The sequence below is a fragment of the Niveispirillum lacus genome (assembly GCF_002251795.1).
Classification (GTDB): Bacteria; Pseudomonadota; Alphaproteobacteria; order Azospirillales; family Azospirillaceae; genus Niveispirillum; species Niveispirillum lacus.
This window is the reverse complement of the sequence record NZ_NOXU01000026.1, coordinates 56,612-171,954: the sequence shown is the minus strand read 5'-3', so window position 1 is coordinate 171,954 and position 115,343 is coordinate 56,612. Positions and strand designations below refer to the sequence as shown.

Sequence of the window (115,343 nt, the reverse complement as noted above, 5' to 3'; positions counted from 1 at the left end):
GGGCCATGAGGCCGAAGCCTATTTCCACATGCCCGGTAGCCAGAGCGGCCATCCGCTGTCGCCTTATTATCTGCAGGGTCACCAGGACTGGGCGGATGGCAAGCCAACCCCCTTCCTGCCCGGCCCCACCCGCTGGACCTTGACCCTGGAACCAGAATAAGGATGGAAAGTACACTTTCCATGTAAAGTACACTTGACACACCCGTCATCCTCCTTCATATGGAAAGCACGCTTTACATATGAAGGAGGACATGATCATGCGTCGTTATGCGATGGAACTGGGGGCCGGCCTGCTTTTCTATGGCGCTATCCTGCCACTGATCTTTTTCGCTCTGCGTAACGGCTGGGTCGGGGAGGAGATGAAGGTCCCGCTCTTGCTGTTGCCCATGGTGCCGATTTTCATGATCGCCTGGGTCATCCTGCGCCAGATCCGCCGCCTGGACGAATTTCAGCGCAAGACCCAGTTGGAAGTGCTGGCTTTTTCATTTGCAGGCACAGCTCTGCTTTCGCTGAGTTACGGCTTCCTGGAAATCGCCGGCCTGCCGAAACTCTCAATGTTTTACGTGTGGCCGGTGATGTCGGCCCTGTGGGTGATCGGCGGTCTGGTCTCGCGGTTCCACTACCGCTGACGGAGGCGATCCTATGAAAAACCGATTGAAGGAACTGCGCGCCGAACGGGGCTGGTCGCAGGGCGATCTGGCCGACAAGCTGTCGGTCTCCCGTCAGACGGTGAACGCGCTGGAGAATGGTCGGTATGACCCCAGCCTGCCGCTGGCCTTTACCATCGCCCGCCTGTTCGTACAGCCGATCGAGGCAATCTTCCAGGATGAGTGAAACCAGCAGCCGGCGGATCGGTCTCCGCCGGCTGCTGGCTTTGCATGAACATCCGGTTTCCAACCGGTCAAGCCGGAAAAACCCATACGGAAGAAAGATGTCTGTCGCGCCGCGCCGGGTTATAGTGGCGTTCATGGGCCTCTGACCGGATGTCGGGGCGGTTACAGGGTCAATAGCGGCGGATGACCAGCATGAATCTTGAGCTTCGCACCTTCTCCATCCGGGACGCCGCCGCCGAGGAAGATGAGCAGCGCGTCGCCAATTTTCTGCGCACCGTCGAAGTGGAACGGATCGACACCGCCTTTGCCGAGGGTGGCTGGCGGGTCCTGGTCCATTATCGGGACCTGCGGCGCCGCGAAGAACAGGCGCAGATCGAGTCCGCCATCCAAGGCGCTCTGAACACATGGCGCGGTGATGTCGCCCGGTTGCAAGGGATCAGTCGCGACGAAGTGCTGAGCAACACATTGTTGGCAGAGGTGGCACGGTTTGCCCCGACAACGGAAATCGAACTCTCGGTCATTGCCTCCAGTCTGGGCGAAAGCACGCACAAGCATGGCGCTGCCATCGTCTCGGTTGTCCGCCAAACCATGGAGGAACTGACCGGCTGATCTTGGTACGGGTTCGGGGGCGGTCAATCCGCCGCGCGTGACAGCAGGCGCCGCGTTTCCGCGGGGTCGTGCGATAAGGGGACCGTGAAGCTGGCGATGGTGCCGCGCCCTGGCGTGCTTTCCAGCTTCAACTCGCCGCCATGACGTAGAACCAGGTCACGCACCAGAGTCAGCCCAAGGCCGGTTCCCGTTTCCCCCTGTGTGCCGGGCCGGCTGGCCTTTGGTCCACCGCGCAGCGCCAAGTCAAGTTGCGCGGGTTCCATGCCCACCCCCTTGTCGGTGACCGCCACCTCTAACCGGTCACCCAAGGCGCGGCTGGTGACGTGAACCACCCCCCCCTGATGGCTGAACTTCACTGCATTCATCAGCAGATTACGAAGCACAGCCAGGATCATGGTGCGATCCGCCAGAACCCAGCGGTCGCCGGCTGCGTCCAAAATGGTGATCTCCTTGCCCTGCGCGGCCGAAGCCACATCGCGGATGGCATCCCCCACCACCTCACGCATGGGGAAGATGGTGGGGGCAAACGGTGTTCCGGACATTTGCACCCGCGACCATTGCAGCAGATTTTCCAGCAATTCAAACACTTTGCGCGCCATTTCATGAACGGACCGGGCAAAGTCAGCCACATCCTCGGGCTTCATCTTTGGCGCATGATCGGCCAGTTCCTGGGTCATACCCATCATGGAATTGAAGGGACCGCGCAGGTCATGGGAGATCAGGGAGAAGAAACGCGTCTTCTCCCGGTTCAGAAAATCCAGTTCATCATGGGCGGCACGCAGGTCACTCAACGCCCGTTCAGCCGCATCACGCGCCTCACGTTCTGCTGCCGCTGCCATATCGCGGACCGCCAGGGCGCGCAGCATCAACCGTCGCGCCACGAACACCACCACCAGCAATGCGGCCAGAAAACCCCCGACGGAAATCAGCATGTCGGTCAGGATCGGCAACAAGGACGCCCCTGCGGGGGCGATGTACACTACACGCCAGGGTGCATGCTTCAGCGGCACTACGACGACATGATTGTCAAAAATGCCATGGCTGACGGTACCGTCCACAAACTTGCCGTCCTTGAACAGCGCCGACACATCATCTGGCACAGGTTGGTCGGGATTGCGGCTGCTTCCGGTGATGACCGCTCCTTTCTCATCCACCAGCAGCAAGACGGAGTCGACACGCGTGACAGCGCCCAGCACTTCCCGGAGGCCGGCTATGGGCATATCAACTGCCAGTGCCCCGGCATAACGGCCCTGTAATGTGAGAGGCAGCGCCAGCACCGCGCTGTCCGGCAGACTGCCTGACGGCCCGCTCAAGGTCCAGATGGGCTTGGCCTCAGGGTTTGCGGCGGGGGCTGCGTTCACAAAGGCTGGTAGTGATCCAACCTGGGGCAGAAGGTGGGCCTGGCTGCTTTCGACCCAAGGATGGACAACCAGCATGCCCGACAAAGAGGCATAGACCAAACCCCGCGCCTCCGGCAGTACCTTTTGGGTTACGGCCATCAGCGGCAACAACTGCACCGCCATGGCCGCTTCCTGTCGCCAACCCGCCGGATCAGGTCGGGAAAGTGCGGGGTCTTGAACGATCGTATTTAGCGGCAGGGCCACGACATTGCCGATCTGGTCCACCAGATAAGGCGGTGGCAGGCGGTCCAGCGAGTAGGCTTGTTGAGGGTCGGCCTGCAGGTTGCTGGCCAGAAACGCTGTGAGCAGGCTGCTGTTCGGCACATCCTCTGGGGACGGAAACTCCGCATAGAAAAACTCCGCACGCTGGCGCAGTGCTTCCAGGTGACCGATGGCCACCCGCATCTGCATGTCCAGCGCGCCGGATCGTGCCCGCACCGATCCTGCCATCGCCGTTTCAAACGCGCGGATCCGTTCACTGGCATGCGACCAGAGCAGCACACACCCCAGGGCAACGCCGGCCAGAAGCGCAAGGACCAGCACGCGGTCCGCATGCGCCGCCTCTGCCAAGACCATCCGCCACCGCTTCAATGCCACGTGCCCCGCCTTTGTCCAGAATGACGCTGGGGCCGCCAAAAACGCTTGCCCCACAAGGGACTTGCGCCCTTAAGCCCCATCGTGGCGACAGTGTTATCATCAAGTGTCGAACCGGGCAACGCGACACCCCGGATGCCCCGGCGCTTTCAGCCTGACGCCTTGTGCTCCAGCGAACCCCGCCGCAGAGCGTAGATTTTTTCAAACGAAAGCGCTTGACACTCGGCCCGCACCTCTCTATCACCGCGCTCCACGAGAGGGGCGCGTAGCTCAGGGGTTAGAGCACTCGCCTGATAAGCGAGAGGTCGGTGGTTCGATTCCACCCGCGCCCACCATCCCTTCTCGTTGTTGTGAAAAGGCCGGCGGTAACGCTGGCCTTTCGCATTTTCCGGATAGGCCGGCCCCGCTATCAGGACCGGGCTTCCTATTGCACCCGCCCATGCCTATCTGCTGCACCGGTTCACCACGTCACCACGGATCGGCTGCCGCCATGGCCCCCTTGCCTGCCCTTTTCATCTCCCACGGCTCGCCGCTTCTGGCGCTGGAGCCGGAGGCCCCGGCACATCGCTTCCTCAAGGACCTTGCCACTCTTGTGGAACGGCCCAAGGCCATCCTGGCCATCTCCGCCCATTGGGAGACGCCGGACCCCGCCCTGTCATTGGCGGAGCGTCCGCAGACCATCCACGATTTCAGGGGCTTCCCCCCGGCCCTGTTCGCCATGCAGTACCCGGCTCCCGGCGCACCTACCCTGGCGCGCCAGGCTGGGGCCCTGCTGGCCCAGGCGGGGCTGGAAGTGACCTTTAGCAGGACACGCGGCCTGGACCATGGCGCCTGGACACCGCTGACGCTGGCCTGGCCGGCAGCCGACATCCCCATCACCCAATTGTCGGTACAGCCACACCGCGACGCCGCCCATCATGCGGCCGTGGGCGCGGCCCTGCGCCCGTTGCGCGACGAAGGGGTGCTGGTGATGGGGTCAGGCAGTTTCAGCCACAATCTGATGGAATTCCGGGGCCAGGACCCGGCAGCGGTGCCCCCTGTTTGGGTGACACGCTTTGCCGACTGGATGCGCCAGGCACTCACTGAAGGCCGCCACGCAGACCTTCTGGCCTGGGAGCGACTGGCACCGGAGGCCAAACGCAATCACCCGACGCCAGAACATCTCTGGCCGCTTTACACTGCGCTCGGTGCCGGTACACCAAACACGCCCGCTCGATTGCTGCACAGCAGCACCGACCGCGCCATCCTGGCCATGGATGCATTTGCGTTTGACTGATCGGCAAACTGGATCGGACGGGCACGAGCAGACTGGGCCGTGCCATAGGGTGTGAAACTCAGCCCCTGGCCAGCACGACCGGCGTAGCGTAGGCGCCGATGGGCAGCACGCTGCTGGCATTGTCACCCAGGCGTTGCAGGGCAGAGCTTAGCCGTGAGTCGTCCGGAGGGACAAAACCTTCCACCTCCACCAGATGCACGGCACCGCCACCACCCGGCAGGTGATGGGTACGCAACTGCAAAGTAGCGAAACCGGCTGCTTCCAGTACATCCTTCAGCCGACCACGGCTGACATCCTGGGTGACTTCCACCGCCAGCAGAGTACGGTCATCGCCCGTGGCTTCCATCGGTACGGCGGCCAGGACCAAAGCGTCTCCACCTTCACGGCCGACCGACTGTCCTTCCACGCGCAGGAAGGGCAGTCGTGCAATGATTCTGGGCGTCTTGGGATCGGGTGACAGGATGAAACGCCACCAAGGGTCGTTGTCATCCTCTTCCGGCCAGGGCACGACCGCGACCGTGGCCGTGCCATCAGACACGGCGCGAAGCGCCGCCATCGGTGTATTCACAGCAAAGGTCGGCGTGGTGGAACCGAAATGGTCGCGGGCATTGTCCCAGAGCGGGCTCTGCGCCTCATTTGGACAGACAACGGCAACGCCCAGCGGCCCCTGGATACGGGTCAAAGCGGCGATCATTTCGCGCCAGATGCGGACAACGGCGTTCACCGGGAAGCTGCCGGTATGGCGCGCCACCAGATTACGCACAATCTCCGCCTCGCGGCCGGGGCGGATGTAGGGGCGGCCTGGCGGCTTGACCTTGGCCACTTCCTCCACCACCTGCGCGCGGCGCATCAGCAGCGTGTGGATTTCCGCATCGATCGTGTCGATCTGACGGCGCAGATCATCCAAGGTGGGTTTGGTGGGCATGCAGGGCCAGGCTCGGGTCCTTTGGGGCGGATAGTATTAGGCGGGATGCACACTCGAAATCAAAGAAAACATTGACACCCGACGCCCCCGTTCATAGCTGTTGTCCCCCAGCCCGGCACGGCCCTTGAAGGGCCCGCCACACCGGGTCGCATGACCGGACGGGACAGCCAACCACCATGACCGTGGCCTACGACACGCCAAGCCAGGACCCCAGCGACCGCGCCATTTCCGGCCCCGCCGGCACCATCCGCCTGGGGACGGCCGAGCCATTGGTGCTGGATAGCGGGGGCAGCCTTTCCGGCTTCCGGCTGGCGTACCGCACCTATGGAACCCTGAATACCGACCGGTCGAATGCAGTGCTGGTCTGCCATGCGCTGACGGGTGATCAGTATGTGGCCGAACAGCATCCGGTGACCGGAAAGCCTGGTTGGTGGGACCTGATGGTGGGGCCAGGCCGGCCGGTTGATACTGACCGCTTTTTCGTTATCTGCTCCAACGTCATCGGCGGCTGCATGGGCAGCGAGGGGCCCAAGGAAACCGACGCCGCGACGGGAACACCCTGGGCGCTGAATTTCCCCGTGATCACCATCGCCGACATGGTGCGGGCCCAGAAAATGCTGATTGATCATCTGGGTATTGACCAGCTTTTCTGCGTGATTGGCGGGTCCATGGGCGGGATGCAGGTCCTGCAATGGGCGGTTAGCTACCCGGAAAAGGTCTATTGTTGTCTGCCCATCGCCACCGCCGCCCGTCACAGCGCCCAGAACATCGCCTTTCATGAGGTCGGACGCCAGGCGATCATGGCCGATCCCGAATGGCGCCTGGGCGACTATCTGAACCAGGGCACGCGCCCGACCAAGGGCCTGTCGGTGGCCCGGATGGCCGCCCATATCACCTACCTGTCTGAACCGGCATTGCACCGGAAGTTCGGCCGTAACCTTCAGGACCGCAAATCCATCACCTTTGGTTTTGATGCGGATTTCCAGGTGGAGAGTTATCTGCGCTATCAGGGGATCAGCTTCGTCGAGCGGTTCGATGCCAATTCCTATCTCTACATCACCCGCGCGATGGATTATTTCGATTTAGCGGCTGACCATGGCGGGGTTCTCGCCAATGCGTTCCGTGTTCCGGGGCCAGACGGGCGCCTGATCGGTACGCCGGTCAAGTTCTGCGTTATCAGTTTTTCCAGCGACTGGCTGTTCCCCACCAGCGAAAGTCGGGCCCTGATCCACGCCCTGAACGCCGTCGCGGCCAATGTCAGCTTTGTCGAAGTCGAGACAGACAAGGGCCATGACGCCTTCCTGCTGGACGTGCCTGAATTCTATCAGGTGGCGCGGGGGTTCATCGAAGGCCACGCCGCGCGGCGTGGCCTTGCCGCCAAAGTGGGGTGACAAAAATGGCTGTGACATCCCTGCTCCCCCCCGTGGGCGCCATCCGCAGTGACCTTGAAAGCATCGTGGACTGGGTCGAACCTGGTGCGCGTGTACTCGATGTCGGCTGTGGTGACGGGGAATTGCTGCACGCGCTGATCCACCGCAAACAAGTGGACGGACGGGGGATTGAACTGTCCATGGACGGGGTGCGTGCGTCGGTTGCGCGGGGACTGGCCGTGATCCAGGGCGATGCCGACACCGACCTGAAGGATTATCCCAGCGGCGGGTTCGATTACGTGGTCCTGTCACAAACCCTGCAGGCCACACGCAACCCACGCACCGTACTGGACCATCTGGTCCGGATTGGACGGCATGCCATCGTGTCAGTGCCGAATTTCGGCTACTGGCGGGTGCGGACTGACCTGCTCTTGCGCGGCCGCATGCCGGTGACCGACCGGTTGGGCCATGAATGGTACGAAACGCCCAACATCCACTTTTGCACCATCGCCGACATGGTGGCCTTGTGTCAGGATATGGGGATCGCCATTGAACGCAGCCTGATACTGGGCGCCGATGACCGTCCCGTGACCGCCCCTGCCGACAGTTTCCGCGCCAATTGGCTTGGCGTGCAATCCGTCTTTTTGCTGCAACGCAGCTAAGGAAATTTCGCGTAGACCATACAGAAGGTTATAAACGTACTTTTACCCTTGTCCCCTACCGCCTTTGGGTGCAGTCTTTTATGACGGTTCGGCGGCAAGTGGGTGATATACAGCCCCCCAGCGCATTCCCCGCCCCCTTGTTGCCGGGCCGGCCCCTTCGACCTGGGCACTGTTTGCTGAAACAGCGGTGCCACAAAGCATAGGAGGCCGATATCATGCTCCAACCCCGACGCGCTCATGCTGAATCCTTTGGTGATTTGGCCCTTAATCTGCGCCGCGCGCGTCAACGCCTGGAGCGGCTGGAATATATTTCCACGGCCCTGATGGGATTGTCGCTGGCCCTACTGGTTGGGGCGGCGATGATGTAACGGGTAGGGCGGTATCTCCGTGCCGCCACGCCCGGGTTGCCCTGTTCCGGAAGTTTTCTGCTAACCTATACGGCCCCCGGCATTGCCTGGGGCCGTTTTTCTGTTTGACGCTGCCAAAGGGGTCGGCCCGTGCGTTACCTGTCCTGGATCATCACCCTGCCGCTGACGGCGCTGGCCATCAGTTTTGCTGTATCAAACCTGACGCCGGTGCAACTGGCCCTGTGGCCCTTGGTCGGTACCGTGGAGGCACCGGCATTTGCGCTGGTATTGGTTACACTGGTCGTCGGGTTCTTTGCCGGCGGTCTGACGGTGTGGATGGGCCAGCATACCCATCGCCGCAATGCCCGTCAGCATCAGGCCCGCGCCGACCGGTTGCAAAAAGAGTTGGATGCGGCCCGTACAGCAATTACGCCACCTTCCTCAACCTAATCCCTGTTGCCATCGGCACAGCAGCCACCCACAATGCGCTGAAACAAGCGTTTGAATGTGGGAAGGAATTCATCATGGCTGGCCCAAGACAACCGGCAATGACGCTGCCGGAATATCAGGCGCGGATCGGGGCTGAATTAGGACGGTCGGACTGGCTGATCGTGGATCAGGGCATGATCGACCGGTTTGCCGATCTGACAGGCGACCATCAGTTTATCCATGTCGATCCTGTCCGCGCTGCTGCCACCCCATTGGGGGGCACCGTGGCCCACGGGTTCCTGACCCTGTCGCTGCTGGGCGCCATGGGCATGGAGATGGTACCGCCCCTCGACAACGTCGCCATGATCTTCAACTACGGATTCGACAAACTGCGTTTCATCACACCGGTCCGCAGCGGCAACCGCATCCGGGGCATCCTAACCCTGTTGGCGGTGGAGACCAGGGGCAAAGGTCAGTACTTGATGCGTTATGGCGTAACGGTGGAGGCCGAGGGGGAGGTTAAACCTGCCCTCGCCGCAGAATGGCTGGTTATGATGATCACCGCCTGAACCCTGCCCCCTCACACATGGAAGTAGGGTTTGACATCTCGGCCGGCTTAGCTCTTGACCAACTCGCCGGCCGGGCGAAACAGCAGATCGCGCGGGCTGATATTGGCCACAAAGGCGGCAAAGTCGCGGGCCTCGCCATGCACCACATCATGATAGGCGTCAAACAGATCCTCATAGAGCTGCAATTCCTTCAGCAGCGCCGTTTTCTGCTGTAACGACGCCTGCGCCATCAGATCGGTATGCAGCAGGGCCAGCCCGGCAACCCGCCAATCAGCGCCGGAGAAGAAGGGGATCAGCACCAGGTTCTCCGCCGCCTGATGGCCCGAGGAGAAGATGATCCGGCCCAAACGCAGGGCCCGGCGCTTGCTGCCCGATGCCGCGCGACCACCATCATACCCGGACACCCGGCCCTCTGACACGCCGACGCGGGCACCGGCGGTCAGCACGGGAGTACCGTCCTTGCCTTCCCCTTTCAGGGTGTAAAGGATCGCCCCGGTCACATTCGTCAACACCGAGGAGAAGGCGGTCAGGGTCTGACGATCCGCCTCCGCCAGCGACTCGTGCGAGACGCCCAGCGCCGCCAGTGTGGACAGGATGGACGGTGCCACTTCGCGCGCTGGCCGGGAGATGCCCACCGTTACCGTCTTGGCCTGATGGCGGATGGTATCAACGGGCCGGCTGGTCTCTTCAAACAGTTGACGCATCAGTTCCACCCCACCGGACAGTAGGGAGGCCCGGCTGCCGGCGTCGGCGGTGGCCAGCGCAGAGGACAGGGCCGCCAGTTGCGCTACGGCACGCGGTGGCAGCGCCGCATCCTGCTCACCCTCCGCCACCCGGCGCAACTCGACAGCGATGGCATCAATAAGAGGGGCCAACGGGCGGTCCTTCTCCACCAGCGCCTGTTCGATCGCCACGCCCAGGGCACGGAACCCATGGGATCGCCGGTCGATCGCGCGGGCGGCGTGGAAGCCCCAGAGATGGCCAACAACAGTTGCCAGCACAAAATCCAGCCCCGCCCCCGCCGACGGCACGCGGATCACCGCCTCGGCATAGGTATCAAAGCAGGTCTCACCCTTGGCGGCGATAACCAGCGGCTTACCGGCATGGGCCTTGAAGATCGCCACTTCCTTGGCCGTGTCCTGGGCCAGCAGCGGCGGCAGATCGTTCGCGATGACCAGCGTCAGCGGCTCTGTCGACAGGTCGATATGTTTCTTGTCCTCCGTGAAATCCACGGGGATCGATTTGTAGCAAAGCTCCGACAGCTTGATACGGATCTCTTCCGCCGCGATCTTGTTAGGGCCGTTGCCGACGACCGCCCAGTAACGGTTCTGCGGCGCGTAGCGTTCGGCACAGGCAGCGATCAGGTCTTCCTCGTCCAGCACTTCCTGAATGCGGGCGGGCAGCCCTTCCAGCGCCACCAGCTCATCATGGATCTGCGTTGCCGACAGGGTGCCCAGCGCATCGGCAATACACAAGGCTGTCAGCTTGCCCGCCGCGACCTGACTGTAGAAAGCCTTGGTGCTGGCCACCGCCATTTCAATGTCGCGCCCGTCGCTGGTGAACAGATGGCTGTCGGATTTACGAACCAGCGGGCTGTTGCGGCGGTTGACGATGGCATGAATCCAGGCGCCCGACGCACGGGCCAGATCCACGGTACGGTTGGTGTCGGTCGTCGTGCCGGACTGGCTGATGGCGATGACAATGGCGTCATCCAGGCGCACGCCATCCAGATCGGATGACAGTTCCGACGCCTTCGCCGCCTCCACATGGATGGATGTGCCGGGTAATGCCTGACGCAGCAGGTGCGCTACCCCCATCCCAGCGATGGCGGCCGTGCCCTGACCCGTCACAAAGATGCGGCGAATGGCAGGTTTGGCCGGATCAGCCAGACGGCGGCGCAATCCAGCCCAGATACCATCGGGGCCAAGCTCAAAACTGGCGGCGCGGCCTTGCCGGGAATAGCGACCGACCAGCGTCTTGCGCACCGAGGTGGCACTTTCGTGCACTTCTTTTTCAAAGAAATGCGCGAACTCGCCCCGGAAAATGTCCCGGCTGAAAATCTCGATCGTCTCAGGCTTCAGTTCTGTCTCGGCCCCATCATCGATGGTACGGGCTTTGATCGCAGGCTCGCCCTCCAGTGTGGACAGCGTCACCTGCAAGCCGCCCTGTTCCACCTTGGCCATGGCGATGGAAGCCCGGGCGCGCGGGGCCAGACCGTAATTTTCCGATGCGATGATCAGACCGTCGCGCACCTGCGCCAGGAACAACGACTGTCCGCTGCCCTTCTGCCCGAAATAAAGCCGCTGCGGCTCCGTCGGATGCAGAAGGCCGATGGCGACGGAGCCTTCAAACTGCCTGAGCGCCGACAGGAACCGGTCCTGCGTACGGGCACCCGGCGTCAGGCGGAAGGCAACGGGAATGATCTTGGCGTCGGTGGTCACCTGAGCCGGCACCTCATGCCCGGCACTGCGCACCAGACCATCCTTCAGACCCCGGTAATTATCGATATCGCCGTTCAGGACACACATCGTATCGGCATCAGGCGCCAGAGTCGGGGCATTGTCACCGGCCAGCCATCCCGATTGCGGGTGGCAGTTGGGCAGGTTGATCGCTCCGTGTGATGCCCAACGGGTATGGGCCAGGATAGTCACCTGATCGGCCTGGCGGGCGATGGACCAGAGCAGGGCATCAGCCCGCACCTTGGCCCGCAGGGTAGCCCCATTGTCGCCCAGCTTTCCGATCAGTTGCGCCACCTTGTAGGTGAAACGCGCTGTAGCTCCGCCGTCGGGCAACGGGTGAAATGTCACTGCGCCATCGGCATCAAACCGGTCACGCCCGACCGACGAGGCCTGACGTCGCCACTCTTTGACCTGCCCCTCGGAGATCGGACCAGACAAACGCAACTGTACCGCCACGCCGGCGCTGTCGCGCCCGCGTACCTCCAGCCGGTCCAGGTTTTCTAGAACCTGTTCGATGGACCAGGCGGTGAAATGCTGCGACCGGGCCGGGGTCGGCACGCCGCCGATCAGCGACAAGGTCCGGTCGATATTGGCCAACACTTCGTTACGTAGCTGCCAGCCATAATCGCGCAGGCGCTCGGCGGTGCGTTCGGCAGCGGGATCGCGGGCGATGGGGCTGGCTTTCAACTCCGCTTCCAACCCTTCGATCCGGGTCGCGGCCTGGGTCAGCCTGTCGCGTAGGTCAGCGCGTTCCACCAGGGCCAGATGCGTGGCAAAGGCCATCAGATCGTCAAATCGAGCATGCAGATGATCCAGCATGGCATCGAGGCCCGCAAGATGGCCGATCCCAGCATCGCGCAGCCCATCGGCCAGCAAGGCAATCCAGGAAACATCGTTATCCTGGTGCCAGGTCAGGTTCGACAGAAAACCCGCAATGCCGCACATGTCAAAATCCTCTGTAAAGATACGCCGCCTTGATACCCCGAGGCCCCCGCCCGGTGCAAACAATGTGCATGAACTTTGAAAGGGGCGGAATTGCGGTGGTGGAGATACCGGGGGAGGAAAGGATCATGAGTGGTGACCTGCGGATGAAGACTCCGCCTAATCCACGCGATGCAACCGCAGCAGGTCCCACTTGTTTCCATAAAGGTCCTGGAACACAGCGACGCTGCCATAGGCTTCGTGGCGCGGCGCTTCCAGGAACTGCACTCCCGCCGCAACCATCGCTTCATGGTCGCGAGCGAAATCATCGGTATGCAGGAACAGAAAGACGCGCCCGCCCGCCTGGTGGCCGATCTGTGCCTCCTGCTCCGGCCCCACCGCCTGGGCCAGCAGCAAGCGGGTTTCCGTGGCACCTTTGGGTGCCATCAGCACCCAGCGCTTGCCACCTCCCAGGTCGGTGTCGCTGATCAACTGAAACCCCACCCGGTCACGATACCAGGCGATGGCTTCATCATAATCCCGCACCAGCAGGGTCAGGGCGCCGATGGCGGGCATCCGATCAGTCGCGCAGCAGGTCGTTGATGGAAGTCTTGGACCGGGTCTGCGCATCCACGCGCTTGACGATCACGGCACAGGAGAGCGACGGGCCGGGGCTGCCATCGGGCAGGGCCTTGCCGGGCAGGCTGCCGGGGACGACGACGGAATAGGCAGGCACGCGGCCCACAAACACCTCGCCCGTCGTCCGGTCGATGATCTTGGTGGTGGCGCTGATGAACACGCCCATGGACAGGACGGCACCCTGTTCCACGATCACGCCTTCAACCACTTCCGACCGCGCGCCGATGAAGCAGTCATCCTCGATGATGACGGGGCCGGCCTGCAAAGGCTCCAGCACACCGCCAATACCGACACCGCCCGACAGATGCACATTCTTGCCGATCTGAGCGCAGGACCCGACCGTGGCCCAGGTATCGACCATGGTGCCCTTGTCCACAAAGGCGCCGACATTGACGAAGCTGGGCATCAGCACGACGCCGGGGGCGATATAGGCGCTGCGGCGCACCACGCTGCCCGGCACGGCACGGAAGCCGGCCTTGCGCCAGCCGGCCTCGTCCCAGCCATCAAACTTTGACGGCACCTTGTCCCACCAGGACGCCCCACCCGGCGCGCCGGAGATCATAGCGTTGTCATTGAGGCGGAAGGATAACAGCACAGCCTTTTTCAGCCACTGATTCACGGCCCAGGCACCGTCCACCTTCTCTGCCACCCGTGCCTCACCGGCATCCAGCAGGGACAGCGCCTTATTGACCGCATCGCGCACGTCACCAGTTGTGGAAAAGCCCAGGTTGGCGCGGTCTTCCCAGGCCTGGTCGATCGTGCGGGCGAGGTCGGCAAAACTGCTCATCGCGGGGGTCCTGCTGTTCGATTTTGGAAGGATCGGCCGCGACTTTGCGGGTGGGCACCTTGGGTGTCAACGAAGCCTCAAGCAAGGCGCCCATGCCCGCACGGTCGTGCGGAAAACAGCTTACCGCAGATGCGCCGTGATCTCCGCCAACCAAGCCTCCACATCGGCGATGACATGATGCACATGGTCGCCGGGATGGGCCTGGGCGGCGGGGTCGGGGTGAGAGAACTCGCTGTCGGTGCGGACCCAGACCGTGGTCATGCCGGCGGCGGCGGCCGGCAGCAGATTGCGGTGCAAATCCTCTACCATGGCGGCGCGGCCCGGATTGATCCCAAAACGCTGGATCAGGGTAACATAAGGGGTAGGATCGGGCTTGGGCACGTAATCGGCGGCCACAATATCAAAAATGCCGTCGAAATGGTCTGCCACACCCAGTCGGGCCAACACATTCTCGGCATGGCGGACCGACCCGTTGGTAAAGATCACCTTGCGGCCAGGCAGAGCCTTCAACGCCTCAGCCAGCAGTGGCGAAGGTGTCACAGGGGTCACATCAATATCATGCACATAGTCCAGGAATGGCGCCGGCGCCATTCCATGTTCAATCATCATGCCGCGCAAGGAGGTACCGTGCAGCCGATAATACTCCTTTTGTTTTGCCCGCGCCGCCTGACGCTCCATCCCTAAAGCATTGGCGATATAGTCAGTGATGCGCACATCGACCTGGGCAAACAGGTTGCATTGTGCAGGGTAAAGCGTGTTGTCCAGATCAAACACCCAGTGATCGACGTGGTTAAACCGGTCGAAAAGAGGTGCAGTGGGTTCACGGTCCGGCGAAGCGGCGACATTTTTAGAGATGTTTGTCATGTCGAATAAAATGGTCAACCGTCGATGTGACCGCAAGGGCAATAGACCGCAACGCTCGGGTGCGTTACCACTGGATCAGAAACGGTTACCACGGGAGCACCCCGGCCTTGTCACCCCCTTCCGGTCCTCTTCCAGCCAGCGATGCGGTCGACATCGTGGCGCTGCCGGCTCTGCTGGACGGCTGGCCCGGTCCCGGCCTGACATTGGATGGGCAGGGACGGCCTCTGTTCCTGAATACCGGCGCTAAGCTGCTGGTTGAACGTCATGATGGCTGGCTGGCTGAACTAGGCCGATGGGCAGCCTCCGGCGGACCGCTGACCGAACCACATCGGTCCGTGCCGGTCGAAACCGGCAGCGGTCCTGGCGTTGTTGAATTTACCAGCGTCCTGCTGTCAGACGGGGGAGTCCTGTGCCTGGGCCGGGAGGTCACGCTGGAACGCCGGCTGCGCCATGCCTTGACGGAAAGCCGTCAGCGCTACAAGGATCTGGTTGATATCTCTTCCGACTTTGCCTGGGAGGTCGGACCGGATGGACGATTTGTGTTCGTATCGGCAGCGGGGGCAATCGGGTATCACCCCGATGACCTGATTGGTCGCCACCCGTCCGAATTTGTGCTGGCCGATTTCGCCGATCAGCCATTGCCCTTCGATACCGGTGTCGCCATCGAGCGGACGGAGGTGTGGCTGCGCGCCAAGGACGGGGCCGCCGCCTGCCTGATTTCCTCGGCTGTGCCACTGATCGGCCCCCAAGGCGACTGGATCGGGGCACGCGGCGCCTGCCGCGACATTACCGAGGCGCGGGTCAAGGGCATGGAATTGGCCCAGGTCCGCCTGCGCGAGAAGTATCTGGGTTATATCGTCTCCTCCACTCGCGACGATGTGGACCCTGCCAAAACCCTGGAAATTGCGGTGGGTGTTGCGGTGAACGCAACCGGGTCAGCCGGTGCCCGGCTTTATGCCCGCACGGGCGACGTGTTCAGCGAGGCTGCGGCCCAGTTGCCGATGGCCGAGGATATACGCCCTGACATCGCCCCATTCCTGGAACAGGTGGCCGAAAAGGTGGAACCGATGACAGGGCGATCGGGAAGTTACAACATGCTGGCCACCCGAACCTTGTTCCGGCATGAAGTGAACGGCGCAATCCTGGTCTGGCGTAACGATGGCCAGGACTGGACCGACGAAGACCTGTCCATGATCCAGGCCATCGCCGATCAGGTGGGCGTGGCCGTGGCACAGGCACGTTATCAGGAACGGTTGAAGACCCTGTCGGAACGCGACGGCCTGACCGGTCTTTACAACCGTCGCACCTTTATGGAAATGCTGGAATCTCGACTGGACAAACAAACAGGCGGCGGTTCCGCTCTGCTTTATTTCGACCTGGATAACTTCAAAGCCGTCAATGACAAGCTGGGCCACGGCGCTGGCGATGACGTGTTGCGCGCGGTGGGGGAACTGCTGGGTCGCCTGGCGCGACCAAGCGACCTGTGCGGTCGCCTGGGGGGCGATGAATTCGTGCTGTGGATCGACCGCGTGGACGAGGAGCAGGCCGTGGCCGTGGCAGACCGCCTGCTCCGTGAGGCGGCGGAATTCCTGCGGCCACTGTCGGCATCGCCTGAGAAACCGCTCGGCGTATCGGTGGGAATCGCTTGCTATCGCGGTGGTTCGGGTGAACTGGCGCAAGGGCTTGTCGACCGTGGTGACCAGGGTATGTATGCTGCCAAGCGCATGGGCAAGGGCCACCGCGCCCTGGCTCCGGCCTTGGTCGCTGGTTGAGAACAGGTATGGGTCTTAAATGAAAGGTTCCAACTCCACGCCCATGGATTACGACACCGCCAAAAAACTGGCCGCCAGTGGTGATGCGGGCCAGCGACGGATCGTTGCGGCTCGGGCGGATACACAGCCCGAAATCCTGTTCTATCTGGCCAATGACGAAAGTGCCGAGGTAAGGCGCGAAATCGCACGCAATAATGCCACCCCGCGCCAGGCCGATCTGCTGCTTTGCGGCGACCCGGACGAAGAGGTGCGATCCGGCCTGGCGCGCAAGATTGCCCTGCTGATCCCATCCTTGCCGGCAGACCGGGTCGGGCAGTTGGAACGGATGACAATGGATATTGTGGAAGCGCTGGCCCGCGACCACGCCTCTGTGGTTCGTCAGGTCGTTGCCGAAACATTAAAGGACCAGCCAGGGGCCCCGCCGCACCTGATCCAGCAATTGGCGCGCGACCTGGAACTGTCGGTTTCCGGTCCTGTCCTGCGTCATTCACCCCTGCTGACTGACGATGATCTTCTGTCGATCATTGGCAGTCAGCCGATGGACGGAAAACTGGTGGCCATCGCCCAGCGCGCCGGCCTTTCAGGAACCGTGTCAGAGGCGGTCGCGCGTACACAGAGCGAAGCGGCTGTGGCTGCGCTGCTGGGCAACGCCTCTGCCCAGATCCGGGAGGAGACTCTGGACCGCATCATCGACATGGCGCCGAAATTTGAGCCCTGGCACGGTCCGCTGGTGCGCCGCCCCTCACTTCCACCAAAGGCGGCTGCCCGTATCGTCGGGTTCGTCAGCGAACAATTGATGCGAGTGCTGGAAAACCGCACTGACCTTCCGCCCGAGGTGCGGGCCGCCGTGCGCAATGCCGTGCTTGACCGTGCCCGGGCCAACCGGGGTGGCGGGGCCGAACCATTGGGGATTGATGATGAAGGGGCAGAAGAAACCCCCAAAGAACGGCCAATGGAACGGGCCAAGAAAGCCCATGCCGCTGGCAAACTGGACGAGGATATGGTGGGTGGTGCCCTGACCCAGGGTGATCGCGGCTTCGTTCTGGCTGCATTGGCCGTCAAAGCCAATGTGCCCCTCGATGCCGTGGACAAAATCATTGGTGGGCAAAGCGCGCGCGGCGTGACCGCGCTGTGCTGGCGGGCCAAGCTATCCATGCGGCTTTGCCGGCAGATCCAGTTGCGGATCGCCAACATTCCCCCCACATCGGTGTTAAATGCACGCGATGGGACTCATTATCCGATGTCGGACAGCGAAATGATCTGGCAGTTGGAATTTTTTGGACTGAAGGCGTGAGGGGATGAACGACACTGCCGATCCGGAGCGCCCTGTGCTGCACCCGGGCCCGATCGGCCTGATGGCGGGCACTGCGGCGCGCCGGGTCATGCAGTCGTTGATGCGCACCGGGCAGGAGGCGCGTTTTATTGGCGGCTGTGTCCGCGATGCGATCCTGGGCATCCAGGCCACTGATATTGACATTGCCACACCGCTGCCACCGGACGAGGTGATGCGTCGGCTGCGCCAGGATGGCATCCGCGTCATCCCGACCGGGATCGAGCACGGGACTGTGACGGCCCTTACCGAGGGTTCATCGTTCGAGATCACCACCCTGCGGCGGGATGTGGAGACAGATGGCCGCCATGCCGTGATCGCTTTCACGGATAATTGGCTGGAAGATGCCGGGCGCCGCGATTTCACCTTCAACGCGATGTCACTGACCCCGGAAGGCGAGCTTTACGACCCGTTCGACGGTGTGCGCGACTTGAAGTCAGGACGGGTGCGCTTCATCGGCCAATCACGCGAACGCATCGCCGAGGATGTGCTCCGCATCCTGCGCTTTTTCCGTTTCCATGCGCGTTTTGGTCAAGGGCGCCCTGACCCGGATGCTGTGGCAGCTTGCACCACCATGGCGCCCCTGCTGCCGTCCCTGTCCGGGGAAAGGGTGCAGCAGGAAGTGATGAAGATTCTGGCTCAGGACCGGATGGTCGAGGTCTGGCGCCTGATGATTGATTGCGGCGTGGTGGCCCAAATCCTTCCACAGGCGACGAATATCACCCGATTGGCAGCTCTGGACCGGCTGGAGTGGCTGGTCGGGGAGGCCCATCCGATGGCCCATCTGGCAGCGTTACTGCCAACCGGACTGTCGGCCGCGGCGGATACGGTGGAACGGCTACGCCTGTCGAACGCAAACCGTGACCATTTGCTGGGCCTGTGCGCCGCGCCCGTCGATGTGCATCCCGACCTGACGGTGACCAGCCGCCGTCACGCCTTGCAGAAACTGGGGCCTGAAACCTATCGCGATTTATTGCTGCTGTCGGCTGCAACACGCGGCACGCCGGCGGTGGAACTGCTGGAAGCGCTGGCAGAAGCGGCGACCTGGATAGTGGTGCCCTTCCCACTGAAGGGACGTGACCTGCTGGAACTGGGCATGACCCCCGGGCCGGATGTGGGGGTGATGCTGGCGGCAATGGAGGGCTGGTGGGCCGCGCGTGACTATCGCCCCACGCGGGAGGAATGCCTGGCCGAACTGACCCGCCGCATCAGCGAACGCAAGGCACGCGAATGAAGCGGGGGATATTCTCCGTCGAACCTCTGGACATGCGCTGCGGTCGGCGGCATCACTTTGACGTCAACGGCAACAGGTGCTGGCGGGCCGCCCGGCCCAGGGAGATGGGAAATGCGGGCCAGTGACATTGATGGGGTGCTGGCCTTCTGGTTTCAGGAAGCGGGGCCGGGACAGTGGTTCGGCGGCGGGCCGGAGTTTGACGTACTGGTCACCCACCGATTGCTGCCGGCGCATCTGGCAGCGGGCAATGGCGATCTGGCCGACTGGGCCGAAACACCGGAAGGTGTGCTAGCCCTCTGCATCCTGCTGGATCAGGCACCGCGAAACATGTTTCGGGGAACCCCGCGTGCCTTTGCAACCGATGCTGTGGCCCTGGCCATTGCCACCGATGCCATTGCCCGTGAACAGGATCTGATGCTGCGCGAAGACCAGCGACCCTTCATCTATCTGCCGTTCGAACATTCCGAACAGATTGAGGACCAGCGCCTGGCGGTTCGTCTGTTCGCCAACCGGACCCGCGACCCACAACTTCTTGACTATGCCTGCCGACATCTGGCCGTCATTGCCCAGTATGGCCGCTTTCCCCATCGCAACAAGGTTTTGGGCCGCGACAGCACCGACGCCGAACTAGCCTATCTGGCGATGCCGGGATCTGGATTCTGAAACCATCCGCCTTTGATACAGGGACGTTGGACGGAATAAACACGACTGTCAGATCAGGCGGCTGCGCCGCGACCTGCAACTGCCGCTTCCGCCTGCATCAACAGGTCGGCCAGGATATCAGCCACCGGCTGTTCCCTGGTCACCATACCCACTGACTGCCCGGCCATCAGGGAACCGTTCTCCACATCACCCTCGATCACCGCGCGGCGCAGCGCGCCGGCCCAGTAATGCTCGATCTCAAGCTGCGCTTCCTTCTGATCCAGGTCACCGGCGTCGAACTTCGCAATCACCTCTCGCTGCTTTTCCATAAAGCGCTTGGTGCCTTCATTCTGCAGGGCACGGACAGGGATCACCGGAAAACGGCTATCAAGGGCCACCGACGCGATGGCATCGCGCGCACCAGCGCGGATGAAGGCCTGCTTGAAGTTTGGATGTGCCCGACATTCGGTGGCACAAACGAACCTTGTTCCCAATTGTACACCTGCTGCTCCCATCTCCAGGTAGGAGACAATGGCTTCCCCACGTCCAATGCCACCGGCGACAAAGACAGGAACATCGCGGATTTCCGGCAATATCTCCTGGGCCAGGACGGAGGTGGATACCGGCCCGATATGGCCCCCCGCTTCGCTGCCTTCGATTACAATGGCATCGGCACCCGCCCGGATCAGGCGTTTGGCAATAACCAGGGCTGGGGCAAAACACATGACCCTGGCGCCGCCATCTTTTGCCATCCTGATCGCCGTACCCGGCGGCAAGCCACCTGCCAGCACGATATGGCCGACCCCCTCGTCCAGACAGACCTGGATCAGGTCATCCAATTGCGGATGCAGGGTGATCAAGTTGACACCAAACGGCTTGGCCGTCAGTGCGGCGGTCGCCTGGATTTCCTGTCGCAACAGGTCAGGCGACATGGAGCCTGACGCGATGACACCGAAGCCACCAGCATTGGAGATCGCTGCCACCAGATGACGATCTGACACCCAGGTCATCGCGCCACCCATGATGGCAAGCTCGGTGCCCAGGAAAGCGCGGCCCCGTGACCAGAGCTGATCCAGATGTTGGCGAGCGGACATTGACGGGGCCCCTTATGAGCGGCGAACAGGGATAGGACACACAGGTCGGCCCTGCCTACCGTTTGCGTGCTGAAGGGTCAAGGGGATGTGGCGCCCGGCTCCCTACGCCTTCTGGCAGTTGGCCTTGTCCTGGCTCAAGCCCCGGCAGATCAGGCCACCATTGGTCTTGTAGGTCCCGTCTGGGTTCCGGCGAATGGCAATCTTGTTTGAAAACTGCACCCAACCGGCACTACCCCAGTGTGACCGGATACCGTTGGAGAAGGCCAGGCTCCCATCCGGAAACTTCACAACAGCGATATCATTCTTGAAGGTGATGCGGTCACCATCCAGGGTCGCCACCTGACCGTTGGTGCACAAGATCATCTCCTCCGTTCCCTGCTGCCGTGTGCAGGCCAATGGGTCGCCCCCCGACAAGACCATGGCGAAGATCGTCACTTCCAACACATTTAACGGCATGGCCGACACCCGTCTCTGTTGAAGAGCCCCCAGTGCCACTATCCTAAATCCGGGCCAGAATGAAAATACGCCGGAAGGGGAAGAGGGTGCTGCCCTCCTTTTCCTTCGGATAGGCTTTACGCAAGGCCAGACGATAGGATTGCGTGAAATCTGCTGCCTGCGTCGGGGGCAGATGGGCAATCACCGGCAGCAAGGCGGTGGCAGAGACCCAGTCCAGAACGGGATCATCCCCTTCGAGAACCTGAAGGTAATCGCCATACCAGATATCCACCGTCTGACAGTAGGGTCGCAAGATCCGCCAATAGTCCGCCGCAGCCAGGACAGCACTATGATCCAGAGCGCCTGACAGACTGTCTCGCCATGGTTCACGTTGCGTCAGTTCCTTTAAGAGAAGGTGCGAGGGGGCTGCAAAATTGTCCGGCATCTGCACGGCCAGCAGGCCGCCCGGCGCCCCGAAGCCAACAAGGCGCCTGAACAGCGTTGTATGATCGGGAAGCCAATGCAGGGCTGCGTTGGAAAAAATCAGATCGACCGGTTCCGACGGACACCAATCGCCGATATCCGCTTGCTGCCAGTCAATACGGGAAGGTACCGCGGCTGCCTTAGCCAGCATGGCGTCGTCGCTGTCCAGACCGATAATGTGCGCACCGGCAAACCGATTAACCAGTTGCCGTGTCAGATATCCAGTGCCGCAGCCCAGATCAATGGCAGATCGCACGGTAACTTCGGGTATGGCATTCAGCAGGTCGCGACCTGGTCGTTCGCGCAACAGGCGGTAACGTTCGTAAAGATCTGGATCCCACTGCACGACACCGTCCTCCTGCCCAGGGGGATGACGCATGGTCGCGCGAAACAAGCGCCGCGACAATGGCATTGCCGTCAGGCCAGCATGGTACCAAGCGCTTGCGGTGTGGTCAGGAAGATCACACCCGACACCGGATCGGCCCCACAACTCATGGCGAGGCATCTCTGCATAGGGATGTGCACAGTCCTAACAGCCAGTGACGTGATATGCGACGGCAAGGGTAAACAACCCAGCGCGCCATCCCTTGGCGTTGCCCCTTGTTCTTCACCCTGCTCCACCAAAACCGGCACAGCCGCTTGATTGGTGCATGGGCCTAGGGCGATGGCGACGCCCAGGGATCATAGGTCCCGAAATGCCACAAATGCCCTTCCGGATCGCGGACCGTGAAGGCGCGGGAACCATAGGGCGTGTCCAAAACGCACCCTTCCAATGCCCTCTCGCCTGCCCCAACGACACGGGCAAACAGGTCGTCCAGATCATCTATAACAAAACAGTTCAGCGCGGCACCCGCCCCGTCGGGACGGGGCGCCCGGAAACCGTACATGTCCTGTCGATCACTGCCCAGCATCACCATGCCGATGCCCAGCACCAACTGCGCATGGGCGATGTCGTCGCCCTCACCGGGAACAACCAGTTGTTCGGTGAAGCCCAGGACCCGGACCAGCCAGGCAATGGCAGAGCGTGCGTCCCTGTAACGCAGGCAGGGTGTCACCAGCCCATGGTGCCCCGTAGCCGCCATTCCCGTTCCTCCCGACCAGATTAATCCCGCCCTTCCGTAAGGTCACCATAAAGTGCGCCGAACAACCACCCCCCTCTTTCGCTCCGATATCTTTTCCTATATGCACCGCATATGTATCCGCGCCGAAAGTGGCGGCGGGGTTGGTACCGGTTGGTCTTTCGGAGGAAGTACGGTGAAGGCGTTGAAGCCCCTGTTCATGTCCGGCAAGGAAGTGCTGCCTCTGGTCGAAGGTGGAAAAGGCATCGCCGTGTCGAACGGACAAAGTGCGGGAGCGTGGGCCGCCGCAGGCGGTATTGGCACCTTCTCTGGCGTGAATGCCGACAGCTATGACGAGCATGGTAACCCAATCGAACAGGTGTACCACACCCGCACCCGCCGCGAACGCCACCATGAACTCATTGCCTATGGCATCAAGGGCGGGATCACTCAGGCCCGCATTGCCCATGAAATGTCGAACGGCAATGGCCGCCTGCATGTCAATGTGCTGTGGGAAATGGGCGGGGCCGAGGAGATTCTGGAAGGTATTCTGGAAGGGGCCAAGGGCTTGGTCCATGGCGTGACCTGCGGGGCGGGCATGCCCTATCGCGTGGCAGAAATCGCCGTGCGCCATGGCGTGCATTATTACCCCATTGTAAGTTCGGCCCGTGCCTTCCGCGCCCTCTGGCTGCGCGCCTACAACAAGTTCCCCAGCAATCTGGGCGGTGTCGTCTATGAAGACCCCTGGCTGGCGGGCGGCCATAATGGTCTGTCAAACAGCGAAGACCCGCAGAAGCCAGAAGACCCCTATCCCCGTGTCGCAGCGCTGCGTCAAATGATGAATAGTTTCGGTCTGACCGAAACCCCCATCGTCATGGCTGGCGGCGTCTGGTGGCTGGAAGAATGGGATCATTGGCTGGACAATCCGGAGATTGGTCCGGTCGCCTTCCAGTTCGGTACGCGCCCGCTGCTGACCAAGGAAAGTCCGATTTCGGATGCCTGGAAGCAGAAGCTGCTCACCTTGAAGCCGGGCGATGTCTATCTGAACAAATTCTCGCCGACGGGCTTCTATTCGTCCGCTGTGCGTAATCCCTTCCTGGAGGATCTGCGTTTGCGGTCCGAACGGCAGGTGGCGTTCGCGACGGAACCAGTGGGTGACCTCACGGAAGAATTCGCGGTTGGCCCGCGCGGCCGACCCGTCTATCTGACCGCCGCCGACAAGGCGCACGCCGAAGGCTGGGTGGCAGCCGGTTTCACCCAGGCGCTGAAAACCCCGGACACGACGCTGGTTTTTGTAACGCCAGACAGCGCCCGCGCCATCCTGAAAGATCAGGTGGACTGTATGGGCTGCCTGTCAGCCTGTGCTTTTTCCAACTGGTCACAGAATGCGGAAGGGACGACGGGCCGCCGCGCCGACCCGCGTTCCTTCTGTATTCAGAAAACGTTGCAGAACATCAGCCATTCGGATGATTGTGAGCATCAGCTTATGTTCGCTGGCCATAATGCGTATCGGTTTGCCCAGGACCCCTGGTACGCCAACGGCTTCGTGCCAACAGTCAAGGAACTGGTGGATCGTATTCTGACCGGCAAGTAAGCACCTGCCCGCACAAACAACCCCACCGCCCCGCGGTGGGGTTGTTTGCTTCAAGCATCACTCCCTGGTCGGCTCTTGGCGATGGCGCGGGACAGCAGGATGACGGGGATGATGCCAACCGCCACAATGGCCAGCGCCGGGGTGCTGGCCTCTGCCAGCCGTTCGTCACTGGCCAGGGTGTAGACGCGCACAGCCAGCGTATCGAAGTTGAACGGCCGCACGATCATGGTAGCCGGCAGTTCCTTCATGACATCAACAAAGACCAGCAACGCCGCCGTCAAAAGGCTGCCCCGCATGATGGGTGTATGGACCTTCAGCAAGGTCTTGCCAGGCGTCTGGCCCAGGATGCGGGCAGCCTGATCCATGGTGGGGCGGATCTTGGACAGGCTGGCTTCCACCGTATTGAAGGACACAGCCAGGAACCGCACCAGGTAGGCATAGACGATTGCGACGATGGTCCCGGACAGAACCAGACCAGTTGAAACGCCAAAAGTCGCCCGCATGAACCCGTCGACGGCGTTGTCGACATGGGCGGCGGGGATCAGGATACCCACCGCGATGACACTGCCGGGCACAGCATATCCCATAGCGGCCACCCGTGCCGCCCCCCGCAGCACGGGCGTGGGGCGCAGGCGCAGCCCATAAGCCACTAACGCCGCCAGCGCGACAGCCAGGACCGAGGTGATGCCGGCCAGGATAAAGGAATTGCCAGCCAATTGGCGGAAACTGGTTGCAAAAAGACTGTCCCCCTCCCGCACGGCCATCTGGGCCAGGATCAGAACGGGCACGACAAAACCCAGCAAAAGCGGTGTCAGGCAAGCCACAAGCGCTGCACCGGCCCTGACACCCCGCAAGGTGTATGAGGGCAGCATGCGGTAGCGCCCGGTGGAATGGAAGTAGCGCGCACGGCCGCGGCTGGTCCTTTCCATCACCACCAGGGCCATGACAAATAGCATCAGCACTGACGCCAATTGCGCCGCCGCAACGGGTTCGCCCATGGCAAACCACGTGCGGTAGATGCCTGTGGTGAACGTATCGACAGCGAAATACTGCACCGTCCCGAAATCGGCCAGCACCTCCATCATCGACAAGGCCAGACCGGCGGCAATCGCTGGACGGGCCAGAGGCAAAGCCACCCTCGCAAAACTGCGCCAAGCCCCAGCACCCAGCGTGCGCGCCACCTCCAGCACACAGACCGACTGTTCCAGAAAGGCAGCACGGGCCAGCAGATAGACATAGGGATAAAGTACAAAAGACAGAACGGCGATGGCACCGCCCAGCGACCGTATGTCCGGGAACCAGTAATCGGCCCGTCGCCAGCCAAACACCTCCCGCAGCGCGGTCTGCACCGGCCCCACGAACTGCAACAGGTCGGTGTAGACATAGGCCATGACATAGGCCGGTACCGCCATGGGCAGCAGCAGCGCCCATTCCAGCCAGCGCTGTCCGGGAAACCGGCACATGGTGACCAGCCAGGCAGTGCCCACACCAATGATCGACACACCTACCGCCACCCCGCCGGCCAGCATCAGGGTGTTGCGGATATAGGTCCAGAGCACCGTCTCTGTCAGATGGGACCACACCCCATGGGAGGAGACGAACACGCGGCTGCCCACGATCAGGACAGGCAGTGCCACTGCCAAAGCAATGGCCAGAACCGCCAGGGTCCACCCGCTGGGCAGCCTGGAGCGCCAGGTTGACAGCGAAACCGGGGCAGCGACGGGGGACAGTGTGGGGGGAAAGGCTTGGTGACTCATATCACTGTTGTCCCACCCCTGCGAACCGCTCGCAATGGTCATGACCGCAGGTGCGCCCTTCCGACGCGGTATGGACGGCGAACACTGGAACCTGTCACTTGATGCCAGAAGCCGCGTTCTCGATCGCCAGGATATGGTCCAGGCCTGGCAGAATTTCAGATCGGATAAACTCCACCCGCTTATTGGGCCCGGCCCCGCCCTGCGGGAACCGGGCCTTCCACAGGGCCATCTTAACGGCAAGGCCGCACAACACACCACCGATGGTGACATGGTGGCTCTCAATCTGACGGCGCACCGAGCGGAAGCTGTCCGCGCTGATATCGTTCCAGAAATCCTTGCTGCGGCGGTCAAACGCCTCGAAGCGGCCGGTGATCAGCGTGGTGATGGAGGTCAGTTTTGACTGCACATCTGACAGCATCTTCATGATGTTGCGGTCACGTGCGATCAGTTCAGACGCCTTGGGTTCCATGGCCCATTTCAAAAAGCGCTGCACCTCCGGCACAATGCCATCCAGGCAGGATCGAAAATAAGCCAGCGACAGGAACACGTCGCCGTAATCCTCCAGGAAGTCGGGAATCTCATTGAGCTTGACCTTCAGCTTTTCCGACAAAAGCCGCAGGTTGGTCAGCGCGTCCTCCCGGTCCGGATTGGCCAGCATGGCCAGAATGTCAGACACATCGCTGATCTGCCGCTGTTCACCGCCATAGACCTGTTGCAGAAGCGGCCGCGTGAAATCCTTCATATACCCGGTCAGTTCAGCCCGCTTGCTGTCGGACAGTTGCAGGGCCTTGGCATCGTTGACGGCAATACCCACCCGGCGCAGTTCCTTGCGCAAGGTATAAACGTCAAAGCTATTGATGCGGGTCAGCTTGCTGATCTGCACCATGTCAACGCGCAACGACTTGGAATGGCTGGGAAAAAGACTACCGAGATGGTCTGGACTGATCTGGCCACTCCCGGTGGAACGGTCCTGGAACACCTCAACCACCGTTTCCAGCCGGGCATTCTTGATCAAACGAGCCCGCCGCAGACCTGGCGTCTGCAATGGCAGCATGGCCATGGGCAGGATATGGAGCGAATCACGTGACGCGTCATCGAATTGGATGACTTCTGCCTCTCCTTCGGAGACGTCGGTCAGAGCAGTGTCGGCCATATCGGTTCCTGGGGCCATCTGGCAGGGCCGGGTATCTTTGTCACCGGCAACCTACCACGCGTACCAGGGTATGCAAGGGCAACCCTGTTCTACGCTGGCATCGGCGCTTGGTGACCGGACGCCGCAATGGTATTTAGCCAGGGTGGTGACCGAGGGCAAATGTCCATCGGGATATCCGGCAAGGAATACGCGGAAGGGACGGCTGTGGAAAATTACTACCTGTGGATCAAGGCTCTGCACGTCATCAGCATCATCGCCTGGATGGCGGGCATGCTCTATCTGCCACGACTGTTTGTCTATCATTGCGCGGCAGAACGCGGATCGGTTCAATCCGAAACCTTTAAAGTCATGGAACGCCGCCTGTTGAAGGCCATCATGAACCCTGCCATGGGCGCATCGTGGGTTTTTGGCATCGCCATGATCGCGTTGAATCCAGAGATAATGAAGGGTCAAGGGTGGCTGCACGTCAAGTTGACCTTGGTGCTGCTGATGTCGGGTATGCATGGCATGCTGGCCAAGCATGTCCGACTGTTCGCCAATGATGCGAATACCAAAAGCCACAAATATTTCCGCATCATGAACGAAGTGCCGACCTTGCTGATGATCGGTGTCGTCATTTTGGTAATCGTGCGGCCGTTCTGACCCCTATCCGCACGCCTCGACCCAGGCGCGGACCTGTGCCAAAGCACGGTTGCCGGCCCCCAGCCTTTGTTCCTCGGCCACCAGAACCGCGTGGAACGCCCGCAGTTTCAGGCCATTGATGCGGGCTTCTGACAGGTCAAGGCCACCGGCATCGATCACCAGATCAATCACCCGCTCGGCCGCGTGCAGGCGGCCCAGCAGATAATCATGCTCGCGGTCATGGCGGCTGAAAAAGCCGCCGAACGCATTCATCCGGGCGCTGCGCAGGTCGGCAGGCGCCCCGCAACGACGCAGCAGCTTTGCATCCGGGGGCGCAATCCGATCCACACGAATGGCATGGAATTCGTCCAGTTCCACCCAGCCACTGGTCGAAAAGGTCAGGACATCCCAATAGGCGAAACCCAGATAAGCTTCAAATATCTGCCGCCGCGCAGCAGGCCCCAGATAGTTCAGCCCCATCAGAGCAAAAATCTCGTCGATTTCAGACGATTGTTCCTCCAGCTTCCAGGCGGCGGCCAGATGGGCCAGAACGCGGTCCAATGTGTCAGGGGTTGGAACCGGGCCATCCGCGCGCATGAGATTGTTCAGGGCGATCCGCTCCCCGGCATTAAACATACCCAGCCCGTCGGCATTGGTGCCGGCCCCAGACATTCCCGGCAACCTTTCCAGAGAGCTGTAGAGTGTGGCCTTCATTTCATCCAGATCGGGCGGTCTGGTATCTGCATGGTCCCCCTCCCCCACCACGGCATAAATGGCGTTAAGTTCCCGGATCAGAAAACGCAGCCTGCGGGAACGGAAGGCAATATCGAAATCGCGCAGAAACTGTACCCAAGCGGGCGGTTGGTCGGTATTCGGTCCTGGATCCAACTGGTCTGGCAGGACGCCGCGCGACCGCGCCCATTGCTGTAAGGCCTTGAGCAAAGCCGGCCGCGCGCCCAAATCGACCCGGCCCAGGCAAGGGCTCAGCAGTCCAGCCAGATGTTCCAGAGCGCCTTCGATTTTCAGACGTAGATACGCTTCATAGGCGAACCCGGCCTGCGCTGCCGCCTCCGCACTGGCACGGTCACGCCAATGGCGGATCTGCTCAATGGTAGGGGCCGGTGGCAGCGGACCGCCCAGCACCCGCCGCACCTGGTCGGCCACACGGGGTCGGGCAGCGTCCAACAGGCCGCGTAGCCGTTCAATGCGGGCATTGCGACCGGCAATGGCCAACAGTTCATCACGTACTGGTTCATTGCGGGGAATATCGGACAGGGCGCCGCGAATGGTACGGAAGAAGCCGGGGGTATCGGCCCGTGCCCCAACTGCGGCCCGTATTGCAGGCTTTGGGTCGATATAGACGATGCGGCGGTCGACCTCGCGGTAGGCTGGCTGTCCGGCAATAGCCGACAGGGCGGCAGCGAAAGGCTTGTTGTTCAACACCGACCCGTCAATGAAGCTGGCCTGTTCCGGGTCCGCCCCTTGACGACGATATTCGGCAAAGTTGCGCTGAAAGAAATGCGCCCGGCCTTCCCAGCTTTCACCGCGTTCATTCAGTAACCGGTCCATCTGTCGCACCTGGGCAGGCGGAAAGGCACCGGGATAGGAGGCCGACGCGCGAGCTGCAAACACAAGGCCCGGCACATCCTCGTCCCGGAAATCACTGTCTACCTCGCCTTCACCCGCCCGACGATAGCGGAAGGTGAAACGGTGGCGATGCTCCCGCTCCAGAATTTCGGGTGGATCATGGGCGGGAATACGGGTCGTGTAGCCATTAAAATCCGTCACGGTCACATGCAGTGACAGGGGCAGACCGCGTGGCAACAGGCTGGCCAGTGGCCGTTGGCCACTATCCCCCATGGCATGGGACGCATCGAGCAGGAATTCCATCAGCCTTTTGCCGTCAAAGGGCGGGCGGAACCAGCGCGAGCGCACGAAAAGCGACAGTTTTTCGCGGACCTCCTGATCAGGTGTCAGCCGTTCCAACCGCTGGCTCAGGGCCCAGATGACAGGACGCATGAACCATTTTGACCATTTTCCGGCACGGCTGTCCGGGGTGAGCAGGCGGGTAACATCGGCATTTTCCAACCAGAGCGACGTCAGTGGTTCCAGATCAAGGTCATGGGCCAGAGCGCGGGCAAGCAGCACACCGTTGATCCCGCCGGCACTGGCCCCAGCGACCACATCAATCAGCACACGCAAGGACAGGTCCGGCAACAGATCGCGAAGCAGGTCGAAATAGACCGACTCGGTGTCATAGGAGCGCCTATCTGAGGGATGGGCCTCTTTGAAACTTGCCGGCGGACCGTTTCGACCAGCATGCAGGGCCTGACTGGCACGCACCAGTTTCCATAGTTCCTTGGTCACGCCGTGCATGTAGACGGCAAGACTGACCCCGCCATAACAGACCAGCGCGATCCGCAGCTCCTTTTCCTTCACTGCGTTTGTCCTCCCCCTACCGGATTTTAGGAGAGTGCGACCGGCAGCAACGGGCGTCAATCGTCCCACCGACGACGCGCCACATTGACCCCGCGACAGGGCGCACCAGCTTTGCTATGCCAGGAATGCCCAATTCCGGGAGGGACATGCCATGAACGCCGCAAACGCCACCGCCCAGGCCCAAGGCCGCACCACGATTGATCCGGCCGAGATCGAGCGGTTCAGCCGCATTGCGGCCGAATGGTGGGATCCGGCAGGTAAGTTCCGGCCGCTGCATAAGTTCAATCCCGTCCGCCTGGCGTGGATGCGCGATACGATCTGCAAGGCCCATGGCCGCGGTCCGCTGTCCCTCCGGCCCTTGGAAGGGCTTCGTATTATCGACGTCGGCTGTGGCGGCGGGCTGTTATCTGAACCGCTGGCCCGCCTGGGGGCCAGCGTCACCGGTATTGATGCGGCGGAAAAGAATGTGAAGACGGCAGCGGCGCATGCGGCCGAAACAGGCGTTGATGTGGATTACCGGACGGCCACAGCAGAGGATCTGGCGGCTGCTGGTGAGCGGTTCGATGTGGTCCTGGCGATGGAGATCGTCGAACATGTGTCCGACGTCGACCTGTTCCTGAGCGCTGTTTCGGGTTTGGCGCGTCCGGGCGGTATGATCTTCATGGCAACGCTGAATCGCACGACCAAGAGTTACCTGTTCGGCATCGTGGCGGCGGAATATGTGTTGCGCTGGCTGCCGCGCGGTACACATGACTGGAAACGTTTCCTTAAACCATCTGAACTGGCGGGCGGTCTGCGCCGGGCCGGTGTCGTAGTTAAGGAAATGACAGGTGTAGCCTACAACCCCGTGTCTGACCGCTTCAGCCTGGCGCCGCGCGATCTGGACGTGAACTACATGCTCTGGGGTATCCGGGACTAAACCAGCCCGCGGATCGTTCCTTGACATGATGCTGGTGGTTACCATGGCGCCGCCATGCGGAGCGCCGGTGCGTTGACCTGTGCGAGCGCCTCATCGCGCCCACCCTCTTCCGGCCTCCATCGCCCAGCCATGGGTGTGACATTCCGGCGTTCAAGATTCAGTGCCTGGATAGCGGCCATAAGTCAATCGCATGGCTTGTGTGATGAATCGCACATCGAACGTCGTTCAAAATCCGCTAAACAGTTCTCACCGCGATGACGTGGTGTGATTTAAACAATAAATCGCCACAATCGCAATAACGAGTGAGCTGAGCGGTTGCCATGGTAGCGCCAGTGATTGGCGTCACAGATGAACTGTGCCTTGTGCCACCGCATATGGAGAGAAAAATGTCGCGTATTGCTTCTGCCCTGCTTGGTGGTGTTGCCCTGGTCGCCGTTGGCGCCGCGCCGTCGCTGGCGCAGTCGCCCTTTGATGGCGCCTATGCGGGTGTCTTCACCGGCTACTCCGATACCAATGCTTCCGCTGCTTCGGGCACGGCCAGCGCCAATATTGATGCAGATGCCTGGCTGTATGGTGCCTATGTCGGCTATGGGAAAACTTTCGACAAGCTGTACCTTGGCGCTGAGGCCGAATTGGGTTCCGCCAGCCTGAGCAGCAATTCTGGCACCGTCGCCGGTTTGGCCACCAAACTGGACACCAATGAGAGCTGGGGTCTGTCAGCCCGCGCCGGTTACCTGGCGACCAACGACCTGCTGGTCTATGGTCGCGCCGGGTGGCAGCGCACCAACTATGACATCACGGTAGGCACCGGCACCAACCGTATCAAGGTCAGTGACAATCTGGACGGTTACCGTCTGGGCGGCGGCCTGGAATATGCCGTCACCGATAATGTCCTGATCCGGACCGAGTACAACTACGTCAACTATGACGACACCAACTTCCGTGAAAATCAGATCCGGGTTGGTGTTGCCTACCGCTTCTGACCGGGAAGTCCGGTGACCCATTGTGCTCACCGGATCCGCAGAACAGCGCCCGTCCCGGCTTGCGGCCCCACAGCAGCCGGGACGATGGTGGGCCTGCCCATGCCCTCAAACCAGGCCCGCCTTCTATACCCCCGACATCGCACCCGCGATGCCGGGGGTATTTTACGTTCAGCGCCTGTGACGGCCCCCGCCTGCCAATGGCGATCCATGACCGGTCGTCTTATATCGACGCGGGCTCTTCCCCGCGCCGCATTGATGACATATTGAAAGTGCAGTCGGTGAAGCATACCGGGTTTTTCGGACGGCATCCTGAACAGCCCGACCAGAGGTTGGAGATGAGAAGTGGCCCAAGTGATCGCCTTGGTCGATGATGACCGCAACATCCTGACGTCCGTTTCCATCGCACTGGAAGCCGAAGGCTATGAGGTTCGCACTTATGGCGACGGTGACGAAGCACTGCGGGGCATCAGCACGCGCCCGGTTGACATGGCGGTGCTGGACATCAAGATGCCGCGCATGGACGGTCTGGAGTTGCTTCAGCGCTTGCGCCAGACGACACAGATGCCGATCATCTTCCTGACCTCCAAGGATGATGAGACGGACGAGCTGCAGGGCCTGCGTATGGGGGCCGATGATTACATCAAAAAGCCATTCAGCCAGCGACTGCTGATCGAACGGATCAAGACCCTGCTGCGGCGGACCGAACTGGCGCAGGGCAAAGGGACGGCCCCCGATCCCGGCCAAACCCTGGTGCGGGGCGAACTGGTGCTTGATGGCGCCCGCCATCTCTGCACCTGGAAAGGCAAAGCCATTGATTTGACGGTCACGGAATTCCTGCTGGTCAAGGCGCTGGCCATCCGCCCCGGTCATGTAAAAAACCGTGACCAGTTGATGGATGCGGCCTATGGCGAGCATATCTATGTCGATGACCGCACCATCGACAGCCACATCAAGCGCCTGCGCAAGAAGTTCAAGGCTGTGGACGATGATTTCCAGCAGATCGAGACGCTGTATGGTGTTGGCTACAAGTATAAGGAATAAAGGGTGAAACGCCCCTTCGGCGAACCGGCCGCCGAAAAGGTCGCCCCGCCGCCCCGGCGGCGGGTGCGCCACTTCTCGCCGCTGACCCTGCGCATTCTGGCGGTCAATATGCTGGCCCTGGCCATCCTGCTGGGTGGCTTGCTCTACCTGTCGACCTACCAGCAATGGCTGATCGACAAGGAACTGTCGGCCCTGTCGACAGAGGCCAAGATTTTTGCCGGTGCGCTCGGTGAAGGCGCCATGCAGCCGGCGACGGATGAATTCAACGAACCATCCAACCAGCTTTCCTATGAACTGGCCCGCCAGATGGTGCGCCGGTTGGTGGAGACCACCGACACCCGTACCCGCCTGTTTTCCCCTAACGGTGATCTGATCGCCGACAGCCGTGTGCTGGGCGGGTCCAAGGGGACGGTGCAGATCGAAGAACTTCCGCCACTGCGTGATGGCAACCGCCTGACCGAAATCGGCATTGCCATTTATGACTATATCGTCAATGCCGTGCCTGAACGCGAGCATCTACCGGCCTACCCCAGTGAGAAAGACCCCTCGGCGGAAAACTATACGGATGTGATGAAGGCTCTGGCTGGCGAGGTGGGCAGCAATGTCTGGCGCATCGGGCGGCCAGATGGGCGTTCAGACATGGTGCTGACCGTTGCTGTGCCGGTGCAGCGCTACAAGAAGGTGCTCGGCGCCGTCTATATCTCACGGTCCGGCAAGGCGGTGGACGTAGCTGTGCGGGAATTCCGCATGGACATCCTGCGTTTGTTTGGCATCACCCTCGGCGTGACGGTCCTTCTGTCCTTCTATCTGGCTGGGACCATCGCCCGGCCTATCCGTCGTCTGGCCCAGGCTGCCGATGAGGTGCGCCATGGCCATGGACGGCAGGTAACCATCCCTGACTTTTCCCACCGTCGGGACGAGGTAGGGGATTTGTCAGTCTCTTTGCGGGAAATGACGGATGCCATCTGGAACCGGATGGATGCGATCGAACGTTTTGCCGCCGATGTGGCACATGAGATCAAAAACCCACTGACCAGTATGCGCAGCGCCGTCGAAACAGTACAGCGTGTGAAGACCGATGAACAGCGTCAGCGGCTTCTGGCCATCATCAACCATGATGTGCAACGCCTGGACCGTCTGATCAGCGACATTTCCAATGCCAGCCGGCTGGATGCTGAATTGTCGCGCGCGCGGGCCGAACCAGCAGACGTGGGCCAGATGCTGACCATGCTGGCCAATATTCACGAAGCCACCTTGGGCAATGCCGAAGCCCTGCGCGAAGCCGCCGCGGAAACGGGGGCCACACCGTCGGACCTGCCGGTTCCAATCCGGGTCGAAGTCGACCTGCCTCACACGACGTCCGGGTTGGTGGTGCCTGGCCTGGAAGGTCGCCTGACGCAGGTGTTCCAGAACCTGCTGTCGAATGCACTTTCTTTCTCCCCGCCGGGCGGCTTGGTGCGGTTCACGGCGCGGTCGTTTCCCGACCGGCTGGAAATCACCTGCGAGGACCAGGGGCCGGGCATTCCGGAGGGCAAACTGGACGCGATCTTCGACCGTTTTTACAGCGAAAGGCCGAAGTCCGAAGCGTTCGGCAAACATTCCGGCCTGGGTCTGTCGATCTCCAAACAGATCATCGACGCCCACCAAGGCCGCATCTTCGCTGGCAACATCAAGGGACCGGATGGCACAGTACAGGGCGCAAGGTTCACCGTTGTATTGCCGCGCTGACCCTCACCAATCCACCGGTTCATAGGCCAGGACCGCGTCAAAGGCGGCATTGGCCGGATCGATATTGGCCGTGATCGGGTCAGCCTTGCCCAGAACCTTGAGAACAAAACGGCTGGCCACCAACCATTTGCGCCGGTCACCCCATTTCAGCTCTGCCACCGCCTCTTCACACAACAAAGCCGCTGCCAGCGTATCTGCCATCAAGGTCAATAGACGGCGACCATGGCGCGGGCCTTGGTCCGGGTGACGGCGCAGGAACCCAAGTGCTGCCCGGCATTCTTCCAGCGCGCCCTCCAGAATGGCCGACACATCCTCTGCTGCCGGTTCCTGGGCGGCTGGCGGCAGATCGGACAGGATAGTGCCGACACGGGCCAGGAACATCTGATCCCCGGTCCGCTTGCCCGTCACCAGCCGCAGCAGCTCCAACGCCTGGATATTGGCCGGGCCTTCCCAGACCGAAACAACCAGACAATCGCGATAAAGGCGGCTGGTTGGCATTTCGTCGGTATATCCATTGCCCCCCACCATCTCCACTGCCTGCCGACTTCCCGTCACAGCCTGTTCGGCTGTCCGGTACTTCGCCAGCGCGGTTGACAGGCGCAGCCAGTCTCCGCCCATATCCGGGTCGGCCAGGTGGGCGTCAAAAGCCAATACCGACTCGAACGCCAACGCCGTCGTCGCCTCTAACTCCATCTGCATGTCCAGCAATTGGTCCTGCACCATCGGGTAGTGGCGGAGGGGCTTGCCAAAGGCCACGCGGTGCGTCGCCCATCCCGCACTCTCCACAAACGCGCGACGTAACAGACCCGCCGACCCGACGGCATTGTGGATACGGCTATACTCCAGCGCCGTCATCATCACTTTCAGCCCGTCGGGCGGCGGGGCCAGTTCCACGGCAAAACAGCCATTCAGGTCCAGTTCCGCTGTCGCCAGTCCCCGCGTACCGGCCTTGTCTTTCAACCGTCGCGCCCGCTGATGGTTTTGCGTACCATCGTCCAGGTGGGACGGAACAAGATAGCAGCCTAAACCCTTACCCCCCGCCTCTGCCCCATCGGGCCGTGCGGTCGCCATGGCCAGACCCGCCCCGGCATTGCTGGTGAACCATTTCACGCCATGCAGTCGGTGACCATCGTTTCGCCGTTCAGCCCGCGTCGTCGTTGCCCCCACATCCGACCCGCCATGCCGTTCAGTGGCCCAGGTGCCCCCCGATAGCGCCTTGCCATCCATACGGATCATGTCAGGCAGGTACCGGCCCCTCACCGCCGCCGGAGCCAACATGTCAAGCACATGTGCCACAGCCCCTGTCATGGTGACAGGGCAGTGGATGGAGATATCAGCCTGCGACAGCATATAGCCCATGGTGAAGCAGGCGGCATGGCTGGGTGCACCCGTCGGTCCCTGCCCTTCTGGCAGATAGGCCAGCCCCACCGCCCCACGCCGGTAGGCTTCGGCATGACAGGTCAGGTAATCTGGGTTGAACACCACCCGGCCCGTGTGGTTGCCATCAACATCATAGGGATCCAGACGCGGCGGCGCGAACCGGTCAGTATATTCCGCCTGCCGATCTAACTCATGGCCAGCCCAGGCCCCAAATTCCGACAACCGCCCCTCATGCGCCTCCAAAACATGCGGCGCCCGGCGTTCCAGCAGGCGGATCAGGTTAGTGTCAGTGTCGAAAAAATTTGTGCCACGCGCCGTGCGCGGATAGTCGGCGGCGTCGGTCATGTCCGGTTCCCCCCTGGATCTGCTGGCCACCATGACCGAAACCCCAGCCAAGGGAAAGGCCCGGCCTGTCAGGGCGAAAAGCGGTCCAGCAACCCGTCCGGCAGTTCCATAGTGAAGGGCCCATCAGTCCAGAGCAGGACACAGCGCACCCGTTTACCGGGATAGATGCGGGAGAGCGCAGCCCGATAGGCCGCCATCTGCTGCACATAGATCGCCGGAACCTTTTCCACCTCCCGGGGTGGGGGCCGGTTGGTCTTGTAGTCCACGATCCACACCGCATCCCCCGTCACGCACAGACGATCAATCCGGCCCGACAATGCACGGTCACCGACCAGACCGACCAGCGGGACCTCTGCCCGACTGCCGGGCGCAAAAAGCGGCGCAAAGACCGGATCGGTCAGTACCCGCAGCGCCTCCGCGGCGATCTCTTCCTGTTGCGTCAGTGTCAGATTATGCGCAGGCCGCGCCAGCCAGGCCGCCGCCACTGCTGACCAGCGGGCCGGATCGGTTTCCGGCAGCACTTGCAGTAATGTATGGATCAAGTTGCCACGCTTAAACCGCAGACCATCATCGCCCCCCAACGGAGAGCGCATTGCCGGTTCCGGGGCATCGGGCTGTGACGGGGCCAGTGGTTTGGATGGGCTGGCCTCTTTCGGAGCCGGGGCCACGGCCCAGGATGGTACCGTTATCCCCGCCACCACCTCCGCCACCACTGGTGGAGCAGCGGGCACCGGCACGGTCTGTTCCTCCTGGAGGACCAGACCGTTACCCGCCCAGCCTGCCGGCGACAGGCCGGTGAAATCGAAAGGCGTCGGCCGGGCGAGGCCGTCCAACGCCGCTTCGATCAGCCGGTACCAGGAACCCGCACCCCCGGTTTTGCGTTGCTGCTCCCAGCCACAGACGATCAGCCGATCTTCTGCCCGTGTCAGGGCGACATACAGCAGCCGGCGATATTCCTGGTCCCGGCGACGGTTGGCGATGGCCCGCCGCGCTCCTGCTATCCTATCCTCCATTCCCCGCCGCGGAACATAAAGGGGCAGGGCCGGACCCGGATCGACCAGCCCCTCACCCGCCAGGGGTTTCTCCGGCCAAAGGACTTTCGGGCTTTTGTCCGGCTCACGCACTGTGTCGGGCAGAAATACGATGGGCGCCTGCAGGCCTTTGGAACCATGCACCGTCATGATGCGAACCTGCCCCGGCCCGTCGCCGCCGCCGGTATCCAGTTCGCGTTTGATCTCCGCCTCCGATGCTTCCAGCCAATGGAGAAACCCCTGCAGCGATGCGACATGCTCCCGCTCAAACAGCAGGCAGGCGTTGAGAAACTCTTCCAGCGGGTCCTGCGCTTCTGCGCCCAGACGGGCCAGGATGGCACGCCGGCCCGACCCCCTCGTGTCGGCTGGACAGGGCCGCGACAGCACCCCGGCAAACAACTCATAGGGGGCGCGGTAGTCCGTATCGTTCAAAATAGCACGCAGATAATCCCACGCCGGTGCCAGGGACTGATCCTGTTTGGCTCTTTCCGTCAGAGCGGCCCATAACCGCCCAGGACGGCCATGCGCGACCTGGAAAAGCTGCTCCTCGCTGACCCCCAGTAGCGGGGATTTGAGCAACACGGCCAGGTTGAGGTCATCCTCAGGCAATACCAGGAAGCGGGCCAGCGCCATCAAGTCCATGACGGCCAGTTGCTCGGTCAGCACCATGCGGTCGACACCGGCCACAGGCACCGCACGGTCCTTCAGGGCACGGACCAAGTGGCCCACGAACTGGTCCCGGCTGCGCACGAGCACCATGATATCGCCAGGGCGCAGCGGCCGGTTGCGGGCAATCAACCTTTCCCCGTCAGCCAACCAGCGGGCGATCTGATCCGCCATGGTGCGGGCCAGACGCGCCACCGGTTTATCCGCTTGTTCGGGGACCAGGGGCAGCGACCAAGGGTCGGGATCGGCGGTATCCTGGGGGCTGACCAGAGGCCAGATTTCCACCCGCCCTGCCATCCCGCGCCGATGGGGGATGTGTCGTACCTCGGTGTCAGGAGCGGCCACCCCATCGCGGGCCAGTCCGGCGGCGAAGATCTTGTCCACCGCGGCCAAAACCGCCCCCACCGACCGGAAACTGGTCTGGAGATCAATGATGCGCCAGGTGCGTAATGCCTGATTGACCTTGGCGTCGAAATGGCTGCGCATCCGGGCAAACTCGGCCGGATCGGCACGCTGAAAACTGAAGATCGACTGTTTATCATCCCCCACCACAAACAGGCTGCGCATCCGGTCGTCCCGGGCACCCAGGCCCGCGAAGAACTCCTCCGCAATGGCTGATACCACAGCCCATTGTTCGGGGTTGGTGTCTTGCGCCTCATCGATCAGCACATGATCCAGGCCACCATCCAGCTTAAACAATACCCAGGCGCAGGCCTCTCCCGCCGCCCCGCCCGACAGCAAGGACGAAGCCGCCAGGATGAGATCGTCGAAATCTAGCACCCCCCGCCCATCCTTCAGTCGCTGGTAGCGGTCCAGCAGCGCCTCGCCAAGGGTCAGAAGGGCGGCGGTGTGGCTGGCCACGGCAACACGGCGGCGCTCCTCCGTCACAGCGGTCAGGCGCGCTGCTTCCCGTTGAAGGATTTCCAACGCCATCGGATCGGCTTCCGACGGCTTTTTGGTCATCAGGACCTTGCGTGGCTCCCCGGTCCCCGTGATGAATAATGACAGGTAGTCGGCCCAGTTCCTCAAACGCTGCGACGGGCTGGCGTCCAGCCATGCCTGCAGACTGATCCCCCGCTCGATATCGCCCTTTGTACCTGTTGCCAACGCCGCACAAGCGCGGCGCAGACCGACCTCATCCACAGCAGTGCTGGCGCAGGCACGCGAAAGAACCGTCAGGTCCGTGTCCCCATCAGCGACGCCCAGGGCAATTCGCAACGCAGCGATGGCGTTTTCCAGACCACCCTGCGCCTCCAGATTGCGCCGCAACCGTCCGCGTTCCGCCGTCAGGCTGGCCAGCAGATCATTGAATTCATCCTCCGAGACCGAACCGGCCAGCAGTTCAACGGCTGACGCCAAAATACAATCGGGTTCGTAACGTCCGCTGAGAAGAACAGATTGTTTTGCTTCCGAAAGCAACTCTTCGGCCGTGCGATCATCCATCACCTCGAAATTCGGCGAAAGGCCAGCTTCCAACGGAAATCGGCGCAGCAGCGATTGGCAGAAGGCGTGGATGGTCTGGATCTTCATGCCGCCGGCAGTATCCAGCACACGGGCAAAAAGGCGTCGGGCCGCGACCACCTCGGCCCGTGATGCTTCCCGCCCGGTCAGGGCATGCAGGTTGGTGCGCAGCCTTTCTTCATCCGCCACCGCCCAGACCGAAAGCCGATCGGCGATACGGTTGGCCATTTCCGCCGCCGCTGCCTTGGTGAAGGTCAGGCAGAGGATGCGTGACGGATCGGTCCCGGCCAGCATCAGGCGCAGCACCCGGTCGGTCAGCACCTTGGTCTTGCCGGTTCCCGCCGACGCCCCGACCCAGACCGAACTTTCCGGGTCGGAGGCCAAACGTTGCAGGACATTGGGATCGATAGGGCGGGTGTCAGTCATGCGGCGCAGAATACAGGGGCGGTGCAGGGCCGGTCCAGGGGCATGCGGCCGCGCTTTACGTGTCTATGGATTGACTTTCCTCGCCCATCCATTGTGGTTTATGCTCTCTTAGATTGTTCGCTTCCCTGACGTGCGGGGGCATCATGGACACAGTACGCTGGCTGGCAACGGTGCCAAACAAGGCCGCCTTGCGGGTAACTTTTGTGTTCATCACCGTATCGGCCCTGTGGATTATTTTTTCCGATCAGGCCGCCCAGGCCATGTTTGGCGACACCTTTGATCTATCGGCCTTTCAGACAGCCAAGGGCCTGTTTTATGTCGGCGTTACCGGGCTGATCCTGTTTGTGCTGGTCCGGACCCTGGTCGGTCGTTTGACGGAGCGAACGGGAGAAGCCTTGCGCGCGCGGGAGGCGGCGGCGGAGGCCATGCGTCAAGCAGGCATGGAAAGCCGCGCCCTGGAACGGGCCAAAAGTCAGTTTCTGTCCTCCGTCAGCCACGAACTGCGGACCCCGCTGAATGCCGTGATCGGCTTTGCCGATATGCTATGCGACCCTTCTGTGCCTCAGTCGGGCGAGCGTGTCCGCGATTATGCCGGGGAGATTTCACAAGCCGGGCATCATCTGCTGGAACTGGTGGAAAGCATTGTTGCCTGTGCAGAGGCGGAAACCGGTCACTCGCTGGCGCCAGAACCGTTGGATCTGCGTGAAGAGGTCGGGCGCGTGGCGGGGCAGGCGCGCGTCCGTGCCCAACATCGCCGGACATCCGTGGAAAACAATGTACCTGATGGTCTGATCTTGCACGCGGACCCACTGGCCCTGCGTCAGATCCTTTTCGCGCTGCTGGATAATGCCGTCAGCCACACGCCCGAGCACAGCCATGTGCATATCAAGGGCGAGGTGACGAGGGCCGGGGAAGTGGTGGTCAGTATTGTCGATGATGGGCCGGGGCTGCCCCCGGAAGTCCTGGCCGGCATGGGCCGTCCCTTCCTGCGGGCTGGTGACCCGCTGACGGCCAGTGTCGGCGGGTTAGGCCTGGGCCTCTATCTGGCAACGCTGCTGACGATGCGCCATGGCGGTAAACTATTGGCGGAGCGGGCCGACAACGGGCAAGGAACCTGTATCCGTCTGGCTTTTCCGGCGGCGGCGTAAGCGAATACACCGCCGCCGGCGCGGCGATCAAACCTTGTCCAGACCGTAGGCCGTGTGCAGGGAGCGCAGAGCCAGTTCGGTATATTCCTCGGCGATCAGGACCGAAACCTTGATTTCGCTGGTGCTGATCACCTGGATGTTGATGCCACGGTCGGCCAACGCCTTGAACATGCGCTGGGCGACACCGGCATGGGAGCGCATGCCGACACCGATCACCGACACCTTCACGACGTTGGCGTCGGAGACCAGACGGCGATAGTTCAGCGTATCCTTGGACTTTTCCAGCACCTGAACGGCACGATCAATATCGGCCTTACCCACGGTAAAAGTCATATCGGTGGTGCGGCCATCTTCCGACACGTTCTGCACGATCATGTCGACATTGATGGCGGCGTCCGTCAGGGGCCCGAAGATGCGCGCGGCCACGCCCGGCTGATCTTCCACGCCAATCAGGGTGATCTTCGCCTCGTCCCGGCTATAGGCGATGCCGCTGACCAGTTCCTGTTCCACGATCTCATCCTCGTCCACGACCAGGGTGCCGGGCAGTTCGGAGCCAGCCGCCTGTTCAAAAGTTGACAATACCTGCACCCGCACATGGTGCTTCATGGCCATTTCGACCGACCGCGTCTGCAAGACCTTGGCGCCCAGCGACGCCATTTCCAGCATCTCCTCATACGTGACGCGATGCAGCTTGCGGGCCGCCTTCACGATGCGGGGATCAGTCGTGTAGACACCATCGACATCCGTATAAATGTCGCAGCGGTCGGCTTTCAAGGCCGCAGCCAGCGCCACCGCCGAGGTGTCGGACCCGCCACGGCCAAGAGTGGCGATCCGCCCCTTCTCTGTCACGCCCTGGAAACCGGCAACGACGCCGACCACACCCTGGGACATGTTTTCAGAAAGCTTGCTGGTGTCGATCCGCTCGATCCGCGATTTGCCATGCGTCTCATCGGCGATCAGCGGGATCTGCCAGCCCTGCCAGGAGCGGGCGGGGATGCCGATTTCCTGCAGCGCGATGGCCAGCAGGCCAGACGTCACCTGTTCGCCCGAGGCGACGACGGCGTCATATTCGGCCTGATCATGCACCTTCGCGATCTGCTTGCAGTAATCGACCAACTGATTGGTCACGCCCGACATAGCGGAGACGACGACGGCCACCTCGTGCCCGGCATCGACCTCCTGTTTCACCTTTTTAGCGACATTCTTGATCCGCTCGATATCGCCGACCGAGGTGCCTCCGAATTTCAGGACAAGCCGCGCCATAACGCCATTCCATCAAGGGTCAGGGTAATTTTCGCAAAGGCTCCGGTGCCGGAGCGGGCTATCCATAACCTGCCGCTTGTGCCTTCGCAAGGCGGGCCTCCCCCCTGCCCTCGCACAACACCCATGAGAAGGGCGCTACAGCAACATTCGGGTGGGGATGGCAAGGGGGCTGGTTCATCTTGCTTTCATGTGCCGATGAATGGAACGATCATGCTGACCGCGAAAAATCCCGCCTTCACCCCGATCCACGCCTTCACCACCATGGAAGACCGAGCTGAGGCCATAGTCGATCTTTGCGACCCCCAGCCGGTCGATGGCGGAGCGCGACTGGTTGCGGACGCACTGCGCCGGCTGGCCCGCGACTGGCAGCAACCGCCCTCGCTGGCGGAACTGGCGGCCGATGCCGGGCTGACGCAATGGCACTTTCAGCGCCTGTTCAAGCGCTGGGCCGGTATCAGCCCGAAACGCTTTTCCCAGTTCGCCACGCTGGGCCATGCGCGCGGCTTGCTGCGGCGCGATGGCGATAATGACCTGCTGGGCGCTAGCCTGGATTTGGGGCTGTCCGGCCCGTCGCGCCTGCATGATCTGTTCGTGGTGGCCGAAGGCGTGACGCCCGGTGAATACAAGGCCGCCGGCAAAGGCATGGTCATCCGTTGGGCTTTGCACCGGACGGCCTTAGGCGCTGCACTGCTGGCTGCTACCGACCGGGGAGTATGTTGGTTCGGCTTCACCGGCGAAGGCGATGATCCGGCCGATCAACTGACAGCGCTGATCCGGGACTGGCCGCACGCCACCCTGATTGAGGACCCAACCCCAACGCAGGCCGCTGCCGCGTCGCTGGACCCGGCAACGCAGGGCCAAGGGCCGCTGACCCTTCACCTGAAGGGAACGAACTTCCAAATGCGGGTCTGGCGAGCATTGCTGGATATTCCGTTCGGCAGTGTCGCGACCTATGCCGGTATCGCCGACCGGATCGGACAACCCGGCGCCGCTCGCGCCGTGGGCAACGCCGTGGGCGCCAACAAGGTTGCCTGGCTGATCCCCTGTCACCGTGTCATCCGGGGCACCGGTATTCTGGACAATTACCGTTGGGGCCCTGTGCAGAAACGAACCTTGCTGGCCTGGGAGGCCGCAAGGCTGGCGGGGGAGTGAAGGAACATCAAATCATCGGTCAGCGTTATTGATTGACCGGGGAATCAGCGTCCCAGAACCCCGCTTTCAATGACACCATCAATGATGAACTGACAGGCCAGCGCCGTCAGCAGAATGCCCAGTACCCGGTTGATGACATTGATGCCGGTGACGCCCAGCAGTTTTGACACCTCACCCGCGAAGATCAGCACAAACAGGGTAGCCAGCAACACGCCCGACAGAACCGCCAGGACGGTCGCCTGCATCATTACATCGCCATCGGCGCGGCCCATCAGCAGCACGACCGATGTCATGGCGCCCGGCCCCGCGATCAGGGGGATGGCCAGGGGGAAGACGGAGATGTCTTCTTTGTGCGTCGCTTCTTCCTTTTCCTCTGCGGTGGCGGTGCGCAGGCCGCTTTCGCGGGCAAAAACCATGTCGATGGCGACCAGCAGCAGCAGGATACCGCCGGCAATGCGGAAAGCCCCGACGCCGATGCCCAGCGAGGTCAGCAGCAATTCGCCGATGAAGGCAAAGCCGAACAGCAGGCCCGTGCCGATCAGCACGCCCTTCACGGCGGTGCGGCGGCGGTGGCGCGCATCCATACCCGCCGTCAGGGCCGCAAACATGGGGCCAAGACCGATGGGATCAATGGTGACGAAAAAGGCGATGAAAGTGGAAAGGACCAGATCGGTCATCATGGCCACCGGGGCGGGAACAGGGGATGTGGGGGATGGACATCCTCTACCCCAACCGGCGGTTACAGTGAAATGCCAGCCCGACAGGGCTGCCATGGCAGGTTCATGGCTCCAGCCGTACCCTGGTCATCAAACGGTGATCTCGATCAGGTTGCCGTCCGGGTCCTTGACCACGGCTTCGTAATAGCCGTCGCCGGTCCAGCGCGGGCCACTGTCCAGCAGGCCAAGGACAGACAGGCGGGCGGCGAGATCATCCACCGCCGCCTCTGACCCCAGCGACAGGGCAATATGGGCCCAGCCATAGCGTTCCCAGCCCTGCTCCCCCTCACCGGACAGCCAGGGCGCGCTCATCAGTTCGATGACGGCCCCTTCCTTCAACCGTAGGAAGCGGGACGTGAAGCCGGGGCGGCGGCGGCTTTCGTAAAGGTCGCCCATGTCGGCCCCGAAATGGGAGGCCCAGAAGGTGGCGGCTGCGTCCAGATCAGCGACCCACAAGGCGACATGGGCAATCTTCACAGTTAGGCTCCCACTTTTGCCCGACCGCAACCGGACATCTTCATCTGTTAACCGCCAGATAAGGCATCACGGTGGCAAACCCTTTATCACCTGTCAGATAAACCTGATTTGAAAATTGATTCATGTTTCATATTATGTGGGATGGCGCATTGACACCCATGCTGCACCGCCGTACATCTCAAGAGAAAAGCCCACATAATGGAGGAGGCCGGGGGCACGCTCATGAGCAAGAAAGTCTATACCGACGCTGTATCGGCCCTGGCGGGGCTGCTGCGCAATGATATGACCGTGATGGCCGGCGGGTTCGGCCTCTGCGGCATTCCAGAAAATCTCATCGCGGCCATCAAACTGTCGGGCGTAACCGGCCTGACGGTCATCTCCAACAATGCCGGCGTCGATGGCTTCGGCCTGGGCCAGCTTCTGGAGACCAAGCAGATCAAAAAGATGATCAGCTCCTATGTCGGCGAGAACAAGCTGTTCGCACAGCAGTTCCTGTCAGGTGAACTGGAGCTTGAATTCAACCCGCAGGGCACCCTGGCCGAGCGCATCCGCGCCGGCGGAGCGGGCATCCCCGCCTTCTTCACCAAGACGGGCGTCGGCACGCTGGTGGCCGAGGGCAAGGAACTGCGCACGTTCGACGGCGAAACCTATGTCATGGAACGGGGCCTGCGCGCCGATCTGGCCATTGTGAAGGCCTGGAAGGGCGATAGCGAAGGCAACCTGATCTATCGCAAGACCGCGCGCAACTTCAACCCGATGATGGCCATGGCGGGCCTGGTCACCGTCGCGGAGGTGGAGCAACTGGTGAATGTCGGCACGATCGATCCCGATCATGTCCATACGCCGGGCATCTTCGTGCAGCGACTCATCGAAGGCACGCATGAGAAGCGCATCGAACAGCGCACCACCCGCAAGCGCGACTAATCCGACGCTCGCCCCGGCGAGTGGCGGGTAGGCCGCCGACCGGCGGCCCGGCACCCCATGGTGCCGCAAGCCAAGTCGCTGGATGGCGACGCCCGGCGCTTGAGGGGGTAGTTCAATTCGAGGGGAACAAAAATGGCTTGGACCCGTGAGGAAATGGCCGCCCGCGCCGCCAAAGAGTTGCGCGACGGTTTTTATGTGAACCTGGGCATCGGCATCCCGACCCTGGTGGCGAACTTCATCCCGGACGGGATGCATGTCACTTTGCAATCAGAGAATGGCATGCTGGGTATGGGCCCTTTCCCGTTTGAAGGGGAAGAGGATGCCGACCTGATCAATGCTGGCAAACAGACCATCACCGAACTTCCCACCTCCTCCTATTTCAGCAGCGCCGACAGCTTCGCCATGATCCGTGGCGGGCATATCGACCTGTCGGTGCTGGGTGCCATGCAGGTGGCCGCCAATGGCGATCTCGCCAACTGGATGATCCCCGGCAAGATGGTCAAGGGCATGGGCGGGGCCATGGATCTGGTGGCTGGCGTCAAGAAAGTCGTGGTGGTGATGGAACATTGCGCCGTCGACAAGAAGACGGGCGCCATCGACCCCAAACTCTTGAAGGCCTGCACCCTGCCGCTGACCGGGACGCGCGTCGTGGACCTGGTGGTCACCGATCTGGGCGTGTTCCAGGTGGACAAGCATGGCAACGGTCCGCTGACCCTGATCGAACTGGCCCCCGGCGTCACGCTAGAGGAGATCAAATCGAAGACAGAAGCGGAGTTTGAGGTGGCCGAAGCGGTGGTCTCGTAATCAATTCGCAGAATAAAGGGGGAGCGGGTTAGCGCCCGCCCCCCCTTGTGACATTGTGACAGCCTGTCAGCGCCTGAACGGGCCTCCCGGACGGCGCGGCGGGCCACCGGCACCAGCGGGACGCTCATCTTTGTGGCGGTAGGTAATGCGGCCCTTGCTGAGATCATAGGGCGTCATTTCCACTGTAACGCGGTCACCAGCCAGCGAACGGATGCGGCTTTTGCGCATACGGCCGGCGGTATAAGCGATGATCTCGTGCCCGTTTTCCAGCTTCACCCGAAAGCGCCCGTCGGGCAGCGCCTCGGCGATGATACCTTCAAATTCGATAAATTCTTCTTTGGTCATGCTGTACTCCCGAAACAGAAAGGGCGGCGGCATGAAACCATGCCGCCGCCCCTCCAAAGCCGTTTACTGAACGTGGATTTAGGCCACGCGCAGGTTTTCAGCCGCCGTCTTGCCCTTGCGCGGATCGCGAACGGCGTCGAAGGTGACCTTCTGACCTTCGTTTAGGCTGGACAGACCAGCGCGCTCAACGGCGGAGATGTGGACGAACACGTCAGACGAGCCATCTTCGGGCTGGATGAAGCCAAAGCCCTTGGTGCCATTGAACCACTTGACGGTACCGGTAGTCATAATAAAGCCTCCTGGGATCGTTCCCGTTCGGAGCTGCCCGGCGCGAGAGTGCGGCACGGGCATCAAAGTCACGACAGGGAAGAACCAGCGGTAGCCGGAAGATAGCCCAGTAGCAAAGTCGACGGGCGGAGGATGGGCCCTAATTGATGGGACCACAAGCTTAATCACGCCGGGGGCACACATGGCTGGGACGCGTGGCCCCGCGCGGGGCCATGATCAGCCCTCATCCGTTTCATCCCCATCATCAGCTTCGCGCGGGCCATGGCGGCGTTCCAGCAAGCCGTATTTGCGCAGATAACCCCGGAACTGGTGATAATTCAGGCCAAGATCAGCGGCGGCCCGTTTCTGGTGAAACTGATTGCGTTCCAGCGCGTTGCGCAGCAGGACCTTTTCATAGTCGGCGATAAGGCCCAGGAAGTCGCACGGCCCCTCGGGCACGCTGGGACCGAGATTGACCGCCGGGACCGGCGCAACGGGGGCGCCCGGCGTGGGGAGGGGGGGAGGGACAGCAACCACAATCGGAGTCGGGGCCGCATCCTCATAAATTGACATCTGTTTGGGCCGCCAGGGCGACTGGAACGGATCAAAATGGATATCGGTGATGGGGCTTTCCGGGTCGGCGGCGCGATAGACAGCCCGCTCCACCACATTTTTCAATTCACGTACATTGCCAGGCCAGTCATAGGCCAACATCTGTTGCATGGCATCAGGGGCAAAACCGCCAAAAAAAGGCCGGCCCAGTTCGCGGGCCATGGCCACGCCGAAATGTTCGGCCAGGATCGGAATATCCTCTGGCCGGGCGCGCATGGGCGGGATGGTGACAACATCGAAGGACAAACGGTCCAGAAGGTCGGCGCGGAACTTGCCCTGATCGGCCAGGCGCGGCAGGTCGGCGTTGGTCGCCCCCACCACCCGCACATCGATCTGAATGGTGGTATTGCCACCCACCCGCTCGAACTCTCCATATTCGATGACACGCAGGATCTTCTCCTGCACGCGCAGGGTGGCGGTCGCGATCTCGTCCAGAAACAGGGTGCCGCCATCGGCCAGTTCAAACCGGCCGACATGGCGCTTGGCCGCCCCCGTGAACGACCCGGCCTCATGCCCGAACAGTTCAGTTTCCAACAGAGTGTCGGACAAGGCCGCGCAGTTCAGCTTCACGAATGGTTTGTCCCATCGGGGTGACAGGTAGTGGAGGCGGGCTGCTACCAGTTCTTTGCCCGTACCCCGTTCCCCGATCACCAGTGTGGGGCGGTTGAGGGGAGCCGCCTGCGAGACATGTTCCATAAGCCCCAGGAACGATGGGGCCTGACCGATCAGCGAGGGGGGGGAAATGGCGGGGGACATGAGGCCGGTGCCACTCTTTTTTGACTGCCAATATCAGCATCTTAGCGAAGAGTAGGCGAAATGGCGAGCGAGTGGTGAAAATGGCCAACGAGTGAGCCCCTGACCACATGGCGATCTTTGGCTCACGACCAGAAAGATCACTAAGCAATTGATATTAAAAGAAAGTATCGCCCTTTCCTAAAGTTGGCACACCCTTTGCTGATAATGTTCCAGACACCGGGGAAACAACAAGATCGCAAGGAAGCCAGCCATGACCGACTTCACCTTTGACAATGGGATGTCCGATCAGCCGGCAACCGGCTATACCAAGTCCGCCGACGGGTTCTTTGCCCGGCCCGCGGGCGGCATGTTCCGGGACCTCTATGAGGATTTCCGGGCCGTGCCGGTGGAAGCCTGGATCATCCTTGCGGTGGCCACCGGTTTGAGCAACCTTTTCATTGCCCTTGCCTGAAGGAGACCCCGACATGGGCATTTTTTCCCGCCTCGGCGACATCGTCAATTCGAACATCAACGCCATCCTGGATCGCGCTGAGGACCCGGAAAAGCTGGTCCGTCTGATCATCCAGGAAATGGAAGACACGCTGGTCGAGGTCCGCTCCTCTGCCGTCAAGACGGTCGCAGAGAAGAAAGAGATCGAGCGCCGCCTCAGCGAAATCCGCCGCGAGTCGGAGGATTGGCAGCGCAAGGCCGAATTTGCCCTGTCCAAGGACCGCGAGGACTTGGCCAAGGGCGCGCTGGTTGCCAAGGCCAAGCTTGCCGAAGCCGCCGAGCAGATGGCCAACGAACTGAGCCGTCTGGACAGCGCGCTGGCCAAGACCAACGAGGATATCGGCGCCTTGCAGCAGAAGCTGGCCGATGCCAAGACCCGCGAAAAGGCCTTGATCGCGCGGCATAAAACCGCCACCAACCGGCTCAAGGTCCGTACCCAGCTCTATGACGACCGCATCACTGATGCCTTCTCCCGCTTCGAGCAGGTTGAACGGAACCTCGATGTGTTGGAAGGTCGCTCTGAAGTGCTGGGCATGGGCCGTGGCGCGCGGAGCCTGGAGGACGAGATTGCCGAACTGGAAGCCGAATCTAAGGTGGAGTCGGAACTGGCGGCACTCAAGGCCAGGCTCGCAGCCAAGGATCAGCAGGGGTAACCCCGACCGGGGCGCCCCTCGCATTGGGAATGCAGGGGGGCCACCCGTACTGGGCTTGGCCTTGGGATAAGGGGGGCAACAATGCCTGATGGAGTATTTGCCGTCGCCATCATCTTTATGGTGATCGTGGCACCCGTCTGGATCATCTTTCACTATGTGACCCGCTGGCGCATTGCCAAGACCCTGTCAGCGGATGATGAGCAGATGCTGTCTGAACTGTGGCATTCCGCCAACAAGATGGAAGACCGGATCCGGCAACTGGAGAAAATCCTGGATGCCGAGGCGCCGGGTTGGAGGGCGAAAGCATGAGCGACCGCCACGATCCCGGCACCCCGCCGCCATTTCCTGGACGTGATCATTACCGGTCACGTTCGGGACGCGGTTCCGGCCATCAACGGAACTGGGAGCAAGAATATTTTGGCAAGCGCCCGGACCAGAGCTGGGCGGACTATTTCGGGCTGGGGTCCGACACGTTCGGCGGGTCCAAGCGGAAAAAGCGGCAGCGTGACGATTGGGGCCCGGCCCCGTCGTCCGATGCTGACAGGGGCCAAGCCTATTACGGACAGTATGCGGGGGGCGGCATGGGCGACCATCATCCTTCCCGACCGTATCGACTGTGGCGCAGCCGCACCGACAGCAAGATTGCCGGCGTCTGCGGCGGTATTGCCGAATATGCCAATATCGATGCCTGGATCGTCCGTCTGGGTTTTGTCGCCGGTTTCTTCTTCTTTCCACCTGTCTTCCTGTTCGGCTATCCGATCCTGTGGTGGATTTTGAAAGAACGGCCGTCAGGCCTCTATGAGACGCGCGAAGAAGAAGTATTCATGCGGTCCGTCGCCACCAAACCCGACCAGACCCTGTCCGGTCTGCGGACCAAATTTCGTGACCTGGACCGCGACCTCGCCAAACTGGAAGGGTTCGTGGCCTCCCGCGAATATGACCTGCACCGGCAGTTCCGCGACCTGGAGAAGAAGTGAGGCGCCGTGATCGCCCCTTCTTCCCCGTCAGTATCAGGTGACGTATGAGCCCCTATCTGATTCCCGTCCTGGCCCTGACCATCCCCATCGTGGCGCTGATAGCGCGCGGGGTGAGGCGGTGGCACCAGATCGATATCGAGGTGGCGCAGAGTGAGGTTGACCTGCGCCGCCGGTTCCGGGCCCTGGATGAGATTGACCGGCGTGTCGCCAGTATCGAACGATATGTCACCAGTCCCGAATTTGGCCTGAACCGGCAGTTCCGCGACCTGGAACGCCCCTAAACCTGATCCATCGGCGCCCGAGGCGAAGAAGATGTTCAACTCACCCTACATCATCCCCGTCATGGCTCTGATGATCCCCATCGTGGCCATTGTCATGAAACATCTGACCCAGATGCGCGCCATGCGTGTTGGAGGTCTGTCAGAGGGAGCGGCCGCCGAACTGTCGGAGCGGGCCGCCCGGCTGGAGGACCGTGTGCTTCAGCTTGAAAGGATCCTGGACGCGGAAGCGCCAGGCTGGCGCAGCCGCGCCTGAGTACCCGGCGGATGTCCGCCGCCGGTCTTGCGGGGGGCAGCAAGGGATAGTCCGACCCGACCTGCCCCTGTCATCTCACACCCATACCTACCCACTTGACGCGCCTTCCACCCGGTCGCCCCTGCTGCCGGGAACGGAAAGGCGCGTCTTTTCTCGTGCTGGCCACGTGGGCGACCGGGGCCCGGTGACCAGTTGCGATCACCGGGAGTTGGGATCAGACGTCAGAAACTCCAACCAGCCCTCACATACCAGAAGCCGCCATTATACCCGAAGGGAGAGGCGTCAATATACTGGTTGCCATTCCCGGGCAGGCCGGTGAACCGGTCGATTGATCTGAGATCCTTGTCCGGATAGTTGTCGAACAGATTCTGAACGCCGAGCGACAGGCTGAACTGCTCGGTCACGTCGTAGGTTGCTTCGACGTCAACAATGACTTCTGACCCAAAAGTCTGTGCGGCGTTATTGGACGAGGTAACAGTGAATTTGTCGTAGTAGTTCACCCGCGCAAGGACCGACAGCGGGCCATTCTCCCAGGTTTCCGTGAAGTTCACACGGGTTCTTGGCAAAGTCTTTTCCAGATTGGCCACCCGGTCATTGCTGATAATCGCCGGATTGCGCTTCAGGACATCTGTCTTGTTGTAGTTCACGCTCAAAGAGCTATTGAACGTACCGGCATTGTCGGTGTGAAAGCTGTGCGTCAACACAGCATCGATGCCCTGGGTGCGCGTCTTGAAGGCGTTGGTCAGATATTGCAGGCGGTTAAGTTCAAAGGCGTTGGAGACGCCCAGTGCCGTCAGCGCCGCCCGATCTCGGTCCGTGACAACAAAAGCCTGAGACAGGCCCAGCCGATCACGGATGACGATATTGTAATAGTCCATCGTCAGGTTAAATCCCCCGCCGGGCGTCACCACAACACCGCCTGTCAAGTTGACCGATTTCTCCGGTTTCACGGGCACAGCCCCAAAATAGACGGCGGCCGGGTGATTCACGGCAAAAGTACCAGTCTGCACCGGGGTCGTGCTCCCGGCAATGAAGCTCAAGAGGACATTGTTGACGTTGGTCTGGCCGGGCGTGGGGGCATGGAAGCCCGTGCTGGCAGCGCCTCGGATTGCGACATCCGGAGACACTTCATACCGCGCTGAACCCTTGACGTTGGCAGTGGAGCCAAAGGTGTTGAAATCCTCATACCGGGCTGCGGCACCAATCGTCAGCGTGTCCGTCACGTCGGTTTCAAGATCAACATAGCCGGCATAGCTGCGGCGGGAACTTGACCCGGCATTATCGGGGCCGAAGCCGACGCTGCCGTTGGAACCGACAGAACTGATGACCGTAAAGGTCGAACTGTCAGGCCGCTGCACCACCTGCCGCACAAAGGGACCGGCATTCCAGGACGCACGATCGCCAAGGCCCACTTCATAGGTATCGCGCCGATACTCTGCCCCTAGGGCAATGTTCAGCGGACTGGCAAAACCGACCTCGACCGGATAGCTGGCATCCGCGTTCAAGGTCACCTCGCTTTGGCGCAGCTTGCCCAGATAAAAGCTGGTCGGGCTCTGCGGTCCGTAAGACGGGTTGACGGTATTATCCAGATAATATTGCAGCTGATTCTGGCCATAGCTGGCCGAAACGTCATATGTCAGTTCACCCGCCGTGCCGCGATAGCCGACGGTCTCCGACAAATCCTCAATTTTCCCCGAGAAGATCGGCGTGAAGCCTGCCGGAAACATCTTGGTGAAATCAAAGGTCGCACCAGCCGCGTTGCGGTTGCCGTTCGGCAGTTGGTCGAGATAATAGGTCACCCCAAACAGGGCCGTGCGGGCAAAATTGGTCGTATCAAAGGGCTGACGATAGTTGAAATTCTGCTCCCCGTCGCTGCGGCCATAATTCCCGAAAAAGTACAGCGTCGACCCGTCCAGATCGATTTCGCCATTGGCGAAAAGGCGCTTTGCCTCCATCGCCGTCTTGCCCCATTTCTGGACAGGATCAGGGATGTTGAGCGCCGGGCGCTGCTGGCTCAGTTGCAGGGCGCCGGGCCGCTGCGTGCCACGGCTGGTGGCGCCATTTTCGGCATATTCGGCGCTTACATTCAGGAAACCATTGTCGCCCAGGGCAAAGCCGTTATTGAGTGCTACCTGGTAGTCCCGACCGTCGCCTTCATAGAACTGGCCATAACGGGCCTGTCCGGAGAAACCTGAATTCGCCTTCTTGAGGGCAATGTTGATCACGCCCGCGATGGCGTCGGAACCATATTGGGCAGACGCACCATCGCGCAGAACCTCCACACGGTCGATCGCGATCGCCGGAATCTGGGACAGATCCACCGCTTGGCTGAGCAAGGACAGAGCGCTCACATCAACATTGACCAGCGCCGACCGGTGCCGGCGCTTGCTGTTGATCAGGACCAGCGTCTGGTCAGGCGGCAGGCCGCGCAGGTTGGGAGGACGGATGAAAGACGAACCCGTGGAAATGGCCGCCTGTGGTACGCTGAAAGACGGGATGACATTCTGAAACAATGAGTTGGTATCAGATGAGCCTTGGCGCAGCAGGTCCTGCGACGTGAATACATCAATCGGCGTAACGGACTGTGTCACCGTGCGGTTATAACGGCGAGTACCGGTAACAACGACCGGTTCCAACAGAATGCTTTCGGTTGACGCCCCCGATTTTTCAGAACTCGTTTGGCTTTCTGCTGCATAACTTATTGAACTTGTCATTGCGATGGCGCATGCCGAGGAAAAAAGAACGTACTGGAGCCGCTTTTTCATTCCCGTTGTCCCCTGTTATCTTGATTGTATTTCCAGTTCCATGCGGACATCTCTATTGTTGAGACGAACCCACCTTTTTCTGAGAACTGGCACTTCAAAAGCGTAACTCTGGGGGCTTGAATAAAGTTGCGTACTACTGTCGTGCCTCGGCATAAATCGCTAAAAATTGGTTAATAACACGCCGACCATGCCCCCACGCCCATTGACGTCCCTGCACGGGCAGGAACGTCAATAGGCGCATGGCGATGTCGACGGCTCCCTCCTTCCAACCCAAGAATTCAACCCTTTGAATGCCCTGTATCCGCCCTGCCATCGGTCGGACAGGCGCAATTTCTTGTCGCCATGGCAATTTTCGGGTGGCGAATAAAGATGACTACAATAAGTTATATGTTCAGCAGAGACATCAACATCGAACAATATGAACCACTATCTTTTATGTGCAACACAACATAGATTATGTTGCGGTGCAGCGGAAGCCACATCAATTGGCCAAAAACCTCTTCAAAGGGAGACTTTTCATTATCTCTTTTTCTCGATATTGGTTACAAAGATATTAATATTTATTCTGCACAAGGATTTTTTATCTCCAGATCTGTCTCTTGCGATCAAAAAGGTACGGCGCCGGTCGCCATTTCTGGCGCTTTTGCTGTTGGCCAGTGCCGCGCTGATGGCCAACGCGCCTGCCTTTGCCCTGGCCTGGAATGGCGACATGGAACCGCTGGCACAGTACCGTACCTATTGTCAGACCTACGGCGACCGCGATCCCGGTTGCGCCACCAGTCTGGGCGGAAAGGCCGTCAGGTCAATCGGTATCGACAGGGTGGATGCGGGCCAGGCCACATTAGGGATGGCATTAATGGTTCACCGCCAAGTGGTCGATGACCTTGTGTATCGTGCGGACAGGGAAGACCGATGGGAAGTCCTGGGTACACCCGGTCGTGGCATGGCGGGCGATTGCGACGACGTGGTGATGACCACCATTGCACGCCTGCTGCGCCGCGGGTACCCACGTGCGGCCTTACGCGCTACCATCGTGCGTCTGCCCGCCAATGGCGGTTACCACCTGATCCTGTCTGTTCGGCGCCAAGGCGGCTCAGGGGTGGAAGAAATCTTTCTGGATGACCGGCATCATCTCCCCATGCGCCCAGAACAACTGGCGGCCGAAGGTTATGTGTTTATTGCACAGGAAGTGCCGGGCCGTCGGCACTGGCAGCGCGCCGTCAGCCAGCCCGCCCTGATGGTTGCCGAACGGGAGAGAAATTGACAGCGTGGACGGCTTGACAGAGAGGCCACGCAGACCTACCTACCCTCGACGAATGTCGGGGGTTAATCGCCGTTGCCCCAAAAATTGGCACCAAACGTGCTGCCATTCAGAGCAAATTAACCATTCTGCTTTTTTCAAATTCATCCTTGCCTTAAAATCCATCAGAACTTCTTCTTTGATAGCAGCCTGCTGCTTTGTTGAGCATTCGTCCAATCGATTTCCGGACCGGCATCCTTGATTTCGCACACGCACAGCCGTGGCACGGTTGTTGCTGAAACGCTGTTTCCTATCAGGGGGATGCGGTTCGCGGCGACGCAGTGGCCAGAATGGGCCGGCTCATCCCCCGCCGACAGACACGAAGGTGGACATGGCCAAACATGCCGTACGGGTCGCCGTCAGAAATGTCGTGAGGGTGATTGCGGCCCCACAGGCTCTTGTTGCTGCCAAAGCACGGGTTGCTGATCGTCAGGCCCGGCCGCCGGCCGGTAATGTCAACACGCCGGAACTTCTCTCCGGTGTCTCCTGGGATGAAGGCCGCAAGGTCTGGTTGGTCCATCCCCTGTCCTTGCCGGTGCGTGGCTGACACAGCCACCGGCCCATCCATAGCGGAGGAAGAATGTTGAAGCGGTTGGGTAGTCTCCTGGTCCTTGCGGCAGCGCTGACAGCCTGCAACAAGGAAGAGGCCCGCGAGATCAAGCGCACAGATGTGCCGAACTTCCCCATTGCCGCGGCAGTGCAGGTGCCTGCCGGGTCTGACCTGTTTTTCCTGTCCGGCACCGTGCCGCCCGTGGCGAACAAGGATGCGCCCGCGGGCAGCATCGAATCCTTCGGCAATACCGAAACACAGACTGTCAATGTTCTGACACGTATCCAGGAAACCCTGAAGGCCCAGGGCTTGACCATGGGCGACGTGGTGCTGATGCATGTCTATCTGGTCGGTGACCCGGCCAAGGAAGGCAAAATGGATTTCGCCGGCATGATGGCCGGTTATACCAAGTTCTTCGGCACGCCGGAGCAGCCCAACAAGCCGGCCCGGTCCACGGTACAGATCGCCGGCTTGGTCTCTCCCGGCATGCTGGTGGAAATCGAAGTTCTGGCTGCCAAGGCTAAGCAATAACCGGCAAGGGCTGGTGGGGGAATGGGAAAGCCCCCGAACAGCCCTTTCGGTTCTCAACGAACCGCTGCCGTCCCCACGGGTAGGGGCCGGTGGGGGACGGGGACGGGGGGCTCGCATGACCGGAAGACCGGCGGCGGGGACCGGGCCCCGGCAAAGTGTCCCGCAAAAGGGACCATCAATGGGAAGAAGCGCAACCGAGGAGGAAGGAACCAAACAACCGAGTTGAACAGGGGACCTCTCATGAAGGTAAATAACAGCAAGCCGGCCAAGCGCGCATCCGTGCGGAAGGTCGCATTCGGCATCCTGTGCACGACCAGCCTGCTGCCCATGTCGGCCATGGCCCAGCCGGTCGACGGTATTGAGGAAATCATTGTGACCGGTACGCGCGTGGCCAACCGCACCGCGACCGAAAGCCTCGCGCCCATCGATGTTCTGGGGGCGGGTGATCTGGAAAAGCAGGCTTTTAGCGATACCAATGATATCCTGCGCAGCCTGGTTCCTTCCTTTAATGTCAGCCGCAACGGTATCTCCGATGGCTCTACCTTCGTGCGTCCGCCGACCCTGCGCGGTCTACCGCCGGACCAGACCCTGATCCTGGTGAATGGCAAGCGACGTCACCGGTCGGCCCTGGTGCAATTGTCCGGTGGCGCGCTGGCAGCGGGTGCCCAGGCGTCCGACCTGTCACAGATCCCGGCCATTGCCATTAAACAGGTAGAGGTGCTGCGTGACGGCGCCGCCGCCCAGTACGGCTCGGACGCCATTGCCGGCGTGATGAATTTCCAGCTCAAAGACGCATCGGAAGGGGGTTCAGCCACGATCCAATATGGCTCCACCTATGAAGGTGACGGCGACAATGCCAAATTTGCGGCCAATGTCGGTCTGCCGCTGGGCCCCAATGGTTTCTTCAACCTGTCGGCTGAATACAGCCAGGGCGACCCCACCAACCGCGGCGTCCAGGACCCGCGCGCGCCGGCTGCCAAGACCGATCTTGCCATGAACTGGGGTGACCCGGATGCGGAGGCGACGCGCGTTTTCGTTAATTCCGGCATCGAGCTGACTGAAAGCACCTCAATCTTCCTGTTCGGTAATTATGGTGCGTCGAAGTCTAATGGGTCCTTCTACTATCGCCCGCCGAGCCTGACACACGCTGTGAATGGCCCGACCCTTCCCGTGGCGGGTGATCCGGATGGTTTCCGCTTCACCGAATGGTTTCCGCTGGGCTTCACGCCGCGCTTCTACGGCGACGTGAAGGACGCCTCCATCGTCGGTGGTTTCAAGCATGAATTGGAAAGCGGTCTGGTGTACAGCATGTCCGGGTCGTTCGGGCGCAGTCAGATTGATTACGAACTGAAGAATACCGTCAACCCGTCGCTGGGTCCGGCAAGTCCGCGTGAATTCTATGTCGGGCGGCTGGTTCAGGAAGAAGAGAACTTCAACGTCGATCTGTCCTATCCGGTGGAAATCGGCTGGGCCACCCCGCTGAACATCGCAGTGGGTACGGAGTTCCGCCGCGAACTGTATGAAATCGGCCCTGGCGACCCGGCCTCCTACACGGTCGGCCCCTACGCTTCGTTCATCGATTTCCGCACCCGGCTGCCCGCGGCCCTGCCCATCGGGTCCAACGGCTATCCCGGCTTCCGTCCAGAGGATTCGGGCGAGTTCAAGCGCGACAACATCGCCTTCTATGCCGACATGGAAGGTGACGTCACCGACAGCTTCACGGTTGGCGTCGCCGCCCGGTATGAGGATTTCGACTTTTTCGGCTCCACCTTCAACTGGAAGCTCAGCAGCCGTTACGACATCACCGACAGCTTTGCCGTCCGTGGTTCGGTCAATACCGGTTTCCGTGCGCCCACACCCGGCCAGTCACAGACATCGTCAGTACAAACCTTCTTCCCGGCCGGCAGTTCCAGCCCGGTGGCGCGTGGCACCTATCCGGCCGCCAGCCTGGTGGCGCAGTATTTCGGTGCGCAGCCGCTGTCTGAAGAAAAGAGCACCAATTTCGCCGGCGGTATCGTCGCCGATCTGGCCGATATCAACGTCACCATCGACTATTATAACATCAAGGTTGAAGACCGTATCGCCCTGTCGGGTGACTTCAACCCGACAGATGCTGACAAGATCCGGCTGGCGGCCCTGGGCGTTCCGGGTGCCAACACGCTGGGTGCAGTCAACTACTTTACCAATTCCTTCGATACCCGCACCCAGGGCGTCGACTTTGTGGCCAACACCTCGGTCCCGGCGGGTGAGGGCAAGGTCGATCTGACAGCAGCCCTTAACTACAACAAGACCAAGGTGACCAAGCGTAACACCGCCGTGATCGATGATACGCGCAAGGCCGACCTGGAGAAGCAGTTGCCGAAATTCCGCGGCAATTTCTCCGCCCAATATACGCTGGGCGCCTTCTCCATCCTTGGCCGTGCAAGCTACTATAGCAAGTTCACCGACACGGCCAACTATGCCAAGACCTTCGGGTCCGAATGGCTGTTCGACACCGAAGTTTCCTATGATGTCTATGAGGACATCAACTTCGCCATCGGCGTGCAGAACATGTTCGACAATTACCCGGACAAGGTCGATGCCCTGGCTGGTGGTGGTTATGCCGTGGGTCAGGTTTATCCCGACACCTCACCCATGGGGTACAACGGTGGCATGTATTATGCCCGTGTGACCGTCAAGTTCTGATCCTGCGGTGCGTAACGGGGGCGGCGGGCCCATCCCTGTCCGTCCCCGGATTTTCAAGTGATCCCTGTCATCTCGACCTTCACCGCCCCCGGTTCGATCCGGGGGCGGTGCTTGAGGGATTGCGTCCCGATTTCCCATTGAGGCGATGATGGTTGCAATGAACAATATGCCCCCTCGTGCCCGCATGACGCGGCGCGAGTTGCTGGCCATGATCGGTACGGCCGCGGGCAGCTCCGTCATGTATCAGGCGGCGACGTCGCTGGGTTATGCGGCAGAAAGCCCGTTTGCAGGGCCGCCCAGCCTATCCGGTGCGCCCAAGGGTGCCTCGGTACTGATCCTGGGTGCCGGTTGGGCCGGGCTGGTGGCAGCCTACGAACTGGGCAAGGCTGGGTACAAGGTGCAGGTGCTAGAATACCGGGAAAAGGCCGGTGGTCGCGCCTGGACGCTGCGCGGCGGCGACACCTATACCGAGTTGGGCGGCTTCACACAGAAAGTGGGGTTCGACAAGGGGCATTACCTAAATCCTGGACCCTGGCGCGTGCCATACCATCATCGCGCTGTCATGCACTATTACCGTGAGCTGGGCGTAAAGCTGGAGCCGTTTTTCCAGGTCAATTACAACGCCTATGTTCATTCCAAGAATGCCTTTGACGGCAAGCCGCAGCGCTATCGCCATGTGCTGGCCGATTTCAACGGCCATGTGGCCGAGCTTTTGTCCAAGCTGGGGCACAAGGGCGGGCTGGACGGCTTTGTTACCAAGGAAGACCAGGAAAAGCTGCTGGAGGCCATGCAGGACTGGGGCGCCCTGGATGACAACTATGCCTATAAGGCCAATGCCGAGACCTCCAACCGACGCGGCTTTGAGAAGGACCCCGGCGGCGGTCTGTCGGGCGAACCCGTCTTCTCCAAACCCATCGAGTTCTCGCAACTTCTGCAATCCGGCCTTTGGCGGGCCATCGGAACAGGTTCGGGGTACGAATTCCAGACAGCCTTGTTCCAGCCGGAAGGCGGCATGGATGCCGGCCCCCTGGCCCTGGCCGCGAAGGTGAAGGACAAGATCACCTATAACGCCAAGGTTACCGAGATTCAGCAGGATTCGGGGGGCGTCACGGTTACCTACACCGATACCAAGGCTGGCGGCGCCGTTAAGACGGCCAAGGCCGACTGGTGCCTGTGCACCATTCCCGCCTCCATCCTGTCGCAGATCAAGAAGAACGTATCGTCCGACATGGACGCCGCCATCAACGCCCTGCCCTATGAGGCGGCGTTCAAGGTGGGCTTGCAGTTCAAGCGCCGCTTCTGGGAAGAGGATGAGGAGATCTATGGCGGTATCACCTATACCGACCTGCCCATCTCTCTGATCGCCTACCCCAATAGCCGTTTTGCCCAGCCGGGCAAGGGCGTACTGCTGGGGGCCTATCCCTGGGGTCCATTCGCCTATGAATTCGCCGCCATGGCGCCGGAGGAAAGGGTGAAGAAATGCGTTGAGTTCGGCGCGCAGATCCACCCTCAATATCGACAAGAATTCGATAATGGTGTGGCGGTCGCTTGGCACCGCGTGCCCTGGACTCTGGGCTGTTTCGGGTCCTGGACGGCGGCCAAGCGGGCCGAGCATTACAAGAATATGTGCCAGATCGACGGGCGCATCCTGCTGGCCGGTGAACATGTTTCCTATCTGCCGGCTTGGCAGGAGGGGGCGGTTCTGTCCGCACTGGACGCCATTGGTCGACTTCACCAGCGCGTTGTTGCGAAATGATGAGAGGGAGAAAGACCATGCGCATGGTCAAGCCACTGTCAATCGCTGCCCTGTTCCTGGCCGCTCTGGCGGCCTCTGGTCCTGCCGGTGCCCAGAGCACGGATGCGCAGAGCAGCGACTTTGCCGATGCCCGCCGTTTCGCCTATCAAAACGGCGAGCAGCTCTATCACGCGATCTGTCAGGGCTGTCACATGCCCGACGGCAAAGGGGCGACCGGGGCCGGGGCCTATCCGGCCCTTGCCGCCAACACCAACCTGGAGGCCGGGACCTATCCCGTGCATCTGGTCGTCAATGGGCAGAAGGCGATGCCGGCCTTCGCCTATCTGTCGGATGAACAGGTGGCCGCTGTCGTCAATTATGTCCGCACACATTTCGGCAACGGCTATAAGGATGTCGTAACGCCCGAGGATGTGAAGGGGATGCGGCAGTAACCATGGCGAATGAACCCGTTCTGCGTCTTGCCACGCCCGCAGATCGACCGGCGCTGGAGAGGCTGGTGGAACGGTCCGTGCGCGATCTCAGCCGGGACCATTACAGCACCGACCAGATCGATGCGTCACTGAAGGCGATCTTCGGCATTGACGGCACGTTGATTGCCGATGGCACCTACTTCACCGTCCTGGTCGGCGAATGTTATGCCGCCTGTGGCGGGTGGAGTCGGCGCCGGACACTGTTCGGCGGGGATCAGGCGGCAGGGCGTTCGGCTGAGCTACTGAACCCTGTCACTGACGCAGCCAAAATCCGGGCCTTTTTCGTTGACCCTGCCTTTGCACGGCGCGGTCTCGCTAGTCGGATGATGCGTGCTGCTGAACAGGCAGCACTGTCGGAAGGGTTCAAAAGCCTTGAGTTGATGGCAACGTTACCCGGCGTATCGCTTTACCTCGCCCTGGGTTTCATCGCGACAGGCACACATACCGAGCATCTGCCCGACGGTCACGTCATCCCATTTGTACCCATGCGCAAATCAATCGGGTAGCGGCAAGCAGCCCCCTTCCCAACCTTTCCGGTTTCGCCCACCCTCTGGCAAATGACAGGGGATGGCAAAAGATCATGGCGGATAACGATCAGAAAAGTCATGCAACAGGTGCGCGGAACCTGATGCGGGGCTGTACCCAGGCAACCTTGGCAACGCTGACCCGTCCGGGCGGCGATCGTGCGGGCTGGCCCAGCCCCTCCCTTGCCCTGATCGGATTTGCAACGGACGGATGCCCCTTACTGCTGATTTCCGGTCTGGCCGAACATACACGCAACCTGCTGGTCGACCCACGCTGCGGCTTGCTGTTCGACGGCACTGCCGGCCATATCGACCGGCTGACCGGTCCGCGGCTGTCCGTACGTGGACAAGCGGAACCGACCCAGGACCCCGCCCTCCTGCGCCGTTTCCTGACCCGGCAGCCAACCGCCGTAACCTATGCCGGCTTCGGCGATTTTGGTTTGTGGCGGGTTGTCATCACGGACGGGCATCTGGTGGCCGGTTTCGGGCGCATCCATACGCTGTCGACTGATGATCTGTGCCTCCCCGCCACTGCATGCGAATATCTCGCACGGGCGGAAGCCGAACTCGTCGCCCACATGAACCAGGACCATGCCGATGCCCTGGCCCTGTATGCCACAGCGTTGTTGGGCAAGGGTCACGGTCGCTGGTGCATGACCGGCCTTGACCCGGACGGCCTGGATCTACGCACCGATGCCGATACGGCTCGCCTTGCCTTCACCGCGCCAGTCTATGATGTGGGGCAGGCCCATACAGAAATGATGCGGCTGGCGACCTTGGCGCGAACAGTTTCCCCTTAAGACGAACAGCGCGCTGTCCGTAACCGGACAGACTGTTCACCAGCGGACACAAGCGCCAAGCAGGAAAACCCGATTTTCCGTCCTTTTCCGGTGTGGCATGGCGAGTGCTTTGCCAGTGGTCACTGACCGGCTAAGCGAGCGGAGAGCACTTTATGTTGAAGCGTCGCCATTTTCTGACCCTGGCCCTGACCACCCTGGCTGCCCCTGTATTGGCCCAGGTTCCGGCAACGGGGCCGATGGGTAAAGCGGAGCGTGCTGAGGTGCTGCGAACATTGGCGGACCGTCTGGCCGCTAACTTTGTCTTTCCGGAGGTCGGCGCTCGTTATGCGGGGATGCTGCGCGAAAAGGCGGACAAGGATGCCTATGCAGACCTGACCGATCCGACTGCCTTTGGCGAACGTGTCACAGCCGATCTGCAGGCAATCAACCGCGACGGCCATCTTCGGTTGGCACCAGTCAGCGTTTTCCAAAACCGCGCGCCGCGCCCGCAACAACCCGACATGCCGGCCAGTGCTAAACCCAATGGGCCCCAAGGGCTGGAAGACGCCTCAATGATCGGCGATGTCGCTTATCTGCGTTTCAATGGCTTTTTTGGTGAAACGAAGGTGATAGCAGCAGTGCGCAACTTCCTTGTTGAACAGGCGGCGACAGCCCGTGCCGTGATTATCGATGCCCGCCCCCATCGCGGCGGCGGCCTGGATGAGATGGATGCGATCCTGCCGCTACTTTTTGCGCAATCGACCACATTGGTGCGTATGGACACCCGTGCTTCTGCCTTTGCCCGTGGCATGCCGGCCTATCGATCACTGGTCCGGCAGGACGCACCCGACGGCGTCATTCGCCAGGACCATATGGTGACCCCGGACAAGACGGTTACCCGGCTGCAATCAGTTCCGGTCTATTACCTGACCTCCCGACGAACCGCGTCTGCTGCCGAACATCTGGCTATGGCCTTCAAGCGCACCAAGCGCGCCACGATCATTGGGGAAAAGACTTACGGCGCCGGCCATTTTGGCGGGGTGGAAGAGATCAGTGGCCGGTTCGCAGCCTTCATCCCTGTGGGCCGATCCTATGATCCCGATGATGGTTGGGGTTGGGAAGGCCAGGGTGTCGCCCCGGATATTGTCACCCATGCCGATGATGCGCTGAATATGGCGCTGGAAATGGCCTCGCGCGCCGGCGCCCGACCGACCCCAGCCACAGCAAAACCATAGCGACGGCGCCTGGCGGCAGGGTGGCGGGGAGATCTTGCGTCACCCTGGTTCGGTCGCGAGCACAGAAGGTCCATGAACTGTCACAGCACAATCCCGATGGTGCCATTTGTCCTGGCTGACTTAGATAAGGTAAGAAGGCCCGGCCGATGTCGGGACCCGGACCAATGCCGAAGAATATCGCGATCTTGCTGTTTCTTCTGCTGGCCCTGCCGGTATCCGGCTTCATGGCGTGGGCCATGCCACCCTATTTCAACGTGGATGAAAGCAACCACGTGATGCGGGCCGAAACGGTTCTGCGGGGTCATGTCTTCGGTTCCCGCGAGCCTGACGGCTCATCGGGAGGGTTTATCGACGAGGGCCTGCTTGAGCTGCTGTCGCATTACTGGAGCACGCTATCGGAACCCGGAAGGGTGATGTCGGCGGCAACCATGGCTGACGGCGAGACGGTACCGTGGAGCGGGAGGACGCGGTTCGTCCATATCCCCAATACCGCCATCTATCCCCCCACTCTCTACCTGCCGACCATGGCCGGGCTGTGGATTGGCAAAGTCCTGGATTTCGGCGTGGCCGACAGCATCCGGCTTGCCCGCTTCGCCAATATTGCGGCTTGCCTGCTCTTATTTGTAACGGCTTTGCGTCTCGCGGCGTTTGGGCATGGCCCGCTTGTGGCGGTGGCCCTTTGGCCGCTTTGTCTGGCCCAATATGCCGCCTGTGGCCAGGATGGGCTTTTGATCGCCCTGTCAGCGGTTTACGCCGCATTGATGACCCGGGCCATCGCGCGGCAGGGGCGGTCCACCGCCGCGGAATTCATCGGGCTTGCCCTTGTCAGCCTGCTGCTGTCCATGTCACGACCAGCCAATCTGGCCTTGCTTTTGCCATTGCTGATGGTCATGCCGGGGCGGCTCGGTCGCGTGCCGGGATGGGCCATGCTGCTGCCAGCGCTCCTGATGCCAGTGGCCTGGGCGCTGCATGCCGTGTTGTTCGTACAAGTGATGCAGGTGCATGGCGATGTGGTGCCCGATCTTGGCGCACAGGTGTTGCACTTGCTGTCCCACCCGCTGGCCTTCCCGGCGGCTCTGGTTGATACACTGTTCCAGTGGGGGTGGCCGTTTACAATCGGGATGCTGGGCTGGATCGGTTGGAGCCAGGTCAACATTATCCTGCCGGACGCCCTTTACCCCTTCTATCTCTGGGTTTTCGGCCTGGTTTTAGCCTTCTCGGCGGTAACGCCCGGCAACCAGCCGGGGTGGCGGGTCAAGACGGGCATGGCCCTGGGGCTGGTCGGGACCGTTCTTGCTATTTTTCTGTTGCAGTATCTGACATTTAGCGCCGTCGGTGCCGGACAGGTGGATGGCGTGCAGGGCCGTTACTTCGCACCGCTGGCCTTGCTCCTGGGCCTGCTTGTTCCGGCCCTCGGCGACCGTCTGCCCGCGCGACTTCACCCACGGTTTGCGACGTTGACGCTGGTCCTGCTGTCCTTCACTGGCATCCTCACCGCTGTAGCCCTGCCTCATGCCGTCACGATGCGGGTCTATGTGACCGCCGGCTAACAGGCATGCCGGTCGCCATAGTGCTGCCCACACCTGTGGGGGTTGCCAGCCCGACATAGGAACGGTAAGTGTACAAAAGCCGTTACATAAAAAGCCTTGTAGCGCCTTTTGCGGGTACTACACAGTGCGCAGGACCCGGACAGAACGGGGACGGCCCTAGTCACTGGAGAGGGAGAAACCCAACGTGGAACATACCGGTCCCGTCATCAGCAGCTTCGGTCTGGATTATCTGGGCTTGACCAATCTGAAGGCCGCCCATTGGAACCTGAGCGTCGGTGCGCTATACGAACAGGCCCTGCGGCGTGGGGAGGCCAAGCTGTCCAAGGACGGCGCCCTGGTCGCCATCACAGGCCAGCACACAGGCCGGTCTCCCAACGACAAGTTCACGGTCAAAGAAGAGACCACCGCCCACGACATCTGGTGGGGCCCGAACAAGCCCTTCACCGAGGATGCGTTTGACCGCCTGCATGCCCGCGTTACGGCTTTCCTCCAGGATCGTGAGGTCTTTGTGCAAGATCTCTACGCTGGGGCCGACGCCGCCTACCGCCTGCCGGTCCGCATCGTGACCCAGCATGCCTGGCACAACCTGTTTGCCCAGAACATGTTCATCCGCCCGGCCCTGAAGGACCGTGCAGCATTCGAGCCGGCCTTCACCGTGTTGCAGGCCCCTGACTTCCGTGCCGTGCCCGAGCGCGACGGCACCCGGTCGGACGTGTTTGTGGTGATCAATTTCAAGCGCCGGCTGGTCCTGATCGGCGGTACCTCCTATGCCGGAGAGATCAAGAAGTCGATCTTCTCCATCCTGAATTTCCTGCTGCCGGCGCAGGGCGTTTTGCCCATGCATTGCTCGGCCAATATCGGGGCGGGTGGCGATACCGCCATCTTCTTCGGCCTGTCAGGCACCGGCAAGACCACCTTGTCCGCCGATAGTTCCCGCACCCTGATCGGTGATGATGAACATGGCTGGTCCGACCGTGGTGTCTTCAACTTCGAAGGCGGCTGCTATGCGAAGGTCATCCGCCTGTCGGCAGAAGCCGAGCCGGAGATTTTCGAGACCACGCGCCGCTTCGGCACGGTCCTAGAAAATGTCGTCATGGACCCGCAAAGCCGCGCGCTGGACCTGGATGATGCCAGCCTGACCGAAAACACCCGCGCCTCCTATCCGATCGACTTTATCCCAAATGCGTCGGAGACGGGCCTGGGTGGCCAGCCGCTGAACATCATCATGCTGACCGCCGACGCCTTCGGCGTACTGCCGCCCATTTCCAAACTGTCCTCCGAACAGGCCATGTACCATTTCCTGTCCGGTTACACGGCGCGCGTTGCCGGCACGGAAAAGGGTGTGACGGAGCCACAGGCAACGTTCAGCACCTGCTTCGGCGCCCCCTTCATGCCGCGCCATCCCACCGTCTATGCCAAGTTGCTGGGCGAAAAGATCAAAGCGGATGGCGCTAACTGCTGGCTGGTCAATACCGGCTGGACAGGCGGTTCCTATGGAACGGGCAGCCGCATGAAGATCGGCCATACCCGTGCTCTGGTAAACGCCGCCTTGTCGGGCAAACTGGCCACAGTCAGCCACAAGCCGGAACCGAATTTCGGTCTGGCCGTGCCGGAAGGGTGTGACGGGGTGCCGGCGGATGTGCTGCTGCCACGCAACGCCTGGGCTGACAAGTCGGCCTTCGACGCCACCGCGCATGAAGTGGCGCGCCGGTTCGAAGCCAATTTCACCCAGTTCGCCGACCAGGTGGACGAAAAGGTCGTGCGCGCCGGTATCCGTACCGCCGCGTAAACAGGCCGTCCATCCTCCCGCCGATGACCGGGGCGGGGCGATCAAGGCCGGGGGCGCAATCCCCCGGCCTTTTTTGCGTCTGCTACACCCCCGTCACGCTGACGGGCAGCCCGCCCGACAGACGCTTCAGCCCGCGCGTGATGGCGGGCAGTTCCTTCTTGTAGACACGTTCCAGTGGCGTGACCTGCACCGCCCAGGCGCCCGTGCCGTTCGGTCCGGCCACACGGCTGTGTGTCCAGGTGGCAACCACCCGGCCCTGGCGGAGGATCACGGGGCTGATCCAGCCCGCGACACGATAGATGGCAGGCCGAAACCGATCCTCCAGATACTGGCCGGTATCGGCATGGGCCAGCAGGTAAGGATCGAACAGGCCCAGGACATTGATTTGCCCCTCGACCGGCTCCGCAGCCAGCAGGGCAGGTAGATCATGTTCCAGCACAAAGGCTTTCTTGCCTGACAGCGTCACTGGCACAATCTCTTTGCCCAGATCGGCAAAGGCCTGCTGTGCCGGACCGGCATAGAAGCCCACGAATTTCTTGAAATCCGCCGGCGTTGCGGGGCCATAGACGGCCAGATAACGGCGGGCCAGATCGGCCATGGCGGTCCGCCCATCCGGTACAGTCAAACTGTGACCCAGCCATTGGCCCAGATGCACGAACAAGGCTTCCCGTGCGCCCTCCCCGCATGCCTTTTCCGCCGGCCCGTGGCAGACATGGCCCAGCGCGCAAGCCAGTTTGATGATCCCGCCCCAGCTATGTTCCAGCATGGGCCGCGCCCATTCACCCAGGATCGGCACCAAGCGGCGCGACAGATCCATGCGGCTATGCGCACCCTGTTCCAAGGCCTGGACCACCGCCGTCACCAGCGTTTCAACCTGATCCGCGCTCAGCCCTTCCTTGGCATACCAATTATGGTATCCCTGCACATGCTCACGGCGCAGGCCCAGGATCATGGGCAGATCGTCGGCTTGCATCAGGTGCAGGGTGGAACGCTGCGCCCAGAGCTTTACCAGGGTGCGGTCCTGATAGAGGGCGCGGTCGATATCCCCATCCGCCGCCCCCGCCTCGCTGCGCGCCCGCAATTGCAAGATGGCGGCGGAATGGACCTGGGCCTGCGCTCCGATCAGGGTCCGTGCCGCGATGAGGGCGTCCGCCGCCGGTTTGGTCAGGTGCTGACGGTTAAGCCGGAAGGAAAGCGCCTGCGGCAGCGTCACGACAGTCATCAGAGGTCCTGCGGATCGGGATGATGCCGCAGGATGCCCGAGAAGCCGACCAAGAACAATAAGAGAACAACGCCTATTTCAGGTTGTCCATCCGCCTTTGCAGTTCCGGGCGCTGCGGCGCGTCGGCGGGAAGTTGTTTCAGCAGCCGCCCCCACAGCTCCCGTGCCCGATCGATCTTGCCCTCGTTCGCTGCCTGCTGCCCCAGATAATAAAGCGCCTGCGGATTGTCGGGTGCGAGGTTCAGCACCGTACCCATGGCCGCCAGGAATTCCGGGCTGCCCTGGGTCTGTTCATCATCCGGGGCGGTCAGGCGCGACAGGTCCAGCCAGGCCTGCAAGCGCTTGGGATCAGCCTTCACCGCCCCACGCAGGGCCGCGCGGGCGGCGTCCAGATTGCCCTGCACTTCGCGCGCGCGGGCCAGACGCATCCAACCATCGGCATCACCGGGATTGTCTTTCAGCTTGGCTTCCAGCCCATCGACCATGCTGTTGATGGTGGCCTGCTGATCCTCCTTGCTCATCCCGGCCATGGCCTGCATCTGTTCGGGCGACAGGGCCGGGGCAGCCCCCCCTTGTCCGCCGGCCTGGCCCATGGCGGGCGGCGGCGCGCTGGCGGGCCGGGGCTGCGGGGTGATGGCAAAGGGGTCGAGACCGACCTGCGTGGCGGCATCATGGATACGCTCCCGCACCGTGGGCAGCCAGGGCGCATCAGCAGGACTGTCGGCCACCAGCGCCGTCCAACGGTCCAACGCGCCCCTGATATCACCCGCCTGTAACCGCGCCATGCCAAGGTAATACCGAGCACGCGCATCCATGGCATTGGCGGCCACCGCTTCGGTGAACAGACGAACCGCCTCTTCCCCGACCACCCCATCGGCGGACACGGTCAACGCCTCAGCCAAAGCCCCCTTCACGCTGGCATCGGCCGGCGTCAGGCGTAGCACCTGTCGCCAAGCATTGACGGCATCATTGGGCCGGCTCATGGCGCCATAACTCTGCGCCAGCAAGGCCCATCCACCGGCATCATCGGGATTGGCCTTCAACGCCTCTTCCAGCTTGGCCACGGCCTCAATCACCTGTGGCGGAACGGGCGCTTCCTTGGGGCGTGTGGCAAAGGGTACCGCTGGCAGATTGGGGTGCCCCAGCGGCAGATAGATACCAAGGGCAGCCAGGGGGAGCAGCAGGGTCACGACCATAGCCGTGCGCTGCGCCGGCTTGCCGTTGCTGGTCACCTTGGTTGCCGCCGCCTCATCCGCGACAGAGAGCAGCCGGCGGCCGACCTCCGCCCGCGCCGCCCTGGCCTGATCGACCGACAGGATGCCGCGTTTCAGGTCGCGATCGATTTCCGTCACTTGGGCGGCATAAACGCCGCGGGCGAACTCTGCGGCCCCTTCCAGCGGCGGGGACGGACGCAACAGGGTGCGCAGCAGAGGCAGCAGGGCCAGCGCCGTCAGGGCGGCTGCGACCAGCCAGAAACCGATCATCGCCCATCCCCCGACTTGTCTTCATTCAAAAGGACCATAAGCCGTGCTTCTTCTTCCGCCGTCAGGGTCGGAACCGGCATGGTTTCCACGTCGCGGCGACGTTGGCGCATGTAGAGTGCTGTGCCCAGGCCCGCCAGCAGCAGCAGGGCAAACGGTCCCCCCCACAATAGGGCCGTGTATCCGGTCACCGGCGGGCGGAGCAGCACGAAATCGCCATAACGGTCATGGACATAAGCCAGGACCTGTTCATTACTGTCGCCTGCCACCAGCCGTTCACGCACCAGCACCCGCAGATCGCGGGCCAGATCGGCATTACTGTCATCAATGGACTGGTTCTGACAGACCAGACAGCGCAGTTCCTTAGAAATCTCCCGCGCGCGGGCCTCCATCGCGGGATCGGCCAGCTTTTCATTTGGCATGACCGCCAAGGCAGGAACACACAGGAAAGCGGCGACGAGCGCGGCAGCGATCCAGGACAAGGGCGCGGATGTGCCTGCCCGATGACTGAAGGAAGGCATAAACGCCGTCATTTCGACAGTTCCCTGATCATGGGCAGGATCGTTTCGTCCACATCGAACGGCATCAATGGCCCGACATGCCGGTAACGCACCCGGCCCTGTCGATCGATCACGTAGGTTTCCGGCACGCCATAGACGCCGAAATCAATGGCCACACGGCCATCCTTGTCGGCGCCGATGGCTGTGAAGGGATTGCCCATCTGGTCCAGGAAGGCCTTGGCCGCCTCCGGCTTATCCTTATAGTTGATGGCGTGGATGGTCACGCCATCTTCCTTGGCCAACCGCATCAGCAGCGGATGTTCCACGCGGCAGGGGGCGCACCAGCTGGCAAACACATTGACCAACTGCACCTTGCCCGTCAGATCGGCATTGGATAGCCCCTTCTCCCCCTCCGACAGGCCGGGCAGGGCAAAGGTCGGCGCCGGTTTGTCGATCAGCATGGAGGGCAGCTTGGACGGGTCCTTGGTCAAACCCAACGCAAAATAGCCGCCAAGAATGAGAAAAACAGCCAGCGGCAGCAACAGCAGCAGACGGTGACGGGTAACGGCGCTCATGCTGTTGCTCTCACTCCGCGGGTTGCAGGGCGGGGGAAACCGGGGCCGCACGGCGGGCCGGTACGCCGACCCGCAATCGCCGATCGGACAGGCTGAGGCAGCCGCCCAGTACCATGACCAGCGACCCGATCCAGATCCAGGGCACCAGCGGATGATGATACAGGCGCACCACCCAACCACCGCCACCCGGGTTTTCTTCACCAAGCACCAGGTAGAGGTCGGAATAGAAGGTGGTGTGGATGGCGGCTTCCGTTGTCTGCATCTTGGCGACGGGATACCAGCGGCGCTCAGCGGTCAGGGTGCTGATCAGGTCACCATCGCGCCGAACGCTGAAATGGCCCATTTCCGTCTGATAATTCGCGACCCGCAGGTCTTCCACCTTATCCAGTGTGACCTCGTAGCCGGCGATCAGGGCCTTGTCTCCCAGCTTCATGACTCGCACATCCTCAGCCAGCCAGAAGGTGGTGCCGACCATGCCGGCAATGGCGATGCCCATACCGCCATGGGCAACCGCCGTACCCCAGGCGCCCAGGGGCAAACCCCGGGCCCGGGAAAGGCTGTCGGCCAGTGGTACCCGGAACAGCTTTACACGGTCCGCCACCTCCCAAACGGCGCCGAACCCAGCCCATCCCGCCATGGCAATACCAACCAAAGCCATCACCGGCTTCACACCCGCCAGCCACAACGCCAGCATCACCGACACCAGGGTCAGCAGTGCCACGCCCCATAGGCGTGACAGGATACCGCCGAGGTCCGCGCGTTTCCACGGCATGAACGGACCCAGCGCCATGACCATGACCAGCGGGATGGTCAGGAACGGCGTGATGAAGTTGAAATAGGGGGCACCTACCGAAATCTTGTGCCCGAACGCATCCAGCAGCAGCGGCATCAGCGTGCCAATCAGCACCACCGCTGCCGAAACGGACAGCAGCAGATTGTTGAGGACAAGGGCCCCTTCACGACTGACCGGGGAGAACAGCCCGCCGATTTTCAGAACATGTGCCCGCAGCGCAAACAGCAGCAAGCCACCGCCGGTGGCCAGGATCAGCAAGCCCAGCACCGCCACCCCGCGCTGCGGATCGACGGCAAAGGCATGGACCGAGGTCAGCACGCCGGAGCGGACCAGGAAGGTGCCCAGCAGCGACAGGGAGAAGGTCAGGATGGCCAGCAGGATGGTCCAGGTCTTCAGCGCATCGCGCTTTTCCACGACAATGGCCGAATGCAGCAAGGCGGTGCCGGCCAACCAAGGCATCAGGGAAGCGTTTTCCACCGGATCCCAGAACCACCAGCCGCCCCAGCCCAACTCGTAATAGGCCCACCAGGACCCCATGGCGATGCCCATGGTGAGCGAGGCCCAAGCCACCAGAGTCCAGGGTCGCACCCAGCGTCCCCAGGCCGGATCAACCCGCCCCTCAATCAAAGCACCAACAGCAAAACTGAAGGCGACAGAGAACCCGACATAACCCAGGTAAAGGAAGGGCGGATGGAAGGCCAGACCCGGGTCCTGCAACAGCGGGTTCAGGTCATTGCCATCGATCGGGGCGGGGTAGATACGGGCGAACGGGTTGCTGGTGACCAGGATGAACAGCAGGAAGCCAACGCCGATCAATCCCTGCACGCCCAGGACGCGGGCCTTCAGCGTCGGCGGAATATTTCGCCCGAAACCTGCGACCGCCGCCCCGAACAGGGCCAGCATGAACACCCAGAGCAGCATGGAACCCTCATGGTTCCCCCACACGCCCGACACTTTGTAAAGCATGGGCTTGGCACTGTGGCTGTTGTTCACGACATTAAGGACGGAAAAGTCGGAAACGACATGCGCTTGCATCAATGCCGCGAATGAAATGGTAATGGCGGCCAGTTGCGCAAAGGCCGCCATCCGCCCCGTCTCCATCCAGGCCACATCGCGCCGGGCAGCTCCCACCAACGGCATCACCGACTGCGCAACCGCCAGCAGTAAGGCCAGAACCAGGGCGTAATGTCCGATCTCAGGGATCATGTCCGTCTCGCTGCTCCTGTTCCGGGTTTGCCGGTGTTGATTTTATCATCGACCCGCCGAAAACCGGCGAAGTCCGATCACGCCAGACATCATTCTTCGTCAAGCGCATCCTTAACAGCCCGTAAGCTGCAGATGGCGACAGAGCCAGTCCGTTAACGCTCTGCCGCCGCCGCATCAATGATAACCGCGAAATCCAGTCCGGCACCAGGGATCGCCCCAAGGAAATGGCGCACATCCATTCTGGCCACCCTTACCTCCCCGCTTCGAAAACGGGCCTTCCCGGCACTTCCGGACGGAACTGGCCAGAAGCCTTCAGGGCGTCAGCCACTTCCTTGGGCATGTAATTTTCGTCATGACGGGCCAGCACTTCGGATGCCACGAACAGACCGTCGGGGCGCAGACGGCCCTCCACCAGCACACCCTGCCCCTCACGAAAGAGGTCGGGCAAGGGGCGGTTGGTGGTGACATCGACGGTATGGGCCGTATCGGTAATGGTGAAGCGGGTCGTCACGCCGTCATTTTCTTTCACCACCGAGCCGCCGGCCACCAGGCCGCCAACGCGTACCAACTTATCGCCAGGCGGCTTTACCGTCAGATCGGAGGGTGAGAAGAAAAAGGCCACATTCTCTTCGAAGGCCGTCAAAGTCAGGGCCGTAGCCGTGCCAAGACCGGCCAGCGCCAGCAGCAGCATGTACAGACGGCGCTTCTTACGCGTCATCATTCTCCGCCTCCTCCATCGCTGCCGCCATCTGCATCGTCGCCACCCTTTGTGGCGTCATCAGCGCGCTTATCCTTGCCGGTTGTACCGTGATGCAGGGTAGAGCCTGCCTCATCACCGGAGGGCGCAGCCGCTGACCGACGGCGGCGGCGTGGCAATGTCTGTTCCAAGGTCGCCAGCATCCGTTCCTTGCGCCGCAGACCGGACAGGCTCGCCATCAGCAAACCTGCCAGGACCACCAGCGCAACGCCATAACTGGACCAGACATAGATGGCGTATCCGCCCATGTGGAAAAAGTCGGCCATCCTGTCACACCCCCCCGGCCTGGGTCAGACGCAGGGTCTGGATCTTGCGTTCCGCCAGTTCCGCCCGCATGCGCAGGATCACGGTCGCCGCGAAATAGGTCTTGAAGGCCAGGGCCAGGATCAGCAGTGGCCACAGCATGTCACCATGGATCGCCGGCCCGTCCAGGCGCAGCACCGATGCCGGCTGATGCAGCGTGTTCCACCAATCGACGGAAAATTTGATAATGGGCACATTGATGGCACCCACCAGCAGCAGGATGGCCCCGGCGCGGTGGCCGCGCTGCGGATCATCGAACGCATCAACCAGGGCCATGTAGCCCAGATAGAGGAAGAACAGGATCAGGACAGAGGTCAGGCGCGCATCCCACACCCACCAAGTGCCCCACATTGGCTCCCCCCAAAGGCTGCCCGTGACCAGGCACAGCAGGGTGAAGCCCGCACCCAGCGGAGCCGCCGCCTTGGAATAGACCTCTGCCAATGGATGCCGCCACACCAGGGCACAGGCAGCCGCAACAGCCATGGAACTGTAAGTGAACATGGCCATCCAGGCGGCAGGCACATGGACATACATAATCCGCACCGTGTCGCCTTGCTGGTAATCCTCCGGGCTGGCCAACAATGCCAGATACAGGCCAACGGTGAACAAGATCGCGGACAGGACCGAAACCCAGGGCAGAACCAGGGCGGCCAGACGCAGGAAACGGGCGGGATTGGCAAAACGATGCATGGTGGTCCCTATGTAGCATGGGAACCGCCAGTTTTACACCGGTGCCGATGATTGCTGCGCTGATTTGATCCAGCGCACGTTCGCGATCCGACAAAAACAAACCCGCCCACGTTCCAGACGGAACGCGGGCGGTTAATGACCAGCAATGGACGGTTAAAGACCCTTGGCGATGCTGTTCAGGCGCAAACGCAAGGCGTTCAGCTTGATGAAGCCTTCGGCGTCCTTCTGGTTATAGACGCTGTCGGCCTCGAACGTCACATAGTCTAGGCGATAGAGACTGTTGGGGCTCTTGCGACCAACCACGCGGGCCGAACCCTTGAACAGTTTCAGCCGGACCACGCCGTTCACCCGTTGCTGGGTGCTGTCAATCAAGGCCTGCAGGGCCTCACGCTCCGGTGAGAACCAGAAACCGTTATAGATCAGCTTGGCATAACGCGGCATCAACTCGTCTTTGAGGTGCAGTGCCTCACGGTCCAGCGTGATGCTCTCGATACCACGATGGGCGACCGATAGCAGCGTGCCGCCCGGTGTCTCGTACACGCCGCGGCTCTTCATACCAACGAAACGGTTTTCCACCAGGTCCAGGCGGCCAATGCCATGCTTGCCGGCCAATCGATTCAGTTCCGTCAGCAATGCGGCTGGCGTCAGACGTACGCCATTGACCGCGACCGCATCACCCTTCTCATACTCGATCTCGACATATTCGGCCTCGTCCGGTGCCTTTTCGGGGGCAACAGAACGGGTATACATATCCTCATCCGGTTCCACCCACGGGTCTTCCAGGGCCTTACCTTCATAGGAGATGTGCAGCAGGTTGGCATCCGTGCTGTACGGGGCCTCGCCACGCTTGTCTTTGGCGATGGGGATCTGATGCTTTTCAGCGAATTCCAGCAACTGGGTGCGGCTGTTCAGGTCCCATTCGCGCCAGGGGGCGATGACCGTCACGTCCGGCTTCAGGGCGTAATAGCCCAGTTCAAAACGGACTTGGTCATTGCCCTTACCGGTGGCGCCATGGGCCACGGCATCGGCCCCAACCTGTTTGGCGATCTCGATCTGGCGCTTGGCGATCAGCGGCCGGGCGATGGAGGTGCCCAGCAGATAGGTGCCCTCATAGAGCGTATTGGCGCGGAACATCGGGAACACAAAGTCGCGCACGAACTCTTCACGCAGATCGTCGATGAAGATGTTTTCCGGCTTCACGCCCAGCAATTCTGCCTTCTTGCGGGCAGGCTCCAACTCCTCACCCTGGCCGAGATCGGCGGTGAAGGTCACGACCTCGCAAGCATAGGTTTCCTGCAGCCATTTCAGGATCACCGAGGTGTCGAGGCCGCCGGAATAGGCCAGCACGACTTTCTTCACGCCGCTCTTCATGGGTAATATCCGTTGCGGTAACTGGTTGAACCGGGCACGGAAGTTATCGGGGGCGACGGCACCTGTCCAGACCATGTGGCCCGCATCCGCAAGGGGGCTGGCCGGCACCAAGGGCAATCCCCATATCGAAGCGCGGTGAGTTGTGACAAAAGGCAAGGGGGGAAGATGAGCCGCGGTGGGGTTTTGATGATCACCTGTCTGCTGGCCATGCTGCTGGCGGCGGCAGTCGGCGGCGTGATGGCATGGAACGCCATGGGCGGCGGCGGGCCGAACCAGGCCATCAGCCTGCATGGATTTATCGCATTGGGCCTGGGGGTTCTGGGTTCCCTGGTGGTGGGTGGCGGATTGATGGCGCTGGTCTTCTTTTCCAACCGCAGCGGCCATGACCAGGCCGTGCATGAGGAGGCTACGCGCCGGTTGCCTCCCGACCAGGAGCACCATTGATGCGATGTGCGCCCGCGCGCCCGCTGACTGTGAAGGATTCCCACTACGACGGAACCGGCCGGGTTTGTTATGGTTGAGCCACGCAAGCAATCTCGTGTGAAGGCCGGTCCTGATGGCGCTGATTCTGGCGATTGAAACCGGCAGACGGTCTCCGGTATTTGCCTATGGTTTTGCCCTGGGGGCATTCCTGTTGGCGCTGATCGTGCGATGGGCCACAGATCACGCGCTGCCACTGGGCTTTCCCTTCCTTACTTTTTTTCCGGCTGTGATCCTGACCACCTTCTTTGCGGGTCTGTGGCCGGGAATTCTGACCGCCACCCTGTCAGTCTTGGCGGCCTGGTATTTTTTCATTCCGCCGAAGGGGTTTGTTCTTGACGGTCCCAGTGCGCTGGCACTGAGCTTCTTCATTCTGATTGTTGCCATCGATATTGCCATCATTCATGTGATGAACAACGCGCTGTCGCGCGTGCGCCAGGAACAGGCCCGCGCCCGCAAGGCAGAACAGGAAGCCAGCGATCTGGCAGCCCATCGCGCCATCCTGTTTGCCGAGTTGCAGCATCGTGTTTCCAACAACATTCAGATCGTCTCAGCCTTACTGGCCCTGCAAAAGGCCGACGTCACGGATGAAACAGCGCGGCGCGCCTTGACGGAGGCGTCGAACCGGCTGGCCACCATCGGCAGAATTCAGCGACGCCTGCATGATCCGGAGAATGCAAAAGGCAATTTCGCCGACTTCCTGTCGGAGTTGGTGGAAGATGTGGTGCAGGCATCCGCCCCGGCTGGAATCAAGGTGGCCGTGGATACACCCCCCCTGCCACTGCCGACAGAAAAGGTCATTCCGGCCGCCTTGGTTGTTGCCGAACTGGTCAGCAACTGTCTGGAACATGCTTTTATCGGGCGAACTGACGGTATCATCCGGGTAAAGGCCCGGATGGAAGCGGGCAACCGCGTCGAACTTTCCGTCAGTGACAATGGCACCGGTCTGCCCGCCGGTTTCGATGCCGGCCAGGTTTCCAGTCTGGGCCTGCGCCTGGTCTGGTTGCTCACCCAGCAATTGGGAGGGAATTTCACAATGACCGATACCGGGGCCGGTGCTGAGGCACGGCTGTGCTTCAGTGTCTGATCAACCCCGCCATTGGCCCCGTCGGCGCAACACATCGCGCAACAGAGTTGGCCGGTCAGTGATGATGCCATCCACCCCCATATCCAACAGCCGCTCCATCTCCGCACCATCATCCACGGTCCAGACATGAACGGGCAGGCCGCGCGCATGGGCGGCGCGCAGCATGGCCGGCGTCACGACCGTCAGGCCCCGATGTGATACAGGAACCTGAAGGCAATGTGGCCCCTGCGGGACGGGCAGGGCCAGGCCGTGACCCGCGACCCAGACCCGCACCACGTCCCAGGGGCCAGCCGATGAACACAGCGCCGGACCCAACGCGCGACGGAGCCTAGCCAACCGTTTGCCGGAAAAGGAACCGACACAGACCCGGTCAAGGGCCGCATGCCGGCGTAACACGCCGACCAGGGCTTCCGCCGCCTTGTCCGACTTGGGATCAATATTGAGGCGTAGGTCGGGCCAGGTTTCCAGCACCTCCTCCAGTTGCGGGATCGGCTCGCGCCCGGCCACCCGTGCCTGGGCAACATCTGGCCAGGGCAGGTCTTCCACCCGACCGCATCCATCGGTCAGTGCGTCCAGCACAGGATCATGAAAGACGATCAGCCGCCCGTCCGCCGTCACCTGCACATCGGTTTCGATATAGCGATAGCCCAAACCAATGGCATGGGCAAAGGATGCCATGCTGTTTTCAGGGGCTTCCAGTCCGCCGCCACGATGCGCAAAGGCGATCGGGCCGGCATGGTCCAGATAAGGATGGCGGGTTGCCGCCTTCATGGTTTCTGGTCAAGCCGGGGCCAACGGGACAGCGCAACGACCCAAAGCCCCACGGTCAATAGTGGGAAAAACAGGAAAGCCACCAATGCCCATAAAGGGTTGCGCCCTGTCTTGCCGAGCGCAATCCCTGCCACGCACACGGTCCAAGTGATGGTCAGGACCACAACCAGGATTGATGCCCAGCCCGGCAGGAAGGACAGCATATCCACAAGATCTCCATACCGCGGCATCGCCTCAGCCCTCCCCGTTCCTGGCCGACCGTTCCTGGGCCCGCTGGCGTTTCAGCCGTTCGCGGGGATGCAGCTTTTCCGGCCGGGGCGGCAGCTTGGGCCAGGGCTTAAATGCCAGTACACTGGCAAACACCGCCCAGCCGAACAGCGGCAGAACCAGCCAACCCATCAGCGCCACCGGCAAACCTGCCCGCTGCAACAGGCGCCGCGCCGGCCACAGGGCGGCAAGGGTCAAGAAGGCATGCATTAGAAGGGCGACCTGCCAGCCGCCCAATGCCATGTCCGTTGCTTCCATCGCGCGATCCATGATCCCACACCGTTACCGGGGACATAGCATGAAATCACACCCCGGCAATATGGGGGAACAGAGACAAAAAAACCCGGTTTCCGCCCCACCTGCTGCGGAAACCGGGTCGAAGCCGCGACCAACCAGCGCGGCAATCAGGTCATGATCACGATCAGAAGCGGACCCGCGCGCCCGAAATCAGGCCGTTAATGTCCTTGTACTGGGTCGTCCGCGTATCATAGGAATGATTGCGGTAGCTGATATAAAAGTCGGTGGCGAACGCATCGACCGTCTGCACATAGCCGACGGACCAAGCCTTGGCATCACCACCAGCGATGGCGAGGTCTTTCTGCACCAGATAGTCGACCACGAAGGAACTATTGCCCAGGCCCGTAACATTGGCCAGGTAACCCAGCTTGCCGTACCAGAAATCGCTGTCACGCGGTCCGATATCGCGGGTGCCGCCAGCGGCTGTCACATTGAAGCCATTGGCAAATTTGACCGAGAGCGACCCGTTGGTCTGAGTGTCAAAACCGGTCCGGCTGTCATTATCGACATAGCCGATGGCACCAGAGACTTCCGTGGTACCGATTTTGCCTGTGTAGCGGCCAGCAAAGTCTGTCGCACCGCCTTCGATGAAGCTGGTGGACAGCATGAAACCACCACCGAAGGTCGGGGTGTCGTAACGAATACGGTCATCACGGCTCAAACCGTCAAAATTATTGAAGACGGTATTGATGTTGGGGCCGGCCGCGCGGTTCGCCTTGTTCCGGAACAGCACGCCCCCAAACAGCGAACCAATGTCGTTATGGCTGATCAGCGTCGCGGTACCGGACAGATCAACTTCTGAGGTCACGTTGGTCGCCGTGTCGCCCTGACCGACCCACAGGCGGCCGAAACTCTTGTGCTGGACCCAGAATTCCGCTTTGCGTTCATTCACCGAGAAGGCACCCGCGTCGGTGCCGAAACCGGTGGTGCGGGACGATCCGGAACTGGTTTCAAATTCGATGTCGGAGCCCGCAGTCCAGTTATCATCCAGCTTGGCAGTGCCAGCCACGCGGATGCGGGTAGACCCCTGAGAGTTATTGACGAACATCGTGTCATTGTCGAAACCGTCATCGGCATACTGCACGGCGCGGCCGATCTGACCGGAAAGCATCAACTTGATCTTGCCATTGCCCGACTGCGTAACCTGCGGCGCCTTGAAGACATCGGCGGAGACCAGCGGGGCGTCCTTGCTGGCCGGCGGGCCAGCGGGGGTGCTGGGCGCTTTTTCCAGCTTGTCGATACGGGCCATAAGGGCCTGTACCTGGGCACGCAGCGCCTCAACCTCATTGGCGGGAGCCTGCTGCGCCAGCGTCGGCGCGGCGGACACAACAAAAAGGGCGGCGCCAGCCAGTAAGGTGGCTGTGATCCGGTGCGACATTCTCATCAGCAAATCCTCCCATGGGCGGCCCCGTGGCGGGGCACTCGTTCATTTCATTAGGATGACGAAAACTGGACGGATTGCCCCTAGGACGGGTAAAGGCTTTTGGCACTTCACCAATCGGGGCAGGTCCACGGCAAGGTCATCAATAATGTGCTGTGCGAATGATTTAGGCCGGTGATGGGGTCGACCCAATCAATATTGGCCAGCACATCAGTACAGGCACACAGTGGCGGGGATTGTCACAAAACTGTAACCCCGACCTTTGGGTGGGGGGCACGTTCACAAAGTTGGCGTGGCAAAGCTGCCACAGGGACGCGGCATGGCACCCTGTCGGGGCTGGCACTGGTCAGACCCGGTACTTCTCCTTATGGTCCAGCCCGCCTTTTCCGCCACACCTTTGCGCCAGGGCTGACGACATGATCCCCCGCTACTCCCGCCCCGAAATGACCCGTATCTGGGACCCGGAGAACCGGTTCCGCATCTGGTTCGAGATTGAAGCCCATGCCTGCGATGCCCAGGCCAAACTTGGTGTCATCCCGGCAGAAGCCGCCAAGGCCGTTTGGGAACGCGGCGCCTGGGAAATCGACCGGATCGACGAAATCGAGCGGGAGACCAAACATGACGTCATCGCCTTCCTGACCAATCTGGCCGAACATGTCGGGCCGGAAGCGCGCTTCGTCCATCAGGGCATGACCAGTTCCGACGTGCTGGACACCTGCCTGGCAGTACAGATGACCCAGGCCGCCGACCTGCTGCTGGCCGACCTGGACAAGCTGCTGGACGCGTTGAAGCGCCGTGCGCTGGAGCACAAATACACAGCCACCATCGGCCGCAGCCACGGCATCCATGCCGAGCCGACGACCTTTGGTGTTAAACTGGCTGGCCATTACGCAGCGTTTGCACGCAACAAAAAACGCCTGGAGGCTGCCCGGTCCGAGATCGCGACCTGCGCCATCTCCGGTGCGGTCGGCACCTTCGCCAATATCGACCCGTTCGTGGAAGAATATGTGGCGGAAAAGCTGGGCCTCACCGTAGAGCCCCATTCCACCCAGGTCATCCCACGTGACCGCCATGCCATGTTCTTCGCCACGCTGGGCGTTATCGCCGCCAGCCTGGACAATCTGGCAACGGAAGTGCGCCACCTGCAGCGCTCGGAAGTGCGCGAAGCAGAGGAATATTTCTCGCCCGGCCAGAAGGGCAGCAGCGCCATGCCGCATAAGCGCAACCCGGTGCTGTCGGAAAATCTCTCCGGCCTGTCGCGCATTGTCCGCGGCTATGTCACTCCGGCGCTGGAGAATGTCACTCTGTGGCACGAGCGGGACATCTCCCACTCCTCCGTCGAACGCATGATCGGCCCCGATGCCACCGTGACCCTGGATTTTGCCCTGGCCCGCGCCACGGGGCTGATTGAGAAGCTGGTGGTCTATCCGGAGAACCTGCAGAAGAACCTGGACATGCTGGGCGGTCTGCACAATTCGCAGCGCGTTCTGCTGGCCCTGACCCAGGCGGGGATGAGCCGCGAGGACGCCTATCGTGCCGTTCAGCGCAATGCCATGCCGGTCTGGCTGGAAGGCAAGGATTTCCGCACCATGCTGAAATCCGACGCCGATGTGATGAAACACCTGACAGAGTCCGCCATCGACGATGCCTTTGACCTGGGCTATCACACCAAGCATGTCGACACGATCTTCCGCCGCGTTTTTGGCGAATGACCTTGCCCCCCCTTCCCGGTGACCCGCCGGGAAGGGGTTATTCCAGAACCTTCGCTTCGAACCCGCACAGGTCCCGCACGATACAGGCGGGACAATCCGGTTTGCGGGCCTTGCAGACATAGCGTCCGTGCAGGATCAGCCAATGGTGGGCGTTCAGACGCCATTGTTTGGGCACACGCTTCAGCAGCGCCTGCTCCACCGCCTCCACATCCTTGCCAGGCGCCAGACCCGTGCGGTTGGAGACGCGGAAGATGTGGGTATCGACGGCGATGGTCGGTTCACCAAAGGCCGTATTCAACACGACATTCGCCGTCTTGCGGCCGACACCCGGCAATTCCTCCAAATCCTCCCGCCGTCGGGGCACCGCGCCCCCATGCTTCTGCACCAGGATTTCCGATAGTTTGATCACATTGGCAGCCTTGGTCTTATACAGACCGATGGTCTTTACATGATCGCGCACCACCGCCTCGCCCAGCGCCAGCATGGCAGAGGGGTTGTCAGCCTGAGCGAACAGGGCACGGGTTGCCTTGTTCACCCCGACATCGGTGGCCTGGGCCGAGAGGACCACAGCGACCAGCAGCGTGTAGGGGTTTGAATATTCAAGCTCAGTCTTCGGCTCCGGATTGGCCTGCGACAGGCGGCGGAAGAATTCGTCGATGGCAGCGCGCTTCAAGGGCGTGATCCGGACAGGCAGCATTGAGGGCCCCTACCATAATCGGCGGGACAGCCTGTCGCAATCACCCCACCTTGCCCATGGCGGGCTCCCGCCCTATCGTCTTGCCCATGAATGATGCGGCCAGCCCATTATCGGATGGCAGCCCGGTCCTGTTCCGGGCCGTGATCCATCCCCATCGCAGCCTGAGCCCTGCCGGGTTTCGGCGACTGATCTGGTGCGTAGGCGCCCTGAGCCTGATCACGGGTTTAGGGTTCTTCCTCTCGGGCGCCTGGCCCGTCATCGGCTTCATGGGGGTCGATGTCGCCCTGCTCTACTGGGCCTTTAAGGCCAGCTATCGCAGCGGTAGAGCCTTTGAAACGGTGGAACTGACCGACCAAGCTCTGCGGGTTGAACGGGTGGACCCGTTCAATCGCCGGCAGGTCTGGACCCTGCCGCCGGGTTGGCTGCGGGTACATCTGGATGAGCCGCTGAAACCCGGTAGCCAGATCACCCTGAGCAGCCATGGCCGGCAGCTTGTCGTGGGTAGCGACCTGTCGCCCGACGAGCGCCGGGATTTTGCCGAAGCCTTGCGCAAGGCATTGGAAAACTGGCGCGATGTCAGGTGATAGCGTCCAGTTGCTCGTCCGATAGGTAACCCGGCACCACCGTAACCGGGATCCTTAGATTGCCCGACATCTGCCCGACCACATAGCTGATCAGCGGCCCCGGCCCACCGCGGCCTGTACCGGCAGCCAGCACAAGGATGGAGATGCTGGGTTCCTCCTGGATCAGCTTCATCAGTTGTTCACTGGCCTGACCGTCGCGGATATACAGCATGGGGATGGAGCCTGCGATATCCACCACCTCCTTGGCCAGTCGCTGCATCAACTGCTCCGCCTCCTCCCGCTGCTCCTGCTTCATCAATTCTTCGATAGCACCCCAATGCTGCAGCTCCGAGGGCGGGATAACATGCAGCAGCGCTACTTTGCCTCCCGTGGTACGGGCACGGCGGGCGGCATAATGCAGGGCGACGGTCATTTCCTCGGTCTCGTCTACGACGACCAGGAAGATGCGGGTCTTATCGGGCATGGTGGCCTCCCCCCGAAGGCGTCGTTACGATTTGCGGAAGACGATCCCGGCCAGCCAGCCTGATGTCACGGCCAGCATGATGCCCAGGATCGCGTAGAAGACAGAATTGCGCTGTGCGAATTCAAACACATTGGCCGAAAAGCCAATCTTGGACACCAGCAGCGGCGTTGTCTGGGCACTGACCACATCACCATCCCGGATCAGGAAGACCGACGCGGTATAGGTGCCCGTCGCCACATTGGCGGGGAAAAAAATCCGGGTGCGGAACAGGCGTTGCCCCAGGAAAGAAACCTCGCCCACCTCTGTCGTGTACAGCCCGGCCCGCTGCTTGTTGCGGATCAGGGCGGCGCGGAATTCGGCCAGCTTTTCCGGGGCCAGCTTGGCCTTTTCCGGGAGCAGCCGGACATAATCCAGCCCGATCTCATGCCGTTGCAGCACCGTTGGCGGAACCACACCCTCAAGCGGCGCGGTGACCGCCACATTGTAATAGGCCGGAACCCCGGCAAAGGTGACATCTTCCACATTCATCCAGATAGCGGCCACCCGGTCCTTGCGCCGGACGGTCACCTGCCCTTCCGGTCCCTGGACCACGACCGCGACATCCCCATCGCCATCCACAGCCCCGAACAGCACCACATCCGTACCGGTAAAGCCGGTGGTGATCGCGATGAGATGGCTGGACAGGTCAGCGACCAGCGACTGTGCCCAGGCGGGCCGTACCGCCTGCCACAGGCAGAAGCCTGCCAGCAGCGCGACAGGAAGCGCCAGAAGGCAGCGGGACCGCCGGTTCATGGCATCACCGGCAGGGTGATTGAATAAATATCCTCTGGCCGGACGACCAGATCCACGGCCAGCTTGACCGCCACCGCCAGCACCATCAGGGCCAGCAGGGCACGGGCCTGTTCACCCCGCAGCTTAGCCCCGGCGCGGGTACCGAATTGCGCCCCGATGACACCGCCGACCAGAAGCAAAAGGGCCAGCACGATATCGACAGTCTGATTGCCCACAGCCTGCAGAAATGCCGCCAGACCGGTGGTGAAGATAATCTGGAACAGGGAAGTGCCGGCCACCAGGGCGGTGGGCATGCCCAGGATATAGATCATGGCGGGCACCAGCAGGAACCCACCGCCGATGCCCATGATCGCCACCAGCACCCCACCGACAAAGCCGATCAGGGCCGGCAGCAGGGCGGATATGTACAGGCGCGACCGCGGGAACCGCATCTTGAACGGCAGGCCATGCAACCAGGTATGGTGATGCAGCTTGGACCGCACCGGCGCGCCCCGCCCCTTGACAATGGCACGCAGGCTTTCCGTCAGCATCAGTGTACTGACGGTGCCCAGAAACAGCACATAGGAAAGCGAAATCACCAGATCGATATGGCCCAGCTTCTGCAAGTAGCCGAACAGCCAGACACCCAGGCCAGTGCCCAGCGCGCCACCGACCAACATGACGCCACCCAGCTTCACATCGACATTGTTGCGCCGCCAATGGGCCAGCACGCCTGAGACCGACGCGCCCACAAGCTGATTGGCCTGGGTTCCCACAGCGACAGCCGGGGGGACACCAATGAAAATCAGCAGGGGTGTCATCAAGAAGCCCCCGCCCACGCCAAACAGACCGGACAGGAAGCCCACCCCGCCACCCAGCATCAAGATCAACAAGGCGTTGACCGAGAGTTCGGCGATGGGAAGATAGATCTGCATGGTCCCGGAAAATCCCGTAACGGGGGCGGGTGATGGCGGTCCAATTATGCTACCGGCTTTCGCCGGCAGGGGGAAGCAAATGCATCGCCGAACCTGAGCATTCGGAGCCGCCACCTTTCGGCCTCCGACGCCTGTGCAACATCATGCATCAGAAAAACAGGGTGTGTTTCACGGGCCCCATCAGGGTGAGTCCTGGGAAAACAAACCTATCATAAAGGCAGAGCCCATGCCAGGGCAACATGGGCGGTCAGACCAGATAACGGCGGGTCCGGGGCTGCCAGATCAAAGGCCCAGATCGGTCAGCGCTGCCATCAGGTCGCGGGGTTGGGCAAATCCGGTATGGGCCGACTGGTCCGGCGCGCCGACCACCAGCATCCGTTCTGCGGCACTGCCCACCCCCAGCTTTCCGGCATGGGCGATCATATCCTCCCGCGCTGGCAGCTTGTCGATTGCCCCATGACCATAGACCAGAATGGGCAGAACCTTCGTCCCCGGCTGCTGCTGTTCGACCAGGGCCGAGGCAGCCAGCAACGCGCGCCAGCAGGGTGTCCGCACGGCAGCCGGCTTGTCGCCATCGGCGGCAGCGGCCATTTCGGCGGCCTCTGCCGCCAGCGTCCAGGACCGACCGCACAGATCCTCTGTCGCCAGCAGGGCGGTAACCGGGGTACCGCCACGGGTGGCGGTGGCTACCGCCACAATACCCGACCCTTTGGCCACTTGCGGCGAGCGGGTGGTCTGGTCGAAGGTGCGGGTCAGGGTCGACACCACAGCCTCCACCGTCTGGGCCAGGGCCTTATCCCCCGCCGGCAGCGACAGGCGGTGCCAGGCGCCGAAAACCAGCGCCGCCACATCGGGCTGTACCGACGGTGCGGGGACCGTCGGCACCACAGCCGCGACGGGGGCCCCCGTATCCGGCCGCTCTTCCAGCACTTTCAGGCGGCGTTCCAGATCGGCCAAAGCCTGACCGGTGGCCGGTGTCGGACGATTTTCCAGGGCGGCCAGTCGGCGCGACAGGTCAGCCAGCGCCGGGCCATGATCGGCAACAGGCGCTGCCACGGCCTCCGTCGGGGCTTTGCTGTCGGTGGTGCCCGGCGGCACTTTGCGGATATCGCTGCGAATATCGCGGACATCCAGTTGCAGGTCACGAACGGCACCTACCACACGCAGGATGCTTTCATGCACCTGACCAATGATGGCCTCAAACTGGTCATGGCCGACAAAGCCACCGGACGGCATCGGCAGGTTGGGGGCATCCCCCCCCTGCGCCATGGATTGCCGCGCGGCTGCAATCCAGCTTTCGAGGCCGGCAACCCGGTTCAACAGTTCGGCGGCGGAGCGGGAGACCCGGTCCAGTTCCTCCGGATACCGGGTGACCTGCTGGCTGACCACGCCCGTCAGGTGGGCCAGCCTTTCACGCAGTTCCTGGATGCTCTGCCCCAGGGCGTTGATCTTCATGGTTTCCGGCAACTGCACCACGGCGGAATGCATCGCGGCCAGATCGGAGCGGAAATCGCGCAGCCGCGACCCGACATGCAGGGCCAGATCGCGGACAATGGTTTCCGCATAATCAAACGGATCGACCGAATCCTGAACCTCTCCGGTCAGGGCCGCCCCGGTTGTCCCGGCCTCCACCGGCTTGCGCGCGTCGGTGGTGTCGCTGGACGGCATGCTCATGGGCTGGCCTCACTGGAGGAGAGAGTGTCATTCAAGGATGCCAACAGGCGGGCGCGCCGCGCCTCCGCGTCATGGCGGTCCAGGCGGGGTACAGAGGGTGCAGCGGCCACGGGTGGCGGCATCGGATCGGCCCGCATTGTCTGCGCCTTTCGGGGCGGATCAGCGGCAGGGGCTGGTTCCGGCACCTTTGCCACAGCGGGAGGCACGGACGCGGGAACCGGGTCAGCCACCTCAGCCACAGATGGACGCGTGGGCGGTGGCAGCTTGGTTTCCGGCGGCGCCGTGTCTTGCGCAACGTTCGGTTCGGCAGCGGCCGGTTTTGTGGCCGGGCTGTCCGCAACCACGGTCGGTGCGTCCGCCATTTTCGGGGCAGAGATCTGAGCCGGGGGCGGAGGTTCGGTCAGCTTGACTTCGGACACCTTGGCCACCACCGGGTCGGGCCGGGGCGGTGTGACCGGCAACCGCGGTGGGGGGGAAACAAAGGGCGGTGTTGGCGGCGCCGCCGGTTTGGCGGGCGCCGGCGGAATGGGCCGTGTCACCAATGGGGGAGCGGTGGTCAGGCTGGGCGCACCCGCAGCGGGTGGTGGCGGGTTCGCCAACCCCAATATCGGCGCCGGTGTCGAACTGACCGTCGCGGCAGGCGCACCATCGGCAGAACCCGCTGGAAGCCGTGGCTGCAAGGAGGTCAAGGGCGGTACGATCGGTGTCTTGGGCAAGGATAACGGGTTGGTCCGGTTGACCGGTTCCGGAATGGCCCCGGTGGCCAGATCGGCCAGCAACTTGCGCAATGCAGCGGCCTTGGCCCCTTTCAGCACTTCGCTGCGGGCCTGGGCACGCTGGATCAGTCCAGGTTCAGCCGACAATTGCAGGAAATTGTTTTGATCCGGTGTCAGGCTTTCCAAACGCCAGGTCAGGTCGTCCAGAACATCCTGCCCATCCACGAATCGGTTCAGCGACTCGATTGTACCGGTTACCACCGTCGCGTCGCGCACGGCACGCGACGAAAAGACCGGGCTTTTACCGGAACCACCAACCAGCGTCGCCATGGGCGCTTCTGCGCCCGTGGCTGTTCCATCGGTTTCCGCAGCCGTCTCCAACAAGGCGGGCATCTCGGTACGGGACTCCACCACCGGCAAGGGCGGCGATACCGGCAGGGATGCTGACGGGTGGCGTTGACCGGTCAGGCGACGAAGAAGGGAGCCTAGCATCGCGTACTCCGCCATCCCCGCAACGGAGACGGGACCAAGGCACCGGTCACCTGCAACGCACGGATGGCGCCCCGGTCACAGGCTGGCACACTACATTCGATCGACATGGTCCGGGCACACTCCGACCAGAACATTCTTTTGCCATTATCGTTATCACGTCCCATGCCGCGGACGCAATTTCACAACGGATCAGCAAGCTAGGCTTCCTACCCCAAACAGGCAAGCAATCCGAAAAGAGGGGGAGTGGCGTCAGGATTAGATGGTTGCCAATTTGGATACGCACACGGCATGCTGTTTCCGTATCGGGTGATTTGACCCAAAACAATTACCAGGATTGTTCAACCCAATATTAACGCGTCCGCCTCTATGTGATCGCTCGCACCGACCGTTGGGCATTCCTGCGCTTAACTGTCAGGTGGTCCTGCCCGTTTTCAACCGCGTGGTCCGTTTATCGATGCTGGTTCCCCCTGCCCACGGATGGTCTGATCCACTGTCGCTGATTGCGGCCGGCGGTGACGCGTTCGGTGAGAGGCTGGATCTGATCCAGCCCCATGGATGGCTACTGGTCCTGAATGCCCAGGACCGCCGCCTGATCCAGGCGGGCACCAATCTGCCGCTGCTGCTGGGCTGCCCCGTGGACGAGGCATTGGGCCGGCCGGTTGCTGATCTTCTGGGTCCCCTGGCGGCCCGTGCGCTGGATCGCGCCATTGCCCAGGCCGGCGCGGATGCCATCGGACCGATCCCGCTGCGTCTGGACCGTGGCGGACAGCGCCGGCGCCTGATCGCGCATGGTCAATGGGATGAAAGCGGTCTGATCTTGGAACTGGAAGCGGCCCCGCCACTGGGGGATGCCGGCATGCAGACAGCCGGTTTCGGGACCGCGATCCGGCGTTACCGCCACATTGCCAGCGTCACCGATCTGGCACAGGCGGTAACGCAAGACATGCGCCGCCTGACGGGGTATGACCGCGCGCTGTTTGTGCGGATGCCGGAAGGCGGAGATATCCAGGTCCTGGCGGCCGCAGCCGCCCCAGGCCAGAGCGAGCCAGGGTCGGCCCTGGGCTTCGTGCCATTGCGACCGCTGGAAACATCCCTGCTTGAACTGAACCGCGCCCGGCTGGTCTATGACATGCAGGCCGAGCCGGTTTCGCTGGTGCCGGCGACCAACCCGGTCACCGGACGCCATCTGGATCTCAGCCGGGTCAGCCTGCGCCATCCGACCCTTCTGTTCCAACGCCATGGCCAGCGGCGGCAGGTGCGCGGTGTGCTGGCTGTAACCCTGCTGGTCGGCGGGCGTCTGTGGGGCTATCTTTGGTGCGAAAGTGCCGAACCCCATGCCGTTACCCCGTCGGTCCGCGCGTTGTGCGAGGCGCTGGGTGAAATTGTGGCGGCACAGATCGCCACGTTGGAGGAACGGGCCAGCATCGCCGCCCGAACCAACGCCGCCCGGGGTCTGACCCGGCTGTCACATCTGCTGCGCCAGGGCGCGCAATTGACCGATGGGTTGGCAGCCGCGCAGACCGTGATCGGGGAATTGCTGCCCCATAGCGCAATGGTGGCCGGCATCGAAGGCAGCCATTGGGCTACCCATGAACTTCCCCCATTGCCGCACTGGCTGGACCGGCTGATCGACGAGAGCACGGCACGGCGGGACGGAATCACTTGGCGACCGGGGATGCTGGGCATTGATGTGCCGGACGGGCATCTTGTTCTGCTGCGGGAAGCGGATGCCGGCTGGAGCCATGCCGAACTGGAGCTTGCGCAGGAACTGCACCATCTGCTGGCCGAACGCCAGGCGGAGATTTACCGCCGCCGCACGGAGCAGCAGCTTCATGTCATGGCCAATTTTGACCGGGTCACCGGTCTGCCAAACCGGACACATGTGCTGCAGGCGTTGCAGCAGGCGCTGGGGGTGGAAACCGAGGTTGCGATCACGGTCGTCGGCCTGGACCGTTTTCGCGCGGTAAAGGCAGCCCTGGGCGAGGCGGAAGCCGACGCCCTGCTGGCTGCGGTGGCCAAAAGGTTGCGGGAATGTGTACCGGCAGGCGATCTTCTTGGCCGCATCGACACAGGCGAATTCGCCATCCTGTCCTTTGAGGAGGCGGCGGAACGAACCGATGATCTTGCCCATTCTGTGCGCGATGCCCTGCGGGCACCGCTGGCTGTGGCGGGCCGGGAAATGTTCGTGACGGCCAGCCTGGGGCTGGTGCCCGGAACCGCCGGTGGCACTGACGCGGCTGCCCTTTTGCGCGATGCAGAGATTGCCAGCGCCGAAGCGGAGGCAGCGGGCGGCGGCGGAAGACGGGTGTTTGATGCCGACATGCGAGCCCGGCTGACGCAACGGCATGTGATTTATGACCGGCTGCGTCAGGCCATTTACTTCACCAATGGTGTGCACCCGGTGTTCCAGCCGATTGTGCGCCTGTCCGATGGCGAATTGACCGGGTTCGAGGCGCTGGCCCGCTGGACTGACCCTGAGCACGGACCGATCCCACCCAACACCTTTATCGCAGTGGCAGAGGAGACGGGCCTGATCGTGCCGCTGGGCAACCATATCCTGGTCCAGTCCTGCCGCCAGATTGCCAGATGGAACCGGGGCCGGGCCGACAATCCGCTTTATATTTCTGTCAACCTATCGCCCTATCAACTCGACCCGTCCCGGCTGGACATTGTGCGCTGGGTGACGGGGGTGATGGACATGACCGAATGCCGGCCGGAATGGCTGCGCCTGGAAATCACCGAGAGCGGGTTGATCGGCCAGGGCGGAGAGGCCGTGGCCATCCTGCAGGGCCTGCGCGACCTGGGGATCCAACTGGCCATTGATGATTTCGGCACAGGCTATTCTTCATTGGCCTATTTGCAGAACCTGCCGGTCGACACCATCAAGATCGACCGCAGCTTTGTCACTGCCATGGCGCGTGACGACAAGGGCAAAGCCCTGGTCAGCGCGATCCTCCACATTGCCGGGATCATGGAGTTCGGTGTTGTGGCCGAAGGTGTGGAAACCGAAGCCCAAGAAGCGTTGCTGCGCCAATTGGGCTGTGAACGGGCCCAAGGCTATCTTTTCGCCAAACCGCTGGAGGCCGAGATGGCAACGGCCCTGGTGCATCATGCCATCGGTATGCCCGGCCCCATCAAGGCTGAAACCCGCAGTCTGCGCGCCGGGCGCTGGTTCTGACGGCAGGCAGCCGTCAGGGGGCGATGCCGTCCACCGGGCGTAAACCCGCATCCGCTGGCAGGTCGATCAGAAACCGTTCGCGCAGGATGTGCCGAAAGCTCGCCTCGTCAGGGATTTCTAACTCTTCCGCCAAGGTGCCGTTCAGGCGCCGTCGGTACTGCCCGTTCAACAGGCTGTGCCGTTCGGACAGGGTTATCCGCGCCACCAGCCGGTTCTGGATAAAACGCGACTGCGGATGGGTGGAGGTATAGTGATTGCCGAAAATCAGGTCGTGATCGACCACCGGCTCATCCCCAAACCAATAGAGCCCAAACCAGTCGCCATCGCGCCAGACCTCCAGTTCCCAGCCCGGCGACCAGTCGGAAGGACGCAGACGCCAACGGTCACCGGCACTGTCATACTCCCCTTTCCGCAGCGGCAGGGGTTCGGCCAGACAGGACCCGCCGAAACCGACATCGGCCAGATGGGTGTCACCCTCGATGGTAACCAACAGCATCAGGTGGCTGCGCCCTCCCGGATCCCCCCCCATCCGCACCCGCGCCAGGCGGCGCACCAGATCGAAACCGATCCTGGTCAACGCCATATGGAAAAGGCTGTTCTGTTCAAAACAATAACCACCGCGCTGGGAACCGACCAGTTTGGCCATGATGGCTTCCGGTTCCAGGCGAATGGGCAGGCCCCGCTGAATATCGAGATTTTCAAACGGAATGGCCCCCGCATGTGCAATATGCAGGGCGCGAAGGCAGGCCAGAGTGGCTTGTACAGGACCGGTATAACCGATACGGGCCAGATAGGCGGAAAGATCAAAAGCGGGTACCGGTGGCTGGTTCATGGTCACAGATCCTGGCGGAACGGTATGCAGACGCATCCCTTACCCAAGCGACAAGCGCTCCGCCAGACCCAAACATCACCGGCACTCAATCGCCAACCCAAGCGATCAGCAGGTTCCTGCCACCTTGCGGTGGGCCAGATCGACGGCCGGGGCACGGGTGGCTGAACCGACCGGCACAGCCGGATTGCCCGCAGCCGCACGGGCAGCATCATCGGCGGCCAGCACCGCCAGGGCCAGAAATTCCGCCAGATCACCCATCTGGCTGCGGCGGGCATCCTTGACCAGGCTTTCCAGGCACCGCTTGATTGCAATGGCCACGTCCCGCGCTGGTTCTTCCCCCGCAGCGTCCTGCTTATTCAGTGAACAATTCATCATCGGTTCCGCCCCCTTGGCGATGACTGCCAGCCGTTAGGCCATTCTTGTCCTGTGCGGTCGATGCTAATTCGTTTTTGTGGACAAATACAGACATAAACGTATTAATTTTTACTGTTAACAAGTATAAACGGGATGTTTCTTCTACTCACCAAACAAACGTAGTCCATGTCAATGACTCACGTCCGATAGGTTGTGTACTTTACTTAATCGTAATATGAATATGTTTACAGTAATCGAATTTGGCAAAGCCTTCACACGTGACTATCCGTGGCATTCCCCCTTTCCGGTCCCGCCCGCCGGCACGGGCAATGCAGCCTTGCCGAAAATGGCGAAGCCGTGACACTGGCTGGACAGTTGCGCCGCACAGCGGGCCTGCCTATATCTGCTGTGCGCCAGGACGGTGACCCGTCCCGGAGATCAACGATGGGGACCATATCGCGGTGCTTTGGGCCGCGGGCGGTCTGCCGAACAAGAGAGGTCGTCATGAGCAAGGTTATCGGTATCGATCTGGGCACCACGAATTCCTGCGTGGCCGTAATGGAAGGCACACAGGCCAAGGTTATCGAGAATGCCGAAGGCGCGCGCACCACGCCGTCCATGGTCGCCTTCACCCAAGGTGGTGAACGGCTGACGGGGCAGCCCGCGAAGCGCCAGGCCGTCACGAACCCCGACAACACCCTGTTCGCCATCAAGCGCCTGATCGGCCGCCGTTTCGATGATCCGGTGACCAAGAAGGACGCGAACCTCGTCCCCTATAAGATTGTGTCGGGTGGCAATGGCGATGCCTGGGTCGAAGCCCAGGGCGACAAGTACAGCCCCAGCCAGGTCAGCGCTTTCATCCTGCAGAAGATGAAGGAGACCGCCGAGGCTTACTTGGGTGAAAAGGTCACCCAGGCCGTCATCACCGTTCCCGCCTATTTCAATGACAGCCAGCGCCAGGCCACCAAGGATGCCGGCAAGATCGCCGGCCTGGAAGTGCTGCGCATTATCAACGAGCCGACGGCCGCCGCCCTGGCCTATGGCATGGAGAAGAAGGGCACCGGCACCATCGCCGTCTATGACCTGGGTGGTGGCACGTTCGACGTGTCGATCCTGGAGATCGGCGATGGCGTGTTCGAGGTGAAGTCCACCAACGGCGACACGTTCCTGGGTGGTGAAGATTTCGACGGCAAGATCATCGATTACCTGGCCGAGGAGTTCCAGAAGGAGCAGGGGATCGACCTGCGCAAGGACCGTCTGGCCCTGCAGCGCCTGAAGGAAGCCGCCGAAAAGGCCAAGATCGAGCTGTCCAGCTCTGTCCAGACGGAAGTCAACCTGCCCTTCATCACCGCCGATGCGTCCGGCCCGAAGCATCTGAACATCAAGCTGACCCGCGCCAAGCTGGAAGCCCTGGTCGAAGATCTGGTCCGCCGCACCGTCGGCCCCTGCCAGGCTGCCCTGAAGGATGCCGGCCTGAAGGCGTCGGAAGTGGATGAGGTGATCCTGGTCGGCGGTATGACCCGCATGCCCAAGATCATCGAGACCGTGAAGCAGATTTTCGGCAAGGAGCCGAACCGTGGCGTGAACCCCGACGAGGTGGTGGCCATTGGTGCGGCCATCCAGGGCGGTGTCCTGAAGGGCGACGTCAAGGATGTGCTGCTGCTGGACGTCACGCCGCTGTCGCTGGGTATCGAAACGCTGGGTGGGGTGTTCACCCGTCTGATCGACCGCAACACGACGATCCCGACCAAGAAGTCCCAGGTGTTCTCCACGGCGGAAGACAATCAATCTGCCGTGACCATCCGCGTGTTCCAGGGTGAACGCGAAATGGCGGCCGACAACAAGATGCTGGGCCAGTTCGACCTGATGGGCATTCCCTCCGCCCCGAGAGGCGTGCCGCAGATCGAAGTGACCTTTGACATCGACGCCAACGGCATCGTCAATGTCGGCGCCAAGGACAAGGCCACCGGCAAGGAGCAGGTGATCCGTATCCAGGCCTCGGGCGGGCTGTCGGACAGCGACATCCAGAAGATGGTCAAGGACGCCGAGGAACATGCGGCCGAAGACAAGAAGCGCAAGGAACTGGTGGAAGCCAAGAACCATGCAGACGGTCTGATCCACTCCACCGAGCGGACCTTGAAGGAGAATGAGGACAAGATCGCCGCTGCCGACAAGTCCGCTGTCGAAGCGGCCATCGCCGATCTGAAGACGGCCATGAATGGGGACGACCCGGCCGCCATCAAGGCCAAGACAGATGCCCTGGCCCAGGCCAGCATGAAGATCGGTGAAGCCCTGTACAAGGCTGGCCAGGAAGGGGGTGCCGCCCCCGGTGGTCCGTCCGCATCGACCAGCGATGATGACAATGCCGGCGGCGAGAAGGTGGTGGATGCCGACTTCGAGGAAGTGGACGACCGCAAGAAGAACTGACGCCGCTTGACCCCCGTTTTGGGGGCGGGACAGCCGTTCCAAGTCTGGCGCTGGCCCGCCCGGTTTACCCGGGCGGGCCTGTTGCTTGACAGGAATGTTGATGAATGGGCTTCCAATCCGGGTATGGCACCAGTGACAGGCCGGCCGGACCGGATGCGAAGGAACAGAGGCCACCATGTCGAAGCGCGATTATTACGAAGTTCTCGGCGCCCCGAAAAACGCCAGCGCCGACGACCTGAAAAAGGCCTATCGCAAACTGGCCATGCAATATCACCCCGACCGCAATCAGGGTGACAAGACGGCTGAACAGAAATTCAAGGAAATCAACGAAGCCTATGATTGTCTGAAGGACGAGCAGAAGCGCGCAGCCTATGACCGGTTCGGCCATGCCGCCTTTGAGGGAGGCGGTGGACGTCCCGGCGCGGGTGGTGGTGCTGGTGGCTTCGATTTCGGCGGCGGCTTTGCCGACATCTTTGACGAGATGTTCGGGGAGTTCATGGGTCGGGGCGGGCGCGGCGGCCAGACCAATAACCGCGGCAATGACCTGCGCTATAATCTGGAAATCAGCCTGGAGGATGCCTTCAAAGGCTCCGCCACCCAGGTGCGTGTGCCCACCAGTGTGATGTGCGATCCCTGCGGCGGGTCCGGCGCCGAGGCGGGCAGCAGTCCCACCACCTGCGGCACCTGTAACGGGGCAGGCAAGGTGCGGGCCCAGCAGGGCTTCTTCACCATCGAACGCACCTGCCCCACCTGCAACGGGTCCGGCCGCGTCATCAAGGACCCGTGCCGCCATTGTGGTGGCCAGGGCCGGGTACGCAAGGAAAAGACCCTGCAGGTCTCTATCCCGGCGGGCGTGGAGGATGGTACCCGTATCCGGTTGGCCGGCGAGGGCGAAGCAGGATTACGCGGCGGTACACCGGGCGATCTCTATATCTTCCTGTCGATCGCCGCCCACCGCTTTTTCCAGCGTGACGGGGCCAACCTGCATTGCCGGGTGCCCATCCCCATGACCACGGCGGCCCTGGGCGGAACCATTGAAGTACCGACCATTGATGGCAGCCGGGCCAAGGTGAACGTGCCCGCCGGCACCCAGACCGGCCATCAGTTCCGCCTGAAGGGCAAGGGCATGAGTGTGCTGCGCAGCCCGGCCCGCGGGGACATGTATATCAATGTCATGGTCGAAACCCCGGTCAACCTGACGAAACGGCAGCAGGAATTGCTGAAAGAGTTCGAGAAGGAAGCGGCGGAGAATGGCCACAATCCCGAGTCGGAAGGCTTTTTCGCCAAGGTGAAGGAGTTCTTTGCGGATTTGAAGGATTGAGGGCGCGGGCAACATGCGCTGTCGTCATCCCCGCACAAGCGGGGATGACAAATGGGGGTAGCGTCAAGACCCCACCAGCCCGGACTCCTTCATGAGCTTCGCCCGCGCCATCGCCACTGTCGGCGGCATCACCATGATCAGCCGAGTGCTGGGCTTTGTGCGCGATATGCTGGCCGCCCGGTTCTTGGGTGCTGGCATGGAGGCCGATGCCTTCTTCGTGGCCTTCCGTCTGCCTAACCTGTTTCGGTCACTGTTCGCCGAAGGGGCTTTCACGGCGGCTTTTCTGCCGATGTTCAGTGGTACGCTGCAAAAGGAAGGCGAGGCGGCGGCCAAGGGGCTGGCCGAGGAGGCCTTGTCCTTCATGGTCGCCATCTTGATGATTTTCTCAATCATCATGGCGCTTGCCATGCCCTGGGTCGTGTCGATTCTGGCGACAGGCTTTCGCGATGACCCGGCGCAATTCACGCTGGCTGTCACACTTTCACACATTACCTTTCCCTATCTGGCGCTGATTTCCATCACCGCCTTGTTTGGGTCTATCCTCAATGCCGTGGGGCGGTTTGGACCGTTCGCGGCGGCCCCGGTCCTGCTGAACATCGTACAGATCACAGGTCTGTTGATGGCCGGCCCTCTAGGGATCGGTGCCCATTGGATGCTGGCCTATGGCGTACCGATCGCCGGTCTGGCGCAGATGGTCTGGATGATCATCGCCGCCAAACGTGCCGGGATGGGCCTGCGCTTACGCCGCCCGCGCCTGACGCCGCGGGTGAAAAAGCTGTTCGCCCTGCTGGCGCCGGGCATCCTGGGGGCGGGGGTCTATCAGTTCAACCTGCTGGTCGGCACCAACCTGGCCTCCTGGCTGCCCACCGGATCGGTATCCTGGCTGCAATATGCCGACCGCTTGAACCAGTTGCCGATGTCGGTGATCGGCGTGGCGGTCGGCACGGCGCTGTTGCCGCTTCTGTCGCGACAAATGGCGGCGGGCGATCAGGATGGGGTGAAGGCCAGCCTGTCACGGGGCCTGGAATTCGCAGCCCTGTTCGGTCTGCCGGCCACCGTGGCATTGATGACCATCCCGGCCCCGCTGGTGCATGTGCTGTTCAAGGGCGGCGCCTTCACGGCCGCCGATGCCACAGCCACGGCGGCGGCATTGCAGGCTTTTGCCATCGGCATCCCGGCCTTCATCGTGGCCAAGATCCTGTCGTCCGCCTATTTCGCCAAACAGGATACAAGGGGACCGGTGCGCATCGCCATCGTCGTGCTGATCGGCAATGTTCTGGTCTCGCTGGCGCTGATCGAACCGTTGGGCCATGTCGGACTGGCCCTGGCACCGGGCCTGACGGCCTGGCTGAATGTGGTGCTGCTGGCCATCGGTTTGCGGCGGCGTGGGCTGCTGTCATTCGATGACCGTCTGAAAAGCCGGTTGTGGCGGATGGGGTTGGCGGTGATCGGCCTGGGTGCCGCCAGCATTGGTCTGACCGAACTGCTGGCCCGTTGGTTGTTCACCGGCACAGCACCGGAGCGGATCGGGGCGCTGGCGCTGGTCATCCTGGGGGCATCCCTCACTTATTTCGCCCTGTGCTTTCTGCTGCGAGCGACCCGCATGGCGGAGATCAAGGCAATGCTGCGCCGGAGCAGCAACACACCGCCGCCGGCCGCTTGACCGGTACCGGTGGCCGGGGCCATACAGGCAGCCCGGCATTTCGCCTTCCACAAGCGACCGATAGAGACCTCAAACGATGAGCCTTATCTTTTCCGGCATGCAGCCGACCCGCCAGCTCCACCTCGGCAATTATCTCGGCGCACTGAAGAACTGGGTGAAGCTGCAAAACGACATGGACGCGATCTTCTGCGTTGTCGATCTGCACGCCATGACCATTGATCACGACCCCGAAACCCTGCGGAACAATATCCGCGAGGTGGCGGCCGCCTATATCGCGGCGGGCATCGACCCCGACAAGAACATCCTGTTCAATCAGTCATCGGTCAGCGGCCATGCCGAGTTGAACTGGATCCTGACCTGCCATACGCCCTTGGGCTGGCTGAACCGCATGACCCAGTTCAAGGAAAAGGCCGGCAAGCAGAAGGACAACGCCGTTCTGGGCCTCTATGCCTATCCGGTTCTGATGGCCGCCGACATCCTGCTCTATAAGGCCACGCATGTGCCGGTGGGGGAGGATCAGAAGCAGCATCTGGAACTGGCCCGCGACATTGCTGGCGCCTTCAATCGCTATTACAAGGCCGATGGCTTTTTCCCCCTGCCCGAGCCACAAATCCTGGGCGAAGCGACGCGGGTGATGAGCCTGCGGGACGGCACCAAAAAAATGTCGAAGTCGGATGAGAGCGAATATAGCCGCATCAACCTGACTGATGATGCCGATACCATCGCCCTGAAGATCCGCAAGGCCAAGACCGACCCGGAGCCCCTGCCGGAAACCGTGGAAGATCTGGAAAAGCGGCCGGAAGCCAACAATCTGGTCACGATCTATGCGGCTTTGTCCGACACGACCCGTGCCTCGGTGCTGGCGCAATTCGGCGGGCAGCAGTTCAGCGCCTTCAAGGGGGCGCTGGCCGACCTGTCGGTGGCCAAACTGGCCCCCATCGCCGGTGAGATGAACCGATTGCTGGGTGACAAGGCCGAACTGGACCGGTTGTTGAAGAAGGGCGCCGATCGTGCTGGCGAGATCGCAGCGCGGACCGTGAATGAGGTCAAGGATCTGGTGGGTCTGGTCCGGTTCTAATACCGGAACCAAAGGGTCAGCATACCGACGGTCCTCGGCACGAACATCTTGAATTATAAAAATCCGCCTCCCCAACGTCGGCCGGGGAGGCGGACCCTTCAACAGGCGGGCCCGGTCTTCAGGCCGCCTTCTTCTTTACCTTTGCCGACTTGGCCGGTTCTGGTTCCCCATCCGGTTCGGTCAGGGCATTCAACAGGGCATGACGGATTTCGGCCAGTTTGCGTTCATGTGTGACCTTCAGGCCGAAGACATCCTTCACATAGAAAACGTCGATGGCGACATTGCCATAGGTGGAGATCTTGGCCGACGCGATCTGCAAATTGGCCTGGGTCAGGGTGCGGGTCAGCAGGTAGAGCAGACCGGGTCGGTCGCGACCATTCACCTCGATCACCGTATGATTACCGGTGACCGTATTGTCGACCAGCACGCGCGGCGCCACCTTGAACGCGCGGATACGCGCCGTCTGTTGCGGGCGGCGGGCCAGTTCATCGGCCAGACGCAGTTCACCGGCCAACACCTTGTCCACCATCACCGATAGGCGCGCCAGCTTGTCGCCGCTGTCGAAGGAACCGCCGCCGGCGGCCTGTACCGTGAACACGTCCAGCGCCATACCGTTGGTCATGGTGAAAATACGCGCATCCATGATGTCGGCCCCGGCCAGGGCCAGCGCACCGGCCAGCCGGGAGAACAGGCCCGGATGGTCGGCAGTATAGACCGTGACCTCCGTTACCACGCGGCCCCGGTCGATCCGTGTATCCAGGGTCAGCGGCGCCTTGGTCCGTTCCGCCTCCCGGATCAGGCGGGCATGGTGGGCCAGGGTCGGAATGTTCAGCGACAGCCAATAGCCTGGATAGGCACGCGCCAGATGGGCATCGACCTCCACCGCCGGCCAATCAGCCAGTTCGGCCCGCAGGGCGGCCTGGGCAGCGGCCACCCGGCTGTCGCGGCCTTCACTGCCCACCACACCGGACATGCGTTCTTCGCTGCGGCGGAACAGTTGGCGCAGCAGCGTGGCCTTCCAGCCGTTCCAGCGGCCCGGCCCCACCGCCCGGATATCGGCCACCGTCAGGCACAACAGCAGCTTCAGACGTTCCGGCGACTGAACCAGATCGACAAATTTGCTGATGGTGTTTTCATCATCCAGGTCACGCTTGAAGGCAGTGTCCGACATGGCCAGATGCCAGCGCACCAGCCAGACGACCGTTTCCGTCTCCTCCTCGGTCATGCCCAGGCGCGGGCAGAGCTTTTCCGCAACCTTGGCCCCCAGGATGGAATGGTCCCCGCCTCTGCCCTTGGCGATGTCATGCACCAGCATGGCGACATAGAGGGCGCGGCGGGAATTGACCTTGTGGATCACATCGGATGCCAGCGGCACCTCATCCGTCAGGGCGCCCTTTTCCACCTGGTGCAGGATACCGACGGCGAACAGCGTATGCTCATCCACCGTGAAGTGATGGTACATGTCGAACTGCATCATGCCGACAATACGACCGAAATCCGGCACGAATCGGCCCAGAACGCCCGCCTCGTTCATGCGGCGCAGCGCCACCTCCGGGTCTTTCTTTGATGATAGGATTTCCAGGAACAGACGGTTGGCTTCCGCATCCTCGCGCAGTTTCGGCCCAATGCTGGACAGGGCACGGGTGATGGCCCGCAACGCGTTGGGATGGATATCCAGGTCATTCTCCTGCGCCACATGGAACAGGCGGATCATATCAATCGGTTGATCCTTGAAATGCCGATCGGATTTCACGTTCAGGCGGCCGGCATCCAAGGTGAATCCGTTGAAATCCGCCCCGCGCTGAAACCGTTTGCGCAGAAAGGCGAATCGGGGCGCGCGTTTGCTTTCCTGCTCCAGGGCGGCACAGAAGATGCGGGTCAGATCCCCCACATCCTTGGCGATCATGAAATAATGCTTCATGAAGCGCTCGACCGCGTTCTTGCCTGCATGTTCGGTATAGCCCAGCCGGCGCGCCATCTCCATCTGCAGGTCAAAAGTCAGACGGTCTTCCTGACGGCCCGTCAGGTAATGCAACTGACAGCGGGCAGACCACAGGAAGGTTTCGGCCTTGGCAAAGCGCTGCGCCTCTTCCGGCGTCAGCACACCATTGGCGACCAGCCCCTCCACCTCATCCACCTGATAAGCGTATTTGGCAATCCAGAACAGGGTCTGCAGGTCACGCAGCCCGCCCTTGCCTTCCTTGATATTGGGTTCCAGCATGTAACGGCTGTCGCCAATCTTGCGGTGCCGCTCGTTGCGTTCGCCCATCTTGGCTTCGATGAAGGCGGTGATGCTGCCGCTGGCACCGACCACATCCTTGGCGAACCGTTTGCGCATCTCGCCAAACAGGGCGTTTTCACCCCATAGGAACCGCGCTTCCAGCAGGCTGGTGCGGATGGTCATGTCATCCAGCGACAGGCGGATACATTCATCCACCGAGCGCACCGCATGCCCGACCTTCCAACCCAGGTCCCAGAGCAGGTAGAGCATATATTCAACCACCTGCTCCACCCGCGGTGTCCGCTTGTAGGGCAGCAGGAACAACAGATCGACATCAGAAAAGGGGGCCATTTCGGCCCGGCCATAGCCGCCAATGGCGACAATGGCCAGCCGTTCACCCTTGGTCAGTTCCGCCGTTGGATAGACATGGTCCAAGGTGAAGTCGGCCAGAGACTGCACGATGGCGTCAGTCAGCTTGGCCGTCTGATGCACACAATCATCGCCACGGTGCGACACCTCGAACCGGGCGCGGATGGCGGTGCGGCCTTCGGCCAATATCTCTTTCAGCAGCAAAAGCAGCGGCCCACGCAGCCGGTCAATACTGCCATCATGGCTGTCGACCAGGGCATTCAGCCGTTTGCAGATACCGGCCCTTCCGGGGATGGGCGGATGACGCCCGCCATCAGGGCGGGGGGAAACGGCATCAGGCGAAGCGGCCATGTTGCCGCTTTGGGGGGGGATCGGAGGAATGGTATCTGGCATCGCACGGGTTCCGGGACTGTCCCTGCGCGACAGTATGGCATGAAACATCCGCCCAGGCTTGGGCCTTCCGTGGGCGAACAGCCCCATCAAGCCCTCCTCGCGATGATTTTTAACCCTGGCGCCGGGTTTCAGCCCTCTCCGGCAGCGCTCAACAGGCGCCGGGCATTCTCATTGGTGGCGCGATGATAGGGGGCAAGGCCGCGCCCGCCCAAACGGGAGGCTTCCAGCGCTATGCGGCCGCAAGCAATCTCCGCCACATTCAGGCTGGTTTCGACATAATCGCTGGCGACACCGCCATACCGGATCGGGTCAGGCGGGGCGACCATGCCCAGCCCAGCCTGGGCCATGGCCGCCCCCTGCTGGGCCAGCCATTCAAACCATACATCGGACAGGGACCAGAGCCCGGCAACCAGCGCATTCTGCGCCTCCACTGCCGCGTCCAGCTTTTCCCAGATCATGGTGGTGAATTCTGGGTCACGCAGCCGGGCCGGATCAAAACCGGCCGCCGCCAGCCGCACGGCCCGCAGGCCGATCGTTTGCTGCGCTGCCCACAAGGTTTCGCCCAGAACCAGGGTGGTGGCGGCCAACTCGGCTGCGACCTCGGCCCCGCGGGCTGCCAAGGGTGTCGAGGTTTCCCGCGTCATTTTCCGTCCCCCAATCTATGGCGGGAGAGGAACCCCCGCCCCGTCAGGGTACAGAGTGTCATGCTGCAATGCAACATACGCTGTGGGGGCGGGATGTGGTGCCGGTCGTCATCGCCTGCGACAACCTCACGTCAGCTTCGCGGCCTCTGCCGGGGTCAAGGCCTGGATCGACAGGGCATGCACACGCTCCGCCAGTTCGGCCGACACTGCGCCATACACCAGACGCTGACGTGCCACGCGTCCCAGCCCCTCGAACCGCTCCGACACGATGACCACATCGAAATGGGTCTCGCCACCGGGCTGATCGGCACCCGCATGGCCGGCATGTTGGTGCGAGACATCCTTGATGGTCAGGCTGTGCGGGGCTAGAGCCTGTGTCAGCTTGTCCCGCATCCGGGTCGCGTAGATTGCCATTGTCATATCCAGGGCCTGTTCGGCCGATGCCAGGGTTGGGACATGGCCAACAGGTAGTAGATCATCATGTCAGATACCAGCCCGCCGATGCCGGCGGCGAACAAGAAAGCCCAGGTGGTGACGCGCCCCCTGGCTCTGACCCTGCTGGTGCTGGTCATCCTGCTCTGGGGTGTGAACTGGCCGGTAATGAAGGAAGTGGTCGGCCATATGCCCCCGATCAGCTTCGTCGCCTCGCGTCTGCTGCTGGGCGCTGTATCGCTGCTGATCTTCACGGCAGCCCTGCGACAACTGCGTCTGCCGGCGAAGGCCGACATCCCGGTCATCCTGTCGGTGGGGGTGCTGCAGATGGGCCTGTTCATGCTGCTGGTCACGATCGCGGTACAATATGTGCCAGCGGGCCGGGCCGGCATCCTGGCCTATACGACCCCGCTCTGGGTGGTGCCGCTGGCCTTGATCTTTCTCAAGGAAAGGGTGGGCTGGGCCAAGGCGGGCGGGCTGCTGGTCGGACTGGCCGGGGTGGCGGTGCTGTTCAATCCGGCGGCATTTGACTGGACACAGCGCCCGGTGCTGCTGGGCAACGGGTTGCTGATGCTGGCGGCCTTAATCTGGGCTTTCAATATTGTCCATGTGCGCCGACATCGCTGGGTCGGCACGCCGCTGCAGCTGGCCCCCTGGCAGATGATGCTGGCAGCCCTGATGGCGACAATCGCGGCCTTGGGAACAGAGGATCTGTCGCAGATCGACTGGTCGGGACAGTTGGTGGTGCTGCTGATCTATAATGGCCCTATTGCCACTGCCTTCTGTTTCTGGGCCATGGTTACGGTCAACCGCGCCCTCCCCGCCATCACCACGTCGCTGTCGGTTCTGGGGGTGCCAGTGGTGGGGCTGGTGTCATCTGCCCTGTGGCTGCACGAGCCGCTGACATTGACCAATCTGGTGGGTCTGGGGTTGATCGGCGGCGGGCTGATTTTGGTAGCGCTCTCAGAAAAACGCGGGTGAAAGGCGCCTTGTTGCTTGCAGCGGTCGGGCATTCATCATACTAATTTCCGCTAATAAGTATGATTAATCGTGCTGGACCCAACCAGCCTTCATGGACACAAATGTTCGGGAAGGATCTGACGCTGTGGCAACACCTCTTGGCGCGTCGCCTGTTTCGCCTCAACACGCTCCCATGGGTACAGGTTCCTACCGGCCGGCGCTGACGCTGCTGGCCAGCCTGTTCTTCATGTGGGGTTTCATCACGGTTATCAACAATACGCTGTTGCCGCATCTGCGCTCCGTGTTCGACCTGGATTATACCCAGACGACGCTGATCGAATCGGTTTGGTTCATCGCCTATTTCTTTGCCTCCATCCCGTCAGCCAAGCTGATCGAACGGGTGGGTTATCAGAAGGCGCTGGTCATCGGGCTTGGCATCATGGCCGTGGGCGCGTTGGGCATGATCCCGGCGGCCCGCATGCCATCCTACACCGTGACCTTGATGGCGTTGTTTGTCATCGCGTCGGGCATCACCCTGCTGCAAGTCGCGGCCAACCCCTATGTCGCTGTCATCGGGCCAGCGGACAGCGCCTCGGCACGGTTAAACCTGGTGCAGGCGTTCAACTCGGTAGGCACCACGCTGGCCCCGCTGTTCGGCGGGTACCTGATCCTGGGTCGCACGACCGCCGGCACGGCAGAAGCCGGCACCGTCCTGACCCAAGCCGAACGGCTGGCGGATGCACAATCGGTGCAGTTGCCTTATCTGATCGTGGCCGGTGTTCTGATCTTGCTGGCCATCATCATTGCCCGGTTTCCCCTGCCCGCCATGGGCCAACACACTTCACGCGCGGACAAGGAAACGCGCGCCGGCCTGTCGCTGTGGAACCACCGCAATCTGGTCTTCGGCATTCCCGCCATCTTCATCTATCTGATTGCCGAGATCGGCGTCGCCAACCTTTTTATTAACTTTGTCTCCCAGCCAGAGATCGGGAACCTGACACACCAGGAGGCGTCGAACTATCTGTTCCTGCTGTGGGGTGGCATGATGGTGGGCCGTTTTGTGGGCAGCTTCCTGATGCGCTCCATTGCACCGGAAACGGTGTTGGCCTGGTTTTCCATCGGGGCCTTCATTGTCATGCTGGTGACTGTGTTTGCCAGCGGGCCGGTGGCCATGTGGTCGCTGATCCTGGTGGGCCTGTTTCATTCCATCATGTTCCCCACCATCTTCACGCTGGGCATCCGGGGGTTAGGCCCCTTGACGGAGGAGGGTTCCGGCCTGCTGATCATGGCCATCGCCGGTGGCGCCTTGGTCGTGGTCCATGGCTGGCTGGCAGACCTTTATGGCTTGCAGCTCTCCTTCCTGCTGACCGCAGCGTGCGAACTCTACATCCTGTTTTATGCGCTGTGGGGCGCCAAGACCGGGAAGTAAGCAAGTCAAGCCCGGCCCGGCTGCATGGCAGGCCCACGCCCAACTGGGACCGGCCGTTATCGGCGTCCTTGTCAGCGTCGTGCTTGCCACCCATACTCTGCCGGTTATGCAGAAGAACCGGCCCAACCTTTCCTTCGATTTCCGGGAAGCGCCGCGCGCCCACATGCGCGCGTGCGATCATCCCGGCTGCCGGGAGGCGGGGGAACATCGGGCACCCAAGGGCCGGGACAAGCTGAACGATTATTTCTGGTTCTGCCTGGACCATGTCCGTGACTACAACAAGTCCTGGGACTTCTATGCCGGCATGTCGCAGGACGAGATTGAACGCCATGTGCGCCAGGACACAACCTGGCAGCGCCCCTCCTGGCCCATGGGAGACTGGCGCACGCGTGAGAAGCGCACGCGCGACAGGGTGTTCAACGGTGGTTTTGCCTTTGGCGCCGACTGGTCGGGGGAGGAAGGCGAAGCCCGCCGCAGCGCCCAGCGCCCCAAGGCGCGCACCGCCGAGGAAGAGGCGCTGATAGCGCTGGACCTGCCACCCGACGCCGATTTCGCCACCATCAAGGCCCGTTACCGTCAACTGGCCAAACAATATCACCCCGACGCCAATGGCGGGGCGAAAGAGGCGGAAGAACGGTTGAAATCCATCAACCAAGCCTACACAACCCTGAAGGCCGCCTTTGGTGGGCACCAACCCGACCAGGCCTGACAGACCCCGGCATCAGAGATCAGAAGCAGCGCAAGAATGGCACCCGACATGGTTTCCAACAGCACGGCCACCCATCCCGAATTGCCCGACATCACCGTGTCCGTGCGCGAAGTTTTCGGCATCGACAGCGACATGCGTGTCCCGGCCTTCACCATGGCTACCGAACATGTGCCGGAGCGGGACAAGGCCTATCGCTTTGACCGCGAGACGACGATGGCCATCCTGGCCGGCTTCGCCTACAACCGCCGCGTCATGATCCAGGGCTATCACGGCACCGGCAAGTCGACCCATATCGAACAGGTCGCAGCCCGGCTGAACTGGCCCTGCATTCGCGTCAATCTGGACAGCCATATCAGCCGTATCGACCTGATCGGCAAGGACGCCATTGTGCTGCGCGATGGCAAGCAGGTGACGGAATATCGTGAAGGTATTCTGCCCTGGGCGCTACAGCACCCCTGCGCCGTGGTGTTCGACGAATATGATGCGGGTCGCCCCGATGTGATGTTTGTCATCCAGCGCGTCTTGGAACTGGAGGGCAAGCTGACCCTTCTGGATCAGAACAAGGTCATCCGCCCGCATCCGGCCTTCCGTCTGTTCGCCACCGCCAACACGGTCGGCCTGGGCGATACGACGGGCCTTTATCACGGTACGCAGCAGATCAACCAGGGCCAGATGGACCGCTGGAACATCGTGGCGACCCTGAATTACCTGCCGCATGCCGATGAGGTGCGGATCATTCTGGCCAAGGTGCCCGATTATGACACCGACGAGAAGCGCGGCACTGTCGCGTCCATGGTGCGCCTGGCCGAAATGACCCGCAGCGGCTTCATCGCCGGCGACATTTCCACGGTGATGAGCCCGCGTACCGTCATCACCTGGGCCCAGAATGCGGCCATTTTCGGCGGCGATGTCGGCTTTGCCTTCCGCGTTTCCTTCCTCAACAAGTGTGATGAGGTCGAGCGCGCCACCGTGGCCGAGTATTACCAGCGCTGTTTCGGCCAGGAATTGCCAACCGGTTCCTTCAAGGGCTCGTTGGTCTGAAGCATTCAACGATTGTGATGTAAGAGGCGGTCCTGCCTGGTAACGGGACCGCCTTTTTCTTTCATCTATTTATTTGCAAACTTGCAATGAATGGCGGTTCATTACCCTGTTGGCGACGAATGCTGACCAAACCTGTCATTGGTATTGTGTGATAGTTGCAGTGCGGCAATTGCCCGCCTGGAAAATTTACGCTATCCTATTCGTCGGGGCTGTACTTGTTACTTTGGAGAATGCGGAAATGAAGAAGTTTGGATTGGGGCTGGTAGCACTGTTGCTGGCCGCACAGCCATTTGCCACCGGTATTGCCGCAGCACAGACCGCACCGGCCACCGATGCACCGGCCGCAGCCAACGCCGCCGAACGCGAAATCTGCAAGGCGGAAAAGCCGACTGGCACGCGCTTGGCTAAGAAGAAGACGTGCCGGACCAAGGCTGAATGGGATGAATTCTATCGCTTGCAGCGGGCCGAAACGGAACAGATGCAGCGCAATGACATGGCGAATAAAACGCCCAAGGGCTGAACTGCGGGGGCGCAATGGCGGGCCGATGGGGCAGCCCTTTGTCAATGGCGGGCGGGACACCCCCCGCCATTGCCCATTGCGTACCGCAGAACCCGCCTGGGCTATCTTTGGTGTGTGATTGCCAGAACCGGTTACGGTTCTGGGCTTGGTCATGCGATAAACCAAATGCTGATGGTCCCAGGGGCATGATCCTGTACCCTGCCGACCCCAGAAACAGGGAGGAATAACATGCGCGGTTTTGCAGTGATGTTTCTCATCGCGGGCTTTGCAGCCGGGGGCGTTCCCGGCGCCGTCGCCCAATCATCGGACAGTCAGACACCGGCAGCGGCCAGTGTTGCAACCGAAGCAGACAAGCAGATCTGCAAGAAGGAAAAAGAGACAGGAAGCCGTCTCGCCGCCAAGAAAGTCTGCCGGACAAAGGCGGAATGGGACGAATTCTATCGCCAACAGCGCGCTGAAACCGAACAGATGCAGCGTAACGACATGGCGACAAAGACACCCAAATAGCATGTCATTTCCGGACGCATGACCAGGGGCGATAGGCGACCCTGGCAAAACGGATGGGCGCCGCCGCCGCCATCCGGTATGCTGGGTTATTGCCCAATCATACCGGGCGGTTGGAACAGTGATGGATCATGACCCAGGAATCCCCCGTTGAGATCTTCAAGCGCGCCACCACCGCCACCGTGCGGGCCCTGGCGGATCGCAAGGATCTGGTGGTGGGCTTTTCGTCCGAACCGGCAGGTGTGGCCGGTGCGCGGGTGCGGGTCCCCCTGCCACCGCGTGACCTGAACCCGCGCGAACTGGCGCATGTTCGCGGATCGGCCGATGCCGCCGCCTTGCGTCTGCGTCATCATAACGCCGCGATCCACGCCAACCGCATGCCGGTCAGTGAACAGGCACGCCTGTCCTACGAAGCGCTGGAACAGGCGCGGGTGGAAGCCATCGGGGCCACCCAGATGCGCGGCGTTGCCGGCAATCTGGCCGCCAGCTTGGAAGAGAAGTACCGCAAAGCGGGGTTTGATCGCCTGCACGACCCGGAACAGGTACCGGTGCCCGACGTACTGCGCCTGTTGGCCCGCGAAGCCATGACAGGGGCCGCCCCACCGGAAAGCGCACGGGCAGCCGTGGACCTGTGGCGGCAGAAAGTGGCCGACAAACTGGGTACAGGCCTGGGCAAGCTGGGTGCGGTCATGGAAGACCAGGACGCCTATGCCAAGGCGGTCCGCCGGTTGCTGTCCGATATGGACATGGATGTCGGCGCCGAACCGGACAGCGACGAGGGGGAGCAGGACAATGCCCCTGAAAGCCCCGATGCCGGCGACAGCGACAAGGAGATGGACAGCCAGGGCGGCCAGCAGCAATCCGGCGAGGACCAGTCGCAGGAGATGCAGGAGCAGCAGCAACAGCAGCGCCGGTCCGAAGAAGCCGCCGACGGCGAAGATGGTGAAAAGGCAGAAGGCGAACTGAGCGAAGGCGATGGATCGGAGGAACCGGGCAATCCCAGTCAGCAGCCCCGTCCCGAACGCAGCCGCAATGAACCCGACGCCGGCGCCTATAAGCCCTTTACGACTGCCTTTGATGAGGTGGTGGACGCTGCCGAACTGTGCGACCCGGATGAGTTGACCCGCCTGCGCCTGATGCTGGACCAGCAATTGCAGAATCTTCAGGGCGTCATCTCCAAACTGGCCAACCGGCTGCAGCGGCGGCTTCTGGCCAAACAGACGCGGTCCTGGGAGTTCGACCTGGAAGAAGGCATGCTGGACGCGGCGCGTCTGGCCCGCGTCGTGATCAATCCCACTGTCCCCCTCTCGTTCAAGCGGGAGAATGAAACAGATTTCCGCGACACGGTCGTCACGCTGCTGATCGACAATTCCGGGTCAATGCGCGGCCGCCCAATCTCCATCGCGGCGATGAGTGCGGATATCCTCTCGCGCACCCTGGAACGCTGTGGCGTGAAGGTGGAAATCCTGGGCTTTACGACACGAGCCTGGAAAGGCGGGCAGTCGCGTGAACGCTGGATCGCCGCCGGCAAACCACCGCAGCCAGGCCGCCTGAACGACCTGCGTCACATCATCTACAAGGGCGCAGATGCGCCCTGGCGCCGGGTGCGGCGCAATCTGGGCCTGATGCTGCGCGAAGGTATCCTGAAGGAAAATATCGACGGCGAAGCACTGATGTGGGCGCATCAACGGCTGCTGGCCCGCCCCGAACAGCGCCGCATCCTGATGGTGATCAGCGACGGCGCGCCGGTGGATGATAGCACCCTGTCGGTCAATAACGGCTCATACCTGGAAAAGCACCTGCGCGCCGTCATTGACTGGATCGAAACAAGAAGCCCGGTCGAACTGGTGGCCATCGGTATCGGCCACGATGTGACCCGCTATTACCGCCGTGCCGTCACCATCATTGACGCCGAACAGTTGGGTGGCACCATGATGGAAAAGTTGGCCGAACTGTTTGATGAAGATAGCCGTCAGGGATGGGGCGCGGCGCCCCGTCGTGCGGGGGGCGGGCGGCGATAACGGCTGACGGCAGTCGCGGCTTAGCGCTGAAATGTGGCGCGCCCGGCAGGACTCGAACCTGCTGCCTCCAGTTTAGGAAACCGGCGCTCTATCCTGATGAGCTACGGACGCCAACCACGTCCCCCATATAGCGGCATTCGTGGCGGCGGGAAAGCCCCTATGGACCGGGTCCATAGGGGCCAGACCCAGGGCGGCTATTTCTTATAGGCCAGCCGAAGATTTCCCCAGCGGCGGCCCACCACGATGATCGGCGCATCCACTTCCTTCAGGCGCACCAGCACCCCGCTGCCCATATCACGCGTATAGGCCTGCATCAGGAACGGCCGGCTGTTACGGCTGGCCGCCATACCCGCCCGGTCATCAAAGATGCGGCGGTTACGGCAGTGCGCGATGTTCCAGTCACGATCACCCGGACGCTGCGGCTCGCTGAATTTACGGTTATGTGTGGGCAGGTAACCGATATTGGTCACCGCCGCACAGAATTGCACAGCCGGGTCCAAGGCCAGGACGGCTTCCTGGATCGGGGTAAACAGTTCATCGGTCAGGGCCGTGAACGGCGCGATGAACTGTTCGGGATCGGACCCCTGTACCAACCGCATGTCTGTGGAGAACAGATCATCTTCGCTGATCCGCCCGCCCGCCAGGGCCTGTTCCAACGAAGTGGACAGTTTGGCGGCATTTTCCTGTACCGCCAGGATAAATTTCGATTCCGCGTTGATCAGACGCTGAACAAAGCTGTGCAATGCTTCCTGGTCAGCAGCGCGCGGTTCAAAATTCAGGTGCAGGCCCAAATCGCTGCCGCCGACAATCCGGGCGGCGATACTGCCCAGTTCCTGCAGTTTCAGTTGCGCCCGTGCGCCGGGTTCCGCCCGGAATGCAGCCGGCATGGTCAGCAGGGCGCCATCTGTGGACAGGTCGAGCACGGTGACGGACAGATCGGTGCCGCCGGTGACCAGATGGGCCGGCAGATCGGTCGGGATGCGGTCATGGCTGCGGCGATCACCTGCCACCGACTGGCGCAACGTGGTCAACAGCCGGGTACGAAGGGCAGACACCGACCGCTGCGTATCCGCAACCCGACCCTCCACATCGCTGGCAACCACTCTGGCCTGATCGATATCGCCACTGATGCGCGATACGCTTTCGGAAACCTGCAAGGCACCGCTGGCAGACTCCTCGGCATTACGGCCGATCTCGGCACTGGCCGCAGACTGTTCTTCCACCGCAGCGGCAGTGGCGGTGGCGGTGTGGTTGATCTCTTCCACAACACGGATCACCGCATTGATGCCATCAACAGAGCCGTCAACGGCGCTGTGCACCGCTTCAATGCGCTTGGCAATGTCTTCGGTGGCGTTGCGCGTCTGGTTAGACAGGCTTTTCACTTCCGATGCGACAACGGCAAATCCTTTGCCGGCATCCCCGGCGCGCGCCGCCTCAATCGTGGCATTCAAGGCCAGAAGATTGGTCTGTTCGGCAATTTCCGCGATAAGACCAACAACGGCACGGATTTCCCCGGTGGCTTCGGCCATGCGTGACACCGCAGACTGGGCGTCGCGCGCACTGGCCACCGCACGGGCGACAACCTGACTGGACAGGCTGGCCTGCCGGGCGATCTCGGTACCCGATGCGCCCAACTCTTCGGTTGCGGCGGCCACATTCTGCGCATTGGCGGAGGTCTGTTCGGCGATGGATGCCAACAGGACCGCATTCTCCCGCACCGACCCCATGGATTGACCCAACTGGTTCATGCCGCCGACCACCCGCTGGCAACTCTGTTCGACACCCTGCCAGGTGGCGATCAGATCCGTTTCAATGGCATCACAGGTTTCCAGCAGTCGCATCCGGGTTTCGGCCCGTGACTTGGCTGCCGCAACCTGCTGCTGCTCCTGTGCGAAGGCCAACTTGGTGCGGGTGGCACGCAACTGCGCAAAGGCACCACGGAACTCCCGTGCCGCGGGCATGTCGATGGGCTGTTCTAACCGGTTGGCAGCGATGGCGTCGAAGGCAAGCCGCATCCCGTCCATAGGGCGTCGGATGGTGAGCAAAAGCCACAGGGCAGCGGCAATGGTCAGCGTCAGGCCCAGCAGACCGATGATTGACTGCCCCCAGAGCAGGGCGCTATGGGCCCTGTCGCTTTCCTCCAATGCCTCCGGCCCATGGGCCAACTGCATTTCTGTCAGCCGGCTGATCACGTCGGCAACGGGGTCAATGGTCTGATACAGCTTGTTTTTCACCAAAGACTCAAGGGCGGCGCGGTCCTCTGCCCTCATCGCGGCCAGAAGGTCGTTGACCGTCTGATCCGCCGCCGCCAGCAGCGGTTTGACCTTTTCAACCATGTCCGTTTCGTCGGGGTCCATGTCGGAACCCGCGAAATCACCCCATTCCCGCCGAATATCCGTACGGGCCTTTTCGATGGACTTGATCCCTTCATCCCAGGTGAAGTTGCCGTTGCGGACCTTGTGTGATGCATCAACGATGGACACGGCATAAGCATCCGACACGACCTTCAGCCGGCGCATATGCACAACCGCTTCCTCATTAAGGTGGGCCATGCGGGTGTGACCATCATCGACGGCCTTCATCCCCAGACCACCAATGAGCAATTGCAGCACCAGCATCAGGGTGAAAACCATGACCAGCCGGCCACGCACAGAGTTAAACCAGTGCCGGGCTGCTGCCAAAGGCCCTGTACTCTCGACCATCCCATGATGAATGCGGGCATTTCCCGCCCGACCGGCGCGGAAGGCTGCATAATGGGCTTCGGCTGCTGCGACATCGGCCCGCGCTGGTTTGGTGCGGATGGAGATATACCCGGCAAGCTGCCCATCCTCGATCACCGGCGTCACATTGGCCCGGACCCAGTAATGGTCTCCATTCTTGCAACGGTTCTTAACCAGCCCTTCCCACGGCCGACCCGCCTTGACCGTCGACCACAGGTCAGCAAACGCTTCCTTCGGCATGTCGGGATGGCGGATGACATTATGGGGCGCGCCGATCAGTTCCTGTTCGGAAAAGCCGCTGATAGCGATGAAGGCATCATTGACAAAGGTAATACGACCGCCGGTATCCGTTTTCGACACCAGCAGGTCACCCTCCGTCATCTCCACTTCACGGTTCGTCACAGGCCCATTGTCACGCATTAGTTTCCCCCCCAAATAATTTCCGGATGGCAAAGAAATGGTTTCCAGGGAAAACGAAGAATATTGGTTCGTAAGGCAAATCAAACCGCTTCAACTTCGACACTGTCAAACCATCCGATCCGCATCTCGGACTATGATCGTCATCCTTACATCGCAGCCGGGAACATGAGTTCAGTCACGGCAATCCGCCCAGCGCAGATTTGCCCAAAATTAACGCAGTTTGTTAACTATGCCATCTTCTGGTGCCTATCCTGCAGGATAGGCGTTCTGGCCTGCTATCCCAGAAGCCGGGACAGCACGGCGTTCAGCCGTTCCCGGCCGTCCTTGGTGGCGGACAGGATGGCCCCGTCCAAACGCACCATGCCGTGGCGGATCAGCCCCTCTATGCGCGCTGGCTCGATCCAGTCGGACAGCGGCCGCCCGGTTTCCACCAGGACGCGGTCCAGCGCCACCCCTTCGGACAGGCGCAGACCCATCATCAGCATTTCGGTGAGCCGGTCTGCGGCTGCCACCGTTTCAAAAGGCTTGGCGCCCGTACCGGTGGCCAAGCTGCGTTCCAGCCAGATTTCCGGCGCCCGGTGGGTGCGGGTCGCAACCTTGCCCAGGCCGGGCAGGGTCAACCGCCCATGAGCGCCCGGCCCAATACCGACATAATCCCCATATCGCCAATAGGTCAGATTGTGTCGGCTTTCCTGTCCCGGGCGCGCATGGTTCGACACTTCATAAGCAGGCAGACCGGCACTCTCCAGCACTGCCTGTGTTGTCGCATACAACTCGCCCTGGACCTCTTCTTCCGGCAGAATCAAGTCACCGCGCGCATGCAGGGTGTGGAACTGCGTTCCCTCTTCAATGGTCAGTTGATAGAGCGACAAATGCCCGACAGCATGGTCCAGCGCACGGGAAAGCTCATCCCGCCAGGCGGCAACCGTCTGTTGGGGCCGTGCATAGATCAGATCAAAGCTGTAGCGCGGGAAGATCGACCGGGCCAAACCGATGGCCGTCAAAGCCTCGGCCGCTGAATGCCGCCGGCCGAGGGCCTGTAGATCAGCCTCATTCAGTGCCTGGATACCCAGACTGACACGGTTGACCCCGGCCGCCCGGAAGGCCCGGAACTTATCCGCCTCGACACTGGTGGGGTTGGCCTCCAGCGTGACCTCTGTACCGGCGGGTAATCCCCAGCGTTCATCAGCACGTTTCAGGATGGCTTCCACGGTCGCAGGTGGCATCAATGAAGGGGTGCCGCCGCCGAAAAACACCGATGTCAGGGTCCGGCCCGGTGTCAGGTCCGCAAAATGATCCAGTTCGCGCAGCAGGGCCTCGGCCCAGCGCGGTTGATCGACCTTTTCGCGGACATGGGAATTGAAGTCGCAATAGGGACATTTGGACGCGCAGAACGGCCAATGCACATAAAGCGCAAAACCCGGATCGGGCGAACTGATCATGTCACAAATGTCCTTGATCGGCGATCCGCGCCGGTCAAGACCGGTGGCCACCTTGGTTCAGTGCAATGTGCCAGTGGTCACCCAGGACCCGACGATGGCGGCGGCAGTGTCGCC

At 61.7% G+C, this 115,343-nt stretch carries 105 protein-coding genes and 2 tRNA genes (2 of these 107 running past the window's edge); 58 read left to right on the top strand and 49 right to left on the bottom strand.

Going from position 1 to position 115,343, the window contains the following annotated elements:
• The 4 genes from CHU95_RS08750 to CHU95_RS08735 all read left to right on the top strand — a co-directional run.
• Positions 1–160: the 3' end of a penicillin acylase family protein gene (locus tag CHU95_RS08750; protein WP_165772097.1), read on the top strand. Its footprint begins 2,219 nt before the window's first position; only the last 160 of its 2,379 coding nucleotides appear in the window; its start codon lies off the left edge, out of view; it ends in the stop codon at positions 158–160.
• A 97-nt stretch (positions 161–257) separates the two neighbouring features.
• Positions 258–629 (top strand): hypothetical protein, encoded by a 372-nt coding sequence (locus tag CHU95_RS08745; protein ID WP_133065482.1) that lies wholly within the window; start codon positions 258–260, stop codon positions 627–629.
• Positions 630–642: 13 nt separating this feature from the next.
• Positions 643–834 (top strand): helix-turn-helix transcriptional regulator, encoded by a 192-nt coding sequence (locus CHU95_RS08740; RefSeq protein ID WP_094455749.1) that lies wholly within the window; start codon positions 643–645, stop codon positions 832–834.
• A 191-nt stretch (positions 835–1,025) separates the two neighbouring features.
• The gene (locus CHU95_RS08735; RefSeq protein ID WP_094455747.1) at positions 1,026–1,442 is read left to right on the top strand and encodes an HRDC domain-containing protein; all 417 of its coding nucleotides are present in this window, start codon (positions 1,026–1,028) and stop codon (positions 1,440–1,442) included.
• A gap of 23 nt (positions 1,443–1,465) precedes the next feature.
• Here the strand turns inward: CHU95_RS08735 and CHU95_RS08730 are convergent, their stop codons facing one another.
• A complete protein-coding gene (locus CHU95_RS08730; RefSeq protein ID WP_133065481.1) occupies positions 1,466–3,439 on the bottom strand; it encodes a sensor histidine kinase in 1,974 nt (657 codons plus the stop codon).
• Positions 3,440–3,695: 256 nt separating this feature from the next.
• Here CHU95_RS08730 and CHU95_RS08725 point away from each other — a divergent pair.
• Both CHU95_RS08725 and CHU95_RS08720 read left to right on the top strand, forming a co-directional pair.
• Positions 3,696–3,771, top strand: a tRNA-Ile gene (locus tag CHU95_RS08725).
• Between the two features lie 155 nt (positions 3,772–3,926).
• The gene (locus CHU95_RS08720; RefSeq protein ID WP_165772096.1) at positions 3,927–4,712 is read left to right on the top strand and encodes a dioxygenase family protein; all 786 of its coding nucleotides are present in this window, start codon (positions 3,927–3,929) and stop codon (positions 4,710–4,712) included.
• A gap of 58 nt (positions 4,713–4,770) precedes the next feature.
• Here the strand turns inward: CHU95_RS08720 and CHU95_RS08715 are convergent, their stop codons facing one another.
• Positions 4,771–5,637: a chorismate mutase gene (locus tag CHU95_RS08715; RefSeq protein WP_094455741.1), complete on the bottom strand. Its 867-nt coding sequence runs from the start codon at positions 5,635–5,637 to the stop codon at positions 4,771–4,773.
• Between the two features lie 176 nt (positions 5,638–5,813).
• Between CHU95_RS08715 and metX the strand changes: the two genes are divergently transcribed.
• From metX to CHU95_RS08695, 5 genes are all read left to right on the top strand, one after another.
• Positions 5,814–7,028, top strand: coding sequence for a homoserine O-acetyltransferase MetX (metX, locus tag CHU95_RS08710; RefSeq protein WP_094455739.1), 1,215 nt, complete (start codon positions 5,814–5,816; stop codon positions 7,026–7,028).
• Positions 7,029–7,033: 5 nt separating this feature from the next.
• On the top strand, positions 7,034–7,669 hold the full coding sequence (metW, locus tag CHU95_RS08705; RefSeq protein ID WP_094455737.1) for a methionine biosynthesis protein MetW: 636 nt from the start codon (positions 7,034–7,036) through the stop codon (positions 7,667–7,669).
• Between the two features lie 215 nt (positions 7,670–7,884).
• Positions 7,885–8,037: a hypothetical protein gene (locus tag CHU95_RS22400; protein ID WP_165772095.1), complete on the top strand. Its 153-nt coding sequence runs from the start codon at positions 7,885–7,887 to the stop codon at positions 8,035–8,037.
• Between the two features lie 129 nt (positions 8,038–8,166).
• Positions 8,167–8,466, top strand: coding sequence for a LapA family protein (locus CHU95_RS08700; RefSeq protein WP_094455735.1), 300 nt, complete (start codon positions 8,167–8,169; stop codon positions 8,464–8,466).
• Positions 8,467–8,540: 74 nt separating this feature from the next.
• Positions 8,541–9,014 carry a MaoC family dehydratase gene (locus CHU95_RS08695; RefSeq protein WP_207762428.1) on the top strand — a complete coding sequence of 158 codons (474 nt, stop codon included), beginning with the start codon at positions 8,541–8,543 and terminating at the stop codon, positions 9,012–9,014.
• Between the two features lie 47 nt (positions 9,015–9,061).
• On the opposite strand, the gene CHU95_RS08690 is transcribed toward CHU95_RS08695, so the two are convergent.
• The 4 genes from CHU95_RS08690 to CHU95_RS08675 form a co-directional block, all read right to left on the bottom strand.
• Positions 9,062–12,418 carry an SIS domain-containing protein gene (locus CHU95_RS08690; RefSeq protein ID WP_094455731.1) on the bottom strand — a complete coding sequence of 1,119 codons (3,357 nt, stop codon included), beginning with the start codon at positions 12,416–12,418 and terminating at the stop codon, positions 9,062–9,064.
• A 156-nt stretch (positions 12,419–12,574) separates the two neighbouring features.
• Positions 12,575–12,970, bottom strand: coding sequence for a VOC family protein (locus CHU95_RS08685; protein WP_094455729.1), 396 nt, complete (start codon positions 12,968–12,970; stop codon positions 12,575–12,577).
• A 4-nt stretch (positions 12,971–12,974) separates the two neighbouring features.
• Positions 12,975–13,820, bottom strand: a complete 846-nt coding sequence (dapD, locus tag CHU95_RS08680) for a 2,3,4,5-tetrahydropyridine-2,6-dicarboxylate N-succinyltransferase (protein ID WP_094455727.1) — start codon at positions 13,818–13,820, stop codon at positions 12,975–12,977.
• A 120-nt stretch (positions 13,821–13,940) separates the two neighbouring features.
• The gene (locus CHU95_RS08675) at positions 13,941–14,684 is read right to left on the bottom strand and encodes a pyrimidine 5'-nucleotidase (protein WP_094455725.1); all 744 of its coding nucleotides are present in this window, start codon (positions 14,682–14,684) and stop codon (positions 13,941–13,943) included.
• A 107-nt stretch (positions 14,685–14,791) separates the two neighbouring features.
• Here CHU95_RS08675 and CHU95_RS08670 point away from each other — a divergent pair, with 107 nt between their 5' ends.
• From CHU95_RS08670 to CHU95_RS08655, 4 genes are all read left to right on the top strand, one after another.
• Complete coding sequence (locus tag CHU95_RS08670; protein ID WP_245838063.1) at positions 14,792–16,456, top strand: sensor domain-containing diguanylate cyclase; 1,665 nt, start codon at positions 14,792–14,794, stop codon at positions 16,454–16,456.
• A 19-nt stretch (positions 16,457–16,475) separates the two neighbouring features.
• Positions 16,476–17,750 (top strand): DUF2336 domain-containing protein, encoded by a 1,275-nt coding sequence (locus CHU95_RS08665; RefSeq protein ID WP_094455723.1) that lies wholly within the window; start codon positions 16,476–16,478, stop codon positions 17,748–17,750.
• Positions 17,751–17,754: 4 nt separating this feature from the next.
• The gene (locus CHU95_RS08660) at positions 17,755–19,020 is read left to right on the top strand and encodes a CCA tRNA nucleotidyltransferase (RefSeq protein WP_094455721.1); all 1,266 of its coding nucleotides are present in this window, start codon (positions 17,755–17,757) and stop codon (positions 19,018–19,020) included.
• Positions 19,021–19,131: 111 nt separating this feature from the next.
• The gene (locus CHU95_RS08655) at positions 19,132–19,683 is read left to right on the top strand and encodes a DUF924 family protein (RefSeq protein ID WP_094455719.1); all 552 of its coding nucleotides are present in this window, start codon (positions 19,132–19,134) and stop codon (positions 19,681–19,683) included.
• A 53-nt stretch (positions 19,684–19,736) separates the two neighbouring features.
• On the opposite strand, the gene CHU95_RS08650 is transcribed toward CHU95_RS08655, so the two are convergent.
• The 4 genes from CHU95_RS08650 to CHU95_RS08635 all read right to left on the bottom strand — a co-directional run bounded on the left by CHU95_RS08650 (position 19,737) and on the right by CHU95_RS08635 (position 22,756).
• Entirely contained in the window at positions 19,737–20,756 is a 1,020-nt protein-coding gene (locus CHU95_RS08650; RefSeq protein WP_094455717.1) for an NAD(P)H-dependent flavin oxidoreductase, read from the bottom strand.
• A gap of 102 nt (positions 20,757–20,858) precedes the next feature.
• Positions 20,859–21,212: a hypothetical protein gene (locus tag CHU95_RS08645; RefSeq protein ID WP_133065480.1), complete on the bottom strand. Its 354-nt coding sequence runs from the start codon at positions 21,210–21,212 to the stop codon at positions 20,859–20,861.
• A 43-nt stretch (positions 21,213–21,255) separates the two neighbouring features.
• Complete coding sequence (locus tag CHU95_RS08640; protein WP_207762427.1) at positions 21,256–22,020, bottom strand: methyltransferase domain-containing protein; 765 nt, start codon at positions 22,018–22,020, stop codon at positions 21,256–21,258.
• Positions 22,021–22,330: 310 nt separating this feature from the next.
• Complete coding sequence (locus CHU95_RS08635; RefSeq protein ID WP_094455713.1) at positions 22,331–22,756, bottom strand: VOC family protein; 426 nt, start codon at positions 22,754–22,756, stop codon at positions 22,331–22,333.
• Between the two features lie 172 nt (positions 22,757–22,928).
• On the opposite strand from CHU95_RS08635, the gene CHU95_RS08630 reads away from it, so the two are divergent.
• Positions 22,929–24,326, top strand: a complete 1,398-nt coding sequence (locus CHU95_RS08630) for an NAD(P)H-dependent flavin oxidoreductase (protein ID WP_245838060.1) — start codon at positions 22,929–22,931, stop codon at positions 24,324–24,326.
• A gap of 50 nt (positions 24,327–24,376) precedes the next feature.
• Here the strand turns inward: CHU95_RS08630 and CHU95_RS08625 are convergent, their stop codons facing one another.
• Together CHU95_RS08625 and CHU95_RS08620 are read right to left on the bottom strand one after the other, a co-directional pair.
• Positions 24,377–26,083: an ABC transporter permease gene (locus tag CHU95_RS08625; RefSeq protein WP_094455937.1), complete on the bottom strand. Its 1,707-nt coding sequence runs from the start codon at positions 26,081–26,083 to the stop codon at positions 24,377–24,379.
• Positions 26,084–26,177: 94 nt separating this feature from the next.
• Positions 26,178–27,236: a hypothetical protein gene (locus CHU95_RS08620; protein ID WP_094455711.1), complete on the bottom strand. Its 1,059-nt coding sequence runs from the start codon at positions 27,234–27,236 to the stop codon at positions 26,178–26,180.
• Positions 27,237–27,395: 159 nt separating this feature from the next.
• Here CHU95_RS08620 and hemJ point away from each other — a divergent pair, with 159 nt between their 5' ends.
• Positions 27,396–27,878, top strand: a complete 483-nt coding sequence (gene hemJ / locus CHU95_RS08615) for a protoporphyrinogen oxidase HemJ (protein WP_094455709.1) — start codon at positions 27,396–27,398, stop codon at positions 27,876–27,878.
• A 3-nt stretch (positions 27,879–27,881) separates the two neighbouring features.
• Here the strand turns inward: hemJ and CHU95_RS08610 are convergent, their stop codons facing one another.
• A complete protein-coding gene (locus CHU95_RS08610) occupies positions 27,882–30,296 on the bottom strand; it encodes a patatin-like protein (RefSeq protein ID WP_094455707.1) in 2,415 nt (804 codons plus the stop codon).
• Between the two features lie 151 nt (positions 30,297–30,447).
• Here CHU95_RS08610 and ubiG point away from each other — a divergent pair, with 151 nt between their 5' ends.
• From ubiG to CHU95_RS08590, 4 genes are all read left to right on the top strand, one after another.
• Complete coding sequence (ubiG, locus tag CHU95_RS08605; RefSeq protein WP_094455705.1) at positions 30,448–31,215, top strand: bifunctional 2-polyprenyl-6-hydroxyphenol methylase/3-demethylubiquinol 3-O-methyltransferase UbiG; 768 nt, start codon at positions 30,448–30,450, stop codon at positions 31,213–31,215.
• A 386-nt stretch (positions 31,216–31,601) separates the two neighbouring features.
• A complete protein-coding gene (locus CHU95_RS08600) occupies positions 31,602–32,198 on the top strand; it encodes an outer membrane protein (RefSeq protein ID WP_165772094.1) in 597 nt (198 codons plus the stop codon).
• Between the two features lie 342 nt (positions 32,199–32,540).
• On the top strand, positions 32,541–33,239 hold the full coding sequence (locus CHU95_RS08595) for a response regulator transcription factor (RefSeq protein ID WP_094455701.1): 699 nt from the start codon (positions 32,541–32,543) through the stop codon (positions 33,237–33,239).
• Between the two features lie 3 nt (positions 33,240–33,242).
• The gene (locus CHU95_RS08590) at positions 33,243–34,967 is read left to right on the top strand and encodes a stimulus-sensing domain-containing protein (RefSeq protein ID WP_245838058.1); all 1,725 of its coding nucleotides are present in this window, start codon (positions 33,243–33,245) and stop codon (positions 34,965–34,967) included.
• A 3-nt stretch (positions 34,968–34,970) separates the two neighbouring features.
• Here the strand turns inward: CHU95_RS08590 and CHU95_RS08585 are convergent, their stop codons facing one another.
• Together CHU95_RS08585 and addA are read right to left on the bottom strand one after the other, a co-directional pair.
• Entirely contained in the window at positions 34,971–36,692 is a 1,722-nt protein-coding gene (locus tag CHU95_RS08585) for an acyl-CoA dehydrogenase family protein (protein WP_165772093.1), read from the bottom strand.
• A gap of 68 nt (positions 36,693–36,760) precedes the next feature.
• Entirely contained in the window at positions 36,761–40,276 is a 3,516-nt protein-coding gene (gene addA / locus CHU95_RS08580; RefSeq protein ID WP_094455697.1) for a double-strand break repair helicase AddA, read from the bottom strand.
• 143 nt (positions 40,277–40,419) lie between these two features.
• Here addA and CHU95_RS08575 point away from each other — a divergent pair, with 143 nt between their 5' ends.
• Positions 40,420–41,424 carry a sensor histidine kinase gene (locus CHU95_RS08575; protein ID WP_094455695.1) on the top strand — a complete coding sequence of 335 codons (1,005 nt, stop codon included), beginning with the start codon at positions 40,420–40,422 and terminating at the stop codon, positions 41,422–41,424.
• A 27-nt stretch (positions 41,425–41,451) separates the two neighbouring features.
• Here the strand turns inward: CHU95_RS08575 and CHU95_RS08570 are convergent, their stop codons facing one another.
• Positions 41,452–42,687 (bottom strand): aspartate kinase, encoded by a 1,236-nt coding sequence (locus CHU95_RS08570; RefSeq protein WP_094455693.1) that lies wholly within the window; start codon positions 42,685–42,687, stop codon positions 41,452–41,454.
• A gap of 210 nt (positions 42,688–42,897) precedes the next feature.
• On the opposite strand from CHU95_RS08570, the gene CHU95_RS08565 reads away from it, so the two are divergent.
• Complete coding sequence (locus CHU95_RS08565; RefSeq protein WP_094455933.1) at positions 42,898–43,839, top strand: methylated-DNA--[protein]-cysteine S-methyltransferase; 942 nt, start codon at positions 42,898–42,900, stop codon at positions 43,837–43,839.
• 44 nt (positions 43,840–43,883) lie between these two features.
• On the opposite strand, the gene CHU95_RS08560 is transcribed toward CHU95_RS08565, so the two are convergent.
• Together CHU95_RS08560 and CHU95_RS08555 are read right to left on the bottom strand one after the other, a co-directional pair.
• On the bottom strand, positions 43,884–44,519 hold the full coding sequence (locus tag CHU95_RS08560) for a MarC family protein (RefSeq protein ID WP_245838055.1): 636 nt from the start codon (positions 44,517–44,519) through the stop codon (positions 43,884–43,886).
• Between the two features lie 126 nt (positions 44,520–44,645).
• Positions 44,646–45,032: a VOC family protein gene (locus CHU95_RS08555; RefSeq protein ID WP_094455691.1), complete on the bottom strand. Its 387-nt coding sequence runs from the start codon at positions 45,030–45,032 to the stop codon at positions 44,646–44,648.
• A 222-nt stretch (positions 45,033–45,254) separates the two neighbouring features.
• On the opposite strand from CHU95_RS08555, the gene CHU95_RS08550 reads away from it, so the two are divergent.
• Together CHU95_RS08550 and CHU95_RS08545 are read left to right on the top strand one after the other, a co-directional pair.
• Positions 45,255–45,956: a CoA transferase subunit A gene (locus CHU95_RS08550; RefSeq protein WP_094455930.1), complete on the top strand. Its 702-nt coding sequence runs from the start codon at positions 45,255–45,257 to the stop codon at positions 45,954–45,956.
• Positions 45,957–46,088: 132 nt separating this feature from the next.
• Positions 46,089–46,760 carry a CoA transferase subunit B gene (locus CHU95_RS08545; RefSeq protein WP_094455689.1) on the top strand — a complete coding sequence of 224 codons (672 nt, stop codon included), beginning with the start codon at positions 46,089–46,091 and terminating at the stop codon, positions 46,758–46,760.
• Positions 46,761–46,826: 66 nt separating this feature from the next.
• Here the strand turns inward: CHU95_RS08545 and infA are convergent, their stop codons facing one another.
• The 3 genes from infA to pspF all read right to left on the bottom strand — a co-directional run bounded on the left by infA (position 46,827) and on the right by pspF (position 48,740).
• The gene (gene infA, locus CHU95_RS08540; RefSeq protein WP_094455928.1) at positions 46,827–47,105 is read right to left on the bottom strand and encodes a translation initiation factor IF-1; all 279 of its coding nucleotides are present in this window, start codon (positions 47,103–47,105) and stop codon (positions 46,827–46,829) included.
• Between the two features lie 78 nt (positions 47,106–47,183).
• Positions 47,184–47,393 (bottom strand): cold-shock protein, encoded by a 210-nt coding sequence (locus CHU95_RS08535; protein ID WP_094455687.1) that lies wholly within the window; start codon positions 47,391–47,393, stop codon positions 47,184–47,186.
• A gap of 216 nt (positions 47,394–47,609) precedes the next feature.
• Positions 47,610–48,740 (bottom strand): phage shock protein operon transcriptional activator, encoded by a 1,131-nt coding sequence (pspF, locus tag CHU95_RS08530; protein WP_094455685.1) that lies wholly within the window; start codon positions 48,738–48,740, stop codon positions 47,610–47,612.
• 250 nt (positions 48,741–48,990) lie between these two features.
• Here pspF and CHU95_RS08525 point away from each other — a divergent pair, with 250 nt between their 5' ends.
• From CHU95_RS08525 to CHU95_RS08500, 6 genes are all read left to right on the top strand, one after another.
• Positions 48,991–49,191, top strand: coding sequence for a hypothetical protein (locus CHU95_RS08525; protein ID WP_094455683.1), 201 nt, complete (start codon positions 48,991–48,993; stop codon positions 49,189–49,191).
• A 13-nt stretch (positions 49,192–49,204) separates the two neighbouring features.
• Positions 49,205–49,882 carry a phage shock protein PspA gene (gene pspA, locus CHU95_RS08520; RefSeq protein ID WP_094455681.1) on the top strand — a complete coding sequence of 226 codons (678 nt, stop codon included), beginning with the start codon at positions 49,205–49,207 and terminating at the stop codon, positions 49,880–49,882.
• Between the two features lie 81 nt (positions 49,883–49,963).
• Positions 49,964–50,191 carry an envelope stress response membrane protein PspB gene (gene pspB / locus CHU95_RS08515; RefSeq protein WP_094455679.1) on the top strand — a complete coding sequence of 76 codons (228 nt, stop codon included), beginning with the start codon at positions 49,964–49,966 and terminating at the stop codon, positions 50,189–50,191.
• Positions 50,188–50,859, top strand: coding sequence for a PspC domain-containing protein (locus tag CHU95_RS08510; RefSeq protein WP_094455678.1), 672 nt, complete (start codon positions 50,188–50,190; stop codon positions 50,857–50,859). Before pspB ends, CHU95_RS08510 begins: the two co-directional genes overlap by 4 nt.
• Positions 50,860–50,903: 44 nt before the next feature.
• The gene (locus CHU95_RS08505; RefSeq protein ID WP_094455676.1) at positions 50,904–51,140 is read left to right on the top strand and encodes a hypothetical protein; all 237 of its coding nucleotides are present in this window, start codon (positions 50,904–50,906) and stop codon (positions 51,138–51,140) included.
• A 31-nt stretch (positions 51,141–51,171) separates the two neighbouring features.
• Positions 51,172–51,393, top strand: a complete 222-nt coding sequence (locus CHU95_RS08500) for a hypothetical protein (RefSeq protein WP_094455674.1) — start codon at positions 51,172–51,174, stop codon at positions 51,391–51,393.
• Positions 51,394–51,614: 221 nt separating this feature from the next.
• Here CHU95_RS08500 and CHU95_RS08495 read toward each other — a convergent pair whose 3' ends face one another.
• On the bottom strand, positions 51,615–54,029 hold the full coding sequence (locus tag CHU95_RS08495) for a TonB-dependent receptor plug domain-containing protein (RefSeq protein ID WP_207762426.1): 2,415 nt from the start codon (positions 54,027–54,029) through the stop codon (positions 51,615–51,617).
• Between the two features lie 547 nt (positions 54,030–54,576).
• Between CHU95_RS08495 and CHU95_RS08490 the strand changes: the two genes are divergently transcribed.
• The 11 genes from CHU95_RS08490 to CHU95_RS08440 all read left to right on the top strand — a co-directional run bounded on the left by CHU95_RS08490 (position 54,577) and on the right by CHU95_RS08440 (position 67,327).
• Positions 54,577–55,422 carry a transglutaminase-like cysteine peptidase gene (locus CHU95_RS08490; RefSeq protein ID WP_094455670.1) on the top strand — a complete coding sequence of 282 codons (846 nt, stop codon included), beginning with the start codon at positions 54,577–54,579 and terminating at the stop codon, positions 55,420–55,422.
• A 367-nt stretch (positions 55,423–55,789) separates the two neighbouring features.
• On the top strand, positions 55,790–56,005 hold the full coding sequence (locus CHU95_RS08485) for a hypothetical protein (RefSeq protein ID WP_094455668.1): 216 nt from the start codon (positions 55,790–55,792) through the stop codon (positions 56,003–56,005).
• A gap of 33 nt (positions 56,006–56,038) precedes the next feature.
• On the top strand, positions 56,039–56,539 hold the full coding sequence (locus CHU95_RS08480) for a RidA family protein (protein ID WP_165772092.1): 501 nt from the start codon (positions 56,039–56,041) through the stop codon (positions 56,537–56,539).
• Between the two features lie 240 nt (positions 56,540–56,779).
• Positions 56,780–59,224 carry a TonB-dependent receptor plug domain-containing protein gene (locus tag CHU95_RS08475; RefSeq protein WP_245838052.1) on the top strand — a complete coding sequence of 815 codons (2,445 nt, stop codon included), beginning with the start codon at positions 56,780–56,782 and terminating at the stop codon, positions 59,222–59,224.
• A 157-nt stretch (positions 59,225–59,381) separates the two neighbouring features.
• Positions 59,382–60,980 carry a flavin monoamine oxidase family protein gene (locus CHU95_RS08470; RefSeq protein ID WP_207762425.1) on the top strand — a complete coding sequence of 533 codons (1,599 nt, stop codon included), beginning with the start codon at positions 59,382–59,384 and terminating at the stop codon, positions 60,978–60,980.
• Between the two features lie 17 nt (positions 60,981–60,997).
• Positions 60,998–61,411, top strand: a complete 414-nt coding sequence (locus tag CHU95_RS08465) for a c-type cytochrome (protein ID WP_207762424.1) — start codon at positions 60,998–61,000, stop codon at positions 61,409–61,411.
• A gap of 2 nt (positions 61,412–61,413) precedes the next feature.
• A complete protein-coding gene (locus CHU95_RS08460; RefSeq protein WP_094455664.1) occupies positions 61,414–61,956 on the top strand; it encodes a GNAT family N-acetyltransferase in 543 nt (180 codons plus the stop codon).
• Positions 61,957–62,030: 74 nt separating this feature from the next.
• Positions 62,031–62,774: a HugZ family pyridoxamine 5'-phosphate oxidase gene (locus tag CHU95_RS08455; protein WP_094455662.1), complete on the top strand. Its 744-nt coding sequence runs from the start codon at positions 62,031–62,033 to the stop codon at positions 62,772–62,774.
• A 152-nt stretch (positions 62,775–62,926) separates the two neighbouring features.
• Positions 62,927–63,988, top strand: a complete 1,062-nt coding sequence (locus tag CHU95_RS08450) for a S41 family peptidase (protein WP_094455660.1) — start codon at positions 62,927–62,929, stop codon at positions 63,986–63,988.
• 164 nt (positions 63,989–64,152) lie between these two features.
• Positions 64,153–65,538, top strand: coding sequence for a DUF2142 domain-containing protein (locus CHU95_RS08445; RefSeq protein ID WP_165772090.1), 1,386 nt, complete (start codon positions 64,153–64,155; stop codon positions 65,536–65,538).
• Positions 65,539–65,722: 184 nt separating this feature from the next.
• A complete protein-coding gene (locus CHU95_RS08440; protein WP_094455656.1) occupies positions 65,723–67,327 on the top strand; it encodes a phosphoenolpyruvate carboxykinase in 1,605 nt (534 codons plus the stop codon).
• An 82-nt stretch (positions 67,328–67,409) separates the two neighbouring features.
• Here CHU95_RS08440 and CHU95_RS08435 read toward each other — a convergent pair whose 3' ends face one another.
• From CHU95_RS08435 to CHU95_RS08395, 9 genes are all read right to left on the bottom strand, one after another.
• Entirely contained in the window at positions 67,410–68,549 is a 1,140-nt protein-coding gene (locus tag CHU95_RS08435; RefSeq protein WP_094455654.1) for a winged helix DNA-binding domain-containing protein, read from the bottom strand.
• Positions 68,550–68,622: 73 nt separating this feature from the next.
• A complete protein-coding gene (gene ccmI / locus CHU95_RS08430) occupies positions 68,623–70,032 on the bottom strand; it encodes a c-type cytochrome biogenesis protein CcmI (RefSeq protein ID WP_094455652.1) in 1,410 nt (469 codons plus the stop codon).
• A complete protein-coding gene (locus CHU95_RS08425) occupies positions 70,029–70,562 on the bottom strand; it encodes a cytochrome c-type biogenesis protein (protein ID WP_281255153.1) in 534 nt (177 codons plus the stop codon). Before CHU95_RS08425 ends, ccmI begins: the two co-directional genes overlap by 4 nt.
• Positions 70,559–71,104 (bottom strand): DsbE family thiol:disulfide interchange protein, encoded by a 546-nt coding sequence (locus CHU95_RS08420; RefSeq protein ID WP_094455650.1) that lies wholly within the window; start codon positions 71,102–71,104, stop codon positions 70,559–70,561. The genes CHU95_RS08425 and CHU95_RS08420 overlap by 4 nt, the downstream gene beginning before the upstream one ends.
• Before the next feature lie 10 nt (positions 71,105–71,114).
• Positions 71,115–73,103, bottom strand: coding sequence for a heme lyase CcmF/NrfE family subunit (locus CHU95_RS08415; RefSeq protein WP_094455648.1), 1,989 nt, complete (start codon positions 73,101–73,103; stop codon positions 71,115–71,117).
• A 250-nt stretch (positions 73,104–73,353) separates the two neighbouring features.
• Positions 73,354–73,821 carry a cytochrome c maturation protein CcmE gene (gene ccmE / locus CHU95_RS08410; RefSeq protein WP_094455919.1) on the bottom strand — a complete coding sequence of 156 codons (468 nt, stop codon included), beginning with the start codon at positions 73,819–73,821 and terminating at the stop codon, positions 73,354–73,356.
• Positions 73,821–74,126: a heme exporter protein CcmD gene (gene ccmD, locus CHU95_RS08405; RefSeq protein WP_094455646.1), complete on the bottom strand. Its 306-nt coding sequence runs from the start codon at positions 74,124–74,126 to the stop codon at positions 73,821–73,823. The genes ccmE and ccmD overlap by 1 nt, the downstream gene beginning before the upstream one ends.
• 4 nt (positions 74,127–74,130) lie before the next feature.
• Positions 74,131–74,853, bottom strand: coding sequence for a heme ABC transporter permease (locus tag CHU95_RS08400; protein ID WP_094455644.1), 723 nt, complete (start codon positions 74,851–74,853; stop codon positions 74,131–74,133).
• 153 nt (positions 74,854–75,006) lie between these two features.
• Positions 75,007–76,224: an argininosuccinate synthase gene (locus CHU95_RS08395; RefSeq protein ID WP_094455917.1), complete on the bottom strand. Its 1,218-nt coding sequence runs from the start codon at positions 76,222–76,224 to the stop codon at positions 75,007–75,009.
• A gap of 165 nt (positions 76,225–76,389) precedes the next feature.
• Here CHU95_RS08395 and CHU95_RS08390 point away from each other — a divergent pair, with 165 nt between their 5' ends.
• Together CHU95_RS08390 and CHU95_RS08385 are read left to right on the top strand one after the other, a co-directional pair.
• Positions 76,390–76,668, top strand: a complete 279-nt coding sequence (locus CHU95_RS08390) for a hypothetical protein (protein ID WP_094455642.1) — start codon at positions 76,390–76,392, stop codon at positions 76,666–76,668.
• A 112-nt stretch (positions 76,669–76,780) separates the two neighbouring features.
• A complete protein-coding gene (locus CHU95_RS08385) occupies positions 76,781–77,791 on the top strand; it encodes a sensor histidine kinase (RefSeq protein WP_094455640.1) in 1,011 nt (336 codons plus the stop codon).
• Here CHU95_RS08385 and CHU95_RS08380 read toward each other — a convergent pair whose 3' ends face one another.
• From CHU95_RS08380 to CHU95_RS08365, 3 genes are all read right to left on the bottom strand, one after another.
• Positions 77,792–78,562: a glycerophosphodiester phosphodiesterase family protein gene (locus CHU95_RS08380; RefSeq protein ID WP_094455638.1), complete on the bottom strand. Its 771-nt coding sequence runs from the start codon at positions 78,560–78,562 to the stop codon at positions 77,792–77,794.
• Positions 78,563–78,796: 234 nt separating this feature from the next.
• Positions 78,797–79,099: a hypothetical protein gene (locus tag CHU95_RS08370; protein WP_133065479.1), complete on the bottom strand. Its 303-nt coding sequence runs from the start codon at positions 79,097–79,099 to the stop codon at positions 78,797–78,799.
• A gap of 151 nt (positions 79,100–79,250) precedes the next feature.
• Entirely contained in the window at positions 79,251–80,510 is a 1,260-nt protein-coding gene (locus CHU95_RS08365) for a porin family protein (protein ID WP_133065478.1), read from the bottom strand.
• Between the two features lie 413 nt (positions 80,511–80,923).
• Here CHU95_RS08365 and purB point away from each other — a divergent pair, with 413 nt between their 5' ends.
• Entirely contained in the window at positions 80,924–82,219 is a 1,296-nt protein-coding gene (gene purB / locus CHU95_RS08360; protein ID WP_094455630.1) for an adenylosuccinate lyase, read from the top strand.
• 37 nt (positions 82,220–82,256) lie between these two features.
• Here the strand turns inward: purB and nth are convergent, their stop codons facing one another.
• A complete protein-coding gene (gene nth, locus CHU95_RS08355) occupies positions 82,257–82,916 on the bottom strand; it encodes an endonuclease III (protein ID WP_094455628.1) in 660 nt (219 codons plus the stop codon).
• Positions 82,917–83,002: 86 nt separating this feature from the next.
• Here nth and CHU95_RS08350 point away from each other — a divergent pair, with 86 nt between their 5' ends.
• On the top strand, positions 83,003–83,500 hold the full coding sequence (locus CHU95_RS08350) for a DUF2244 domain-containing protein (protein WP_094455915.1): 498 nt from the start codon (positions 83,003–83,005) through the stop codon (positions 83,498–83,500).
• Here the strand turns inward: CHU95_RS08350 and CHU95_RS08345 are convergent.
• The 5 genes from CHU95_RS08345 to CHU95_RS08325 form a co-directional block, all read right to left on the bottom strand.
• The gene (locus CHU95_RS08345; protein WP_094455626.1) at positions 83,493–83,963 is read right to left on the bottom strand and encodes a universal stress protein; all 471 of its coding nucleotides are present in this window, start codon (positions 83,961–83,963) and stop codon (positions 83,493–83,495) included. The genes CHU95_RS08350 and CHU95_RS08345 overlap by 8 nt on opposite strands.
• A gap of 24 nt (positions 83,964–83,987) precedes the next feature.
• Entirely contained in the window at positions 83,988–84,755 is a 768-nt protein-coding gene (locus CHU95_RS08340) for a TIGR02186 family protein (protein WP_094455624.1), read from the bottom strand.
• Entirely contained in the window at positions 84,752–85,669 is a 918-nt protein-coding gene (locus CHU95_RS08335; protein ID WP_094455622.1) for a sulfite exporter TauE/SafE family protein, read from the bottom strand. The genes CHU95_RS08340 and CHU95_RS08335 overlap by 4 nt, the downstream gene beginning before the upstream one ends.
• Before the next feature lie 282 nt (positions 85,670–85,951).
• Positions 85,952–87,343, bottom strand: a complete 1,392-nt coding sequence (locus tag CHU95_RS08330) for a hypothetical protein (protein ID WP_094455620.1) — start codon at positions 87,341–87,343, stop codon at positions 85,952–85,954.
• Positions 87,340–88,551: a hypothetical protein gene (locus CHU95_RS08325; protein WP_094455618.1), complete on the bottom strand. Its 1,212-nt coding sequence runs from the start codon at positions 88,549–88,551 to the stop codon at positions 87,340–87,342. The genes CHU95_RS08330 and CHU95_RS08325 overlap by 4 nt, the downstream gene beginning before the upstream one ends.
• Positions 88,552–89,005: 454 nt before the next feature.
• Between CHU95_RS08325 and CHU95_RS08320 the strand changes: the two genes are divergently transcribed.
• The gene (locus CHU95_RS08320) at positions 89,006–91,729 is read left to right on the top strand and encodes an EAL domain-containing protein (protein WP_133065477.1); all 2,724 of its coding nucleotides are present in this window, start codon (positions 89,006–89,008) and stop codon (positions 91,727–91,729) included.
• A gap of 13 nt (positions 91,730–91,742) precedes the next feature.
• On the opposite strand, the gene CHU95_RS08315 is transcribed toward CHU95_RS08320, so the two are convergent.
• Both CHU95_RS08315 and CHU95_RS08310 read right to left on the bottom strand, forming a co-directional pair.
• Positions 91,743–92,561 carry an arylamine N-acetyltransferase family protein gene (locus CHU95_RS08315; protein ID WP_165772089.1) on the bottom strand — a complete coding sequence of 273 codons (819 nt, stop codon included), beginning with the start codon at positions 92,559–92,561 and terminating at the stop codon, positions 91,743–91,745.
• A 105-nt stretch (positions 92,562–92,666) separates the two neighbouring features.
• The gene (locus CHU95_RS08310) at positions 92,667–92,936 is read right to left on the bottom strand and encodes a hypothetical protein (RefSeq protein WP_245838050.1); all 270 of its coding nucleotides are present in this window, start codon (positions 92,934–92,936) and stop codon (positions 92,667–92,669) included.
• A gap of 483 nt (positions 92,937–93,419) precedes the next feature.
• Between CHU95_RS08310 and dnaK the strand changes: the two genes are divergently transcribed.
• The 4 genes from dnaK (at position 93,420) to trpS (ending at position 99,404) form a co-directional block, all read left to right on the top strand.
• Entirely contained in the window at positions 93,420–95,342 is a 1,923-nt protein-coding gene (dnaK, locus tag CHU95_RS08305; protein ID WP_094455612.1) for a molecular chaperone DnaK, read from the top strand.
• A 175-nt stretch (positions 95,343–95,517) separates the two neighbouring features.
• Positions 95,518–96,663 (top strand): molecular chaperone DnaJ, encoded by a 1,146-nt coding sequence (dnaJ, locus tag CHU95_RS08300; RefSeq protein WP_094455610.1) that lies wholly within the window; start codon positions 95,518–95,520, stop codon positions 96,661–96,663.
• A gap of 91 nt (positions 96,664–96,754) precedes the next feature.
• On the top strand, positions 96,755–98,326 hold the full coding sequence (murJ, locus tag CHU95_RS08295) for a murein biosynthesis integral membrane protein MurJ (protein WP_094455608.1): 1,572 nt from the start codon (positions 96,755–96,757) through the stop codon (positions 98,324–98,326).
• A gap of 76 nt (positions 98,327–98,402) precedes the next feature.
• On the top strand, positions 98,403–99,404 hold the full coding sequence (trpS, locus tag CHU95_RS08290; protein WP_094455606.1) for a tryptophan--tRNA ligase: 1,002 nt from the start codon (positions 98,403–98,405) through the stop codon (positions 99,402–99,404).
• Between the two features lie 118 nt (positions 99,405–99,522).
• Here trpS and CHU95_RS08285 read toward each other — a convergent pair whose 3' ends face one another.
• The 3 genes from CHU95_RS08285 to CHU95_RS08275 form a co-directional block, all read right to left on the bottom strand.
• The gene (locus CHU95_RS08285; RefSeq protein ID WP_094455914.1) at positions 99,523–102,345 is read right to left on the bottom strand and encodes a [protein-PII] uridylyltransferase; all 2,823 of its coding nucleotides are present in this window, start codon (positions 102,343–102,345) and stop codon (positions 99,523–99,525) included.
• 170 nt (positions 102,346–102,515) lie between these two features.
• Positions 102,516–103,031 carry a hypothetical protein gene (locus CHU95_RS08280; RefSeq protein ID WP_094455604.1) on the bottom strand — a complete coding sequence of 172 codons (516 nt, stop codon included), beginning with the start codon at positions 103,029–103,031 and terminating at the stop codon, positions 102,516–102,518.
• 126 nt (positions 103,032–103,157) lie between these two features.
• Complete coding sequence (locus tag CHU95_RS08275) at positions 103,158–103,445, bottom strand: BolA family protein (RefSeq protein ID WP_094455602.1); 288 nt, start codon at positions 103,443–103,445, stop codon at positions 103,158–103,160.
• 66 nt (positions 103,446–103,511) lie between these two features.
• Here CHU95_RS08275 and CHU95_RS08270 point away from each other — a divergent pair, with 66 nt between their 5' ends.
• From CHU95_RS08270 to cobT, 7 genes are all read left to right on the top strand, one after another.
• Positions 103,512–104,444 carry a DMT family transporter gene (locus CHU95_RS08270; RefSeq protein ID WP_245838049.1) on the top strand — a complete coding sequence of 311 codons (933 nt, stop codon included), beginning with the start codon at positions 103,512–103,514 and terminating at the stop codon, positions 104,442–104,444.
• Between the two features lie 172 nt (positions 104,445–104,616).
• Positions 104,617–105,852: a sugar MFS transporter gene (locus tag CHU95_RS08265; protein WP_094455600.1), complete on the top strand. Its 1,236-nt coding sequence runs from the start codon at positions 104,617–104,619 to the stop codon at positions 105,850–105,852.
• Between the two features lie 79 nt (positions 105,853–105,931).
• Entirely contained in the window at positions 105,932–106,561 is a 630-nt protein-coding gene (locus tag CHU95_RS08260; RefSeq protein WP_342744712.1) for a J domain-containing protein, read from the top strand.
• 36 nt (positions 106,562–106,597) lie between these two features.
• The gene (gene cobS / locus CHU95_RS08255; RefSeq protein WP_094455596.1) at positions 106,598–107,602 is read left to right on the top strand and encodes a cobaltochelatase subunit CobS; all 1,005 of its coding nucleotides are present in this window, start codon (positions 106,598–106,600) and stop codon (positions 107,600–107,602) included.
• A gap of 238 nt (positions 107,603–107,840) precedes the next feature.
• Positions 107,841–108,122: a hypothetical protein gene (locus CHU95_RS08250; RefSeq protein ID WP_094455594.1), complete on the top strand. Its 282-nt coding sequence runs from the start codon at positions 107,841–107,843 to the stop codon at positions 108,120–108,122.
• A gap of 228 nt (positions 108,123–108,350) precedes the next feature.
• On the top strand, positions 108,351–108,629 hold the full coding sequence (locus tag CHU95_RS08245) for a hypothetical protein (protein ID WP_094455592.1): 279 nt from the start codon (positions 108,351–108,353) through the stop codon (positions 108,627–108,629).
• Between the two features lie 128 nt (positions 108,630–108,757).
• A complete protein-coding gene (gene cobT, locus CHU95_RS08240) occupies positions 108,758–110,647 on the top strand; it encodes a cobaltochelatase subunit CobT (protein ID WP_094455590.1) in 1,890 nt (629 codons plus the stop codon).
• Between the two features lie 34 nt (positions 110,648–110,681).
• Here the strand turns inward: cobT and CHU95_RS08235 are convergent.
• The 4 genes from CHU95_RS08235 to CHU95_RS08220 all read right to left on the bottom strand — a co-directional run.
• Positions 110,682–110,758: transfer RNA gene (locus tag CHU95_RS08235), tRNA-Arg, on the bottom strand.
• Between the two features lie 83 nt (positions 110,759–110,841).
• Positions 110,842–113,787 carry a methyl-accepting chemotaxis protein gene (locus CHU95_RS08230; protein WP_094455588.1) on the bottom strand — a complete coding sequence of 982 codons (2,946 nt, stop codon included), beginning with the start codon at positions 113,785–113,787 and terminating at the stop codon, positions 110,842–110,844.
• 275 nt (positions 113,788–114,062) lie between these two features.
• Positions 114,063–115,229 (bottom strand): radical SAM family heme chaperone HemW, encoded by a 1,167-nt coding sequence (hemW, locus tag CHU95_RS08225; protein ID WP_094455909.1) that lies wholly within the window; start codon positions 115,227–115,229, stop codon positions 114,063–114,065.
• Positions 115,230–115,286: 57 nt separating this feature from the next.
• Positions 115,287–115,343: the 3' end of a hypothetical protein gene (locus CHU95_RS08220; RefSeq protein ID WP_094455586.1), read on the bottom strand. 189 nt of this gene lie beyond the right edge of the window; only the last 57 of its 246 coding nucleotides appear in the window; the start codon falls outside the window, past its right edge; its stop codon occupies positions 115,287–115,289.

Excerpts from the sequence above, each read along its gene's own strand:
- CHU95_RS08745 (WP_133065482.1), top strand. The coding sequence starts at position 258 with ATGCGTCGTTATGCGATGGAACTGGGGGCCGGCCTGCTTTTCTATGGC.
- CHU95_RS08740 (WP_094455749.1), top strand. The coding sequence starts at position 643 with ATGAAAAACCGATTGAAGGAACTGCGCGCCGAACGGGGCTGGTCGCAG.
- CHU95_RS08735 (WP_094455747.1), top strand. The coding sequence starts at position 1,026 with ATGAATCTTGAGCTTCGCACCTTCTCCATCCGGGACGCCGCCGCCGAG.
- CHU95_RS08720 (WP_165772096.1), top strand. The coding sequence starts at position 3,927 with ATGGCCCCCTTGCCTGCCCTTTTCATCTCCCACGGCTCGCCGCTTCTG.
- CHU95_RS08715 (WP_094455741.1), bottom strand. The coding sequence starts at position 5,637 with ATGCCCACCAAACCCACCTTGGATGATCTGCGCCGTCAGATCGACACG.
- metX (WP_094455739.1), top strand. The coding sequence starts at position 5,814 with ATGACCGTGGCCTACGACACGCCAAGCCAGGACCCCAGCGACCGCGCC.
- metW (WP_094455737.1), top strand. The coding sequence starts at position 7,034 with ATGGCTGTGACATCCCTGCTCCCCCCCGTGGGCGCCATCCGCAGTGAC.
- CHU95_RS22400 (WP_165772095.1), top strand. The coding sequence starts at position 7,885 with ATGCTCCAACCCCGACGCGCTCATGCTGAATCCTTTGGTGATTTGGCC.
- CHU95_RS08695 (WP_207762428.1), top strand. The coding sequence starts at position 8,541 with ATGGCTGGCCCAAGACAACCGGCAATGACGCTGCCGGAATATCAGGCG.
- CHU95_RS08690 (WP_094455731.1), bottom strand. The coding sequence starts at position 12,418 with ATGTGCGGCATTGCGGGTTTTCTGTCGAACCTGACCTGGCACCAGGAT.
- CHU95_RS08685 (WP_094455729.1), bottom strand. The coding sequence starts at position 12,970 with ATGCCCGCCATCGGCGCCCTGACCCTGCTGGTGCGGGATTATGATGAA.
- dapD (WP_094455727.1), bottom strand. The coding sequence starts at position 13,820 with ATGAGCAGTTTTGCCGACCTCGCCCGCACGATCGACCAGGCCTGGGAA.
- CHU95_RS08675 (WP_094455725.1), bottom strand. The coding sequence starts at position 14,684 with ATGACAAACATCTCTAAAAATGTCGCCGCTTCGCCGGACCGTGAACCC.
- CHU95_RS08665 (WP_094455723.1), top strand. The coding sequence starts at position 16,476 with ATGAAAGGTTCCAACTCCACGCCCATGGATTACGACACCGCCAAAAAA.
- CHU95_RS08660 (WP_094455721.1), top strand. The coding sequence starts at position 17,755 with ATGAACGACACTGCCGATCCGGAGCGCCCTGTGCTGCACCCGGGCCCG.
- CHU95_RS08655 (WP_094455719.1), top strand. The coding sequence starts at position 19,132 with ATGCGGGCCAGTGACATTGATGGGGTGCTGGCCTTCTGGTTTCAGGAA.
- CHU95_RS08650 (WP_094455717.1), bottom strand. The coding sequence starts at position 20,756 with ATGTCCGCTCGCCAACATCTGGATCAGCTCTGGTCACGGGGCCGCGCT.
- CHU95_RS08645 (WP_133065480.1), bottom strand. The coding sequence starts at position 21,212 with ATGCCGTTAAATGTGTTGGAAGTGACGATCTTCGCCATGGTCTTGTCG.
- CHU95_RS08635 (WP_094455713.1), bottom strand. The coding sequence starts at position 22,756 with ATGGCGGCTACGGGGCACCATGGGCTGGTGACACCCTGCCTGCGTTAC.
- CHU95_RS08625 (WP_094455937.1), bottom strand. The coding sequence starts at position 26,083 with ATGAGTCACCAAGCCTTTCCCCCCACACTGTCCCCCGTCGCTGCCCCG.
- CHU95_RS08620 (WP_094455711.1), bottom strand. The coding sequence starts at position 27,236 with ATGGCCGACACTGCTCTGACCGACGTCTCCGAAGGAGAGGCAGAAGTC.
- hemJ (WP_094455709.1), top strand. The coding sequence starts at position 27,396 with ATGTCCATCGGGATATCCGGCAAGGAATACGCGGAAGGGACGGCTGTG.
- ubiG (WP_094455705.1), top strand. The coding sequence starts at position 30,448 with ATGAACGCCGCAAACGCCACCGCCCAGGCCCAAGGCCGCACCACGATT.
- CHU95_RS08600 (WP_165772094.1), top strand. The coding sequence starts at position 31,602 with ATGTCGCGTATTGCTTCTGCCCTGCTTGGTGGTGTTGCCCTGGTCGCC.
- CHU95_RS08585 (WP_165772093.1), bottom strand. The coding sequence starts at position 36,692 with ATGACCGACGCCGCCGACTATCCGCGCACGGCGCGTGGCACAAATTTT.
- addA (WP_094455697.1), bottom strand. The coding sequence starts at position 40,276 with ATGACTGACACCCGCCCTATCGATCCCAATGTCCTGCAACGTTTGGCC.
- CHU95_RS08575 (WP_094455695.1), top strand. The coding sequence starts at position 40,420 with ATGGACACAGTACGCTGGCTGGCAACGGTGCCAAACAAGGCCGCCTTG.
- CHU95_RS08570 (WP_094455693.1), bottom strand. The coding sequence starts at position 42,687 with ATGGCGCGGCTTGTCCTGAAATTCGGAGGCACCTCGGTCGGCGATATC.
- CHU95_RS08565 (WP_094455933.1), top strand. The coding sequence starts at position 42,898 with ATGCTGACCGCGAAAAATCCCGCCTTCACCCCGATCCACGCCTTCACC.
- CHU95_RS08560 (WP_245838055.1), bottom strand. The coding sequence starts at position 44,519 with ATGATGACCGATCTGGTCCTTTCCACTTTCATCGCCTTTTTCGTCACC.
- CHU95_RS08550 (WP_094455930.1), top strand. The coding sequence starts at position 45,255 with ATGAGCAAGAAAGTCTATACCGACGCTGTATCGGCCCTGGCGGGGCTG.
- CHU95_RS08545 (WP_094455689.1), top strand. The coding sequence starts at position 46,089 with ATGGCTTGGACCCGTGAGGAAATGGCCGCCCGCGCCGCCAAAGAGTTG.
- infA (WP_094455928.1), bottom strand. The coding sequence starts at position 47,105 with ATGACCAAAGAAGAATTTATCGAATTTGAAGGTATCATCGCCGAGGCG.
- CHU95_RS08535 (WP_094455687.1), bottom strand. The coding sequence starts at position 47,393 with ATGACTACCGGTACCGTCAAGTGGTTCAATGGCACCAAGGGCTTTGGC.
- pspF (WP_094455685.1), bottom strand. The coding sequence starts at position 48,740 with ATGTCCCCCGCCATTTCCCCCCCCTCGCTGATCGGTCAGGCCCCATCG.
- CHU95_RS08525 (WP_094455683.1), top strand. The coding sequence starts at position 48,991 with ATGACCGACTTCACCTTTGACAATGGGATGTCCGATCAGCCGGCAACC.
- pspA (WP_094455681.1), top strand. The coding sequence starts at position 49,205 with ATGGGCATTTTTTCCCGCCTCGGCGACATCGTCAATTCGAACATCAAC.
- pspB (WP_094455679.1), top strand. The coding sequence starts at position 49,964 with ATGCCTGATGGAGTATTTGCCGTCGCCATCATCTTTATGGTGATCGTG.
- CHU95_RS08510 (WP_094455678.1), top strand. The coding sequence starts at position 50,188 with ATGAGCGACCGCCACGATCCCGGCACCCCGCCGCCATTTCCTGGACGT.
- CHU95_RS08505 (WP_094455676.1), top strand. The coding sequence starts at position 50,904 with ATGAGCCCCTATCTGATTCCCGTCCTGGCCCTGACCATCCCCATCGTG.
- CHU95_RS08500 (WP_094455674.1), top strand. The coding sequence starts at position 51,172 with ATGTTCAACTCACCCTACATCATCCCCGTCATGGCTCTGATGATCCCC.
- CHU95_RS08490 (WP_094455670.1), top strand. The coding sequence starts at position 54,577 with ATGAACCACTATCTTTTATGTGCAACACAACATAGATTATGTTGCGGT.
- CHU95_RS08485 (WP_094455668.1), top strand. The coding sequence starts at position 55,790 with ATGGCCAAACATGCCGTACGGGTCGCCGTCAGAAATGTCGTGAGGGTG.
- CHU95_RS08480 (WP_165772092.1), top strand. The coding sequence starts at position 56,039 with ATGTTGAAGCGGTTGGGTAGTCTCCTGGTCCTTGCGGCAGCGCTGACA.
- CHU95_RS08475 (WP_245838052.1), top strand. The coding sequence starts at position 56,780 with ATGAAGGTAAATAACAGCAAGCCGGCCAAGCGCGCATCCGTGCGGAAG.
- CHU95_RS08470 (WP_207762425.1), top strand. The coding sequence starts at position 59,382 with ATGAACAATATGCCCCCTCGTGCCCGCATGACGCGGCGCGAGTTGCTG.
- CHU95_RS08465 (WP_207762424.1), top strand. The coding sequence starts at position 60,998 with ATGCGCATGGTCAAGCCACTGTCAATCGCTGCCCTGTTCCTGGCCGCT.
- CHU95_RS08460 (WP_094455664.1), top strand. The coding sequence starts at position 61,414 with ATGGCGAATGAACCCGTTCTGCGTCTTGCCACGCCCGCAGATCGACCG.
- CHU95_RS08455 (WP_094455662.1), top strand. The coding sequence starts at position 62,031 with ATGGCGGATAACGATCAGAAAAGTCATGCAACAGGTGCGCGGAACCTG.
- CHU95_RS08450 (WP_094455660.1), top strand. The coding sequence starts at position 62,927 with ATGTTGAAGCGTCGCCATTTTCTGACCCTGGCCCTGACCACCCTGGCT.
- CHU95_RS08445 (WP_165772090.1), top strand. The coding sequence starts at position 64,153 with ATGCCGAAGAATATCGCGATCTTGCTGTTTCTTCTGCTGGCCCTGCCG.
- CHU95_RS08435 (WP_094455654.1), bottom strand. The coding sequence starts at position 68,549 with ATGACTGTCGTGACGCTGCCGCAGGCGCTTTCCTTCCGGCTTAACCGT.
- ccmI (WP_094455652.1), bottom strand. The coding sequence starts at position 70,032 with ATGATCGGTTTCTGGCTGGTCGCAGCCGCCCTGACGGCGCTGGCCCTG.
- CHU95_RS08425 (WP_281255153.1), bottom strand. The coding sequence starts at position 70,562 with ATGACGGCGTTTATGCCTTCCTTCAGTCATCGGGCAGGCACATCCGCG.
- CHU95_RS08420 (WP_094455650.1), bottom strand. The coding sequence starts at position 71,104 with ATGAGCGCCGTTACCCGTCACCGTCTGCTGCTGTTGCTGCCGCTGGCT.
- CHU95_RS08415 (WP_094455648.1), bottom strand. The coding sequence starts at position 73,103 with ATGATCCCTGAGATCGGACATTACGCCCTGGTTCTGGCCTTACTGCTG.
- ccmE (WP_094455919.1), bottom strand. The coding sequence starts at position 73,821 with ATGACGCGTAAGAAGCGCCGTCTGTACATGCTGCTGCTGGCGCTGGCC.
- ccmD (WP_094455646.1), bottom strand. The coding sequence starts at position 74,126 with ATGGCCGACTTTTTCCACATGGGCGGATACGCCATCTATGTCTGGTCC.
- CHU95_RS08400 (WP_094455644.1), bottom strand. The coding sequence starts at position 74,853 with ATGCATCGTTTTGCCAATCCCGCCCGTTTCCTGCGTCTGGCCGCCCTG.
- CHU95_RS08395 (WP_094455917.1), bottom strand. The coding sequence starts at position 76,224 with ATGAAGAGCGGCGTGAAGAAAGTCGTGCTGGCCTATTCCGGCGGCCTC.
- CHU95_RS08390 (WP_094455642.1), top strand. The coding sequence starts at position 76,390 with ATGAGCCGCGGTGGGGTTTTGATGATCACCTGTCTGCTGGCCATGCTG.
- CHU95_RS08385 (WP_094455640.1), top strand. The coding sequence starts at position 76,781 with ATGGCGCTGATTCTGGCGATTGAAACCGGCAGACGGTCTCCGGTATTT.
- CHU95_RS08380 (WP_094455638.1), bottom strand. The coding sequence starts at position 78,562 with ATGAAGGCGGCAACCCGCCATCCTTATCTGGACCATGCCGGCCCGATC.
- CHU95_RS08370 (WP_133065479.1), bottom strand. The coding sequence starts at position 79,099 with ATGGATCGCGCGATGGAAGCAACGGACATGGCATTGGGCGGCTGGCAG.
- CHU95_RS08365 (WP_133065478.1), bottom strand. The coding sequence starts at position 80,510 with ATGAGAATGTCGCACCGGATCACAGCCACCTTACTGGCTGGCGCCGCC.
- purB (WP_094455630.1), top strand. The coding sequence starts at position 80,924 with ATGATCCCCCGCTACTCCCGCCCCGAAATGACCCGTATCTGGGACCCG.
- nth (WP_094455628.1), bottom strand. The coding sequence starts at position 82,916 with ATGCTGCCTGTCCGGATCACGCCCTTGAAGCGCGCTGCCATCGACGAA.
- CHU95_RS08350 (WP_094455915.1), top strand. The coding sequence starts at position 83,003 with ATGAATGATGCGGCCAGCCCATTATCGGATGGCAGCCCGGTCCTGTTC.
- CHU95_RS08345 (WP_094455626.1), bottom strand. The coding sequence starts at position 83,963 with ATGCCCGATAAGACCCGCATCTTCCTGGTCGTCGTAGACGAGACCGAG.
- CHU95_RS08340 (WP_094455624.1), bottom strand. The coding sequence starts at position 84,755 with ATGAACCGGCGGTCCCGCTGCCTTCTGGCGCTTCCTGTCGCGCTGCTG.
- CHU95_RS08335 (WP_094455622.1), bottom strand. The coding sequence starts at position 85,669 with ATGCAGATCTATCTTCCCATCGCCGAACTCTCGGTCAACGCCTTGTTG.
- CHU95_RS08330 (WP_094455620.1), bottom strand. The coding sequence starts at position 87,343 with ATGAGCATGCCGTCCAGCGACACCACCGACGCGCGCAAGCCGGTGGAG.
- CHU95_RS08325 (WP_094455618.1), bottom strand. The coding sequence starts at position 88,551 with ATGCTAGGCTCCCTTCTTCGTCGCCTGACCGGTCAACGCCACCCGTCA.
- CHU95_RS08320 (WP_133065477.1), top strand. The coding sequence starts at position 89,006 with ATGCTGGTTCCCCCTGCCCACGGATGGTCTGATCCACTGTCGCTGATT.
- CHU95_RS08315 (WP_165772089.1), bottom strand. The coding sequence starts at position 92,561 with ATGAACCAGCCACCGGTACCCGCTTTTGATCTTTCCGCCTATCTGGCC.
- CHU95_RS08310 (WP_245838050.1), bottom strand. The coding sequence starts at position 92,936 with ATGATGAATTGTTCACTGAATAAGCAGGACGCTGCGGGGGAAGAACCA.
- dnaK (WP_094455612.1), top strand. The coding sequence starts at position 93,420 with ATGAGCAAGGTTATCGGTATCGATCTGGGCACCACGAATTCCTGCGTG.
- dnaJ (WP_094455610.1), top strand. The coding sequence starts at position 95,518 with ATGTCGAAGCGCGATTATTACGAAGTTCTCGGCGCCCCGAAAAACGCC.
- murJ (WP_094455608.1), top strand. The coding sequence starts at position 96,755 with ATGAGCTTCGCCCGCGCCATCGCCACTGTCGGCGGCATCACCATGATC.
- trpS (WP_094455606.1), top strand. The coding sequence starts at position 98,403 with ATGAGCCTTATCTTTTCCGGCATGCAGCCGACCCGCCAGCTCCACCTC.
- CHU95_RS08285 (WP_094455914.1), bottom strand. The coding sequence starts at position 102,345 with ATGGCCGCTTCGCCTGATGCCGTTTCCCCCCGCCCTGATGGCGGGCGT.
- CHU95_RS08280 (WP_094455604.1), bottom strand. The coding sequence starts at position 103,031 with ATGACGCGGGAAACCTCGACACCCTTGGCAGCCCGCGGGGCCGAGGTC.
- CHU95_RS08275 (WP_094455602.1), bottom strand. The coding sequence starts at position 103,445 with ATGGCAATCTACGCGACCCGGATGCGGGACAAGCTGACACAGGCTCTA.
- CHU95_RS08270 (WP_245838049.1), top strand. The coding sequence starts at position 103,512 with ATGTCAGATACCAGCCCGCCGATGCCGGCGGCGAACAAGAAAGCCCAG.
- CHU95_RS08265 (WP_094455600.1), top strand. The coding sequence starts at position 104,617 with ATGGGTACAGGTTCCTACCGGCCGGCGCTGACGCTGCTGGCCAGCCTG.
- cobS (WP_094455596.1), top strand. The coding sequence starts at position 106,598 with ATGGCACCCGACATGGTTTCCAACAGCACGGCCACCCATCCCGAATTG.
- CHU95_RS08250 (WP_094455594.1), top strand. The coding sequence starts at position 107,841 with ATGAAGAAGTTTGGATTGGGGCTGGTAGCACTGTTGCTGGCCGCACAG.
- CHU95_RS08245 (WP_094455592.1), top strand. The coding sequence starts at position 108,351 with ATGCGCGGTTTTGCAGTGATGTTTCTCATCGCGGGCTTTGCAGCCGGG.
- cobT (WP_094455590.1), top strand. The coding sequence starts at position 108,758 with ATGACCCAGGAATCCCCCGTTGAGATCTTCAAGCGCGCCACCACCGCC.
- CHU95_RS08230 (WP_094455588.1), bottom strand. The coding sequence starts at position 113,787 with ATGCGTGACAATGGGCCTGTGACGAACCGTGAAGTGGAGATGACGGAG.
- hemW (WP_094455909.1), bottom strand. The coding sequence starts at position 115,229 with ATGATCAGTTCGCCCGATCCGGGTTTTGCGCTTTATGTGCATTGGCCG.